This window comes from Escherichia sp. WS1118 (genome assembly GCF_046487695.1).
Taxonomy (GTDB): domain Bacteria; phylum Pseudomonadota; class Gammaproteobacteria; order Enterobacterales; family Enterobacteriaceae; genus Escherichia; species Escherichia coli.
In genome coordinates, this window is sequence record NZ_JBJQIZ010000008.1 from 1 (window position 1) to 115,343 (window position 115,343).

Annotated in this window: 111 protein-coding genes, 1 tRNA gene, 1 riboswitch and 1 other annotated feature (1 of these 114 running past the window's edge); of the genes, 70 read left to right on the top strand and 42 right to left on the bottom strand. The window is 50.1% G+C overall.

The window, feature by feature from the left end:
• Positions 1-933: 933 nt before the first annotated feature.
• Positions 934-1,230 (bottom strand): hypothetical protein, encoded by a 297-nt coding sequence (locus tag ACJHYO_RS14490; protein WP_171865116.1) that lies wholly within the window; start codon positions 1,228-1,230, stop codon positions 934-936.
• A gap of 78 nt (positions 1,231-1,308) precedes the next feature.
• Between ACJHYO_RS14490 and ACJHYO_RS14495 the strand changes: the two genes are divergently transcribed.
• The 8 genes from ACJHYO_RS14495 to ogrK all read left to right on the top strand — a co-directional run bounded on the left by ACJHYO_RS14495 (position 1,309) and on the right by ogrK (position 7,912).
• The gene (locus ACJHYO_RS14495; protein WP_001286717.1) at positions 1,309-2,499 is read left to right on the top strand and encodes a phage tail sheath protein; all 1,191 of its coding nucleotides are present in this window, start codon (positions 1,309-1,311) and stop codon (positions 2,497-2,499) included.
• 12 nt (positions 2,500-2,511) lie between these two features.
• Entirely contained in the window at positions 2,512-3,030 is a 519-nt protein-coding gene (locus ACJHYO_RS14500) for a phage major tail tube protein (RefSeq protein WP_001251408.1), read from the top strand.
• A 57-nt stretch (positions 3,031-3,087) separates the two neighbouring features.
• Positions 3,088-3,363, top strand: coding sequence for a phage tail assembly protein (locus ACJHYO_RS14505; RefSeq protein ID WP_001031303.1), 276 nt, complete (start codon positions 3,088-3,090; stop codon positions 3,361-3,363).
• On the top strand, positions 3,360-3,515 hold the full coding sequence (locus ACJHYO_RS14510; protein WP_000143830.1) for a GpE family phage tail protein: 156 nt from the start codon (positions 3,360-3,362) through the stop codon (positions 3,513-3,515). The genes ACJHYO_RS14505 and ACJHYO_RS14510 overlap by 4 nt, the downstream gene beginning before the upstream one ends.
• A complete protein-coding gene (locus ACJHYO_RS14515) occupies positions 3,508-5,955 on the top strand; it encodes a phage tail tape measure protein (RefSeq protein ID WP_171865114.1) in 2,448 nt (815 codons plus the stop codon). Before ACJHYO_RS14510 ends, ACJHYO_RS14515 begins: the two co-directional genes overlap by 8 nt.
• A 14-nt stretch (positions 5,956-5,969) precedes the next feature.
• The gene (locus ACJHYO_RS14520) at positions 5,970-6,449 is read left to right on the top strand and encodes a phage tail protein (RefSeq protein WP_000978914.1); all 480 of its coding nucleotides are present in this window, start codon (positions 5,970-5,972) and stop codon (positions 6,447-6,449) included.
• On the top strand, positions 6,449-7,612 hold the full coding sequence (locus ACJHYO_RS14525; protein WP_075591691.1) for a phage late control D family protein: 1,164 nt from the start codon (positions 6,449-6,451) through the stop codon (positions 7,610-7,612). The genes ACJHYO_RS14520 and ACJHYO_RS14525 overlap by 1 nt, the downstream gene beginning before the upstream one ends.
• An 81-nt stretch (positions 7,613-7,693) precedes the next feature.
• On the top strand, positions 7,694-7,912 hold the full coding sequence (ogrK, locus tag ACJHYO_RS14530) for a prophage transcriptional regulator OgrK (RefSeq protein ID WP_000468308.1): 219 nt from the start codon (positions 7,694-7,696) through the stop codon (positions 7,910-7,912).
• A 272-nt stretch (positions 7,913-8,184) separates the two neighbouring features.
• On the opposite strand, the gene yegQ is transcribed toward ogrK, so the two are convergent.
• From yegQ to mdtA, 8 genes are all read right to left on the bottom strand, one after another.
• The gene (gene yegQ, locus ACJHYO_RS14535) at positions 8,185-9,546 is read right to left on the bottom strand and encodes a tRNA 5-hydroxyuridine modification protein YegQ (protein ID WP_000476019.1); all 1,362 of its coding nucleotides are present in this window, start codon (positions 9,544-9,546) and stop codon (positions 8,185-8,187) included.
• 146 nt (positions 9,547-9,692) lie between these two features.
• The gene (locus ACJHYO_RS14540; protein WP_001300972.1) at positions 9,693-10,025 is read right to left on the bottom strand and encodes a YegP family protein; all 333 of its coding nucleotides are present in this window, start codon (positions 10,023-10,025) and stop codon (positions 9,693-9,695) included.
• 179 nt (positions 10,026-10,204) lie between these two features.
• On the bottom strand, positions 10,205-10,927 hold the full coding sequence (gene baeR, locus ACJHYO_RS14545; RefSeq protein WP_000137877.1) for a two-component system response regulator BaeR: 723 nt from the start codon (positions 10,925-10,927) through the stop codon (positions 10,205-10,207).
• Positions 10,924-12,327, bottom strand: coding sequence for a two-component system sensor histidine kinase BaeS (gene baeS, locus ACJHYO_RS14550; RefSeq protein WP_000675178.1), 1,404 nt, complete (start codon positions 12,325-12,327; stop codon positions 10,924-10,926). Before baeS ends, baeR begins: the two co-directional genes overlap by 4 nt.
• On the bottom strand, positions 12,324-13,739 hold the full coding sequence (locus tag ACJHYO_RS14555) for an MFS transporter (protein WP_000130830.1): 1,416 nt from the start codon (positions 13,737-13,739) through the stop codon (positions 12,324-12,326). Before ACJHYO_RS14555 ends, baeS begins: the two co-directional genes overlap by 4 nt.
• A complete protein-coding gene (mdtC, locus tag ACJHYO_RS14560) occupies positions 13,740-16,817 on the bottom strand; it encodes a multidrug efflux RND transporter permease subunit MdtC (protein ID WP_021531419.1) in 3,078 nt (1,025 codons plus the stop codon).
• On the bottom strand, positions 16,818-19,940 hold the full coding sequence (mdtB, locus tag ACJHYO_RS14565; protein ID WP_001197836.1) for a multidrug efflux RND transporter permease subunit MdtB: 3,123 nt from the start codon (positions 19,938-19,940) through the stop codon (positions 16,818-16,820). It abuts the gene before it with no gap.
• Positions 19,940-21,187 carry a multidrug efflux RND transporter subunit MdtA gene (mdtA, locus tag ACJHYO_RS14570; RefSeq protein WP_000678976.1) on the bottom strand — a complete coding sequence of 416 codons (1,248 nt, stop codon included), beginning with the start codon at positions 21,185-21,187 and terminating at the stop codon, positions 19,940-19,942. The genes mdtB and mdtA overlap by 1 nt, the downstream gene beginning before the upstream one ends.
• Before the next feature lie 278 nt (positions 21,188-21,465).
• On the opposite strand from mdtA, the gene ACJHYO_RS14575 reads away from it, so the two are divergent.
• The 7 genes from ACJHYO_RS14575 (at position 21,466) to yegI (ending at position 26,086) form a co-directional block, all read left to right on the top strand.
• Positions 21,466-21,522, top strand: a complete 57-nt coding sequence (locus tag ACJHYO_RS14575) for a type I toxin-antitoxin system Ibs family toxin (RefSeq protein ID WP_012767741.1) — start codon at positions 21,466-21,468, stop codon at positions 21,520-21,522.
• A gap of 271 nt (positions 21,523-21,793) precedes the next feature.
• Positions 21,794-21,850, top strand: coding sequence for a type I toxin-antitoxin system Ibs family toxin (locus tag ACJHYO_RS14580; protein WP_001386901.1), 57 nt, complete (start codon positions 21,794-21,796; stop codon positions 21,848-21,850).
• Positions 21,851-22,121: 271 nt separating this feature from the next.
• Positions 22,122-22,178 carry a type I toxin-antitoxin system Ibs family toxin gene (locus ACJHYO_RS14585; protein ID WP_100249772.1) on the top strand — a complete coding sequence of 19 codons (57 nt, stop codon included), beginning with the start codon at positions 22,122-22,124 and terminating at the stop codon, positions 22,176-22,178.
• Positions 22,179-22,450: 272 nt separating this feature from the next.
• Positions 22,451-22,510 carry a type I toxin-antitoxin system toxin IbsA gene (gene ibsA, locus ACJHYO_RS14590; protein WP_010723109.1) on the top strand — a complete coding sequence of 20 codons (60 nt, stop codon included), beginning with the start codon at positions 22,451-22,453 and terminating at the stop codon, positions 22,508-22,510.
• A 221-nt stretch (positions 22,511-22,731) separates the two neighbouring features.
• Positions 22,732-23,391, top strand: a complete 660-nt coding sequence (locus tag ACJHYO_RS14595) for a vWA domain-containing protein (RefSeq protein ID WP_000003161.1) — start codon at positions 22,732-22,734, stop codon at positions 23,389-23,391.
• The gene (pphC, locus tag ACJHYO_RS14600; RefSeq protein ID WP_000119048.1) at positions 23,388-24,149 is read left to right on the top strand and encodes a protein-serine/threonine phosphatase PphC; all 762 of its coding nucleotides are present in this window, start codon (positions 23,388-23,390) and stop codon (positions 24,147-24,149) included. The genes ACJHYO_RS14595 and pphC overlap by 4 nt, the downstream gene beginning before the upstream one ends.
• Complete coding sequence (gene yegI, locus ACJHYO_RS14605; protein WP_001335313.1) at positions 24,146-26,086, top strand: protein kinase YegI; 1,941 nt, start codon at positions 24,146-24,148, stop codon at positions 26,084-26,086. Before pphC ends, yegI begins: the two co-directional genes overlap by 4 nt.
• A gap of 12 nt (positions 26,087-26,098) precedes the next feature.
• On the opposite strand, the gene yegD is transcribed toward yegI, so the two are convergent.
• On the bottom strand, positions 26,099-27,451 hold the full coding sequence (gene yegD / locus ACJHYO_RS14610) for a molecular chaperone (protein WP_000469700.1): 1,353 nt from the start codon (positions 27,449-27,451) through the stop codon (positions 26,099-26,101).
• A gap of 133 nt (positions 27,452-27,584) precedes the next feature.
• Between yegD and alkA the strand changes: the two genes are divergently transcribed.
• Positions 27,585-28,433, top strand: coding sequence for a DNA-3-methyladenine glycosylase 2 (alkA, locus tag ACJHYO_RS14615; protein ID WP_000288390.1), 849 nt, complete (start codon positions 27,585-27,587; stop codon positions 28,431-28,433).
• A gap of 109 nt (positions 28,434-28,542) precedes the next feature.
• Here alkA and ACJHYO_RS14620 read toward each other — a convergent pair whose 3' ends face one another.
• Complete coding sequence (locus tag ACJHYO_RS14620) at positions 28,543-31,860, bottom strand: diguanylate cyclase (RefSeq protein WP_021541084.1); 3,318 nt, start codon at positions 31,858-31,860, stop codon at positions 28,543-28,545.
• Between the two features lie 317 nt (positions 31,861-32,177).
• Here ACJHYO_RS14620 and udk point away from each other — a divergent pair, with 317 nt between their 5' ends.
• From udk to asmA, 3 genes are all read left to right on the top strand, one after another.
• A complete protein-coding gene (gene udk, locus ACJHYO_RS14625; RefSeq protein ID WP_001295424.1) occupies positions 32,178-32,819 on the top strand; it encodes a uridine kinase in 642 nt (213 codons plus the stop codon).
• Positions 32,820-32,910: 91 nt separating this feature from the next.
• Positions 32,911-33,492: a dCTP deaminase gene (gene dcd / locus ACJHYO_RS14630; protein WP_001234767.1), complete on the top strand. Its 582-nt coding sequence runs from the start codon at positions 32,911-32,913 to the stop codon at positions 33,490-33,492.
• A 21-nt stretch (positions 33,493-33,513) separates the two neighbouring features.
• The gene (asmA, locus tag ACJHYO_RS14635; protein WP_085455428.1) at positions 33,514-35,367 is read left to right on the top strand and encodes an outer membrane assembly protein AsmA; all 1,854 of its coding nucleotides are present in this window, start codon (positions 33,514-33,516) and stop codon (positions 35,365-35,367) included.
• 67 nt (positions 35,368-35,434) lie between these two features.
• On the opposite strand, the gene ACJHYO_RS14640 is transcribed toward asmA, so the two are convergent.
• Positions 35,435-37,018 carry a TerC family protein gene (locus ACJHYO_RS14640; RefSeq protein WP_085455427.1) on the bottom strand — a complete coding sequence of 528 codons (1,584 nt, stop codon included), beginning with the start codon at positions 37,016-37,018 and terminating at the stop codon, positions 35,435-35,437.
• A gap of 658 nt (positions 37,019-37,676) precedes the next feature.
• Here ACJHYO_RS14640 and wza point away from each other — a divergent pair.
• From wza to wzzB, 34 genes are all read left to right on the top strand, one after another.
• Entirely contained in the window at positions 37,677-38,816 is a 1,140-nt protein-coding gene (gene wza, locus ACJHYO_RS14645) for a polysaccharide export protein Wza (protein WP_000978098.1), read from the top strand.
• 5 nt (positions 38,817-38,821) lie between these two features.
• Positions 38,822-39,265 carry a low molecular weight protein-tyrosine-phosphatase Wzb gene (gene wzb / locus ACJHYO_RS14650; protein ID WP_000482901.1) on the top strand — a complete coding sequence of 148 codons (444 nt, stop codon included), beginning with the start codon at positions 38,822-38,824 and terminating at the stop codon, positions 39,263-39,265.
• Between the two features lie 2 nt (positions 39,266-39,267).
• Positions 39,268-41,430 carry a tyrosine-protein kinase Wzc gene (wzc, locus tag ACJHYO_RS14655; protein WP_085455426.1) on the top strand — a complete coding sequence of 721 codons (2,163 nt, stop codon included), beginning with the start codon at positions 39,268-39,270 and terminating at the stop codon, positions 41,428-41,430.
• A 92-nt stretch (positions 41,431-41,522) separates the two neighbouring features.
• A complete protein-coding gene (gene wcaA, locus ACJHYO_RS14660; protein WP_001592254.1) occupies positions 41,523-42,362 on the top strand; it encodes a colanic acid biosynthesis glycosyltransferase WcaA in 840 nt (279 codons plus the stop codon).
• Between the two features lie 2 nt (positions 42,363-42,364).
• The gene (gene wcaB, locus ACJHYO_RS14665; RefSeq protein WP_000888740.1) at positions 42,365-42,853 is read left to right on the top strand and encodes a colanic acid biosynthesis acetyltransferase WcaB; all 489 of its coding nucleotides are present in this window, start codon (positions 42,365-42,367) and stop codon (positions 42,851-42,853) included.
• Positions 42,850-44,067, top strand: a complete 1,218-nt coding sequence (gene wcaC / locus ACJHYO_RS14670; RefSeq protein ID WP_001023934.1) for a colanic acid biosynthesis glycosyltransferase WcaC — start codon at positions 42,850-42,852, stop codon at positions 44,065-44,067. Before wcaB ends, wcaC begins: the two co-directional genes overlap by 4 nt.
• Positions 44,042-45,262, top strand: a complete 1,221-nt coding sequence (gene wcaD, locus ACJHYO_RS14675) for a colanic acid polymerase WcaD (RefSeq protein ID WP_042022166.1) — start codon at positions 44,042-44,044, stop codon at positions 45,260-45,262. Before wcaC ends, wcaD begins: the two co-directional genes overlap by 26 nt.
• Before the next feature lie 80 nt (positions 45,263-45,342).
• Complete coding sequence (gene wcaE, locus ACJHYO_RS14680) at positions 45,343-46,089, top strand: colanic acid biosynthesis glycosyltransferase WcaE (protein WP_000927050.1); 747 nt, start codon at positions 45,343-45,345, stop codon at positions 46,087-46,089.
• A 15-nt stretch (positions 46,090-46,104) separates the two neighbouring features.
• Positions 46,105-46,653 (top strand): colanic acid biosynthesis acetyltransferase WcaF, encoded by a 549-nt coding sequence (gene wcaF / locus ACJHYO_RS14685; RefSeq protein WP_001153560.1) that lies wholly within the window; start codon positions 46,105-46,107, stop codon positions 46,651-46,653.
• Positions 46,654-46,679: 26 nt separating this feature from the next.
• Complete coding sequence (gmd, locus tag ACJHYO_RS14690) at positions 46,680-47,801, top strand: GDP-mannose 4,6-dehydratase (protein WP_000048190.1); 1,122 nt, start codon at positions 46,680-46,682, stop codon at positions 47,799-47,801.
• A 2-nt stretch (positions 47,802-47,803) separates the two neighbouring features.
• Positions 47,804-48,769 (top strand): GDP-L-fucose synthase, encoded by a 966-nt coding sequence (fcl, locus tag ACJHYO_RS14695; RefSeq protein ID WP_000043622.1) that lies wholly within the window; start codon positions 47,804-47,806, stop codon positions 48,767-48,769.
• 2 nt (positions 48,770-48,771) lie between these two features.
• Positions 48,772-49,251 (top strand): GDP-mannose mannosyl hydrolase, encoded by a 480-nt coding sequence (locus ACJHYO_RS14700; protein WP_020244959.1) that lies wholly within the window; start codon positions 48,772-48,774, stop codon positions 49,249-49,251.
• Complete coding sequence (wcaI, locus tag ACJHYO_RS14705) at positions 49,248-50,462, top strand: colanic acid biosynthesis fucosyltransferase WcaI (protein WP_410232498.1); 1,215 nt, start codon at positions 49,248-49,250, stop codon at positions 50,460-50,462. Before ACJHYO_RS14700 ends, wcaI begins: the two co-directional genes overlap by 4 nt.
• 2 nt (positions 50,463-50,464) lie before the next feature.
• Positions 50,465-51,901, top strand: coding sequence for a mannose-1-phosphate guanyltransferase (gene cpsB, locus ACJHYO_RS14710; protein WP_000079263.1), 1,437 nt, complete (start codon positions 50,465-50,467; stop codon positions 51,899-51,901).
• Between the two features lie 192 nt (positions 51,902-52,093).
• A complete protein-coding gene (gene cpsG, locus ACJHYO_RS14715) occupies positions 52,094-53,464 on the top strand; it encodes a colanic acid biosynthesis phosphomannomutase CpsG (protein WP_001546024.1) in 1,371 nt (456 codons plus the stop codon).
• A gap of 54 nt (positions 53,465-53,518) precedes the next feature.
• The gene (gene wcaJ, locus ACJHYO_RS14720) at positions 53,519-54,913 is read left to right on the top strand and encodes an undecaprenyl-phosphate glucose phosphotransferase (protein WP_085455425.1); all 1,395 of its coding nucleotides are present in this window, start codon (positions 53,519-53,521) and stop codon (positions 54,911-54,913) included.
• A 1-nt stretch (position 54,914) separates the two neighbouring features.
• Entirely contained in the window at positions 54,915-56,393 is a 1,479-nt protein-coding gene (gene wzxC, locus ACJHYO_RS14725) for a colanic acid undecaprenyl disphosphate flippase WzxC (protein ID WP_000058442.1), read from the top strand.
• Between the two features lie 658 nt (positions 56,394-57,051).
• Positions 57,052-58,332 carry a colanic acid biosynthesis pyruvyl transferase WcaK gene (wcaK, locus tag ACJHYO_RS14730; protein WP_000770786.1) on the top strand — a complete coding sequence of 427 codons (1,281 nt, stop codon included), beginning with the start codon at positions 57,052-57,054 and terminating at the stop codon, positions 58,330-58,332.
• Positions 58,329-59,549: a colanic acid biosynthesis glycosyltransferase WcaL gene (gene wcaL / locus ACJHYO_RS14735; RefSeq protein ID WP_085455424.1), complete on the top strand. Its 1,221-nt coding sequence runs from the start codon at positions 58,329-58,331 to the stop codon at positions 59,547-59,549. The genes wcaK and wcaL overlap by 4 nt, the downstream gene beginning before the upstream one ends.
• A gap of 10 nt (positions 59,550-59,559) precedes the next feature.
• Positions 59,560-60,954, top strand: a complete 1,395-nt coding sequence (wcaM, locus tag ACJHYO_RS14740) for a colanic acid biosynthesis protein WcaM (RefSeq protein ID WP_001116063.1) — start codon at positions 59,560-59,562, stop codon at positions 60,952-60,954.
• 174 nt (positions 60,955-61,128) lie between these two features.
• Complete coding sequence (galF, locus tag ACJHYO_RS14745; RefSeq protein WP_000183060.1) at positions 61,129-62,022, top strand: UTP--glucose-1-phosphate uridylyltransferase GalF; 894 nt, start codon at positions 61,129-61,131, stop codon at positions 62,020-62,022.
• Between the two features lie 370 nt (positions 62,023-62,392).
• Positions 62,393-63,595: an oligosaccharide flippase family protein gene (locus ACJHYO_RS14750; RefSeq protein WP_085455489.1), complete on the top strand. Its 1,203-nt coding sequence runs from the start codon at positions 62,393-62,395 to the stop codon at positions 63,593-63,595.
• Entirely contained in the window at positions 63,582-64,601 is a 1,020-nt protein-coding gene (locus ACJHYO_RS14755) for a polysaccharide pyruvyl transferase family protein (protein WP_085455423.1), read from the top strand. Before ACJHYO_RS14750 ends, ACJHYO_RS14755 begins: the two co-directional genes overlap by 14 nt.
• Positions 64,577-65,695: a glycosyltransferase gene (locus tag ACJHYO_RS14760; protein ID WP_249533866.1), complete on the top strand. Its 1,119-nt coding sequence runs from the start codon at positions 64,577-64,579 to the stop codon at positions 65,693-65,695. Before ACJHYO_RS14755 ends, ACJHYO_RS14760 begins: the two co-directional genes overlap by 25 nt.
• Positions 65,692-66,807 carry an EpsG family protein gene (locus tag ACJHYO_RS14765; protein WP_094258959.1) on the top strand — a complete coding sequence of 372 codons (1,116 nt, stop codon included), beginning with the start codon at positions 65,692-65,694 and terminating at the stop codon, positions 66,805-66,807. The genes ACJHYO_RS14760 and ACJHYO_RS14765 overlap by 4 nt, the downstream gene beginning before the upstream one ends.
• Complete coding sequence (locus tag ACJHYO_RS14770) at positions 66,808-67,938, top strand: glycosyltransferase (RefSeq protein WP_085455420.1); 1,131 nt, start codon at positions 66,808-66,810, stop codon at positions 67,936-67,938.
• Positions 67,925-68,959 (top strand): UDP-N-acetylglucosamine 4,6-dehydratase/5-epimerase, encoded by a 1,035-nt coding sequence (fnlA, locus tag ACJHYO_RS14775; RefSeq protein ID WP_069892305.1) that lies wholly within the window; start codon positions 67,925-67,927, stop codon positions 68,957-68,959. Before ACJHYO_RS14770 ends, fnlA begins: the two co-directional genes overlap by 14 nt.
• A 1-nt stretch (position 68,960) precedes the next feature.
• Entirely contained in the window at positions 68,961-70,067 is a 1,107-nt protein-coding gene (wbjC, locus tag ACJHYO_RS14780; protein WP_085455419.1) for a UDP-2-acetamido-2,6-beta-L-arabino-hexul-4-ose reductase, read from the top strand.
• Positions 70,064-71,194, top strand: a complete 1,131-nt coding sequence (gene wecB / locus ACJHYO_RS14785; RefSeq protein WP_085455418.1) for a non-hydrolyzing UDP-N-acetylglucosamine 2-epimerase — start codon at positions 70,064-70,066, stop codon at positions 71,192-71,194. Before wbjC ends, wecB begins: the two co-directional genes overlap by 4 nt.
• Positions 71,194-72,402, top strand: coding sequence for a glycosyltransferase family 4 protein (locus tag ACJHYO_RS14790; protein ID WP_085455417.1), 1,209 nt, complete (start codon positions 71,194-71,196; stop codon positions 72,400-72,402). The genes wecB and ACJHYO_RS14790 overlap by 1 nt, the downstream gene beginning before the upstream one ends.
• Positions 72,393-72,800, top strand: coding sequence for a WbuC family cupin fold metalloprotein (locus tag ACJHYO_RS14795; protein WP_085455416.1), 408 nt, complete (start codon positions 72,393-72,395; stop codon positions 72,798-72,800). The genes ACJHYO_RS14790 and ACJHYO_RS14795 overlap by 10 nt, the downstream gene beginning before the upstream one ends.
• A gap of 111 nt (positions 72,801-72,911) precedes the next feature.
• Positions 72,912-74,318, top strand: coding sequence for an NADP-dependent phosphogluconate dehydrogenase (gene gndA, locus ACJHYO_RS14800; protein ID WP_085455415.1), 1,407 nt, complete (start codon positions 72,912-72,914; stop codon positions 74,316-74,318).
• A gap of 247 nt (positions 74,319-74,565) precedes the next feature.
• Complete coding sequence (gene ugd / locus ACJHYO_RS14805; protein WP_000704862.1) at positions 74,566-75,732, top strand: UDP-glucose 6-dehydrogenase; 1,167 nt, start codon at positions 74,566-74,568, stop codon at positions 75,730-75,732.
• A 146-nt stretch (positions 75,733-75,878) separates the two neighbouring features.
• A complete protein-coding gene (gene wzzB, locus ACJHYO_RS14810) occupies positions 75,879-76,856 on the top strand; it encodes an LPS O-antigen chain length determinant protein WzzB (protein ID WP_094258958.1) in 978 nt (325 codons plus the stop codon).
• 184 nt (positions 76,857-77,040) lie between these two features.
• On the opposite strand, the gene hisIE is transcribed toward wzzB, so the two are convergent.
• From hisIE to hisL, 9 genes are all read right to left on the bottom strand, one after another.
• The gene (gene hisIE / locus ACJHYO_RS14815) at positions 77,041-77,652 is read right to left on the bottom strand and encodes a bifunctional phosphoribosyl-AMP cyclohydrolase/phosphoribosyl-ATP diphosphatase HisIE (RefSeq protein WP_001527228.1); all 612 of its coding nucleotides are present in this window, start codon (positions 77,650-77,652) and stop codon (positions 77,041-77,043) included.
• Positions 77,646-78,422 (bottom strand): imidazole glycerol phosphate synthase subunit HisF, encoded by a 777-nt coding sequence (gene hisF / locus ACJHYO_RS14820; RefSeq protein WP_000880182.1) that lies wholly within the window; start codon positions 78,420-78,422, stop codon positions 77,646-77,648. Before hisF ends, hisIE begins: the two co-directional genes overlap by 7 nt.
• Positions 78,404-79,141, bottom strand: coding sequence for a 1-(5-phosphoribosyl)-5-[(5-phosphoribosylamino)methylideneamino]imidazole-4-carboxamide isomerase (gene hisA, locus ACJHYO_RS14825; RefSeq protein WP_000586465.1), 738 nt, complete (start codon positions 79,139-79,141; stop codon positions 78,404-78,406). Before hisA ends, hisF begins: the two co-directional genes overlap by 19 nt.
• A complete protein-coding gene (gene hisH, locus ACJHYO_RS14830) occupies positions 79,141-79,731 on the bottom strand; it encodes an imidazole glycerol phosphate synthase subunit HisH (protein ID WP_001103560.1) in 591 nt (196 codons plus the stop codon). The genes hisA and hisH overlap by 1 nt, the downstream gene beginning before the upstream one ends.
• On the bottom strand, positions 79,731-80,798 hold the full coding sequence (gene hisB, locus ACJHYO_RS14835) for a bifunctional histidinol-phosphatase/imidazoleglycerol-phosphate dehydratase HisB (RefSeq protein ID WP_000080128.1): 1,068 nt from the start codon (positions 80,796-80,798) through the stop codon (positions 79,731-79,733). The genes hisH and hisB overlap by 1 nt, the downstream gene beginning before the upstream one ends.
• Positions 80,798-81,868: a histidinol-phosphate transaminase gene (hisC, locus tag ACJHYO_RS14840; RefSeq protein WP_000108947.1), complete on the bottom strand. Its 1,071-nt coding sequence runs from the start codon at positions 81,866-81,868 to the stop codon at positions 80,798-80,800. The genes hisB and hisC overlap by 1 nt, the downstream gene beginning before the upstream one ends.
• Positions 81,865-83,169 (bottom strand): histidinol dehydrogenase, encoded by a 1,305-nt coding sequence (hisD, locus tag ACJHYO_RS14845; protein WP_085455413.1) that lies wholly within the window; start codon positions 83,167-83,169, stop codon positions 81,865-81,867. The genes hisC and hisD overlap by 4 nt, the downstream gene beginning before the upstream one ends.
• A 5-nt stretch (positions 83,170-83,174) precedes the next feature.
• Complete coding sequence (hisG, locus tag ACJHYO_RS14850) at positions 83,175-84,074, bottom strand: ATP phosphoribosyltransferase (RefSeq protein WP_000131779.1); 900 nt, start codon at positions 84,072-84,074, stop codon at positions 83,175-83,177.
• 46 nt (positions 84,075-84,120) lie between these two features.
• Positions 84,121-84,244, bottom strand: a sequence feature (His leader region).
• A complete protein-coding gene (hisL, locus tag ACJHYO_RS14855) occupies positions 84,220-84,270 on the bottom strand; it encodes a his operon leader peptide (protein ID WP_001364200.1) in 51 nt (16 codons plus the stop codon). (Overlaps the previous feature by 25 nt.)
• A 282-nt stretch (positions 84,271-84,552) precedes the next feature.
• Here hisL and yefM point away from each other — a divergent pair, with 282 nt between their 5' ends.
• The 6 genes from yefM (at position 84,553) to plaP (ending at position 88,562) form a co-directional block, all read left to right on the top strand.
• Positions 84,553-84,804, top strand: coding sequence for a YoeB-YefM toxin-antitoxin system antitoxin YefM (gene yefM, locus ACJHYO_RS14860; RefSeq protein WP_001259255.1), 252 nt, complete (start codon positions 84,553-84,555; stop codon positions 84,802-84,804).
• A complete protein-coding gene (yoeB, locus tag ACJHYO_RS14865) occupies positions 84,801-85,055 on the top strand; it encodes a type II toxin-antitoxin system mRNA interferase toxin YoeB (protein ID WP_000767826.1) in 255 nt (84 codons plus the stop codon). Before yefM ends, yoeB begins: the two co-directional genes overlap by 4 nt.
• 82 nt (positions 85,056-85,137) lie before the next feature.
• The gene (locus tag ACJHYO_RS14870; RefSeq protein WP_000754737.1) at positions 85,138-85,962 is read left to right on the top strand and encodes an SDR family oxidoreductase; all 825 of its coding nucleotides are present in this window, start codon (positions 85,138-85,140) and stop codon (positions 85,960-85,962) included.
• Between the two features lie 45 nt (positions 85,963-86,007).
• Positions 86,008-86,937 carry a LysR substrate-binding domain-containing protein gene (locus ACJHYO_RS14875; protein WP_023565113.1) on the top strand — a complete coding sequence of 310 codons (930 nt, stop codon included), beginning with the start codon at positions 86,008-86,010 and terminating at the stop codon, positions 86,935-86,937.
• A gap of 214 nt (positions 86,938-87,151) precedes the next feature.
• Positions 87,152-87,214 (top strand): membrane protein YoeI, encoded by a 63-nt coding sequence (gene yoeI / locus ACJHYO_RS14880; protein WP_010723108.1) that lies wholly within the window; start codon positions 87,152-87,154, stop codon positions 87,212-87,214.
• Positions 87,204-88,562 carry a putrescine/proton symporter PlaP gene (gene plaP / locus ACJHYO_RS14885; RefSeq protein ID WP_000019194.1) on the top strand — a complete coding sequence of 453 codons (1,359 nt, stop codon included), beginning with the start codon at positions 87,204-87,206 and terminating at the stop codon, positions 88,560-88,562. The genes yoeI and plaP overlap by 11 nt, the downstream gene beginning before the upstream one ends.
• Before the next feature lie 73 nt (positions 88,563-88,635).
• Here the strand turns inward: plaP and sbcB are convergent, their stop codons facing one another.
• Entirely contained in the window at positions 88,636-90,063 is a 1,428-nt protein-coding gene (sbcB, locus tag ACJHYO_RS14890; protein WP_000980557.1) for an exodeoxyribonuclease I, read from the bottom strand.
• A 208-nt stretch (positions 90,064-90,271) separates the two neighbouring features.
• On the opposite strand from sbcB, the gene dacD reads away from it, so the two are divergent.
• The 4 genes from dacD (at position 90,272) to ACJHYO_RS14910 (ending at position 93,787) form a co-directional block, all read left to right on the top strand.
• Positions 90,272-91,438: a serine-type D-Ala-D-Ala carboxypeptidase DacD gene (gene dacD / locus ACJHYO_RS14895; RefSeq protein ID WP_001296209.1), complete on the top strand. Its 1,167-nt coding sequence runs from the start codon at positions 90,272-90,274 to the stop codon at positions 91,436-91,438.
• Positions 91,439-91,556: 118 nt separating this feature from the next.
• Positions 91,557-92,030, top strand: coding sequence for a DNA gyrase inhibitor SbmC (sbmC, locus tag ACJHYO_RS14900; RefSeq protein WP_001105376.1), 474 nt, complete (start codon positions 91,557-91,559; stop codon positions 92,028-92,030).
• A 197-nt stretch (positions 92,031-92,227) separates the two neighbouring features.
• Complete coding sequence (locus tag ACJHYO_RS14905) at positions 92,228-93,286, top strand: FUSC family protein (protein ID WP_001200890.1); 1,059 nt, start codon at positions 92,228-92,230, stop codon at positions 93,284-93,286.
• Between the two features lie 171 nt (positions 93,287-93,457).
• Positions 93,458-93,787, top strand: a complete 330-nt coding sequence (locus tag ACJHYO_RS14910) for a DUF496 family protein (protein ID WP_000450409.1) — start codon at positions 93,458-93,460, stop codon at positions 93,785-93,787.
• A 100-nt stretch (positions 93,788-93,887) separates the two neighbouring features.
• Here ACJHYO_RS14910 and ACJHYO_RS14915 read toward each other — a convergent pair whose 3' ends face one another.
• Genes ACJHYO_RS14915 through pduA form a run of 19 tightly spaced genes read right to left on the bottom strand, consistent with a single transcriptional unit; the run spans position 93,888 to position 108,419 of the window.
• Positions 93,888-94,331: a EutP/PduV family microcompartment system protein gene (locus tag ACJHYO_RS14915; protein ID WP_001189438.1), complete on the bottom strand. Its 444-nt coding sequence runs from the start codon at positions 94,329-94,331 to the stop codon at positions 93,888-93,890.
• Positions 94,332-94,335: 4 nt separating this feature from the next.
• Positions 94,336-94,686, bottom strand: a complete 351-nt coding sequence (gene pduU / locus ACJHYO_RS14920; protein WP_000211397.1) for a propanediol utilization microcompartment protein PduU — start codon at positions 94,684-94,686, stop codon at positions 94,336-94,338.
• On the bottom strand, positions 94,686-95,240 hold the full coding sequence (gene pduT, locus ACJHYO_RS14925) for a propanediol utilization microcompartment protein PduT (RefSeq protein WP_000030725.1): 555 nt from the start codon (positions 95,238-95,240) through the stop codon (positions 94,686-94,688). Before pduT ends, pduU begins: the two co-directional genes overlap by 1 nt.
• Before the next feature lie 2 nt (positions 95,241-95,242).
• Positions 95,243-96,586, bottom strand: a complete 1,344-nt coding sequence (locus tag ACJHYO_RS14930; RefSeq protein ID WP_001100575.1) for a 4Fe-4S dicluster domain-containing protein — start codon at positions 96,584-96,586, stop codon at positions 95,243-95,245.
• Positions 96,583-97,695 (bottom strand): 1-propanol dehydrogenase PduQ, encoded by a 1,113-nt coding sequence (locus ACJHYO_RS14935; protein WP_094258956.1) that lies wholly within the window; start codon positions 97,693-97,695, stop codon positions 96,583-96,585. Before ACJHYO_RS14935 ends, ACJHYO_RS14930 begins: the two co-directional genes overlap by 4 nt.
• A 10-nt stretch (positions 97,696-97,705) precedes the next feature.
• On the bottom strand, positions 97,706-99,091 hold the full coding sequence (gene pduP, locus ACJHYO_RS14940; RefSeq protein ID WP_001065568.1) for a CoA-acylating propionaldehyde dehydrogenase PduP: 1,386 nt from the start codon (positions 99,089-99,091) through the stop codon (positions 97,706-97,708).
• A complete protein-coding gene (pduO, locus tag ACJHYO_RS14945; RefSeq protein WP_024231791.1) occupies positions 99,088-100,095 on the bottom strand; it encodes a two-domain cob(I)yrinic acid a,c-diamide adenosyltransferase PduO in 1,008 nt (335 codons plus the stop codon). The genes pduP and pduO overlap by 4 nt, the downstream gene beginning before the upstream one ends.
• An 11-nt stretch (positions 100,096-100,106) precedes the next feature.
• Positions 100,107-100,382, bottom strand: a complete 276-nt coding sequence (pduN, locus tag ACJHYO_RS14950) for a propanediol utilization microcompartment protein PduN (protein ID WP_000549827.1) — start codon at positions 100,380-100,382, stop codon at positions 100,107-100,109.
• Between the two features lie 3 nt (positions 100,383-100,385).
• Positions 100,386-100,877, bottom strand: a complete 492-nt coding sequence (gene pduM, locus ACJHYO_RS14955; RefSeq protein WP_001061902.1) for a microcompartment protein PduM — start codon at positions 100,875-100,877, stop codon at positions 100,386-100,388.
• Positions 100,874-101,506, bottom strand: a complete 633-nt coding sequence (locus ACJHYO_RS14960) for a phosphate propanoyltransferase (RefSeq protein WP_000361041.1) — start codon at positions 101,504-101,506, stop codon at positions 100,874-100,876. Before ACJHYO_RS14960 ends, pduM begins: the two co-directional genes overlap by 4 nt.
• Before the next feature lie 2 nt (positions 101,507-101,508).
• On the bottom strand, positions 101,509-101,931 hold the full coding sequence (locus ACJHYO_RS14965) for a BMC domain-containing protein (RefSeq protein ID WP_000814165.1): 423 nt from the start codon (positions 101,929-101,931) through the stop codon (positions 101,509-101,511).
• A gap of 23 nt (positions 101,932-101,954) precedes the next feature.
• Positions 101,955-102,230 (bottom strand): propanediol utilization microcompartment protein PduJ, encoded by a 276-nt coding sequence (pduJ, locus tag ACJHYO_RS14970; protein ID WP_001057752.1) that lies wholly within the window; start codon positions 102,228-102,230, stop codon positions 101,955-101,957.
• Between the two features lie 19 nt (positions 102,231-102,249).
• The gene (locus ACJHYO_RS14975) at positions 102,250-102,600 is read right to left on the bottom strand and encodes a glycerol dehydratase reactivase beta/small subunit family protein (RefSeq protein WP_000444012.1); all 351 of its coding nucleotides are present in this window, start codon (positions 102,598-102,600) and stop codon (positions 102,250-102,252) included.
• A complete protein-coding gene (locus ACJHYO_RS14980) occupies positions 102,590-104,422 on the bottom strand; it encodes a diol dehydratase reactivase subunit alpha (protein WP_001268907.1) in 1,833 nt (610 codons plus the stop codon). The genes ACJHYO_RS14975 and ACJHYO_RS14980 overlap by 11 nt, the downstream gene beginning before the upstream one ends.
• A 9-nt stretch (positions 104,423-104,431) precedes the next feature.
• A complete protein-coding gene (gene pduE / locus ACJHYO_RS14985) occupies positions 104,432-104,950 on the bottom strand; it encodes a propanediol dehydratase small subunit PduE (protein WP_001090586.1) in 519 nt (172 codons plus the stop codon).
• Between the two features lie 14 nt (positions 104,951-104,964).
• The gene (locus ACJHYO_RS14990) at positions 104,965-105,633 is read right to left on the bottom strand and encodes a propanediol/glycerol family dehydratase medium subunit (RefSeq protein ID WP_000405041.1); all 669 of its coding nucleotides are present in this window, start codon (positions 105,631-105,633) and stop codon (positions 104,965-104,967) included.
• Between the two features lie 9 nt (positions 105,634-105,642).
• The gene (pduC, locus tag ACJHYO_RS14995; RefSeq protein ID WP_021542999.1) at positions 105,643-107,307 is read right to left on the bottom strand and encodes a propanediol dehydratase large subunit PduC; all 1,665 of its coding nucleotides are present in this window, start codon (positions 107,305-107,307) and stop codon (positions 105,643-105,645) included.
• A gap of 18 nt (positions 107,308-107,325) precedes the next feature.
• A complete protein-coding gene (gene pduB / locus ACJHYO_RS15000; RefSeq protein ID WP_000097490.1) occupies positions 107,326-108,138 on the bottom strand; it encodes a propanediol utilization microcompartment protein PduB in 813 nt (270 codons plus the stop codon).
• Positions 108,135-108,419 carry a propanediol utilization microcompartment protein PduA gene (pduA, locus tag ACJHYO_RS15005; protein ID WP_001183614.1) on the bottom strand — a complete coding sequence of 95 codons (285 nt, stop codon included), beginning with the start codon at positions 108,417-108,419 and terminating at the stop codon, positions 108,135-108,137. Before pduA ends, pduB begins: the two co-directional genes overlap by 4 nt.
• Positions 108,420-108,931: 512 nt before the next feature.
• Between pduA and pduF the strand changes: the two genes are divergently transcribed.
• From pduF to ldtA, 7 genes are all read left to right on the top strand, one after another.
• Positions 108,932-109,741 carry a propanediol diffusion facilitator PduF gene (gene pduF / locus ACJHYO_RS15010; RefSeq protein WP_001000047.1) on the top strand — a complete coding sequence of 270 codons (810 nt, stop codon included), beginning with the start codon at positions 108,932-108,934 and terminating at the stop codon, positions 109,739-109,741.
• Positions 109,742-109,943: 202 nt separating this feature from the next.
• A complete protein-coding gene (gene pocR, locus ACJHYO_RS15015) occupies positions 109,944-110,858 on the top strand; it encodes a transcriptional regulator PocR (RefSeq protein ID WP_000622044.1) in 915 nt (304 codons plus the stop codon).
• 91 nt (positions 110,859-110,949) lie between these two features.
• Positions 110,950-111,125: riboswitch (cobalamin riboswitch) on the top strand.
• A gap of 217 nt (positions 111,126-111,342) precedes the next feature.
• Complete coding sequence (locus tag ACJHYO_RS15020; RefSeq protein ID WP_000849051.1) at positions 111,343-111,780, top strand: hypothetical protein; 438 nt, start codon at positions 111,343-111,345, stop codon at positions 111,778-111,780.
• A 133-nt stretch (positions 111,781-111,913) separates the two neighbouring features.
• Complete coding sequence (cobU, locus tag ACJHYO_RS15025) at positions 111,914-112,459, top strand: bifunctional adenosylcobinamide kinase/adenosylcobinamide-phosphate guanylyltransferase (RefSeq protein ID WP_410232500.1); 546 nt, start codon at positions 111,914-111,916, stop codon at positions 112,457-112,459.
• Positions 112,456-113,199 (top strand): adenosylcobinamide-GDP ribazoletransferase, encoded by a 744-nt coding sequence (gene cobS / locus ACJHYO_RS15030; RefSeq protein WP_001366311.1) that lies wholly within the window; start codon positions 112,456-112,458, stop codon positions 113,197-113,199. The genes cobU and cobS overlap by 4 nt, the downstream gene beginning before the upstream one ends.
• An 11-nt stretch (positions 113,200-113,210) precedes the next feature.
• A complete protein-coding gene (gene cobT, locus ACJHYO_RS15035; RefSeq protein WP_085455412.1) occupies positions 113,211-114,290 on the top strand; it encodes a nicotinate-nucleotide--dimethylbenzimidazole phosphoribosyltransferase in 1,080 nt (359 codons plus the stop codon).
• A gap of 61 nt (positions 114,291-114,351) precedes the next feature.
• Entirely contained in the window at positions 114,352-115,287 is a 936-nt protein-coding gene (ldtA, locus tag ACJHYO_RS15040) for a L,D-transpeptidase (RefSeq protein ID WP_000986352.1), read from the top strand.
• 55 nt (positions 115,288-115,342) lie between these two features.
• Here ldtA and ACJHYO_RS15045 read toward each other — a convergent pair.
• Position 115,343: transfer RNA gene (locus ACJHYO_RS15045), tRNA-Asn, on the bottom strand (it continues 75 nt past the right edge of the window).

The following is a 115,343-nucleotide window of genomic DNA, read 5'->3' on the forward strand; positions in this document are numbered from 1 at the left end:
CTGGCTGGCTGGCTGGCTGGCTGGCTGGCTGGCTGGCTGGCTGGCTGGCTGGCTGGCTGGCTGGCTGGCTGGCTGGCTGGCTGGCTGGCTGGCTGGCTGGCTGGCTGGCTGTGAAATCTAATGCAAATTTCACCCCTTTATATTCGAAGTCAATAACGAAGCAGTTTTCATTGTATAGCCATGTTTTTTTGATGTGGTCACGTAGTGTTGTTTTCTCAAAGAATCCAACTATATTTTCAGACATGGCAGTGATATCAGTTTTCATTATGCAACCTCTAACGTTAATAATGTTTATGAATATTCAGAATGCTATCTCATAACATGAAGCATTATATCTGAACATTGTGACATGATTTAATGAAGTCATCAGCACATCATGCTGCAATGCATTGCAGTATAACTAACACGAGGGATTGTTTGCATGGTGATAGTTTTGTTGGTGATAAAATCAGCATAATTAAATATGTTGGCGTACATTTTGAACATTTTTAAGCAAAGCAAATTATAAGTATAAAAATAGTTAATGTGAAGTTGTACTCATGTAAAAAGCCCCGCATTCTCTCGAAGGCGGGGAAGATTTGAAAATTAATGGTACAAATTGACGATTTCATATTCTATTCTGTATTAGAATAAAAGTGAATATAATTATTTATTTTAGGTGATTTTTTAAAAAAAGCCCGTGGAAGCAACGGGCATAAAACGCGGAATTGATTAAGATCTGTATAATTTAATTTTCTGATTCTATCATGCATATCATTCACAGTGAAGTTGGTAATTTAGTAAAACTAGTGATAATGCCACTCGGTTTGATAACAAGAGAAACCACAGCGTGGTTTCGTCGAACAGTTTATGAAGGATATTCCCCCCAAATATACACTCGCTTTGTGCTGTAGCAGCGCAGATGCTGGTTGCTATTCTTACCGGGAACTGGGCTTACAAGGCAATAGTAGTGTGACATTCTTCATCGCGCACGTGCATATCCTGGCTGAAAATCGATGGATAGAAAATATCCGCAAAGGGAAGCGGAGCAGCATACCGTGGTGGGGGGCACATGTATGGGGTGTTGGAAGTCTGATGGATTTCTTTGTACCAGACAGCTTGTATTTTCATCTTTTCTTTGTTTCTTTGCAGGTAATTATGAGTAGCAACAAATCCTGAATGGCTGGGTATACCGCAATAAATAGAGGCGGGCAAGTTGCCCACTTTTTCTTTATCTGTTGTTTCATCCACTGCCCAGCCAGGTCAAATAGCGTCTCATGCTTCGCACAACAGAAAATAGTTGCACCCATTAACCACGGAGTTAAACGGATGAGTGACTATCATCACGGCGTGCAGGTGCTGGAGATTAACGACGGCACCCGCGTCATTTCCACCGTATCCACCGCCATTGTTGGCATGGTCTGCACGGCCAGCGATGCGGATGCGGAAACCTTCCCCCTCAATAAACCGGTGCTGATCACCAATGTGCAGAGCGCGATTGCAAAGGCCGGTAAAAAAGGCACGCTGGCGGCATCGTTGCAGGCCATCGCTGACCAGTCAAAACCGGTCACCGTTGTCGTGCGCGTGGAAGACGGCACCGGCGACGACGAAGAAACGAAACTCGCGCAGACCGTTTCCAATATCATCGGCACCACTGACGAAAACGGTCAGTACACCGGACTGAAAGCCCTGCTGGCGGCGGAGTCGGTAACCGGTGTTAAACCGCGTATTCTCGGTGTGCCGGGACTGGATACCAAAGAGGTGGCTGTTGCACTGGCATCCGTCTGTCAGAAGCTGCGCGCTTTCGGGTATATCAGCGCATGGGGCTGTAAAACCATTTCCGAGGTGAAAGCCTACCGCCAGAATTTCAGCCAGCGTGAGCTGATGGTCATCTGGCCGGATTTCCTCGCATGGGATACGGTCACCAGTACCACCGCCACCGCGTATGCCACCGCCCGTGCGCTGGGTCTGCGCGCTAAAATCGACCAGGAGCAGGGCTGGCATAAAACGCTGTCCAACGTCGGGGTAAACGGTGTTACCGGCATCAGCGCCTCTGTATTCTGGGATTTGCAGGAGTCCGGCACCGATGCTGACCTGCTTAACGAGTCAGGCGTCACTACGCTGATTCGCCGCGACGGTTTCCGCTTCTGGGGTAACCGTACCTGCTCTGATGACCCACTGTTTCTCTTTGAAAACTACACCCGCACCGCGCAGGTGCTGGCCGACACGATGGCTGAGGCGCACATGTGGGCGGTGGACAAGCCCATCACCGCAACGCTGATTCGCGATATCGTTGACGGCATCAATGCCAAATTCCGTGAGCTGAAAACAAACGGCTATATCGTGGATGGCTCATGCTGGTTCAGCGAAGAATCCAACGATGCGGAAACCCTCAAGGCCGGAAAACTGTATATCGACTACGACTATACACCGGTGCCTCCTCTCGAAAACCTGACCCTGCGCCAGCGTATTACCGATAAATACCTGGCAAATCTGGTCACCTCGGTTAACAGCAATTAAGGAGCCTGACCGATGGCAATGCCGCGCAAACTCAAGTTAATGAACGTCTTTCTGAACGGCTACAGCTATCAGGGCGTCGCGAAGTCCGTCACGCTGCCAAAACTGACCCGTAAGCTCGAAAACTATCGCGGTGCGGGGATGAACGGCAGCGCACCGGTAGACCTCGGCCTTGATGACGATGCGCTGTCAATGGAGTGGTCGCTCGGTGGCTTCCCGGATTCGGTTATCTGGGAGCTTTACGCCGCAACCGGCGTGGATGCCGTGCCGATTCGTTTTGCAGGCTCTTACCAGCGCGACGATACCGGCGAAACGGTGGCCGTCGAAGTGGTCATGCGTGGCCGTCAGAAAGAAATCGACACCGGTGAGGGTAAGCAGGGAGAAGACACCGAGTCGAAAATCTCCGTGGTCTGCACCTATTTCCGGCTGACGATGGACGGTAAGGAGCTGGTCGAAATTGACACCATCAACATGATTGAGAAGGTGAACGGCGTCGACCGGCTGGAGCAACACCGCCGCAATATCGGCCTGTGATTTTCATCCGGTCAGCCAGGCTGACCGGTTAACCCCCGATTCAGAAGTGAGAAAACCATGAACAAAGAAAATGTGATTACCCTGGACAATCCGGTCAAGCGTGGTGAGCAGGTCATCGAACAGGTCACGCTGATGAAACCCAATGCCGGGACGCTGCGCGGTGTCAGTCTGGCTGCGGTCGCAAACTCCGAAGTCGATGCACTGATTAAAGTGCTGCCGCGCATGACGGCACCGATGCTGACCGAGCAGGAAGTCGCCGCGCTGGAACTGCCTGACCTTGTGGCGCTGGCCGGTAAGGTGGTCGGTTTTTTGTCGCCGAACTCGGTGCAGTGACGTTTCCGAAAAATCTGTCGGTCGATGACCTGATGGCGGATGTGGCAGTGATATTTCACTGGCCGCCATCAGAACTGTATCCCATGAGTCTGACCGAACTCATCACATGGCGCGAAAAGGCGCTCCGGCGAAGCGGAAACACGAATGAGTAACAATGTAAAATTACAGGTATTGCTCAGGGCTGTTGACCAGGCATCCCGCCCGTTTAAATCCATCCGCACAGCGAGCAAGTCGCTGTCGGGGGATATCCGGGAAACACAAAAATCACTGCGCGAGCTGAACGGTCAGGCGTCCCGTATTGAGGGATTTCGCAAGACCAGTGCGCAGCTCGCCGTGACTGGTCAGGAACTGAAAAAAGCCAGACAGGAAGCCGCAGCTCTGGCTGTCCAGTTTACAAATACTGAACGACCGACAAATGCACAGGCAAAGGCAATGGAAGCCGCGCGTAAAAACGCGTCTGAGTTACAGGCGAAATATAACAGCCTGAGATTGTCGGTACAGCGCCAGCGTCAGGAATTGAGTCAGGCGGGTATTAATACCCGTAATCTGGCGCATGATGAACGAGGGCTGAAAAATCGTATCAGCGAAACCACCACACAGCTTAACCGTCAGCGTGATGCGCTGGCGCGTGTCAGTGCGCAACAGGCAAAACTTAATGCAGTAAAACAGCGTTATCAGGTCGGAAAGGAACTGGCCGGAAATATGGCCTCGGTGGGCGCTGCCGGTGTGGGTATTGCGGCGGCGGGAACGATGGCCGGAGTTAAGCTGCTGATGCCCGGTTATGAGTTTGCGCAGAAAAACTCAGAATTACAGGCCGTGCTCGGTGTGGAAAAAGACTCTGCCGAAATGGCCGCGCTACGCAAGCAGGCGCGCCAGCTCGGCGACAATACCGCCGCCTCGGCAGATGATGCAGCCGGTGCACAGATTATCATCGCGAAAGCGGGTGGGGATGTTGATGCCATTCAGGCGGCAACGCCGGTCACGCTGAACATGGCGCTGGCGAACCGCCGCACGATGGAAGAAAACGCCGCCCTGCTGATGGGGATGAAATCCGCCTTTCAGCTTTCAAACGATAAGGTCGCTCATATCGGGGATGTTCTCTCCATGACGATGAACAAAACCGCCGCCGATTTTGATGGCATGAGCGATGCGCTGACCTATGCCGCACCTGTGTCAAAAAATGCTGGTGTCAGCATTGAAGAAACCGCCGCAATGGTCGGGGCGCTGCATGATGCAAAAATTACCGGTTCAATGGCGGGGACGGGAAGCCGTGCCGTGTTAAGCCGCCTGCAGGCACCGACGGGAAAAGCATGGGATGCACTGAAAGAGCTTGGCGTGAAAACCTCAGACAGTAAGGGAAACACCCGGCCAGTATTTACCATTCTGAAAGAAATGCAGGCCAGCTTTGAGAAAAACCGGCTCGGTACTGCCCAGCAGGCTGAATACATGAAAACTATTTTCGGGGAGGAGGCCAGCTCAGCCGCCGCCGTGCTGATGACTGCCGCCTCAACCGGAAAGCTGGACAAACTGACCGCTGCGTTTAAAGCCTCAGACGGGAAGACCGCCGAGCTGGTAAATATCATGCAGGACAACCTAGGCGGTGACTTTAAAGAGTTTCAGTCCGCTTATGAGGCGGTGGGGACTGACCTGTTTGACCAGCAGGAAGGCGCACTGCGTAAGCTCACGCAGACGGCCACAAAGTATGTGTTAAAACTCGACGGCTGGATCCAGAAAAACAAATCACTGGCGTCAACCATCGGACTTATTGTCGGTGGTGCACTGGCACTGATTGGTGTCATCGGTGCCATTGGCCTCGTAGCCTGGCCGGTTATCACCGGCATCAATGCCATCATCGCGGCAGCAGGCGCAATGGGGGCAATCTTCACGACGGTTGGCAGTGCTGTTATGACCGCCATCGGAGCGATTAGCTGGCCGGTTGGGGCCGTGGTGGCCGCCATTGTCGCCGGGGCGTTGCTTATCCGTAAATACTGGGAGCCTGTCAGCGCATTCTTTGGCGGTGTGGTGGAAGGGCTGAAAGCGGCATTTGCGCCGGTGGGGGAACTGTTCACGCCACTTAAGCCGGTGTTTGACTGGTTGGGCGAAAAGTTACAGGCCGCGTGGCAGTGGTTTAAAAACCTGATTGCCCCGGTTAAAGCCACCCAGGACACCCTGAACCGTTGCCGTGACACGGGCGTCATGTTCGGGCAGGCACTGGCTGACGCGTTGATGCTGCCGCTTAATGCGTTCAACAAACTGCGCAGTGGTATTGACTGGGTACTGGAAAAACTCGGTGTTATCAACAAAGAGTCAGACACACTTGACCAGACCGCCGCCAGAACTCATGCCGCCACGTATGGCACCGGTGGTTATATTCCGGCGACCAGCTCTTATGCAGGCTATCAGGCTTATCAGCCGGTTACGGCACCGGCTGGCCGCTCTTATGTGGACCAGAGTAAAAACGAATATCACATCAGTCTGACGGGCGGTACTGCGCCGGGGACTCAGCTCGACCGCCAGTTACAGGATGCGCTCGAAAAATATGAGCGGGATAAACGTGCGCGCGCCCGTGCCAGCATGATGCATGACGGTTAAGGAGGTGACGAAAAATGATGCTCGCGTTAGGTATGTTTGTTTTTATGCGCCAGACGCTGCCACACCAGACCATGCAGCGTGAATCAGATTATCGCTGGCCGTCAAATTCCCGTATCGGTAAACGGGATGCCTACCAGTTTCTCGGCGTTGGTGAGGAAAACATGACGCTTGCCGGTGTGCTTTATCCCGAACTGACCGGCGGCAAGCTGACGATGACCACGCTCAGACTGATGGCAGAGGAAGGCCGGGCGTGGCCGTTGCTGGATGGCACAGGCATGATTTACGGCATGTATGTCATCAGCAGGGTGAGTGAAACAGGGAGTATTTTCTTTGCAGACGGCACACCCCGGAAAATTGATTTTACGCTGTCACTCACCCGCGTGGATGAATCACTGGCCGCGCTTTATGGCGATATCGGTAAACAGGCAGAATCGCTCATCGGTAAGGCTGGCAGTATGGCGACTAAATTCACGGGGATGACGGGGGCGGAATAATGCTGGATGCGCTGACATTTGATGCAGGCAGTACGCTGACGCCGGATTACATGCTGATGCTCGACAGCAGGGATATTACCGGCAATATCAGCGACCGTCTGATGAGTATGACCCTGACGGATAACCGGGGCTTTGAGGCTGACCAGCTTGATATTGAACTGAACGATGCCGACGGGCAGGTCGGGCTGCCGGTTCGTGGCGCTGTCCTGACGGTGTATATCGGCTGGAAAGGTTTTGCCCTGGTATGCAAAGGGAAATTCACCGTTGATGAGGTTGAACACCGGGGCGCACCGGATGTGGTCACCATCCGCGCCCGGAGTGCAGATTTTCGCGGGACGCTCAATTCCCGCCGTGAAGGCTCATGGCATGACACCACGCTCGGTGCGATTGTTGAGGCGATAGCCTCCCGTAACAGGCTGGAAGCCAGTGTCGCGCCGTCACTGGCAGGAATTAAAATCCCGCACATCGACCAGTCGCAGGAGTCTGATGCGAAATTCCTGACCCGTCTTGCTGAACGCAACGGCGGTGAGGTGTCGGTAAAAATGGGAAAACTGCTGTTTCTCAAAGCGGGGCAGGGGGTGACGGCCAGCGGTAAAAAAATCCCGCAGATTACCATCACCCGCAGCGACGGCGACCGTCATCATTTTGCGATTGCTGACCGCGGAGCCTATACAGGCGTAACGGCAAAGTGGTTACACACCAAAGACCCGAAACCGCAAAAGCAGAAGGTAAAACTGAAACGCAAAAAGAAAGAGAAACACCTGCGCGCACTGGAGCACCCGAACGCGAAACCGGTCAGGCAGAAGAAAGCGCCTAAAGTACCGGAAGCGCGTGAAGGTGAATACATGGCCGGTGAGGCTGACAACGTTTTTGCCCTGACCACGGTATATGCCACGAAAGCGCAGGCCATGCGCGCCGCTCAGGCGAAGTGGGATAAGCTGCAACGGGGCGTTGCGGAGTTCTCCATCAGTCTGGCTACCGGTCGTGCTGATATTTACACGGAAACACCGGTTAAAGTGTCAGGCTTTAAGCGCGTCATAGACGAGCAGGACTGGACAATCACTAAGGTGACACATTTTCTGAATAATAGCGGCTTCACGACGTCCTTGGAGCTTGAGGTCAGGCTTTCTGATGTGGAGTACGAAACAGAAGATGATGAGTGATGTTTTTATTTTATCTGTTTGTTTTATAAGGATAAATTAACTAAAATGGCACCATCAACAAAACCGGAAGAGGTGCTCGCGATGTTTCATTGTCCTTTATGCCAGCATGCCGCACATGCGCGTACAAGCCGCTATATCACTGACACGACAAAAGAGCGTTATCACCAGTGTCAGAACGTGAATTGCAGCGCCACGTTCATCACTTATGAGTCGGTACAGCGATACATCGTGAAGCCGGGAGAAGTCCACGCCGTAAGACCGCACCCGTTGCCGTCAGGGCAGCAAATTATGTGGATGTAATTACAAACAGGAAGCCCCTCAGTCGAGGGGCTTTTTTGTCGATGTGGTCAATGTGTGGACGTGACCAGAAATAAATCCTTTTATTTCATTGTATTATGCGTAAAAAATAAGCCCGTGTAAGGGAGATTACACAGGCTAAGGAGGTGGTTCCTGGTACAGCTAGCATTTTATGGGTTATGTTTTTCAGCGAAACGGATGATAACCTTAATAAATGCAGCTGTATGTGATCGGTTTCTAAGAATTTTCCATCCGGGAAAAATAATCGAAATTAATCACTTACCGTGGGGGTTACGCGTGGTTTCCCCGGAGAAATTACGCATCAGCAGCGCGTAATTTAGCTCAAGATCCTGCGGCACCGGGAGCCACACAGTATAACCATCGCCTGGTGCGACCGGCATTGCTTCACCTTTGGCGTTTTCCATGTGCTCAAGGGTAAAGTTAATGTTGCCTTGCGGCGTCATCAGCTCAAGGCTGTCGCCAACGGAGAATTTATTTTTCACCGCTACCGCCGCGAGCTCCCCCTTGCGCTCACCGGTAAACTCACCAACAAACTGCTGACGGTCAGAAACCGAATAACCGTATTCGTAGTTCTGATAATCGTCGTGGGTATGACGACGCAGGAAACCTTCGGTATAGCCACGATGCGCCAGACCTTCCAGAGTTTCCAGCAGGCTGGTATCGAACGGTTTGCCCGCAGCGGCGTCATCGATAGCTTTACGGTAAACCTGCGCGGTGCGTGCGCAATAGTAGAAAGATTTGGTACGGCCTTCGATTTTCAGCGAATGCACGCCCATTTTGGTCAGGCGTTCAACATGGGCGATGGCGCGCAGATCTTTCGAGTTCATGATGTAAGTGCCGTGCTCATCTTCAAACGCGGTCATATACTCGCCCGGACGCTGGGCTTCTTCGATCATAAACACTTTGTCGGTTGGCGCGCCGATACCCAGCGTCGGCTCAACATTTTGCACCGGAATCGGCTCGTACTTGTGTACGATGTTGCCGACGTCATCTTCTTTCCCTTCCTGGACGTTATACTCCCAGCGGCAGGCGTTGGTGCAGGTGCCCTGGTTCGGGTCGCGCTTGTTGATATAGCCAGAGAGCAGGCAGCGACCGGAGTAGGCCATGCACAGCGCGCCGTGAACGAAGATTTCGATCTCCATATCCGGCACCTGATTGCGGATCTCTTCAATCTCTTCCAGTGACAGTTCGCGAGAGAGGATCACGCGGGTCAGACCCATTTGCTGCCAGAATTTCACCGTCGCCCAGTTTACGGCGTTAGCCTGTACCGAGAGGTGGATTGGCATTTCCGGGAAGTGCTCACGCACCAGCATAATCAGCCCTGGATCGGACATAATCAGCGCATCCGGCCCCATTTCCACCACCGGTTTCAGGTCACGGATAAAGGTTTTCAGCTTGGCGTTGTGCGGTGCAATGTTGACCACGACATAAAACTTTTTCCCCAGCGCGTGGGCTTCATTGATGCCGAGCTGAAGATTTTCGTGGTTGAATTCGTTGTTGCGCACACGCAGGGAGTAACGCGGCTGGCCCGCATAAACAGCATCTGCGCCATAAGCGAAAGCGTAACGCATATTTTTCAGCGTTCCCGCCGGGGAAAGGAGTTCCGGTTTAAACATAATTCTCTCGTTCTGATGACAGGTCAGAGCCGCTTCACCTGATGAAGCGGTTAGGGGAGTGCCCCCACTTTAAGGGCGGGCATTGTAGCGCTGTGGGGGTAACTGGTAAAGCGCCGGACGCCAACAACCTACGCCCGGCATCGTAATTACGTATTGTCTTTCACCGTCTGGCTTGTGCCATTTACTTTAACGGAGGCAATTCCGGTTTCACGAGATTGCGCGGTGGCATACATCTGGCTGGAGCCGATAATTTGATGATTGGCGGCTTTCAGATTGAAATAGAATTTGCCATTGCTTGCCGTTTTTTTCTCATAGCGTTCTTCTTGCGGGCTGTTGCTACGCACCGACGCGATGCCCTTTTCCGCAGAGGCTTTTGAGGTATACAGCTCGCTGGTGAGGATAGTCTCACCATTGCCCGCTTTTAGCACAAACCGGAACTGATTATCACTGCTCTTACTGAGTTCAAACCAACCAGCCATAATGACTCCTTGATTGAAATTGCGTATCGAAAACAGCATCTAAAGGTACTGTTTGCCAATTAAAGTATGAGCGATTTTCTGGTGCCTGCCAGGGCGGAGAGATAATGTCAGTTTGCTGACCATGCGTGGGATAATGTTGCCGGATCTGGTCTGAAGGCCATCTCCGGCAGGTAAAAATGTTAAACGATGCGGCAGGCGTCGGCTTCCCAGCGGTAACCGACGCCGTAAACGGCGCGGATAAATGACTGTTCGGCGTCGAGAGATTCCAGCTTGCGGCGCAGGTTTTTAATGTGGCTGTCGATGGTACGGTCGGTTACCACGCGGTAGTCGTCATAAAGATGGTTCAGCAACTGCTCGCGGGAGAACACTTTTCCTGGTTCATGAGAGAGCGTTTTCAGCAGACGAAATTCTGCAGGCGTCAGGTCAAGCATTTTACCGCGCCAGGAAGCCTGAAAACGACCTTCGTCGATAATCAACGGGCTTTCAGCATCCTGTTGCTGCAACTCACGCTGCGGTTTGCAACGGCGCAAAATGGTTTTGACGCGCGCTACCACTTCCCGTGGGCTGTACGGCTTGCAGATATAGTCATCTGCGCCAATCTCCAACCCCAGCAGGCGGTCGATCTCTTCGATTTTTGCCGTCACCATCACGATCGGAATGTCAGAAAAACGACGAATTTCCCGGCACAGCGTCAGGCCATCGGTGCCAGGGAGCATCAGATCCAACAGGATCAGATCCGGTGGTGTCTGGCGCACATATGGCAGTACCTGATCGCCGTGGCTAATCAACGTTGGCGCATAGCTCGCAGCACGCAGATAATCAATGAGCAACTGCCCCAGCTTCGGTTCATCTTCCACGATCAAAATACGCGGTGTGTTTTCGTCGATTGGTAACTCGGTCATACTTCTCTCTGTAAATCCCGTTCCAGCGGTAACTCTACTGTAATGCTAAGCCCGCCAAAAGGCGAATGGGCGGCAATAATGCGGCCGTTATGTGCTTCAACAATGTTCAGGCAAATCGCCAGCCCCAGCCCGGAACCACCGCTGGCGCGGTTGCGGGAACCTTCGGTGCGATAAAAACGTTCAAACAATTTTTGTAGCTGATCGTCACTGACACCCGGCGCACTGTCGGCAAAGGTCAGGCGCACCGTTTTGTCGTGCTGTTCGGCAGAGATTTTCAGGCTGCCGCCGCTGTCAGTGTAGCGCAGGCTGTTTTCCAGTAAGTTATTGAACAACTGCATTAAACGATCGCGATCGCCAAATACGGTAATACTGTCTGGCAGGGAAAATTGCAATTTCAGGCCACGGCTGGCGAATCGTTCGCGAAATGCGCCTCCCGCCACTTCCAGCAGTGGGATCAAATCTACCGGTGCTTTTTGATAGGCGAGAGCGCCTTCATCAGACATAGACAATTGATGGAGATCGTCAACCAGTTTTGTCAGCGTACCGACTTCTGCCTGTAAAGAAGCCAGCGTCTCCGGCGTGAATTTACGCACACCATCCTGAATGGCTTCCAGTTCGCCGCGCAGTACTGCTAAAGGCGTGCGCAGTTCATGAGAAATATCGGCCATAAAATCGCGGCGCATCTGCTGGTTTTTCTCCAGTGTGCTGGCGAGTTGATTGAAATCCTCTGCCAGTCTGCCCAACTCATCTTCGCTGGTGGGGGCTACGCGAGTAGTGAAATCACCCGCTGCCAGTTTGTGCGTGCCATCCACCAGTCGTTTTACCGGAGCCAGCAAACCGCGCGCCAGTGGGAATGTCGCCAGCGCCGCTAATAAGGTAGATAAAGCCACAATCAGCCAACTGGTTTGCCGCTGTTGTCTGTCAAAATTGATATCAGTATTACGGGTCAGTCGTTCAACAGGGGAGGCGATCACCGCGCCAACTTCCGCACCATTGACCATAATGGGCCGCCGTGTGCCGTCGGGTGGAACCGGTGCTCGCGGGCCAACCAGCACTTTATTATTTTGATCAACCACCCAAAATTGCGTGCGCCAGCCGTGTGGTGGCATACCGGGGCCGGGCTTATCTTCGTTGTTATCATGCTCCAGTGAACGTAGGATCTGAAATACAAAGCGATCGTTATTACGCAGGAAGCGCCAGTTCCCGTGCTGGGCGTACTGCTCACCAAGCGCATCGCCGAGCATTTGCAGCCGTTGTTCATTACCATGCTTGATGTAATCGATAAAGCCGCGCTCAAAACTGATACGTACCGCCCAGTGCATCGTGATCAATAAGACAATGCAGGTGGCGAAAATCGCCAGAAACAGTTTGCCGGTAATACCGGGTCGCCAGAACTTCATTGCGCGCTCCTTTTTCGCCGTGAAATAGCCACATTTTGATGCGTATCGCTCGGCACTCTGGCAAAGACAAACGCCGGAAGGGCGATGATAAACGCCATGCTAAGCCAGGTGTACATAAAGACGGTTTGTGTGGTGCCGCTGTCGACGCTGACATGCTGCGAACCAAAAAGCCCCAGCAACAGCCCGGCGATGGTGACGCCAATACTCATCGACAATTGCATAATCATCGACAGCAAACTGTTGCCGCTGCTCGCCAGGTTGTCCGGGAGATCTTTCAGCGTCAGGGTGTTCATGGAGGAGAAACGCGTCGAGTTGACCATTCCTTGTAAAAACAGGACGAACGGCAAAACGTAGTACCAGCCCAGCAGAGCGGTAGTCATAAACAACAGGGTGACCAGCGACAGGCCCAGCGTGGTCGCCACCAGTACCCAACGATAACCAAAGCGATTCACTACCTGTACCACAATTCGCTTCATTCCCATGCTGCCGAGTACCATCGGGATCATCATCAGTCCGGCATGAAACGGCGAGAAACCGAGACCAATTTGCAGGAAAACCGGTGTCATAAAGGGCAACATGCCACTGCCAATACGTCCGGCAAAGCTCCCCGCCAGGCCCAGCGAAAAGGTACGAGTGCGGAACAGTTTCAGACTGAACAGGGCGCGGTTGTTATTTTGGGCGTGCAGCAGATAAAGCACCAGTGCTACCACGCCAACTGCGACCAGGCCAGCAATCGCCAGCGGCGAGAAACCTGTACCTTTACTGCCGTCCAGCGCCAGAGTTAAGACCGCCATGCCAACCGCCAGCAACAGAAAGCCGGAGAGATCAAAGCGCCGCGTCTGCATGGTGTAGTTCGGCATTAACATCAGTGTGGCGATCGCGCCAATAATCCCCACCGGAATGTTGATCAAAAAGATCCAGTGCCACGATGCGTACTCCACCAGCAGACCGCCGAGCGCCGGGCCAAGCAGCGGCCCGATCTGACCGGGCAGCGTGACAAAGGTCATCGCCGCCATATATTGCTCGCGCGGTACGATTTTCATCACCGTCAACCTGCCGACCGGCACCATCATCGCGCCGCCAACGCCCTGTAACGCGCGTGCCAGCAACAGTTCGTTCAGCGTGCCGGAAAGCGCGCAAAACAGTGAACCGAGAGTAAACAGCACGATGGCGGTAAAGAAAATATTGCGCACGCCGACTTTGTCCGCCAGCCAGCCGCTGGCGGGCAGCATCACCGCCACGGTCAGTACATAAGAGACAATGACCATGTGCATATGCAACGGACTTTCCCCGAGGCTTTGCGCCATTGAGGGAAGCGCGGTGTTAACGATGGTGGTGTCCAGCGACTGCATAAAGAAGCCGAAAGCCACAATCCACAATTGCCAGCGGGTGCTGTCGGGAAGATCTGTCATTTACTCGGTTACCGCTTGTTTAGGTTTACGCGAAAAACGCAGTCGCAGACGGTCGAAAAAGAGATACACCACCGGCGTGGTATACAGCGTCAGAAGCTGGCTCATGACCAGACCGCCGACAATGGTGATCCCCAATGGTTGGCGCAACTCCGAGCCGTCACCGCCCGACAATACCAGCGGTAGCGCACCAAACAGCGCCGCCAGGGTAGTCATCATGATCGGGCGAAAACGCAGCAGACAGGCCTGGAAAATAGCTTCCTGCGGCGTCAGGTTACCGTGCCGTTGGGCTTCAAGCGCAAAATCGACCATCATAATGGCGTTTTTCTTCACGATGCCGATTAATAACATGATCCCTATCAGCGCAATTAGGCTGAACGGGGCATTGAACAGCTCCAGCGCCAACAGCGCTCCGACGCCCGCCGAGGGTAGGGTGGAGAGAATCGTCAGTGGATGCACATAACTCTCGTAAAGGATACCCAGTACGATATATACCGTGGCGATGGCGGCGATAATCAGGATCACCTGTGAGTTCATCGTCTCCTGGAACACTTGCGCTGTTCCGGCAAAACTGCCGCGCACCGTCGAAGGCACACCAAGCTGGGTCATTGCGCGATCGATCGCCGCACTGGCGTCCGAGAGCGATTTCCCGGTCGGCAGGTTGAACGAAATGGTCGAGGCCGCCGATAATCCCTGATGATTCACCGACAGTGGAGCGTTCGCCGGTTGCCATTTAGCGAAATATGACAGCGGGATCGCTTTTCCTTCGTTATTGATAACGAACATTTTTTCCAGTGCACTGATGTCCTGGGTATAGCGCGGATCCACTTCCATCACCACTTTGTACTGGTTCATCGGCTGGTAAATGGTCGAGATTTGCCGCTGACCGAAGGCGTTATTTAACAGGCTGTTGGCGGCTTGCACGTCAATTCCCAATCGCGCCATAGTGTCGCGATCGTAAATAAGGTTCATCTCCGCGCCATTATCTTCCTGATCGGAGTTAACATCAGCCAGCTCTGGCAATGTCGCCAGTTTTTTGCGGATTTTCGGCTCCCATTCGCGCAGTGCCGCCAGGTCGTCGGATAACAACGTGTACTGGTAACTGGCGTTAGCCTGACGTCCGCCAACGCGAATATCCTGTACCGCCATCAGGAACAGATTCGCTCCCGGTTCTTTCGCCAGTTTTTTACGCAAGCGATCGATAATCTGTTGGGCCGTTTCGCTCCGCTCGCCGCGTGGTTTAAGGGTGATAAACATCATTCCACTGTTCACCCGTGAACCGCCGGTAAAGCCGGTGACATTATCCACCGCCGGATCGTCACGGATAATTTTCATGAAGTCCTGCAACTTACCGCGCATCGCCTGAAACGAAATACTCTGGTCAGCCTGTATCCCGCCCATCAGTACGCCGGTGTCCTGCTCCGGGAAGAAGGTTTTCGGGATCGAGATATACAGCCAGATATTCAGCGCAATGGTGCCAAGCAGCACCACGCCCACCAGACGGGTATGATTGAGCACCCATTTTAGCGACTTGCCGTAGCCTTGTTGAAGAGCAACCAACATGCGACCAAAGCCACGCAGTCGCTTTTGCTCGCGCGGCTTGCTGGCTTTTAGCATCCAGCCGCACATCATCGGCGTTAACGTCAGGGAAACCAGCAGCGAAATACCAATGGCGACAGAAAGCGTCACGGCAAACTCGCGTAACAGGCGACCCGGCAATCCGCCCATCAACAGCAGCGGCAGGAACACCGCCACCAGTGACAGACTCATCGACAGCACCGTAAAGCCGACTTCACGAGTACCTTGCAGCGCGGCCTGTAGCGGTTTCATCCCCGCCTCCAGATGACGGGCAATGTTTTCCAGCACCACGATGGCGTCATCCACCACAAAGCCAGTGGCGATGGTGAGCGCCATTAACGAAAGATTATTGAGACTGAAACCACACAGGTACATCGCCGCAAACGTACCAATCAGCGAAACCGGCACCGCAACGGCGGGAATAATGGTGGCGCGACCCGAACGCAGGAACAAAAACACCACCAGAATCACCAGCGCCACCGAGATAATCAGCGTCTGCTCAACCTCTTCCAGCGACGCGCGGATAGTAGGGGAGCGATCCTGGGCAATTTGCAGATCAATCGCCGCCGGAATGGTGGATTGTAATTCCGGCAGACGGGCGCGGATGCTGTCTACCGTCTGGATAATATTGGCTTCCGGCAGCTTGCGGATCATCAGCAAAATAGCCGGTTTGGCGTTGGTCATCCCGGCGTTACGTACATCTTGTACAGAGTCGGTCACCGTCGCCACATCGCCCAGACGAACCGCGCCGCCGTTGTTGTAATGAATAATCAGCGGCTGATATTCAGCGGCGGTTTTCAGTTCATCGTTAGTCTGGATCTGCCAGCGGTGAGTATCATCTTCCAGCGCCCCCTGCGGTTTACGTACGTTGGCATTGCTGATGGCGGTGCGCACATCGTCCAGCGACACGCCCTGATTAAACAGCGCTTGCGGGTTCAGCCCGACGCGTACGGCGGGCAGCGAGCTGCCGCCAACATCGACATCACCGACACCGTCGATTTGCGAAATCGTCGGAGCCAGCTGTGTCGAGGCGAAATCGTACAGTTCACCCTGCGAATAAGTATCGGATGTCAGCGTGAGGATCATAATTGGCGCATCCGACGGGTTCGCTTTGCGATAGGTCGGACGGCTGGGCATCCCGCTGGGTAGCAGACTTTGCGCGGCGTTGATCGCCGCCTGCACATCGCGCGCTGCGCCGTTGATATCCCGGTCAAAATCAAACTGCAAAATAATGCGCGTGCTGCCGAGCGAACTGCTGGAGGTCATTTCGCTGACTCCGGCAATGCGCCCAAGTGAGCGCTCCAGCGGCGTGGCAACGGAAGACGCCATTGTTTCTGGTGACGCACCGGGCAGCGAGGCGCTGACCATGATCACCGGAAAATCGACCTGCGGCAGCGGGGCGACTGGCAGCATACGGAAACCCAGTATGCCGCACAGGGTAATGGCGACCGACAGTAAAATCGTCGCCACCGGGCGGTAAATGAAGAGGGCAAAAAACTTCACTTACGCCTCCTCTTCATGACGGGCAAAGCGGCTTTTGGTCCACAATGCCAGACGGTCGAACAGCAGATAAATCACCGGCGTGGTAAACAGCGTCAGCACCTGGCTGACAATCAGACCGCCGACCATGCCGATACCTAACGGACGACGCAGTTCCGCGCCGACCCCGGTACTCAACATCAGCGGCAGCGCACCAAGCAGAGCCGCCAGAGTGGTCATCAGGATCGGACGAAAACGCAACAGACAAGCCTGGTAAATAGCTTCGCGCGGCGACATGCCTTGCTCGCGCTCAGCAGCCAGCGCGAAGTCGATCATCATGATGGCGTTCTTCTTCACGATACCGATCAGCAAAATAATGCCGATAATGGCAATCACATCCAGTTCGCTACCGGCAATCATTAACGCCAGCAGCGCGCCGACCCCTGCGGTGGGTAGCGTCGAGAGAATGGTGATCGGGTGAATAAAGCTCTCGTACAGAATGCCGAGCACGATATACATCGCCACCACCGCCGCGACAATCAGCCAGACCGTGCTGCCCAGCGCCGACTGGAAGGCGAGGGTGCTGCCCTGGAACTGCGTGGTGATATCCACCGGCAGATTCAGCGTCTTCTCTGTGTCCATAATCGCCTGCACCGCATCGCCCAGCGAATAGTTATCCGGCACGTTAAAGGAGATAGTCGTTACCGGGAACTGATCCAGATGGTTGATGGAAAGCGGCGCAAAACGCTGCTCAATTTTGGCAATTGAGCTTAACGGCACCACGCCACCGTCGCTGCTGGTCAGGCGAATGGTATCCAGCGCCGCGAGGCCTGGGGTATTTTCGGTGTTGTGTTCCAGTACCACGCGATACTGGTTAGCCTGAGTATAAATAGTGGAAATCAGTCGCTGACCAAACGCGTTGTACAGGGCGTTATCGACATCCGCCATGCTGATCCCCAGGCGGCTGGCGCTGTCCCTGTCGACATTGACATACGCCACCAGCCCTTTGTCCTGCCAGTCGCTGGAGACATCAGAAAGCTGTGGCAGCTGCTGGAGTTTTTCCATCAACTGTGGCACCCAGGTACTGAGCGCATCCAGTGACGTGGCCTGCAAGGTAAACTGGTACTGGGTGCGGCTGACCTGAGTATCAATAGTCAGGTCCTGCGTTGGTTGCAGGAAGAGATCGACGCCCGGCACTTTATCCACCGCCGTTTGCAGACGGGCGATGACTTTTTGCACCCGGTCATCTCGTTCATCCAGTGGTTTGAGATTGATCTGTAAACGCGCACTGTTCAGCGACGGGTTAGTGCCATCAACGCCAACAAATGAGGTCAAACTTTGCACTGCCGGATCCTGCAAAATCACGTCCGCGACCTGGCGTTGCCGCTGGGCCATATTCGCAAAGGAGCTGGATTGCGGTGCCTGCAAAGTGCCCTGAATAATGCCGTTGTCCTGCACCGGGAAGAAACCTTTCGGAATGAATACCCACAGCAGCACGCTAAGCAGCAGCGTGCTGAGCGCCACGCTTAAGGTCAGCCACGGATGATTCAGCACTTTCGCCAGTCCACGACCATAGGCGGCGATTATCCTGTCGAACATTTTCTCCGAGGCACGGGAGAAGCGGTTCTGTTTACGCAGCGACTCCTGGCTGAGCATCCGCGCGCACATCATCGGTGTCAGGGTCAGCGACACCACCGCCGAGATCAAAATCGCGACTGCCAGGGTAATAGCAAATTCGCGGAACAGTCGCCCGACGATATCGCCCATAAACAGCAAGGGGATCAACACCGCAATCAGCGAGAAGGTCAGCGAGATAATGGTAAAGCCGATTTCACCCGCGCCTTTGAGCGCCGCCGCCAACGGTTTTTCGCCTTTTTCGATATAGCGGGAAATGTTCTCGATCACCACGATGGCGTCATCGACCACAAATCCGGTGGCGATGGTTAGTGCCATCAGCGTCAGGTTATTGATTGAAAAATCGAGAAACACCATGACCGCGAAGGTGCCGATTAACGACAGCGGCACTGCGACGCCGGGAATGATGGTCGCCGGAATATTGCGCAAAAACAGGTAGATAATCATGACTACCAGCGCGATAGCCATCATCAGCTCAAACTGGGTATCGTCGACCGATGCGCGGATATTGGTGGTACGGTCAGAAAGTACCGTCACCTTCACCGATTTCGGCAGACTCTCGGTGAGCTGTGGTAGCATCTGCCGGATGCTGTCGGCGGTGGAGATAATGTTAGCACCGGGCTGGCGCTGAACATTCATCACAATGGCCTGTTCTTTGTTCGCCCACGCGCCGAGCCAGCTGTTTTCTGCTCCTTGCTCTACAGTAGCGACATCGCCAAGACGAATTGGTGCGCCGTTCTGATAAGCGATAATCAACTGACGATACTCTTCTGCCGATTGCATCTGGTCGTTCGCGGAAAGCGTGACCGCGCGAGAAGGGCCGTCAAGGCTCCCTTTCGCTGAGTTAACGTTCGCGCCAGTAATAGCGGTGCGCACACTTTCGCTGGTCAGGCCGAGAGCGGCAATTGCCTGAGCGTTGAGTTTTACGCGTACCGCCGGACGCTGCCCGCCGGAAAGTGTGACCAGCCCTACGCCGGAAATCTGCGAGATTTTCTGCGCGACGCGGGTTTCCACCATATCTTCCACCTGCGTCATCGGCATGGCGGTTGAGGTGACAGCGAGCGTCATGATCGGTGGATCTGCCGGGTTCACTTTGCTGTAAACCGGCGGGTTAGGCAGATCGCTCGGTAGCAGGTTGGTCGCAGCGTTAATCGCGGCCTGCACTTCCTGCTCGGCGACATCCAGCGGCAATGTTAGCTGGAACTGTAAAGTGATAACTGACGCACCGCCGGAACTTTGCGACGACATCTGTTTCAGGCCAGACATCTGCCCGAACTGGCGTTCGAGCGGCGCGGTAACGGCAGAGGTCATGACATCCGGGCTCGCACCTGGATAAAGCGTGACCACCTGAATGGTTGGATAGTCCACTTCCGGCAGCGCCGAAACGGGCAGGGCGCGATAACCGATAATCCCGGCGAGTAAGATCGCCACCATCAGCAGCGTGGTGGCGACAGGACGCATAATAAACAGGCGCGACGGGCCGCCTGTGCTGCTCGGGGGTAACACCTGCATCAGGAGCGTGCTCCTTTTTTCGCGTATTCGCGGCTGGTGGCTTTCTCTTCCGGAGTAGTGGCGCTCTGGGCTTCCACCACTTCCACTTTCGCCCCTTCGGTCAGGCGATCAATTCCGTCCGTCACTACGCGGTCGCCCGCAGAAATACCTGCGCGGATCACCACTTTCTGACTGTCCTGAATGCCCGGTGTCACCAGATGTTTGCTGACTTTGTTTTCGCTATTCAGTACCCAGACAAAATGGCCTTCGTTGCCCATTTGCAGAGCGGCGGTGGGGATCACCACGGCGTTTTGTTCGGTGTCGACTAACATGCGCGCGTTAACAAACTGATTGGGAAACAGCGCATCATCCTGATTATTAAAGCGTGCTTTCACTTTAATCGTACCGGTAGTGGCATCGATTTGGTTATCAAGGCTTAACAGCGTGCCTTCACTTAACTTCTTCGAGTTGGTGCGATCCCAGGCTTCTACCACCAGCGGTTTTCCGGCTTTTTGTGCCTGTACAACGGTGGCGATATCGCTTTCCGGCAGAGTAAAGACCAGATCGATAGGATGTGTTTGGGTGATCACCACAATCCCGGTGGTGTCGCCACTGGAGATTTGGTTACCAACATCAACCTGCTTGAGACCAACGCGACCATCAACTGGTGCGGTGATACGGCTCCAGTCGAGTTGCAATTGCGCGCTGGCGACGCTTGCTTCATCAGCCTTAATGGTACCTTCGGTTTCACTGACCAGCGCTTGTTGGGCATCCAGTTCCTGACGAGATACGAGATTGGTTTTTGCCAGTTGTTGATAACGCGCCAGGTCACGGCGGGCGTTGGCGAGCGTGGCTTTATCTTTTGCCAGTTGGCCCTGGGCTTGTGCTAATGCAACTTTGAACTGGCTTGGGTCAATTTCTGCCAGTAAATCGCCTGCTTTGACCTGCTGGCCTTCCTGGAAATGTAACGCCATCAATTGACCGTCCACGCGGCTGCGCACCGTAACAGTATTAGCGGCGGTAATGGTGCCAAGCCCGGTGAGGTAACGCGGAACAGCCTGTTCTACTGCGGTCGCCGCCTGAACCGGAGCTAATGGGCCGGCACGCATACCACGGCGACCACCCGCTGGCGATTGCTGCGCTTGTTTCGTCGCCCCTGGGGTTGCACTCTGGGAGTCATTGCGGCCTTGCCAGAACCAGAATGCGGCGATGGCGGCGATAACCACCACGATTACGATTACCCAACGGGATTTATAACTGCCTTTCATCGTTAAGAGTTTCTCTTCCTGAAACGTTTCGCGGAATGATACTAGTGTAGCCAGCCAATAAGGGAGAAAAATGGAGGAATTATGAAACACTGTCGGGAATCGTCTGAATGGCGGGCACATTTGCGAGCACGCATCCAGTAATAACACATGAAACTATTTTATCTACGCGTTAGCGATAGACTGCTTGCATGGCGAAAGGAGATAAGCCGACGATTTCAGCGGGACGCTGAAACGGGAAAGCCCCTCCCGAGGAAGGGGCCATAAATAAGGAAAGGGTCATGATGAAGTGGATCATCATCGTGGTGCTCTTAGTCATAAGCTTCCCGGCTTACTAAGACTACCAGGGCGGGGGAAACCCCGCTCAACCCTCATTCCTGAAAGTATGCCTTCACGGTCCAATTGTCAATCCGCAGACTTTGCAGTCTGCGATCCTGCCAGCAAATATTCTTTGCGAGTCGTTACGCAATAATCACACTTGAAACTATTTTATCCGCAAGTCAGCGATAGACTGCATACAGGGCGAAAGGAGGTAAGCCGACGATTTCAGCGGGACGCTGAAACGGGAAAGCCCCTCCCGAGGAAGGGGCCTTAAATAAGGAAAGGGTCATGATGAAGCTACTCATCATCGTGGTGCTCTTAGTCATTAGCTACCCAGCATACTAAGACTACCAGGGCGGGGGAAACCCCGCTCTACCCTCACTCCTGAAAGTATGCCTTCACAATCAGATTGTCAATCCGCAGGCTTTGTAGTCTGCGATCCTGCCAGCAAATATTCTTTGCGAGACGTTACGCAATAATCACATGTAAAACTATTTTATCTGCAAGTTAGCGATAGACTGCTTGCATGGCGAAAGGAGGTAGGCCGCCGATTTCAGCGGGACGCTGAAACGGGAAAGCCCCTCCCGAGGAAGGGGCCTTAAATAAGGAAAGGGTCATGATGAAGCTACTCATCATCGTGGTGCTCTTAGTTATTAGCTGGCCAGCTTACTAAGACTACCAGGGCGGGGGAAACCCCGCTCTACCCTCACTCCTGAAATTATGCCTTCACGATAAGATTGTCAATCCGCAGGCTTTGTAGTCTGCGATCCTGCCAGCAAATATTCTTTGCGAGTCGTTACGCAATAATCACAGAGGAAACTATTTTGTTCACGCGTTAGCGATAGACTGCATTCAGGGCGAAAGGAGGTAAGCCGACGATTTCAGCGGGACGCTGAAACGGGAAACCCTCTCCCGGAGAAGAGGGCTTTTAATAAGGAAAGGGTTATGATGAAGCACGTCATCATACTGGTGATACTCTTAGTGATTAGCTTCCAGGCTTACTAAGAACACCAGGGGGAGGGGGGAAACCTCTCCCTAACCCTCACTCCTGAAATTATGTCACTCCGCCCTTAGTGTCAATCGACGGCTCTCCGTTCTTGCGAGGCGAATAGCAAAATTTTCTGCGCCGCCGGGCCTAATTCTGAAAGTTTCTTCGTTTGCTCTTATTTCATTATTGCAATCGGTATGATACCGGACCTCAATAATTCTCTAAGAAAGGATTTCTTATGAGCGAACAAATCACGTTTGCCACCAGCGATTTTGCCAGTAACCCAGAACCACGTTGCCCCTGCATTTTGCTGCTGGATGTTTCTGGTTCTATGAACGGTAGACCCATTAATGAACTTAACGCCGGATTGGTTACCTTTCGCGATGAGCTACTTGCCGATTCGCTGGCCTTAAAAAGAGTGGAACTCGGCATTGTGACGTTCGGCCCGGTGCATGTGGAACAACCCTTTACCAGCGCCGCTAATTTTTTCCCGCCCATCCTGTTTGCCCAGGGCGATACACCAATGGGCGCTGCCATTACCAAAGCCCTGGATATGGTTGAGGAGCGGAAACGTGAATATCGTGCCAATGGTATTTCCTATTATCGTCCGTGGATTTTCCTGATCACCGATGGCGCACCAACCGATGAGTGGCAGGCTGCCGCCAACAAAGTGTTTCAGGGGGAAGAAGATAAGAAGTTTGCCTTCTTTTCCATCGGTGTACAGGGGGCGGATATGAAGACGCTGGCCCAAATCAGCGTCCGTCAGCCTTTGTCTCTGCAGGGATTACAATTCCGTGAACTGTTTAGCTGGTTATCCAGTTCGCTGCGTTCGGTTTCCCGCTCCACGCCGGGAACGGAAGTTGTGCTGGAAGCGCCAAAAGGCTGGACGTCAGTGTGAGTTGGCGTCTGGTCTATGCATCAGCCGTTGGAACGTCGCACATCAGCGCTGATTTGCCTTGCCAGGATGCCTGCCAGATGCAGGTTGCCTGGCTAAATGACCAGCAGCCATTATTGTCGGTATTTGTCGCTGATGGCGCAGGCAGCGTCTCGCAGGGTGGCGAAGGTGCGATGCTCGCCGTCAATGAAGCGATGGCTTATATGTCGCAAAAAGTGCAGGGCGGGGAATTGGGGCTTAATGATGTCCTCGCAACGGACATTGTGCTGACCATTCGTCAGCGACTTTTTGCCGAGGCGGAAGCCAAAGAATTAGCGGTTCGCGATTTTGCCTGCACGTTTTGGGGATTGATTTCATCAGCTAATGGCACCTTGATTATGCAGATTGGCGATGGCGGCGTGGTGGTAGATTTGGGTCACGGTTTGCAACTGCCGCTCACGCCGATGGTGGGTGAATATGCCAATATGACGCACTTCATTACCGATGAAGATGCCGTTTCCAGCCTGGAAACTTTCACCAGCACTGAGCGTGCGCATAAAGTTGCAGCATTTACGGATGGTATTCAGCGACTGGCGTTAAATATGCTGGATAATTCTCCGCATGTGCCTTTCTTTACCCCGTTTTTCAATGGACTGGCGTCAGCAACGCAGGAACAACTCGATTTATTACCTGAATTGTTAAAGCAGTTTTTGTCCAGCCCGGCGGTAAACGAGCGTACGGATGATGATAAAACGTTGGCACTGGCTATGTGGTTACCATGAAACCCACTTTATATACTGCTACTGGTGAGTGCGTTACGCCAGGCCGTGAACTGGGCAAAGGCGGCGAAGGTGCGGTTTATGATATCGAGGAGTTTGTCGATAGCGTCGCCAAGATTTATCACACGCCGCCACCCGCCTTAAAACAGGACAAACTTGCCTTTATGGCTGCGACAGCTGACGCGCAGTTGTTGAATTATGTCGCCTGGCCGCAGGCAACGCTTCACGGTGGACGAGGCGGAAAAGTTATCGGTTTTATGATGCCAAAAGTTTCTGGTAAAGAACCGATTCATATGATCTATAGCCCGGCACATCGTCGCCAGAGTTACCCTCATTGTGCGTGGGATTTTCTACTCTATGTTGCGCGCAATATTGCTTCATCTTTTGCTACTGTTCATGAGCACGGGCACGTCGTGGGTGACGTAAACCAGAACAGCTTTATGGTAGGTCGCGACAGCAAAGTGGTGTTGATTGATAGCGACTCCTTTCAGATTAATGCCAATGGTACACTGCATTTATGCGAAGTCGGCGTGTCGCATTTTACGCCGCCAGAGCTGCAAACCATGCCATCATTTGTCGGCTTTGAACGCACAGAAAATCACGATAATTTTGGCCTTGCGTTGCTGATATTTCACGTCTTGTTTGGTGGGCGGCATCCTTATTCCGGTGTACCGCTTATCTCTGATGCGGGTAATGCGCTGGAGATGGATATTGCCCATTTCCGTTATGCCTACGCGTCAGATAATCAGCGACGTGGTTTAAAACCGCCGCCACGATCGATTCCGCTGTCGATGTTACCGGGCGATGTTGAAGCCATGTTTCAGCAGGCATTCACGGAAAGTGGCGTGGCAACCGGGCGTCCGACGGCAAAAGCGTGGGTAGCGGCACTTGATTTACTACGCCAACAGTTAAAGAAATGTACCGTTTCGGCAATGCATGTTTACCCCGCTCATTTGACTGACTGCCCGTGGTGTGCGCTGGATAATCAAGGCGTTATCTATTTTATTGATCTCGGTGAAGAGGTCATTACCACCGGCGGTGATTTTGTGCTGGCGAGAGTCTGGGCGATGGTGATGGCATCAGTAGCACCGCCAGCATTGCAACTGCCATTACCCGATCATTTCCAACCGACTGGCAGGCCGCTTCCTTCAGGCCTGTTACGGCGCGAATACATCATTCTGATTGAGATCGCACTGTCAGCGTTATCGCTGTTGCTTTGCGGCCTTCAGGCAGAACCGCGTTATATTATTTTGATTCCTGTGCTGGCGGCTATCTGGATTATTGGCAGCCTGACAAGCAAAGCGTACAAAGCAGAAATCCAGCAACGCCGTGAGGCGTTTAATCGCGCGAAAATGGACTATGACCATTTAGTCAGCCAGATCCAGCAGTTGGGCGGGCTGGAAGGTTTTATCGCCAAACGGGCGATGCTCGAAAAAATGAAGGACGAAATTCTCGGGTTACCGGAAGAAGAGAAACGCGCTCTGGTAGCACTTCACGACACCGCAAGGGAACGGCAGAAGCAGAAGTTTCTGGAGGGATTTTTTATTGATGTTGCCTCTATTCCCGGCGTTGGCCCTGCGCGTAAAGCGGCGTTACGGTCCTTTGGTATTGAAACAGCAGCGGATGTTACCCGACGGAGCGTTAAGCAAGTAAAAGGTTTTGGTGATCATCTGACCCAGGCGGTTATCGACTGGAAAGCGAGCTGTGAACGCCGTTTTGTGTTCAGGCCGAACGAAGCGGTAACGCCTGCAGACAGACAAGCGGTAATGGCAAAAATAGCCGCCAAACGACATCGGCTGGAATCGGCGCTGACTGTCGGTGCGACAGAGTTGCAGCGATTCCGCCTTCATGCGCCAGCACGGACCATGCCGTTGATGGAACCGCTACGTCAGGCGGCAGAAAAACTGGCTCAGGCGCAGGCAGATTTAAGCCGTTGCTGAGCCATTTTTCAATTAACGAAACACCACTTCCGCCCAGCGTGCCAGCCCGGCGGTGACGGAGCCAAAGTCATCGCCGCCTGCAATCGGAATGCCCGGCAACTGTTCTGCCAGCGCTTTTTTAATCAGCGGCGAACGGGCGCTACCGCCGGTCAGGTAGATAACGTCCGGTTTTTCCTGGGCGTTATCCAGCGCCAGTTGCACCTGTTCCAGAATCCGCGCCAGTGGCTGGCTGAGGGCGCTTTCCAGCCCTTGCTGGCTAATCAGCGTAGCCAGTCCATCGCTGATAAACGGCAGTGAGGCGCGGGTTTCCGCTACACTTGAAAGGGCGATTTTGCTCTCTTCTGCGCTACGCACCAGGCGATAGCTTAAACGCTGACGCCAGACTTTCTGTAACAGGGCCACTTTTTCCGGTTCACGGGCATCGCGTACCAGATCGTTAAGCAGACGACCGTTAGCACTACTGTAGAAATCACTCTGCGCAGGAACGTCGTTGATCGCAACCGCATTCCACCACGGCAGAATCGGCAGGGCGATGCCTTTTTCGGTTTCGCCACCCATGCCCAGTAACGGCATCAGGTTCTTAAACGCCAGTGCGATATCCAGATCGTTACCACCAATACGGCAACCACTATGACCCAGCAGGCTGGCTTCACGATCGAGGCGCGCACGCCATTGCGGCCCCATCAGCAGCAATGAACAGTCAGTCGTACCACCGCCGATATCCACTACCAGCACTCGTTTTTCTTCCTGCAAGGTGGCTTCGTAATCCAGCCCAGCCGCGACCGGCTCGTACTGGAATACCACATCCTTAAACCCGGCACGCTTCGCCGCGCGTTCCAGAATCCCTTGCGCCTGGGTGTTTGCTTCATCACCGCCCAGCCCCTGGAAGTTGATCGGGCGACCAATCACCGCCTGAGTAATTGCCTCCGGCAGCTGCGCCTGCGCCTGTTGGCGAATGTGCAACATCATTGCGCAGACCAGATCCTCAAACAGCGCTACCTGCTGCGGTTTTAAGCCGCTGGCACCGAGGAACGATTTTGGTGATTTCACAAACCACACTTCTTCTGGATCATCAATGTACTGTGCCAGTGAGGAAAGACCGAACTGCACGCTTTTCGCCGTAACATCGATATCTTCTTCGCGGTTATAACGAATCGCCCGACGCAACAGCGCCTGCGTTTCATCGTCGTCTGCCGGAACATCATGATGGCGGTACAGCCATTCGCTTACAGCTTCACGCGTTGGCGCGCAAAGCATTGAAGGCAGCAGCGTGCTGTCGTTTTCCATTTTTAGCAAATGCGGTTTACCGTCGCGCATGACCGCCACTGAACAGTTTGCTGTACCGTAATCAAAACCAATAAACACGAAATAATCCCCATGCCGGTGAAGAAGGGGCGTGACTTTAGCGAAATGTTGCCGTCGCGACAACCGGAATATGAAAGCAAAGCGTAACGTCTGAATAACGTTTATGCTGAAAGCGGATTAACAAGGAGATGCGATGTATACCCTGAACTGGCAGCCGCCGTATGACTGGTCGTGGATGTTGGGATTTCTCGCCGCCCGTGCGGTGAGCGGCGTGGAAACAGTCGCGGACAGTTATTATGCCCGTAGTCTGGCGGTAGGCGAATATCGCGGCGTGGTGACTGCTATTCCGGATATAGCCCGCCATACTCTGCACATAAATTTAAGTGCAGGTTTAGAACCTGTTGCCGCTGAGTGTCTGGCGAAAATGAGCCGCCTGTTTGATCTGCAATGTAACCCGCAGATTGTTAACGGTGCGTTGGGCAAGTTAGGCGCGGCGCGGCCAGGATTGCGTTTACCTGGTTGTGTTGACGCTTTTGAGCAGGGCGTGCGGGCGATTTTAGGCCAACTGGTGAGCGTGGCGATGGCGGCAAAATTGACCTCCAGAGTGGCACAGCTTTATGGCGAACGGCTGGATGATTTTCCGGATTATGTCTGCTTCCCCACGCCTCAGCGCCTGGCAGTAGCCGACCTGCAGGCATTAAAAGCGTTAGGTATGCCGTTGAAACGGGCAGAGGCGCTGATTCATCTGGCAAATGCGGCGCTGGAGGGCACCTTACCAATGACAATACCGGGCGACGTAGAACAAGCGATGAAAACGCTGCAAACCTTTCCGGGTATCGGGCGCTGGACTGCAAATTATTTTGCTTTGCGTGGCTGGCAGGCGAAAGATGTTTTTCTGCCGGATGATTATCTGATTAAACAGCGATTTCCGGGAATGACGCCGGCACAAATCCGCCGTTATGCCGAACGCTGGAAGCCCTGGCGTTCTTATGCGCTGTTGCATATCTGGTATACGGAAGGCTGGCAACCAGACGAAGCATGACGTTGGTCGCCGGATGCGGTGCGAGCGCCTTATCCGGCCTGGGGAATGAGCGATTTGTAGGCCTGATAAGACGCGTTAGCGTCGCATCAGGCAATGGGCAAACGCTCCCTTAGTTAATCGCGAAATAACTGCTATTTACCAGCAAATCCAGCGGTTGGGCATTGGCAATCACATCACCATAAATCAGATCGACGCCGATGCCCGAAAGCGTATCCATCACTAAGGGTAAAACGACTGGCCCGGCGATAGTCTTCATCCCGAGCCGCTGAGCGTGCCCCTGAATGATCGTAATCAGCATCTCATCCATCAAATTACCCTGCACGTTGGCGCATAACTCACCATCAAGTAGCAGGTAATCTGCCATATTTGCTTTCAGCGAGTTGAAGATTTGCAGATCTCGGCCCACCTGACTGAATACGATCCGACATCCCGCCAGCCGCAGTTTTTGCACGCTTTCTGCGTGATCGAAAATCGCTTCTGCCGGAATAATCAGATGTAATAACCGTGCTGGTAGAGGGCTATTTTCCAGCTGCTCAAGCAGTTCATTCACCAGCGTGGCGCTACTCAAACCAGCAACGGAAAGGGGAAGGGCGATGCTTAAGCCTTTACTGGCAACCGCTTTTGCGGCCTGCTGGAAAAAATCGTGGCATACCCGTTGGTCAAGAGCATGGCTAAGTGCCGGATCGCTGAAGCTACGACGAAATGTTTGTTCATCAATAATCTCGCTTTCGCAACTCCAGAGCTTAAGTGAAATCAGCCACAAATTACTTGCTTCCGGGAGCCGTGGCGAAGCGATGCCGTGGGCGATCATCATCAACTGATTCTCTTTAATCATCCGCCACTGTTCATCAAGCGATATCGCCGCCCGTTCGCTATGTGCGGCAGCTTGCTGCGGTTCGTAAATCGTCACCCGGCCCCGGCCACCATTTTTGGAGGCATAACAGGCGATATCAGCCTGCGACATCACTTCAGCTGCCTGATGATTGTTGTCATCAATCAAGGTAATCCCGGCACTGGCACCTACCCGATGCACACGTCCTTCCCATATAAAGTGATAGTCATTCACGGCACTGATAATGCGTGTAGCGATAAAACGAGCGCTTTCAACATTGCAGTCTGGCAGTAGCAGACCAAATTCATCACCACCGAGCCGCGCCAGCACGTCGCTGGAGCGCAGCATACTCAGCATCAACGACGCCAGTTCGCGCAGTAAAGCGTCGCCCGCCGCATGCCCGGCGCTGTCATTCACCGCTTTAAAGCGATCAAGATCGATAAACACCAGGGCATGTCGCTGATGCGTACTGTTTACCGTTTGCAGCAGGATACGCAGTTGCTTCTCAAAACTGGCGCGATTGGCGAGATGCGTCAGTGCATCATGGGAGGCGCTGTAGCTCAGCTGGCGCAGCATTTTGCGTGATTCGGTGACGTCCTGAATCACCAGTACCGAGCCTATATTGCTGCCGTCCAGAGTACTTAACGGCGTAATACTGTAATGCACGTCGTAGCTGCCGCCGCTCCGGCAGTGCAATACCACATCTTGTTCAATCGCGGAACGTGAGGTGTCAGCACTGTAAATGTTCTCCATTAATGGTCCGTTGTCGCCAAAAGTAATATGCAACACCGTCAGGAGCGGAACACCTAACGCTTCTTCCTGCGTCCAGCCGCTCATCTTCTCCGCCACTGGATTCATAAAGGTAATTTTCATTGCCATATCAATACAGACCACGGCTTCGCCGATGGAGTCCAGCGTAATGTGCAGGCGCTCTTTTTCCTGAAACAATGCCTCGTTAAGCTGTTTAACCTCAGTCATATCCATATTAATGCCGAGCAGGCGTTCAACTTCGCCTTCTTTATTCAGTACCCGGTTGGCGAGAGCGCGGATATGGCGAATACCGTCTTTCACGGCAATGCGAAATTCCAGTTTAAAGGGCGAGCGTGATTGCAACGAATCACGAATCACTTTTTCGGCGTGCTGGCGATCTTCCGGCAGCACGCACTCGTACCACACCTGCCAGTTCGGTTTGATATGCGGAGGAATTTCATACAGCTCGAACATCCGCTTATCCCAACTAAAAATATTCGGCTTCAGCTCCCACTCCCAGATGCCAATCCCGCCAGCTTCGTTGGCCAGCGTGATGCGCTCCATCAGTTGTTGATTGACCTGTTCGGTGCGTTTTAGCTCGTTAATGTCTTCAATCTGAGCGATAAAATAGAGCGGCGTGCCATCCGTGTGGCGCACCAGTGAGACGGCAAGCAACGCCCAGACAACATCGCCATTGCGGTTGTAGTAACGTTTTTCCATTGAATAGGTGTTTATTTCACCGCTTATCAGCTTTTCAACCTGTTGGAGATCTTTATTGAGATCCTCCGGCCAGGTCAGTTGCTGAAAGGTGAGTCCGCGCAGCTCTTCCTGACTGTAACCGAGAAACTGGCAGAGCGCTTTGTTGGATTGCAGCCATTGTCCCTCGGTGCCCACTAACGCCATGCCGATAGCGGAATATTCCATCGCGTTCCGAAAGCGGGTTTCGCTTTCGGAAATGTGTTTGCGTTCCGCACGAAAGGCATACATCACCATCGTCATGATGTTGGCGGGCAGCAGGATCAGCAAAAACGGTAGCCACGGCATATGGCTCATCAGGTACGTACGCGGCGTAGCAAGCAGGGAGGGATCCGCGGCCATCATCAGCGACACCATCATCACCGTGGTAAGGAAGATCAAAAAGGCTTCCATTCGTGGCAGGCGCACGGCGCTCCACATCAACAACACAATAATGAAAGTAAAAGGCCACGGCAGATACAGCATCGAAAGCCAGCTTAACGTCAGCGTGATGGCTAACGTGAGCAGCGACTCAAAAAGCAACCTTGGGTTGCGATGGCGCAGCAGATAGTGTGGTTTAAATAACAATCCCAGCGGCACCAGTGCCAGAGCGCCGATGGATTCTGACAGTACCCATATCAAAAATGCCCTGAGAGGATCGTCTCCGGGCGTCAGCAGGACAACCAGAACACCCCCCAACAGAGGCGGAATAATGGCGCTGCCGAGTGCCAGACGCAGCCAGTCAGCCAGATTTTGCAAGGGGTTATACCACGGCAGCAATTTACGTAGCAGCACTGCCCCGACCACGGCTTCAACAATATTGATGGTCGTCCAGGTCATGTTCAGCGAGCTGGTGGAAAAAAGCAGGATGGATGCGGCGATATTTCCCAGCGAGCAGCTCAGCGCAATTCCCGGCCACATGCGCCCGGCATGGCGATAAAACGCCACCATCATGATGGAGGTCGGGAACCACAGTGGGGCGAGTTGGGTGCCAAACTGCGAAAGCTCAAGTGAGAAAAGGGTGAAGATAAACGAGACTAAACCTAAACTGACCAGGTGAAGCAGCGGGTGGGGCAGGGCAATTAATACATGCTGTGATTGTTTGCTCATTACCGCTTTATCCGCAAGGCCAGGTCGCCAGTATTCGTTTCTGTGTTTATGCTAGTACAAAAGTTTTACATTTTATATGCGAATTGCTCATAAAGTGACGTAAAGGCGGATAATTTGCGCAACTGCGTATAACATTTTTTACCTTGTATAAAACTGATCAACGTAATTTGCCACCGGGAATTCTTCGTCAACAATTAACTCTGAGCGCGCGGCAACGCTATTCGACTGGTATCAGGCGGATGAAATCCCTATAATTGCCGCGTTTGGCGCTTCGTCGCCCCCTTCCTAACATCCAGGTTAATCAGGTCGCTAAATATATGACTGATCAGTCTCATCAGTGCGTCATTATCGGTATCGCTGGCGCATCGGCTTCCGGCAAGAGTCTTATTGCCAGTACCCTTTATCGTGAATTACGTGAGCAAGTCGGTGATGAACACATCGGCGTAATTCCCGAAGACTGCTATTACAAAGATCAAAGCCATCTGTCGATGGAAGAACGCGTTAAGACCAACTACGACCATCCCAGCGCGATGGATCACAGCCTGCTGCTTGAGCATTTACAAGCGTTGAAACGCGGCTCGGCAATTGACCTGCCGGTTTACAGCTATGTTGAACATACGCGTATGAAAGAAACGGTGACGGTTGAGCCGAAGAAGGTCATCATTCTCGAAGGCATTTTGTTGCTGACGGATGCGCGTTTGCGTGACGAACTTAACTTCTCCATTTTCGTTGATACCCCGCTGGATATCTGCCTGATGCGCCGCATCAAGCGTGACGTTAACGAGCGTGGGCGTTCAATGGATTCAGTGATGGCGCAATATCAAAAAACCGTGCGCCCGATGTTTCTGCAATTCATTGAGCCTTCTAAACAATATGCGGACATTATCGTGCCGCGCGGCGGGAAAAACCGCATCGCGATCGATATATTGAAAGCGAAAATAAGTCAGTTCTTTGAATAAGCTTGATAAATTGTGTACCGTTCAGTGATAACCTGGTATGCCCTTGACGTAATTGGCGTTAAGGGAGTGATGCTCGAAAGGAGAAAATGCCATGCGTCTGTGTGACCGAGATATTGAAGCCTGGCTTGATGAAGGCCGTTTGTCGATCAACCCACGTCCGCCAGTGGAGCGTATTAACGGCGCGACGGTGGATGTGCGCCTGGGCAATAAATTTCGTACCTTCCGTGGTCACACGGCAGCGTTTATCGATCTGAGCGGTCCCAAAGATGAAGTGAGCGCCGCGCTTGACCGCGTGATGAGCGATGAAATCGTGCTCGACGAGGGCGAGGCGTTTTATCTTCACCCAGGAGAGCTGGCGCTGGCGGTGACGCTGGAGTCGGTGACGCTGCCAGCCGATCTGGTGGGCTGGCTGGACGGGCGTTCTTCACTGGCGCGTCTGGGGCTGATGGTGCACGTCACCGCGCACCGTATCGATCCGGGCTGGTCTGGCTGCATTGTGCTGGAGTTTTACAACTCCGGTAAGCTGCCGCTGGCGCTGCGTCCGGGCATGTTAATTGGTGCGCTGAGCTTTGAGCCGCTCTCCGGCCCGGCGGCGCGACCTTACAACCGCCGTGAAGATGCGAAATATCGCAACCAGCAGGGCGCGGTAGCCAGCCGAATCGATAAAGACTAATTCAGGCCCATTGAGGATACCATGAGACGATTTCTGACGACGCTGATGATACTCCTGGTCGTGCTGGTGGCCGGGTTATCTGCGTTAGTGTTGCTGGTGAATCCGAATGATTTCCGCGACTATATGGTCAAGCAAGTTGCTGCACGTAGCGGTTATCAATTGCAGCTCGACGGGCCACTGCGTTGGCATGTCTGGCCGCAGCTTAGTATCCTCTCCGGGCGAATGTCTCTCACCGCCCAGGGCGCAAGCCAGCCACTGGTTCGCGCCGACAACATGCGTCTGGACGTGGCGCTTTTACCACTACTGAGTCATCAACTGAGCGTTAAGCAGGTGATGCTAAAAGGGGCAGTGATCCAACTGACGCCGCAGACGGAAGCAGTGCGCAGTGAAGACGCTCCGGTTGCACCGCGCGACAATACCTTGCCGGATCTGTCAGACGATCGCGGATGGTCGTTTGATATATCCAGTCTTAAGGTGGCGGACAGCGTTCTGGTGTTCCAGCATGAAGATGACGAGCAGGTGACCATCCGCAATATCCGCCTGCAAATGGAACAAGATCCTCAACATCGTGGCTCATTTGAGTTTTCCGGGCGGGTTAATCGCGATCAGCGCGATCTCACGATATCCCTTAACGGTACGGTGGATGCTTCTGATTATCCGCATGATTTAACGGCGGCTATTGAACAAATTAACTGGCAGTTGCAGGGTGCCGATTTACCAAAACAAGGTATTCAGGGGCAGGGGAGTTTCCAGGTCCAGTGGCAGGAGTCACATAAACACCTTTCATTTAACCAAATTAGTTTGACCGCCAATGACAGTACGCTGAGCGGGCAAGCACAGGTCACGTTGACAGAGAAACCGGAATGGCAGCTGAGACTGCAATTCCCGCAACTGAATCTTGACAACCTCATCCCCCTTAATGAAACAGCGAATGGTGAGAACGGTGCCGCGCAGCAAGGGCAGAGCCAATCAACGTTGCCGCGCCCGGTCATTTCTTCGCGTATTGATGAACCGGCCTATCAGGGACTGCAAGGCTTTACGGCTGATATTTTGTTGCAGGCCAGTAACGTGCGCTGGCGCGGAATGAATTTTACAGATGTTGCCACGCAAATGACCAACAAGTCGGGTTTGCTGGAAATTACTCAACTGCAGGGCAAACTTAACGGTGGACAGGTTTCACTGCCGGGCACGTTGGACGCGACATCAATAAATCCGCGGATAAACTTCCAGCCACGGCTGGAAAACGTTGAGATTGGCACCATTCTGAAGGCGTTTAACTATCCGATTTCGTTGACCGGAAAGATGTCACTGGCTGGTGATTTCTCCGGTGCTGACATAGATGCCGACGCATTCCGCCACAACTGGCAAGGACAGGCACATGTCGAAATGACCGACACACGCATGGAAGGGATGAACTTCCAGCAGATGATTCAGCAAGCGGTAGAACGTAATGGTGGTGATGTGAAGGCCGCTGAAAACTTCGATAACGTGACGCGTCTTGACCGCTTTACCACCGATTTGACGTTGAAGGATGGCGTCGTGACGTTAAACGACATGCAAGGTCAATCGCCAGTGCTGGCGCTGACAGGGGAAGGCATGTTGAATCTGGCAGATCAAACCTGTGACACCCAGTTTGATATTCGGGTCGTGGGTGGCTGGAACGGGGAAAGCAAACTGATTGATTTCCTCAAAGAAACGCCAGTACCGCTGCGGGTTTATGGCAACTGGCAGCAACTTAATTACAGCCTGCAAGTGGATCAATTACTGCGTAAACATCTACAGGATGAAGCAAAACGCCGTCTTAACGACTGGGCCGAGCGGAATAAAGATTCCCGCAATGGCAAAGATGTGAAGAAGTTGCTGGAGAAGATGTAGGTTACCAGGTGACCTGTCCTGTAGGCCTGATAAGACGCGTAAAGCGTCGCATCAGGCCTACATGCCATCACACCTCGTACTCCATCTCGCCATCCTTACGCAGCGGAATAATCTGTACCTTCTGCACGCGATGGCTTTCCACCTGCAACGTTTTAAGCAAATAATTCCCCACCTGAACTTCTTCGCCAGGTTTTGGAATACGCTGCAAATATTCCATCAATAGCCCGGCAATGGTGTGATATTCACGTTTTTCATCCAGCGGCAGCGGCACATATTGCACCAGATCTTCCAGCGGCATATGACCATTCGCCGTCCAGGAACCGTCGGCATTCTTCTGAATATCATGGCGGGCGTCGATCTCTTCCACTTCATTCGGTAAGTTACCGGCAATGGTTTCTGTGACGTCACTTAATGTCACAATCCCTTCCACCGAGCCAAACTCATCCACTACAAAAGCAAAGTGTGTGCGGGCATTACGGAACTGCTCCAGGGCAGGTAACAACGGCAAGGTTTCCGGGAACACCAGCGGCTGGCGAATCAACACCCGCAGGTTGAGCGGTTCGCCGCGCAGTGACTGTTGTAACAGGTCGATAACGTGAACAACACCGAGCAAATCTTCTGCGTCATCGCCATCAGTAACAACAAGCCGCGTATGCTGATTTCGCTCCAGTAACTGGCGGATCTCGTCTTCCGGCGCGTTGAGATCGATATGCTCAATATCGTGGCGCGACGTCATAATGCTGCTGACGGTACGCTGGTTAAGATTAAGTACCCGCTCAATCATCCGCCGTTCCTGCGGATTAAAGATTTGCTGATTATCATGATCCACCAGCATAGACGCGGTTTCGGCATCCAGTTCCGCATCTTCTTTTTGCCCGCTTAACAGGCGCATTACCGCTTCGGTAGTTCGCTGGCGCAGCGTCTGGTTAGCGGAAAGAAAACGTCGCCGGTTAAAGATAGCCAACTGATTGAGCGCCTCGATCATCACCGAGAAACCAATAGCAGCGTACAGGTAGCCTTTCGGAATGACGAAGCCGAAACCTTCTGCCACCAGGCTAAAGCCAATCATCAACAGGAAGCTTAAGCAGAGAATAACGATCGTCGGGTGACTGTTAACAAATTGCGTTAACGGCTTGCTGGCCATCAACATCAGGCTGATAGCGATAACGACGGCGGCCATCATGACCAGTAAATGGTCGACCATCCCGACGGCGGTAATCACCGAGTCGAGTGAGAAGATGGCGTCCAGTACCACAATTTGTGTCACCACCCCCCAGAACTTCGCACCTTTGCGTTGCGTGGGGTTATTGCTGTCTTTCCCTTCCAGCCGTTCGTTCAGCTCCATCGTGGCTTTGAACAGCAGGAAGAAACCACCAAACAGCATGATTAAGTCGCGGGCGCTAAAGGTAAACGAGCGGAAGCTGAACAGCGGTTGAGTCAGGGTGACCAGCCAGGAGATTGACGCCAGCAGTAACAGGCGCATTAACATCGCCAGCAGCAGCCCGGTAACCCGTGCGCGGTCGCGCTGCTTCGGCGGTAGTTTTTCGGCGAGGATGGCAATAAAGACCAGGTTATCAATGCCGAGGACCAGTTCGATCACAATCAGCGTGATTAATCCAGCCCAGATAGACGGATCGGCAATCCATTCCATAGTAAGTACAAAACCTATTCGTTGTATGACAAATGTCACAATTCGATCATGGATAAATCGGGGCAAAAATGCAATGTTGCAGCACTATTTATCTCATATTATTTGAGGGTTATAACTTCACATTATCCCCGAATTATAAGTGGTAATAATAAAGCGTTATTTAAGAAATATCGCATGTGGAGACGCAATATTAAATATTGTCAACCTAAAGAAACTCCTAAAAACCATATTGAATGACACTTAATATAATTCTTAAAAATAGCCAATTGCCGAATTGTTACCTTGCCTGCTATTCCGTTAGCTGTAACACTTCCTCCTGCATTATTGGAGAGCTAATATTCAATTACCATAATGTCACCTTATATTCGGAAGTTAATTTCCGCAATAACCCTTTCTCATCAACGACTGTATGTTGAGAGGGTTTTAAAAATTAAGCTAAATCAGTGTATTGGTAGCTAAAAAGCCAGGGGCGGTAGCGTGTCTGGATACCTGAAAGACCAGTCTGAATTATTCTGTCAATAGCCTGCGGATGAAATCAATTTTTTTAGGACTGATGCCTGTTAAATTTTTATTCAATTAACTGCAAGGTAAATGTGCATGGCGACATTGCTATTAATAGTGCACAGGATAATTACTCTGCCAAAGTGATAAATAAACAATGATGAAATCCAAAATGAAATTGATGCCATTATTGGTGTCAGTAACCTTGATAAGCGGTTGCACAGTACTTCCGGGCAGCAATATGTCGACGATGGGTAAAGACGTCATCAAACAGCAGGACGCTGATTTCGATCTCGACAAAATGGTGAATGTTTATCCGCTGACCCCGCGCCTGATTGACCAATTACGCCCACGCCCCAACGTAGCGCGCCCCAATATGACGCTGGAAAGCGAGATCGCGAATTACCAGTATCGCGTCGGGCCGGGGGACGTTCTTAATGTCACCGTCTGGGATCACCCGGAGCTCACCACGCCAGCCGGTCAGTACCGCAGCTCCAGCGACACCGGCAACTGGGTACAGCCTGACGGCACCATGTTCTACCCGTATATCGGCAAGGTTCACGTCGTGGGGAAAACGCTCGCTGAAATCCGCAGTGATATTACCGGGCGCTTAGCGACGTACATCGCTGATCCGCAGGTGGACGTTAATATCGCCGCCTTCCGCTCACAAAAGGCCTATATCTCCGGTCAGGTGAATAAATCCGGTCAACAGGCGATCACCAACGTGCCACTGACCATTCTCGACGCCATCAACGCCGCAGGTGGCCTGACTGACACCGCTGACTGGCGCAACGTAGTGCTAACACACAATGGTCGTGAAGAACGCATTTCTTTACAGGCGCTGATGCAAAACGGCGACCTCAATCAGAACCGACTGCTTTACCCCGGCGATATTCTCTACGTGCCGCGTAATGATGATCTGAAAGTGTTTGTGATGGGTGAAGTTAAAAAACAGAGCACCCTAAAAATGGACTTTAGCGGCATGACCCTGACTGAAGCCCTGGGCAATGCTGAAGGCATCGACATGACCACCTCCAACGCCAGCGGCATCTTTGTCATTCGTCCGCTGAAAGGCGAGAGCGGGCGTAACGGCAAGATTGCCAATATCTACCAGCTGGATATGTCCGATGCCACGTCGCTGGTGATGGCGACAGAATTCCGCCTGCAACCTTATGACGTGGTGTATGTCACCACCGCCCCGGTTTCCCGCTGGAACCGTCTGATCAATCAGTTGCTGCCAACTATTAGCGGTGTCCGTTACATGACGGATACAGCCAGCGACATTCATAACTGGTAATCGTCATGTTTAACAACATCTTAGTTGTCTGTGTCGGCAATATTTGCCGTTCCCCGACGGCGGAACGCTTACTGCAACGTTATCACCCGGAGCTAAAAGTGGAGTCCGCTGGACTCGGCGCGCTGGTCGGTAAGGGCGCTGACCCTACTGCTATCAGCGTCGCCGCAGAACATCAACTGTCTCTGGAAGGTCACTGTGCACGGCAAATCAGCCGTCGCCTGTGTCGCAACTACGACCTGATTTTGACCATGGAAAAGCGCCATATCGAACGCTTATGCGAGATGGCACCTGAGATGCGCGGCAAAGTGATGCTGTTTGGTCACTGGGATAACGAATGTGAAATCCCCGATCCGTATCGCAAAAGCCGGGAAACGTTTGCAGCGGTGTACACATTACTTGAACGGTCTGCCCGCCAGTGGGCGCAGGCATTGAACGCAGAGCAGGTATAAGAATGACAGAAAAAGTAAAACAACATGCCGCTCCGGTAACGGGCAGTGATGAAATCGATATTGGTCGCCTGGTCGGCACCGTCATTGAAGCACGCTGGTGGGTGATTGGCATTACCGCCGTATTCGCCCTCTGTGCCGTGGTTTACACCTTCTTCGCTACGCCGATTTATAGCGCCGACGCACTGGTACAAATCGAGCAAAGCAGCGGTAATTCGCTGGTGCAGGATATCGGATCGGCATTAGCCAACAAACCGCCTGCATCGGACGCCGAGATCCAGTTGATTCGTTCGCGCCTGGTGCTTGGTAAAACGGTGGACGATCTCGACCTCGATATTGCGGTGAGCAAAAACACGTTCCCGATTTTCGGTGCGGGCTGGGAGCGCCTGATGGGACGTCAGAACGAGACGGTAAAAGTGACTACCTTTAACCGCCCGAAAGAGATGGCGGATCAGGTGTTTACGCTTAATGTGCTTGATGACAAAAACTACACCTTAAGCAGCGACGGCGGCTTTAGCGCCCGTGGGCAAGCGGGCCAGATGCTGAAAAAAGAAGGCGTCACGCTGATGGTTGAAGCCATTCACGCCAGCCCGGGCAGTGAGTTTACCGTCACCAAATACTCCACGCTGGGGATGATCAACCAACTGCAAAACAGCCTGACGGTAACGGAGAACGGCAAAGACGCAGGTGTTCTGAGCCTGACTTACACCGGTGAAGATCGCGAACAGATCCGCGACATTCTTAACAGCATCGCCCGTAACTATCAGGAACAAAATATTGAGCGCAAATCGGCGGAAGCGTCGAAAAGCCTCGCTTTCCTCGCGCAACAGTTACCGGAAGTACGTAACCGCCTTGATGTTGCCGAAAACAAACTGAATGCCTTCCGTCAGGATAAAGATTCAGTTGATCTGCCGCTGGAAGCGAAAGCGGTGCTCGATTCGATGGTGAACATCGACGCGCAGTTGAACGAACTGACCTTTAAAGAGGCGGAAATCTCCAAGCTGTACACCAAAGTTCACCCGGCGTACCGCACGCTGCTGGAGAAACGGCAGGCGCTGGAAGACGAAAAAGCCAAACTTAATGGTCGCGTAACGGCGATGCCGAAAACCCAGCAGGAAATTGTGCGTCTGACCCGCGATGTCGAGTCTGGTCAGCAGGTCTATATGCAACTGCTGAATAAAGAGCAGGAGCTGAAAATCACCGAAGCCAGCACCGTCGGCGATGTGCGCATTGTTGACCCGGCAATCACCCAGCCAGGTGTACTGAAACCGAAGAAAGGGCTGATTATCCTTGGGGCGATTATCCTTGGCCTGATGCTCTCTATCGTGGGTGTGCTGCTGCGCTCGTTGTTTAATCGCGGTATCGAAAGCCCGCAGGTGCTGGAAGAACACGGTATCAGCGTTTATGCCAGCATCCCGCTGTCGGAGTGGCAGAAAGCGCGCGATAGCGTCAAAACCATCAAAGGGATTAAACGCTATAAACAGAGCCAGCTACTGGCGGTGGGGAATCCAACCGATCTGGCGATTGAAGCCATCCGTAGTCTGCGTACCAGTCTGCACTTCGCGATGATGCAGGCACAGAACAATGTGTTGATGATGACCGGGGTTAGCCCGTCAATCGGTAAAACCTTTGTCTGCGCCAACCTGGCGGCGGTGATTAGCCAGACCAATAAACGGGTGTTGTTGATCGACTGCGATATGCGCAAAGGCTACACCCACGAGCTGTTGGGCACTAATAACGTTAATGGCCTGTCGGAAATTCTGATTGGACAGGGCGATATTACTACCGCTGCTAAACCGACCTCTATTGCCAAATTTGACCTGATCCCGCGCGGTCAGGTACCGCCAAATCCTTCGGAACTGTTGATGAGCGAACGTTTTGCCGAACTGGTGAACTGGGCGAGTAAAAACTACGACCTGGTGTTGATTGATACGCCGCCGATTCTGGCAGTGACCGATGCGGCTATAGTTGGTCGTCATGTCGGAACCACATTGATGGTGGCGCGTTATGCGGTCAACACATTGAAAGAAGTGGAAACCAGTCTGAGCCGCTTTGAGCAAAACGGTATTCCGGTGAAAGGGGTGATTCTGAACTCCATCTTCCGCCGCGCCAGCGCGTATCAGGATTATGGCTATTACGAATACGAATATAAGTCGGATGCGAAATAACGACGCCTGCATTCGCACCGCCCCGTAGGCCGGATAAGGCGTTCACGCCGCATCCGGTAAGCAAACCAGCTCATAAGCCGGGAGAACAACCTATGAAAGACAATCCGCTGATTTCAATCTATATGCCGACCTGGAACCGCCAACAACTGGCGATTCGGGCGATAAAATCGGTCCTGCGCCAGGACTACAGTAACTGGGAGATGATCATCGTGGATGATTGCTCCACCTCCTGGGAACAACTACAACAGTACGTCACCGCCCTCAACGATCCGCGTATCACTTACATTCACAACGACATTAACAGCGGAGCGTGCGCGGTACGTAACCAGGCGATTATGCTGGCGCAAGGGGAATACATCACCGGGATCGATGATGATGATGAATGGACACCCAACCGCCTGAGCGTCTTCCTCGCCCATAAACAGCAACTGGTCACAAACGCCTTTTTGTACGCTAACGACTACGTTTGCCAGGGCGAAGTTTATTCCCAACCGGCAAGTTTGCCGCTGTATCCCAAATCGCCGTATTCACGCCGCCTGTTTTACAAACGCAATATCATTGGCAATCAGGTCTTTACCTGGGCGTGGCGTTTCAAAGAGTGCTTGTTCGATACCGAACTGAAAGCGGCACAGGATTACGACATCTTCCTGCGGATGGTGGTGGAGTACGGCGAACCGTGGAAAGTAGAAGAGGCGACGCAGATCCTGCATATCAATCACGGCGAAATGCAGATCACCTCGTCACCGAAAAAATTCTCCGGATACTTCCACTTTTACCGTAAGCACAAAGACAAATTTGACCGCGCCAGCAAAAAATATCAGCTGTTTACCCTCTACCAGATCCGCAATAAACGCATGACCTGGCGCACCTTGTTGACGCTGCTGTCGGTGCGTAACGGCAAACGTCTGGCTGATGGTATTCGGGGGCGCTAAAGATGCTGGAAGATCTGCGCGCCAACAGCTGGAGTTTACGCCCGTGCTGCATGGTTCTCGCCTATCGCGTCGCTCATTTTTGTTCGGTGTGGCGCAAAAAGAACGTCCTCAACAATCTGTGGGCGGCCCCGCTGCTGGTGCTGTATCGCATTATCACCGAATGCTTTTTCGGTTATGAAATCCAGGCCGCCGCGACTATAGGCCGACGCTTTACTATCCATCACGGTTACGCCGTGGTGATCAATAAAAACGTGGTCGCGGGGGATGATTTCACCATTCGTCACGGCGTCACTATCGGCAATCGTGGTGCCGATAACATGGCATGTCCACACATTGGCAACGGCGTCGAACTCGGTGCCAACGTCATTATTCTTGGTGATATCACGCTTGGTAACAACGTCACCGTGGGCGCGGGCAGCGTGGTGCTCGACTCTGTCCCGGACAACGCGCTGGTGGTGGGAGAAAAAGCGCGAGTGAAGGTAATTAAATGAATATTCTGCAATTTAATGTGCGACTGGCGGAAGGCGGGGCAGCAGGTGTGGCGTTAGATCTCCACCAGCGCGCGCTGCAACAGGGGCTGGCGTCACATTTTGTCTACGGCTACGGCAAAGGCGGCAAAGAGAGCGTCAGCCATCAGAACTATCCGCAGGTCATCAAACATACGCCACGGATGACCGCGATGGCGAACATTGCGTTGTTTCGTCTGCTTAATCGCGATCTGTTCGGCAATTTCAATGAGTTATATCGCACCATTACTCGCACACCGGGCCCGGTGGTTCTGCATTTTCATGTGCTGCACAGCTACTGGTTGAATCTTAAGAGCGTGGTGCGCTTTTGCGAAAAAGTGAAAAACCATAAACCGGATGTCACTCTGGTCTGGACGCTACACGACCATTGGAGCGTTACCGGACGCTGCGCCTTTACCGACGGTTGCGAAGGCTGGAAAACGGGCTGCCAGAAATGCCCGACCTTAAATAACTATCCACCGGTGAAGATTGATCGCGCGCACCAGCTGGTGGCGGGTAAACGCCAGTTATTCCGCGAGATGCTGGCACTGGGCTGTCAGTTTATTTCCCCCAGCCAGCATGTGGCTGATGCTTTCAATAGTCTGTACGGTCCAGGGCGTTGCCGGATTATCAATAATGGCATTGATATGGCAACCGAAGCGATTCTGGCGGACTTGCCTCCGGTACGCGAAACCCAGGGCAAGCCGAAAATCGCGGTGGTGGCGCATGACCTGCGTTACGACGGCAAAACTAACCAGCAACTGGTACGCGAGATGATGGCGCTGGGTGACAAAATCGAACTGCATACTTTCGGTAAGTTCTCGCCGTTCACCGCTGGTAACGTTGTTAATCACGGCTTTGAAACTGACAAGCGCAAGTTGATGAGCGCGCTCAACCAGATGGATGCGCTGGTATTCAGTTCTCGCGTCGATAACTACCCGCTGATTTTGTGTGAGGCGTTATCGATTGGCGTGCCGGTGATCGCCACCCATAGCGATGCGGCGCGGGAAGTGCTGCAAAAATCCGGTGGTAAAACCGTCAGCGAAGAAGATGTGCTGCAACTGGTGCAGTTAAGCAAACCGGAAATCGCACAGGCGATATTTGGTACCACGCTGGCTGAGTTCAGCCAGCGCAGCCGCGCCGCCTACAGTGGACAACAGATGCTGGAGGAGTATGTCAACTTCTATCAGAATCTGTAGCTACCTGCTGCTGCCGCTGATCTACCTGCTGGTTAACGTCAAAATCGCCCAGCTTGGCGAAAGTTTCCCCATCACCATCGTCACTTTTTTACCTGTCTTGTTACTGCTGTTTTTAGAGCGCATCAGCGTTAAAAAATTGATGATTGCCTTGGGGATTGGCGCGGGGCTCACGGCGTTTAACTACCTGTTTGGTCAGTCGTTGGATGCCAGTAAATATGTCACTTCAACCATGCTGTTTGTCTATATTGTGATCATTATTGGCATGGTGTGGAGTATTCGCTTTAAAACAATTTCGCCACACAACCATCGCAAGATATTACGTTTCTTTTATCTGGTGGTCGGGTTGGTGGTGGTGCTGGCGGCGGTGGAGATGGCGCAAATTATCCTCACCGGCGGTAGCAGTATTATGGAGTCGATTTCGAAATATCTGATTTACAGCAACAGCTATGTGCTGAATTTCATTAAATTCGGCGGCAAGCGCACGACAGCACTTTATTTCGAACCGGCATTTTTCGCTCTGGCATTAATCTCAATTTGGCTCAGCATCAAACAGTTTGGTATCAAAACGCCTAAAACCGATGCTATGATTCTCGCAGGGATAATATTATCCGGATCGTTTTCAGGGGTTATGACCTTTATCCTTTTTTATTTGCTGGAGTGGGCATTTCAATATCTGAATAAAGAGGCGATTAAGAAAAAGTTACCGTTAGCATTGATTTCTCTGGCTGTATTCCTGGTTGGTGTGGTAATCGCGTTCCCTTATATTTCCACCCGTCTGGGCGATTTAGGTACAGAAGGATCGTCATCGTATTATCGTATTGTCGGTCCGCTGGTGATGGTCGGTTATTCTTTGACCCATATTGACGGTGTAGTCAGATTTGGCTCACTTTATGAATATGTCGCATCATTCGGAATATTTAACGGTGCGGATGTCGGAAAAACCATAGACAATGGTTTGTATCTGCTGATTATTTATTTTTCCTGGTGCGCAGTGTTTTTATCGCTGTGGTACATGGGAAAAGTGATAAAAATGATGATCAACGCTTTTGGTGATAACCGCAATTTTCGCGTGCAATTATATCTTTTTACTCCGGTATCGCTGTTTTTTACCGGTTCGATATTTAGCCCGGAATATGCGTTTTTAATCGTCTGCCCGTTTATTTTGCGAAAAGCGTTAAATATACACCCTAAATAATTCGAGTTGCAGGAAGTGGGTGAGCGAGGAAAACCAACGCACATGCAGCTTGAAGTATGACGGGTATTACGAGGTAAAACATGTTGCTTAGCATAATCACTGTCGCGTTTCGTAACCTCGAAGGAATAGTCAAAACACACGCCTCGCTGGCGCATCTGGCGCAGGCGGACGATATCAGCTTCGAATGGATTGTTGTCGATGGCGGTTCCAATGACGGCACCCGTGAGTATCTGGAAAATCTCAATGGTATCTATAACCTACGCTTTGTCAGCGAGCCAGATAACGGTATCTACGACGCCATGAACAAAGGTATTGAAATGGCGCAAGGCAAGTTCGCGCTGTTTCTCAATTCAGGCGATATTTTTCATCAGGATGCCGCAAATTTTGTCCGTAAGTTAAAAGTGCAAAAAGATAACATGATGATCACCGGCGATGCGCTGCTGGATTTTGGCGACGGGCATAAAATTAAACGTAGCGCCAAACCGGGTTGGTATATTTACCACAGCCTGCCCGCCAGTCATCAGGCGATATTTTTCCCGGTGTCCGGCTTGAAGAAATGGCGTTATGACCTGGAATATAAAGTTTCTTCCGATTACGCGCTGGCGGCCAAAATGTATAAAGCCGGTTATGCATTTAAAAAACTCAATGGCCTGGTGTCTGAATTTTCTATGGGTGGGGTATCTACCACCAATAATATGGAATTGTGTGCTGACGCCAAAAAAGTCCAACGGCAGATATTGCACGTGCCTGGCTTTTGGGCTGAATTATCCTGGCATTTACGCCAACGTACGACCTCAAAGACGAAAGCCTTATATAACAAAAGCTGAATATAAGGGAAAATGATGCAGGATTTAAGTGGATTCTCGGTGCCGAAAGGGTTCCGGGGTGGCAACGCTATTAAAGTGCAATTGTGGTGGGCAGTACAGGCAACAATATTTGCCTGGTCGCCACAAGTATTGTATCGCTGGCGGGCATTTTTATTACGTTTATTCGGCGCAAAAATAGGAAAAAACGTAGTTATTCGTCCGTCAGTAAAAATTACCTATCCGTGGAAATTAACTTTAGGTGATTACGCGTGGGTCGGCGATGAGGTCAATTTATATACCCTCGGTGAAATAACCATTGGCGCACATTCGGTGATATCGCAAAAAAGTTATTTATGCACCGGGAGCCACGACCATGCAAGTCAACATTTCACCATTAACGCCACGCCTATTGTGATTGGCGAGAAATGCTGGCTGGCAACCGATGTCTTTGTTGCCCCTGGCGTCACGATCGGCGACGGCACCGTCGTGGGTGCGCGAAGCAGTGTTTTTAAATCGCTTCCGGCAAATGTGGTTTGCCGGGGGAACCCCGCAGTGGTGATACGCAAACGCGTTGAAACTGAATAAATTCAAAAAATACAGAGGAATAAGACATGTCAAAAGTCGCTCTCATCACCGGTGTAACCGGACAAGACGGTTCTTACCTGGCAGAGTTTCTGCTGGAAAAAGGTTACGAGGTGCATGGTATCAAACGTCGTGCATCGTCATTCAACACTGAGCGCGTGGATCACATTTATCAGGATCCGCACACCTGCAACCCGAAATTCCATCTGCATTATGGCGACCTGAGTGATACCTCCAACCTGACGCGCATTTTGCGTGAAGTGCAGCCGGATGAAGTGTACAACCTGGGCGCAATGAGCCACGTTGCGGTTTCTTTTGAGTCACCGGAATATACCGCAGACGTCGATGCGATGGGTACGCTGCGCCTGCTCGAGGCGATCCGTTTCCTCGGTCTGGAAAAGAAAACCCGTTTCTATCAGGCTTCCACTTCTGAACTGTACGGTCTGGTGCAGGAAATTCCGCAGAAAGAAACCACGCCGTTCTATCCGCGATCTCCGTATGCGGTTGCCAAACTGTATGCCTACTGGATCACCGTTAACTACCGCGAATCCTACGGCATGTACGCCTGTAACGGCATTCTCTTTAACCATGAATCCCCGCGCCGTGGCGAAACCTTCGTGACCCGCAAAATCACCCGCGCAATCGCCAATATCGCTCAAGGGCTGGAGTCGTGCCTGTACCTCGGCAATATGGATTCCCTGCGTGACTGGGGCCACGCCAAAGACTACGTAAAAATGCAGTGGATGATGCTGCAACAGGAACAGCCAGAAGATTTCGTTATTGCCACTGGCGTTCAGTACTCCGTGCGTCAGTTCGTGGAAATGGCGGCGGCACAGCTGGGTATCAAACTGCGCTTTGAAGGCACGGGTGTTGAAGAGAAGGGCATTGTGGTTTCCGTCACCGGGCATGACGCGCCGGGCGTTAAACCGGGTGATGTGATTATCGCCGTTGACCCGCGCTACTTCCGTCCGGCTGAAGTTGAAACGCTGCTCGGTGACCCGACCAAAGCGCACGAAAAACTGGGCTGGAAACCGGAAATCACCCTCAGAGAGATGGTGTCTGAAATGGTGGCTAATGACCTTGAAGCGGCGAAAAAACACTCTCTGCTGAAATCTCACGGCTACGACGTGGCGATCGCGCTGGAGTCATAAGCATGAGTAAACAACGCATTTTTATCGCTGGCCATCGCGGGATGGTCGGTTCCGCCATCAGGCGGCAGCTTGAACAGCGCGGTGATGTGGAGCTGGTATTACGCACCCGCGATGAACTGAACCTGCTGGACAGCCGCGCGGTGCATGATTTCTTTGCCAGCGAAAGCATTGACCAGGTCTATCTGGCGGCGGCGAAAGTGGGCGGTATTGTTGCCAACAACACGTATCCGGCAGATTTCATCTACCAGAACATGATGATTGAGAGCAATATCATTCAAGCCGCGCATCAGAACGACGTGAACAAACTGCTGTTTCTCGGATCGTCCTGCATCTACCCGAAACTGGCAAAACAGCCGATGGTAGAAAGCGAGTTGTTGCAGGGCACGCTGGAGCCGACCAACGAGCCTTATGCCATTGCCAAAATCGCCGGGATCAAACTGTGTGAATCTTACAACCGCCAGTACGGACGGGATTACCGCTCAGTCATGCCAACCAACCTGTACGGGCCACACGACAACTTCCACCCGAGTAATTCGCATGTGATCCCAGCATTGCTGCGTCGCTTCCATGAGGCGACGGCACAGAATGCGCCGGACGTGGTGGTGTGGGGCAGCGGTACGCCGATGCGCGAATTTCTACACGTTGATGATATGGCGGCGGCGAGCATTCATGTCATGGAGCTGGCGCACGAAGTCTGGCAGGAGAACACCCGGCCGATGCTGTCGCACATTAACGTCGGCACGGGCGTTGACTGCACTATCCGTGAGCTGGCGCAAACCATCGCCAAAGTGGTGGGTTACAAAGGTCGGGTTGTTTTTGATGCCAGCAAACCGGATGGCACGCCGCGCAAACTGCTGGATGTGACGCGGCTGCATCAGCTTGGCTGGTATCACGAAATCTCACTGGAAGCGGGGCTTGCCAGCACTTACCAGTGGTTCCTTGAGAATCAAGACCGCTTTCGGGGGTAATGATGTTTTTACGTCAGGAAGACTTTGCCACGGTAGTGCGCTCCACACCGCTTGTCTCTCTCGACTTTATTGTTGAGAACAGTCGCGGCGAGTTTCTGCTTGGCAAAAGAACCAACCGCCCGGCGCAGGGTTACTGGTTTGTGCCGGGAGGGCGCGTGCAGAAAGACGAAATGCTGGAGGCCGCATTTGAGCGGCTGACGCTTGCGGAACTGGGGCTACGTCTGCCGATAACAGCAGGCCAGTTTTACGGTGTCTGGCAGCACTTTTATGACGATAACTTCTCCGGCTCGGATTTTACCACTCACTATGTGGTGCTCGGTTTTCGCATCAGAGTCGCGGAAGATGAGCTGTTACTGCCGGATGAGCAGCATGACAATTACCGCTGGCTGACGCCGGACGCGTTGCTCGCCAGTGACAATGTTCACGCTAACAGCCGCGCCTATTTTCTCTCTGAGAAGCGTGCCGGAGTACCCGGATTATGAAAATACTGGTCTACGGCATTAACTACTCGCCGGAGTTAACCGGCATCGGCAAGTACACCGGCGAGATGGTGGAATGGCTGGCAGCACAAGGTCATGAGGTGCGGGTCATTACCGCGCCGCCTTACTACCCGCAGTGGCAGGTGGGCGAGAACTATTCCGCCTGGCGGTACAAACGGGAAGAGGGGGCCGCCACGGTGTGGCGCTGCCCGCTGTACGTGCCAAAACAGCCGAGCACCCTGAAACGCCTGTTGCATCTCGGCAGTTTTGCCGTCAGCAGTTTTTTCCCGTTGATGGCGCAACGCCGCTGGAAGCCGGATCGCATTATCGGCGTGGTGCCAACGCTGTTTTGCACGCCGGGAATGCGCCTGCTGGCGAAGCTCTCTGGTGCGCGTACCGTGCTGCATATTCAGGATTACGAAGTGGACGCCATGCTGGGGCTGGGCCTTGCCGGAAAAGGCAAAGTGGCACAGCTGGCAACGGCGTTCGAACGTAGCGGACTGCATAACGTCGATAACGTCTCCACGATTTCGCGCTCGATGATGAATAAAGCCATCGAAAAAGGCGTGGCGGCGGAAAACGTCATCTTCTTCCCCAATTGGTCGGAAATCGCCCGTTTTCAACATGTTGCAGACGCCGATGTTGACGCCCTTCGTAACCAGCTTGGCCTGCCGGATAACAAAAAAATCATTCTTTACTCCGGCAATATTGGTGAAAAGCAGGGACTGGAAAACGTTATTGAAGCTGCCGATCGCCTGCGCGATGAACCGCTGATTTTTGCCATTGTCGGGCAGGGCGGCGGCAAAGCGCGGCTGGAAAAAATGGCGCAGCAGCGTGGACTGCGCAACATGCAATTTTTTCCGCTGCAATCGTATGACGCTTTACCCGCACTGCTGAAGATGGGGGATTGCCATCTGGTGGTGCAAAAACGCGGCGCGGCAGATGCCGTATTGCCGTCGAAACTGACCAATATTCTGGCGGTAGGCGGTAACGCGGTGATTACCGCAAAAGCCCACACCGAATTGGGGCAGCTTTGCGAAACCTTTCCGGGCATTGCGGTTTGCGTAGAGCCGGAATCGGTCGAGGCGCTGGTGGCGGGGATCCGTCAGGCGCTCCTGCTGCCCAAACACAACACGGTGGCACGTGAATATGCCGAACGCACGCTCGATAAAGAGAACGTGTTACGTCAATTTATAAATGATATTCGGGGATAATTATGGCGCAGTCGAAACTCTATCCAGTTGTGATGGCAGGTGGCTCCGGTAGCCGCTTATGGCCGCTTTCCCGCGTACTTTACCCCAAGCAGTTTTTATGCCTGAAAGGCGATCTCACCATGCTGCAAACCACCATCTGCCGCCTGAACGGCGTGGAGTGCGAAAGCCCGGTGGTGATTTGCAATGAGCAGCACCGCTTTATTGTCGCGGAACAGCTGCGTCAACTAAATAAACTCACCGAGAACATTATTCTCGAACCGGCAGGGCGTAACACTGCACCGGCCATTGCGCTGGCGGCGCTGGCGGCAAAACGTCATAGCCCGGAGAACGACCCATTAATGCTGGTGCTGGCGGCGGATCATGTGATTGCCGACGAAGATGCGTTCCGTGCCGCCGTGCGTAATGCCATGCCGTATGCCGAAGCGGGCAAGCTGGTGACCTTCGGCATTGTGCCGGATCTACCTGAAACCGGATATGGCTATATTCGTCGCGGTGAAGTGTCGGCGGGTGAGCAGGATACGGTGGCCTTTGAAGTGGCGCAGTTTGTCGAAAAACCGAATCTGGAAACCGCGCAGGCCTATGTGGCAAGTGGCGAATATTACTGGAACAGCGGTATGTTCCTGTTCCGTGCCGGACGTTATCTCGAAGAACTGAAAAAGTATCGTCCGGATATTCTCGATGCCTGTGAAAAAGCGATGAGCGCCGTCGATCCGGATCTCGATTTTATTCGTGTGGATGAAGAGGCGTTTCTCGCCTGTCCGGAAGAGTCGGTAGATTACGCGGTCATGGAACGCACGGCAGATGCCGTTGTTGTGCCGATGGATGCGGGCTGGAGCGATGTCGGTTCCTGGTCCTCTTTATGGGAGATCAGCGCCCACACCGCCGAGGGCAACGTTTGCCACGGCGATGTGATTAATCACAAAACTGAAAACAGCTATGTGTATGCCGAATCTGGCCTGGTCACCACCGTCGGGGTGAAAGATCTGGTGGTAGTGCAGACCAAAGATGCAGTGCTGATTGCCGACCGTAACGCGGTGCAGGATGTGAAAAAAGTGGTCGAGCAGATCAAAGCTGATGGTCGCCATGAGCATCGGGTGCATCGCGAAGTGTATCGTCCGTGGGGCAAATATGACTCTATCGACGCGGGCGACCGCTACCAGGTGAAACGCATCACCGTGAAACCGGGCGAAGGCTTGTCGGTACAGATGCACCATCACCGCGCGGAACACTGGGTGGTTGTCGCGGGAACGGCAAAAGTCACTATCGACGGTGATATCAAACTGCTTGGTGAAAACGAGTCCATTTATATTCCGCTGGGGGCGACGCATTGCCTGGAAAACCCGGGGAAAATTCCGCTCGATTTAATTGAAGTGCGCTCCGGCTCTTATCTCGAAGAGGATGATGTGGTGCGCTTCGCGGATCGCTACGGACGGGTGTAAACGTCGCATCAGGCGCTGTTTGTCGGATGCGGCGTGAAAGCCTTATCCGACCTACGGTTCGGGTTTGTAGGCCTGATAAGACGCGGCAGCGTCGCATCAGGCAATGAATGCGAAACCGCGATGTAAATAACGACAAAAACAAAATTGGCCGTTTCGGTCAGGGCCAACTATTGCCTGAAAAAGGGTAACGATATGAAAAAATTAACCTGCTTTAAAGCCTATGATATTCGCGGGAAATTAGGCGAAGAACTGAATGAAGATATCGCCTGGCGCATTGGTCGCGCCTATGGCGAATTTCTCAAACCGAAAACCATTGTGTTAGGCGGTGATGTCCGCCTCACCAGCGAAACCTTAAAACTGGCGCTGGCGAAAGGTTTACAGGATGCGGGCGTCGACGTGCTGGATATCGGCATGTCCGGCACCGAAGAAATCTATTTCGCCACGTTCCATCTCGGCGTGGATGGCGGCATTGAAGTTACCGCCAGCCATAACCCGATGGATTACAACGGCATGAAGCTGGTGCGCGAAGGGGCTCGCCCGATCAGCGGCGATACCGGACTGCGCGATGTCCAGCGTCTGGCAGAAGCCAACGACTTTCCTCCCGTCGATGAAACCAAACGCGGTCGCTATCAGCAAATCAATCTGCGTGACGCTTACGTTGATCACCTGTTCGGTTATATCAATTTCAAAAACCTTACGCCGCTCAAGCTGGTGATCAACTCCGGGAACGGCGCAGCGGGTCCGGTGGTGGACGCCATTGAAGCCCGCTTTAAAGCCCTCGGCGCACCGGTGGAGTTAATCAAAGTGCATAACACGCCGGACGGCAATTTCCCCAACGGTATTCCTAACCCGTTGCTGCCGGAATGTCGCGACGACACCCGCAATGCGGTCATCAAACACGGCGCGGATATGGGCATTGCCTTTGATGGCGATTTTGACCGCTGTTTCCTGTTTGACGAAAAAGGGCAGTTTATTGAGGGCTACTACATTGTCGGCCTGCTGGCAGAAGCGTTCCTCGAAAAAAATCCCGGCGCGAAGATCATCCACGATCCACGTCTCTCCTGGAACACCGTTGATGTGGTGACTGCCGCAGGCGGCACCCCGGTAATGTCGAAAACCGGACACGCCTTTATTAAAGAACGTATGCGCAAGGAAGACGCCATCTACGGTGGCGAAATGAGCGCCCACCATTACTTCCGTGATTTCGCTTACTGCGACAGCGGCATGATCCCGTGGCTGCTGGTCGCCGAACTGGTGTGCCTGAAAGGAAAAACGCTGGGCGAACTGGTGCGCGACCGGATGGCGGCATTCCCGGCAAGCGGTGAGATCAACAGCAAACTGGCGCAACCCGTTGAGGCGATTAACCGCGTGGAACAGCACTTTAGCCGTGAGGCGCTGGCGGTGGATCGCACCGATGGCATCAGCATGACCTTTGCCGACTGGCGCTTTAATCTGCGCTCCTCCAACACCGAACCGGTGGTGCGGTTGAATGTGGAATCACGCGGTGATGTGCCGCTGATGGAAGCGCGAACGCGAACTCTGCTGACGTTGCTGAACGAGTAATGTCGGATCTTCCCTTACCCTACTGCGGGTAAGGGGCTAAAAACAGGAACAACGATGACAAATCTAAAAAAGCGCGAGCGAGCGAAAACCAATGCATCGTTAATCTCTATGGTGCAACGCTTTTCAGATATCACCATCATGTTTGCCGGGCTATGGCTGGTTTGCGAAGTCAGCGGACTGTCATTCCTCTACATGCACCTGTTGGTGGCACTGATTACGCTGGTGGTGTTCCAGATGCTGGGCGGCATCACCGATTTTTATCGCTCATGGCGCGGTGTTCGGGCAGCGACAGAATTTGCTCTGTTGCTACAAAACTGGACGTTAAGCGTGATTTTCAGCGCCGGACTGGTGGCGTTCAATAATGATTTCGACACGCAACTGAAAATCTGGCTGGCGTGGTATGGGCTGACCAGCATCGGACTGGTGGTTTGCCGTTCATGTATTCGTATTGGGGCGGGCTGGCTGCGTAATCATGGCTATAACAAGCGTATGGTCGCGGTGGCGGGGGATTTAGCCGCCGGACAAATGCTGATGGAGAGCTTCCGTAATCAGCCGTGGTTAGGGTTTGAAGTGGTGGGCGTTTACCACGACCCGAAACCGGGTGGCGTTTCTAACGACTGGGCGGGCAATCTGCAACAACTGGTCGAGGATGCGAAAGCGGGCAAGATTCATAACGTCTATATCGCAATGCAAATGTGCGACGGCGCGCGAGTGAAAAAACTGGTCCATCAACTGGCGGACACCACCTGTTCGGTGCTGCTGATCCCCGACGTCTTTACCTTCAACATTCTCCATTCACGTCTCGAAGAGATGAACGGCGTTCCGGTGGTGCCGCTGTATGACACGCCACTTTCCGGGGTTAACCGCCTGCTAAAACGTGCGGAAGATATTGTGCTGGCGACGCTTATTCTGCTGCTGCTCTCCCCGGTGCTGTGCTGTATTGCGCTGGCGGTAAAACTCAGTTCACCAGGACCGGTTATTTTCCGCCAGACTCGCTATGGCATGGATGGCAAGCCGATCAAAGTGTGGAAGTTCCGTTCGATGAAAGTGATGGAGAACGACAAAGTGGTGACCCAGGCGACGCAGAACGATCCGCGCGTCACCAAAGTGGGGAATTTTCTGCGCCGCACCTCGCTGGATGAATTGCCGCAGTTTATCAATGTGCTGACTGGCGGGATGTCGATTGTCGGTCCGCGTCCGCATGCGGTGGCGCATAACGAACAGTATCGCCAGCTCATTGAAGGCTACATGCTGCGCCATAAAGTGAAACCGGGCATTACCGGCTGGGCGCAGATTAACGGCTGGCGCGGCGAAACCGACACGCTGGAGAAAATGGAAAAACGCGTCGAGTTCGACCTTGAGTACATTCGCGAATGGAGCGTCTGGTTCGATATCAAAATCGTTTTCCTGACGGTATTCAAAGGTTTCGTTAACAAAGCGGCATATTGATATGAGCTTACGTGAAAAAACCATCAGCGGCGCGAAGTGGTCGGCGATTGCCACGGTGATCATCATCGGCCTCGGTCTGGTGCAAATGACTGTGCTGGCGCGGATTATAGATAACCACCAGTTCGGTTTGCTGACTGTGTCGCTGGTGATCATCGCGCTGGCAGATACGCTTTCTGACTTCGGTATCGCTAACTCGATTATTCAGCGAAAAGAAATCAGCCACCTTGAACTCACTACGCTGTACTGGCTGAACGTCGGGCTGGGGATCGTGGTGTGCGTGGCGGTGTTTTTGTTGAGTGATCTCATCGGTGACGTGTTGAATAACCCGGACCTGGCACCGTTGATTAAAACATTGTCGCTGGCGTTTGTGGTGATCCCCCACGGGCAACAGTTCCGCGCGTTGATGCAAAAGGAGCTGGAGTTCAACAAAATCGGCATGATCGAAACCAGCGCGGTACTGGCGGGCTTTACTTTTACGGTGGTTAGCGCCCATTTCTGGCCGCTGGCGATGACCGCGATTCTCGGTTATCTGGTCAATAGTGCGGTGAGAACGCTGCTGTTTGGCTACTTTGGCCGCAAAATTTATCGCCCCGGTCTGCATTTCTCGCTGGCGTCGGTGGCACCGAACTTACGCTTTGGTGCCTGGCTGACGGCGGACAGCATCATCAACTATCTCAACACCAACCTTTCAACACTCGTGCTGGCGCGTATTCTCGGTGCGGGCGTGGCAGGGGGATACAACCTGGCGTACAACGTGGCCGTTGTGCCACCGATGAAGCTGAACCCAATCATCACCCGCGTGTTGTTTCCGGCGTTTGCCAAAATTCAGGACGACACCGAAAAGCTGCGCGTCAACTTCTACAAGCTGCTGTCGGTGGTGGGGATTATCAATTTTCCGGCGCTGCTGGGGCTAATGGTGGTGTCGAATAACTTTGTACCGCTGGTATTTGGCGAAAAGTGGAGCAGCATTATTCCGGTGCTGCAATTGCTGTGTATTGTGGGGCTGCTGCGTTCCGTGGGTAACCCGATAGGTTCGCTGCTGATGGCGAAAGCGCGGGTCGATATCAGCTTTAAATTCAACGTATTCAAAACCTTTCTGTTTATTCCGGCGATTGTTATTGGTGGGCAGATGGCGGGCGCAATCGGCGTCACGCTTGGCTTCCTGCTGGTGCAGATTATCAACACCATTCTGAGCTATTTCGTGATGATTAAACCGGTGCTAGGTTCCAGTTATCGCCAGTACATCCTGAGTTTGTGGCTGCCGTTTTATCTCTCGCTGCCGACGCTGGTGGTTAGTTCTGCGCTAGGCATTGTGCTGAAAGGGCAACTGGCGCTGGGGATGCTGCTGGCGGTGCAAATAGCCGCGGGCGTGCTGGCGTTTGTGGTGATGATTGTGCTGTCGCGCCATCCGCTGGTGGTGGAAGTGAAGCGTCAGTTTTGTCGCAGCGAAAAAATGAAAATGCTTTTACGGGCGGGGTGAATGGTTGTTTTCGGTTCCGGCAACGGTTGCCGGATGCGGCGTGAACGCCTTATCCGTCCTGGGGGGCTGGGCTTGGATCTTGTAGGCCTGATAAGACGCGTTAGCGTAGCATCAGGCACTGAATGCCGGATGCGGCGTGAACGCCTTATCCGTCCTACGGTTCTGTGCTCGGATCTTGTAGGCCTGATAAGACGCGTCAGCGTCGCATCAGGCACTGAATGCCGGATGCGGCGTGAACGCCTTATCCGTCCTGGGGGGCTGGGCTTGGATCTTGTAGGCCTGATAAGACGCGTCAGCGTCGCATCAGGCACTGAATGCCGGATGCGGCGTGAACGCCTTATCCGTCCTACGGTTCTGGGCTTGGATCTTGTAGGCCTGATAAGAGGCGTCAGCGTCGCATCAGGCACTGAATGCCGGATGCGGCGTGAACGCCTTATCCGTCCTACGGTTCTGGGCTTGGATCTTGTAGGCCTGATAAGACGCGTCAGCGTCGCATCAGGCACTGAATGCCGGATGCGGCGTGAACGCCTTATCCGTCCTACGGTTCTGTGCTCGGATCTTGTAGGCCTGATAAGACGCGTTAGCGTCGCATCAGGCAAAAAACGGCAACGAACACAACAAACACAGCCTCACCTGGCATCAAATTTATGAGGAAAAAATGAAATTACTTATTCTGGGCAACCACACTTGCGGCAATCGTGGCGACAGCGCCATCCTGCGTGGCTTACTTGATGCCATCAATATCCTCAATCCACATGCCGAAGTGGACGTGATGAGCCGCTATCCGGTCAGTTCTTCCTGGCTGCTCAACCGCCCGGTAATGGGCGATCCGCTGTTCCTGCAAATGAAACAACACAACAGCGCGGCGGGCGTTGTCGGGCGCGTTAAAAAAGTCCTCCGTCGCCGCTATCAGCACCAGGTATTGCTCTCGCGCGTCACCGACACTGGCAAGCTGCGTAATATCGCCATCGCCCAGGGATTCACCGACTTCGTGCGCTTGCTGTCAGGCTACGACGCCATTATTCAGGTCGGCGGATCGTTTTTTGTCGATCTCTATGGCGTGCCACAGTTTGAACATGCGCTTTGCACATTTATGGCGAAAAAGCCGCTGTTTATGATTGGTCACAGCGTCGGCCCCTTCCAGGATGAGCAATTTAACCAACTGGCGAACTATGTCTTTGGTCACTGCGACGCGCTGATCCTGCGCGAATCGGTCAGCCTTGATTTGATGAAACGCAGCAATATCACCACTGCAAAAGTTGAACATGGCGTCGATACCGCGTGGCTGGTCGATCACCACATTGAAGACTTCACCGCCAGCTATGCTGTTCAACACTGGCTGGATGTTGCCGCACAACAGAAAACGGTGGCAATTACCCTGCGCGAACTGGCACCGTTCGACAAACGTCTCGGCACCACCCAACAAGCGTATGAAAAAGCCTTTGCCGGGGTGGTCAATCGCATTCTCGATGAAGGGTATCAGGTGATTGCGCTCTCCACCTGTACGGGCATCGACAGCTATAACAAAGACGACCGCATGGTGGCGCTCAATCTGCGCCAGCACATCAGCGATCCTGCCCGTTACCACGTGGTGATGGATGAACTCAACGATCTGGAAATGGGCAAAATTCTGGGGGCCTGTGAACTCACCGTCGGTACGCGCCTGCACTCTGCCATTATCTCGATGAACTTTGCCACTCCGGCGATTGCCATCAACTACGAACATAAATCCGCCGGGATCATGCAACAACTGGGGCTACCAGAAATGGCGATTGATATCCGTCATTTATTAGACGGTAGCCTGCAAGCGATGGTTGCGGATACCTTAGGCCAGCTTCCGGCGCTGAACGCACGACTTAGCGAAGCCGTCAGTCGCGAACGTCAGATGGGAATGCGGATGGTGCAATCTGTGCTTGAACGCATTGGGGAGGCGAAATGAAGGTCGGCTTCTTTTTACTGAAATTTCCGCTGTCGTCGGAAACCTTCGTTCTTAACCAAATCACTGCGTTTATTGATATGGGCTTTGAAGTGGAGATTGTCGCGCTGCAAAAAGGCGACACACAAAACACCCACGCGGCATGGACGAAATACAACCTTGCTGCCAGAACCCGCTGGTTACAGGACGAACCTACGGGCAAAGTGGCGAAACTGCGCCACCGCGCCAGCCAGACCTTACGCGGCATTCATCGTAAAAATACCTGGCAGGCGCTCAACCTCAAACGCTATGGTGCTGAGTCGCGGAACCTGATTTTGTCTGCCATTTGCGGCCAGGTCGCAACACCATTTTATGCCGATGTCTTTATCGCTCATTTTGGCCCTGCGGGGGTAATCGCAGCAAAACTACGCGAACTGGGTGTCATTCGCGGCAAAATCGCTACTATCTTCCACGGCATTGATATCTCCAGTCGGGAAGTGCTCAACCACTACACTCCCGAATATCAGCAACTGTTCCGCCGTGGCGACCTGATGCTACCGATCAGCGATCTGTGGGCCGGAAGGCTGCAAAAAATGGGCTGCCCGAGGGAAAAAATTGCCGTATCGCGCATGGGCGTGGACATGACGCGCTTTAGCCCGCGTCCGGTGAAAGCGCCTGCAACGCCGCTGGAAATCATTTCCGTCGCACGCTTAACCGAGAAAAAAGGCCTGCATGTGGCGATTGAAGCCTGCCGTCAGTTGAAAGAGCAGGGCGTGGCATTTCGCTATCGCATCCTCGGCATTGGCCCGTGGGAACGACGCCTGCGCACCCTCATCGAACAATATCAACTGGAAGATGTGGTAGAGATGCCGGGCTTTAAACCGAGCCACGAAGTGAAAGCGATGCTAGACGACGCGGATGTTTTCCTGCTGCCTTCGGTAACGGGTGCGGACGGCGATATGGAAGGCATTCCGGTGGCGCTAATGGAAGCGATGGCGGTCGGCATTCCGGTGGTTTCTACTCTGCATAGCGGAATTCCTGAACTGGTGGAGGCCGATAAATCCGGCTGGTTGGTGCCTGAGAACGATGCTCGCGCACTGGCGCAACGACTGGCGGCGTTTAGCCAACTGGACACCGACGAACTGGCTCCGGTCGTCAAACGTGCTCGCGAAAAAGTCGAACACGATTTTAACCAGCAGGTGATCAATCGAGAACTCGCCAGCGTGCTGCAGGCTTTATAGAGGAGAACGTATGCCATTTAAAAAACTCTCCCGACGCACGTTCCTGACGGCAAGCTCGGTGCTTGCCTTCCTCCATACCCCTTTCGCCCGTGCAATTCCCGCTCAACAAAGCGTTAACATTAACGACTACAACCCTCACGACTGGATCGCCTCATTTAAACAAGCCTTCAGCGAAGGGCAAACGGTCGTCGTGCCTGCCGGATTGGTTTGTGACAATATCAACACCGGCATCTTCATTCCTCCTGGCAAAACGTTACACATCCTTGGAAGCCTGCGCGGCAACGGCAGAGGGCGATTTGTCTTACAGGACGGCAGCCAGGTGACAGGGGAGGAGAGCGGCAGTATGCATAACATCACCCTGGATGTGCGCGGCTCTGACTGCACCATCAAAGGGCTGGCGATGAGCGGCTTTGGTCCGGTAACGCAGATTTATATCGGCGGCAAAAACAAACGGGTCATGCACAACCTGACCATCGATAACCTGACCGTTAGCCACGCTAATTACGCCATCTTACGCCAGGGATTTCATAACCAGATAATCGGTGCCAACATCACCAACTGTAAGTTCAGCGACTTACAGGGCGACGCTATTGAATGGAACGTGGCGATTAACGACAGTGATATTTTGATATCCGACCATCTCATTGAGCGCATTAACTGTACCAACGGCAAAATCAACTGGGGCATCGGCATAGGCCTTGCGGGAAGTACCTACGATAATAATTATCCGGAAAACCAGGCAGTGAAAAACTTTGTCGTGGCGAATATCACGGGATCGGATTGTCGGCAACTGATCCATGTTGAAAATGGTAAACATTTTGTTATCCGTAATATCAAAGCTCGTAATATCACGCCGGATTTCAGTAAGAAAGCAGGTATTGATAACGCCACAGTTGCTATTTATGGTTGTGACAACTTTGTGATTGATAATATTGAAATGATTAATAGTGCCGGGATGTTAATCGGCTATGGGGTAATTAAAGGCAAATATCTCTCGATACCGCAGAATTTCCGGGTGAATGATATTCAACTGGATAATACTCATCTTGCTTATAAATTGCGCGGCATTCAAATCTCCGCCGGGAATGCTGTCTCCTTTGTGGCGCTGACTAACATTGAGATGAAGCGTGCGTCGCTGGAGTTACACAACAAGCCGCAACACCTTTTTATGCGAAATATCAATGTGATGCAGGAATCCTCAGTTGGACCCGCATTGAGCATGAACTTTGACATGCGCAAAGACGTTCGAGGCGTTTTTATGGCAAAGCGTAAAACGCTGCTTTCACTCACGAATATTCATGCCGTGAATGAAAAAGGGCAAAGCTCCGTCGATATCGACAGGATTAATCACCATATTGTTAATGTGGAGAAGATTAACTTTAGATTGCCGGAACGGAGGGAGTAGATTTGCGACCATTCCTGGAAAAATGGAGTCATACTTAGGAACAATGCTACTGCAATCCACAACGAAGCGGCGTAACATCACAAGTAATTCAGTAATCAATTCAGGGTAATTGATGCTGGCGAAAAAAATCGAACAAGCTATAATTCAGCAACCATTTTACAGGTGGATGAAATAATGACGAATTTAAAAGCAGTTATTCCTGTAGCGGGTCTAGGGATGCATATGTTGCCTGCCACTAAGGCGATTCCCAAAGAGATGCTACCGATCGTCGACAAGCCAATGATTCAGTACATTGTTGACGAGATTGTGGCTGCAGGGATCAAAGAAATCCTCCTGGTAACTCACGCGTCCAAGAACGCGGTCGAAAACCACTTCGACACCTCTTATGAATTAGAATCTCTCCTTGAACAGCGCGTGAAGCGTCAACTGCTGGCGGAAGTGCAATCTATCTGCCCGCCGGGCGTGACTATTATGAACGTGCGTCAGGGCGAACCTTTAGGTTTAGGCCACTCCATTTTGTGTGCGCGACCTGCCATTGGTGACAACCCATTTGTCGTGGTACTGCCAGACGTTGTGATCGACGACGCCAGCGCCGACCCGCTGCGCTACAACCTTGCTGCCATGATTGCGCGCTTCAACGAAACGGGCCGCAGCCAGGTGCTGGCAAAACGTATGCCGGGTGACCTCTCTGAATACTCTGTCATCCAGACCAAAGAGCCGCTGGACCGCGAAGGTAAAGTCAGCCGCATTGTTGAATTCATCGAAAAACCGGATCAGCCGCAGACGCTGGACTCAGACATCATGGCCGTTGGTCGCTATGTGCTTTCTGCCGATATTTGGCCGGAACTTGAACGCACTCAGCCTGGTGCATGGGGACGTATTCAGCTGACTGATGCCATTGCTGAACTGGCGAAAAAACAGTCCGTTGATGCCATGCTGATGACAGGTGACAGCTACGACTGCGGTAAAAAAATGGGTTATATGCAGGCGTTTGTGAAGTATGGACTGCGTAACCTAAAAGAAGGGGCGAAGTTCCGTAAAGGTATTGAGAAGCTGTTAAGCGAATAATGAAAATCTGACCGGGTGTAACGGTTGATAAGAAAATTATAACGGCAGTGAAGATTCGCAACAAAAGTAATTTGTTGCGAATCTTCCTGCCGTTGTTTTATATAAACCATCAGAATAACAACGAGTTAGCAGTAGGGTTTTAGTCAAAGTTTTCCAGGATTTTCCTTGTTTCCAGAGCGGATTGGTAAGACAATTAGCGTTTGAATTTTTCGGGTTTAGCGCGAGTGGGTAACGCTCGTCACATCGTAGGCATGCATGCAGTGCTCTGGTAGCTGTAAAGCCAGGGGCGGTAGCGTGGGTAATCAAATAATTAAGCGATGATATGCAGAGATTATTTTTTAAGAGAAAAGTTCCTACCGGTTTTTTTTATATGCTTGAAAAATATACGAATGTTGTTTTTCTAGCATTATTCACATTTTTAATGGCAAAAATTATTTCTACTGAAGATTTCGGTGTTATCAGTAATGCTGATGCAATAATAGCAATTATATCGATCTTTTCTTTTCAAGGATTGGAGCAATTAGTGCAAAGGGAAATTGTTAATGAGCAAAAAGACGAACCAAACATAATAGGAGCTGCGCTATTATTTAAAATTCCAGGAATTATTTTAGGACTTATAATTGCTTGGATATGGTCTATATGGATAGATGATTCGCGGCTAAGTGCATGTATATTAATATTTAGTGGATTAATTATCGCGCGGTCATTAACATTTTTTTCATCTTCTTTTATTGCAAAAGATAAATATTTAATTTTTACTCTAATAGGAATATGTACATATGTCTTATTTTTCTTTATTAAGATGTTTGTATTATATTACGCACCTTCTCTTTTTTACATAGCAATTGTCACTGTTACAGAAAATTTATTCTTAATTTTATTATATTACATATATGGATGTGATAAAGTAAGTTTCACAAATAAACTAGTAAAAAAATATATTAAAGTTTTTTATTACGAAGGGTTTTATTTAATACTGTCTGGGGCAATGGTTGTAATTTACACAAAGACAGACCAACTGTATATTGCAAAGTTTATGTCTTATACTGTATTGGCTAATTATGCAATAGCTCTCAAATTTTTAATGTTGTATATAGTGCCTAGTTCAATTTTTACATTGAGTTTTGTGCCAAAGTTAAATAAAAACAATAAAGAATACGCTAAAAACGTGCGTGTTATGCTATTAGGTTCATTGATTTTTGGTGTTGCATTTGCTTGTATTTGTGCAATGACTACACCTTTTTTGATAGAATTAATGTATGGAGAAAAATATAACTTGGCAGAGAGTTATATACTTGGTCTAAGTCTTGTCATTCCATTTTGTTTTATATTAAATTCGACTGGCCGCTATTTTGTAAATGAGGGGTTGGGAAAAATTGTATTCCAAAGAAATTTAATTGCACTATTGTATAATATCATAGGAGGGTATTTTCTGATCAAATATGGTGGTGCTTGGGGGGGAGTGGTTGCAATTGTATCAAGTTACGCTATCAGTGCGTTGATTGTTGTTTTTTGTGGTAGAAAATCTCGTAAGGTTTTATTAAGAGTGTTTATAGAAAATGAGAATAAATAATTTTATAATGCGACTTGGTTTGAATAAATATTTTGGTGATTTTGCAAGTTATGAAAATGTTATTTGTTTATATAATACAAGTATATCATCATTGAATGTTGGTGATGAAATTATAAATGCATCGGGTTTAGAACAGCTTAAAACTATATTTTCTACTGAGCAAGTCTATCATATGTCTACGCATGTTGGTTCAAAATCAATAGGGATCCATCATGCAAATTTATGCAAAGAAAGAATTGTTTGTGGTTCAAATCTTTTATGTGACACGATGTTCAGAAGTGCAAATTGGGAGTTAAGTCCTATCGATATATTAAAAATGAAAAAAGTAGTACTTATGGGAGTTGGATGGAATAAATATGGATCTCGTACATCTCGGTTTACCGCTAAATATTACAGGAAGCTTCTTTCAGATTCTGAAAGAATACATTCTGTTCGGGATGATTACACAAGGAAAAAATTAAATGAAATAGGGATTGATAATGTGATTAACACAGGCTGTCCGACTATGTGGATGTTCACTGGAGAGCATTGCGCTGCTATTAGAAAAGTAAAAGCAGATAGGGTTATTTTTACTTTGACAGATTATGACAAAGATTATAAAAACGATAAGTTATTAATTGAAATACTAAAAAGGAAATATGATAAAGTATATTTTTGGCCACAAGGATCAGGGGATCTTGATTATTTCCGTGAAATGAAAATCAATAATATTGAAGTAGTTCCACCCAGGCTTGATGAATATGATGCCTTGTTATCGAATAATGATATAGATTTTGTCGGTACTCGATTACATGGTGGAATTAGAGCGCTACAGTATAAAAACCGAGCACTAATTGTAGCTTTTGATAACAGAGCTATTGAAAAAGCAAAGGACTTCAATTTGCCTATAATAAATCGAGATTCTTTGGCTGAAAACTTATCAACTATGATAGATAATAATTATACAATTGATATCAAAATTAACGAGGAAAACATTCACAAGTGGAAGAGGCAATTCCAAAAATGAGAATTACGCAAGTTATACCAACTCTTTCAACAGGAGGAGCTGAGCAATTTGTAATATCCTTATCTAATGAGTTAAGTAAAAAAAATGATGTAACTTTAATCACCCTTTTTAAAATAAATGATGATATAATTAGAAAAAGGTTATCAGATAAAGTAACTCTCATTGAATTGAATGGTGAAATTAATAATAAAATATCAGTTTTACTTAAGTTAAATTCGGTTCTCATTAAAATTAAACATGATGTAATACATACTCATTTGAGTATCCCTTTTTATATTTTTCCATTTGCATTTTTTTGTAAAGATAAATATAGAGTGATACATACTATTCATAATATAGCGAGATATGATGCACCGAGGAAATTAGCTAAATACATTAACAAAGCATACTTCAAGATATGCAAAGCAATACCGGTTTCAATTTCAGATATAGTCTCTGAATCAGTTAAAAATTATTATAATCTTCAATATACAGAGATTATAAAAAATGGAACAGAGACTATAAGTGAAACAGTTAAATATGAAGAGGTCAAAAGGAGAGTAAATGAACTTAGAAAACAATATACTAATATTTTTTGTCATATAGCTAGAATGGATCCACAGAAAAATCATCGCTTATTAATAGACGTCTTAAAAAGAAATAAAGATTGTTATGTTATTTCCATGGGTGCAATTACACAAGATAATATAAAGTATGCTAAACACATAATGGATTATTCCCAAAAAATATCAAATTTTGAATATATAGGTGTTGTGGATAATGTATCTGATTATATAAAGTCTTCAGATGGGATTATTTTTAGCTCAGTTTATGAAGGTTTGCCTATATCTTTAATAGAAGGCATGTCTGTAGGAAAAATATGTATATCAACTCCAGCTGGTGGGATTGCTGATATATTAGATGATGAATGTGGAGTATTAGCTAATGATTTTTCTGAAGCGCAACTTGATATAGCAATAAAGAAGTTTATATCTTTTAGTGAATATGAAAAACAATATATGGAGTATAATATTCGTAATAGGTTTAAGAATGAGTTTTCAATTTCTATTTGCGCAGATAAATATAGCCAAATATATGAGAACAATAAATCATGATATTTTATTATATCCCTCTTTTCCCATTATTTTTGGGGTTGTTATATAACAATAAAGATATTTTTATAAGCAATTATTATTTATTTAAAAGTGAACGATTATTTCTTTGGATATTCTTACTATTCGTAATGATTTTAACTGGATTTAAAGGATATATTGATCCAGATTATGTTAACTATAAATTTTATTTTGATTTGATTCCGGAGTTCAGATATTTAGATAGTGCGAATCTATCTAGAATAAAATTGCTAACCTCGGACGTTGAACTATCAGTCGTATATGGTATGGCAATCCTGAAAAGCTTAGGATTAGGGTTTCAATACTATTACATTTTTAACTCATTATTTTTTGTCTTTTTAATAGCAAGATTATCAAGTTATTTTAAAGGTTATGAATGTGTTGTGGGCTTGGTGATATATTGTTTCTATATCCAACCCTTATTTATTCAGGTAAGATATCTCGTAGGTGTATTGTGTGGCTTAATTTGTTTAATGGATGTATACAAAAACAATAAGGTGACATTAAGATCTTTGATTTATTTTTTTGTTGGATTTTTATTTCATAAAGTAATAATATTTATCGTTCCATTAGTATTATTAAGGTTTATTTGGAAATATGTGGTGAGACATTTGTTCATCGCGTTTTTATTACCATGTATTTTCATTATTATCCCTATTGATTCTGTATTGCAATATACTTCTTTAATAAGTGATAGATATGTAAACTACTTGGTATCCAGCAGTGAGCAAAAGGAACTAGGAAGTGTTTTATCATTTATTGTACGAGAAGTACTGGCGGTGGCTATGCTTCTATTATTATTTATGGCAAATAACTACTCATTTGATAAAATCACCCAAACGAAGCAATCTAATGTATTAATTATGATTCTGCTGGCAATGTTGAGTACATGGGCTTTAGCATGGCAGTTTGGTATGTTATATAGAATTGCGCTATTATTTGAGTTTGGTTGGGTATTTTTTCTGATTCAAAAGAATGAACGATCAATAAATTTTGCGATATTTTTAATACTATTCATTTATATGATTATACGTCTTGTTACTGGATTATCAGAACTAAAACCATATGAATTTGCAGAGGGTTGGGCATACTAAATGAAAATATTAATTGATGCTTCTAACTTGAAGGTTGGAGGAGCAATACAAGTAAGTCTGAGTGTTATTAAGCAACTCTCCAGTGACAAATATAAAGGCCTGGACATTTATTATGTCGTAAGTGCAAATGTGTATAATCATGCAAAACAATTTTTAAAAAAAGACAATTTTGAAATCATTACTACAGATATAAAAACTATATTCCCATGGAATAAAGGAAGGAGAAGAATTAAAGAATTATCTGAGAGTTATGATGTAATATTTACCATTTTTGGGCCAACATATTGGGGCACTTGTGGGCCAAGACACTTAATAGGTTTTGCTAATCCTTGGATTGTTTCTCAGCATAGTATTGCTTATAAGAAATTGAATGTAATTAGAAGAACGTTTACGAAAATAAAGGTGGGGATACAAAGCTACTTATTGTGGGATCCGCTTAGTTATTATGTTACAGAAACTGAAGCAATAAGGATGTTGTTCATAAAAAAATTCAACTGTGATAATGATAAAATAAAAGTTGTTCCCAATTGTTTAAATTATGTTTTTAATGATCTTCATGCTGAAGAGATTAATGATAAATTTAATCTACGATCTCTTAAATGCATAAAGTTTGTGACGATAACCCATAATTATCCACATAAAAATTTATCAGTTATCCCAAGTGTCTACACTGAACTTCGAAAGTTAGGAGTAAACTGTAAATTTATAATCACCATTAACGAAAATGATTATGAAAAACAATCAGATATTTTTAAATCTGCTACGTTAAATTTAGGGCCGGTTAGTATAAATGATTGTCCAGCCATTTACAAATATTGTGATATTTTATTCTTACCAACATTGTTGGAATGCTTTACTGCAAGTTATCTTGAGTCAATGAAAATGCAGCTGCCAATTTGTACAAGTGATTTAGATTTTGCCAGAACGCTTTGTGGAAATGCAGCTGTTTATTTCAATCCATTAGATGCGAAAGATATAGCATACAAATTAAATAAAGTAATCAGTGATGATTGTTTGAAAAAAAAATTATTGCGAGCGGGGGATGAAGTAATAAAAAAATTCCCTGACCATATTTCAAGAGTCGAAAGTTATATATCAATTATTAATGGGATGAATTATGTTCAAAAATAAAAAGTTACTCATAACTGGCGGTACTGGATCGTTTGGAAATGCTGTACTCAATCGATTCTTAGACACTGACATTTCTGAAATTAGGATTTTTTCTCGCGATGAAAAAAAACAAGATGATATGCGAAAAAAATATAATAATCAAAAAATTAAATTCTACATTGGGGATGTTCGTGATTATAGAAGTATTCTAAATGCATCTCGTGGGGTCGATTATATTTATCACGCAGCTGCATTAAAACAAGTTCCCTCATGTGAATTTCACCCTATGGAGGCAGTAAAAACAAATGTGTTAGGTACTGAGAATGTTCTGGAAGCTGCGATAGCTAATGAAGTTAAACGAGTCGTTTGTTTAAGCACTGACAAAGCAGTATATCCCATCAATGCAATGGGAATCTCAAAAGCGATGATGGAAAAAGTAATGGTAGCCAAGTCACGTAATTTAGATAGCTCTAAAACCATCATTTGCGGAACTCGCTACGGAAATGTTATGGCATCTCGTGGTTCTGTTATTCCTCTTTTTGTTGATTTAATAAAAGCTGGAAAACCACTAACCGTTACCGATCCTAATATGACCCGGTTTATGATGACTCTTGAAGATGCTGTAGATCTAGTTCTTTATGCATTTGAACATGGTAATAATGGTGATATTTTTGTACAGAAGGCACCAGCAGCGACTATTGAAACGTTAGCAATTGCTCTGAAGGAACTATTGGATGTTAATGAGCACCCTGTTGTTATTATCGGCACTAGGCACGGTGAAAAGTTATACGAGGCGCTATTGAGCCGTGAGGAAATGATCGCAGCAGTTGATATGGGGGATTATTACCGTGTCCCGCCAGATCTACGTGACCTCAACTATGGTAAATATGTTGAGCATGGAGATTGTAGAATTTCAGAAATTGAAGACTATAACTCACATAATACAGAAAGATTAGATGTCAATGGAATGAAAGAATTATTACTTAAATTGCCTTTTATTCGAGCTTTGAGGGCTGGCGAGGCCTTTGAATTGGATTCATAACATGAAAATACTTATTACTGGTTCTAAAGGGTTTATTGCTCGTAATTTAATTTATCGCCTGCAGGAAGCAGGCTTTAAAGATTTAATTACTATCGACCGTGAGTCACCTTTGCAAGAGTTAGAGCAGGGACTCAAAATTGCTGATTTTATTTATCATCTTGCTGGTGTAAATAGGCCAAAGGAAGAACATGAGTTTCAGGAGGGAAATACTGATCTTACAAAATTAATTGTTGACTTTCTGCTTTGTAATGCAAAAAAGACTCCTATTATGCTTAGTTCCTCCATTCAGGCTGAATGTGATAACGCGTATGGAAAAAGCAAGGCATCGGCGGAAAAAATCATTCAACATTATGGTCATGTTAGTGGCGCAGAATATTATATCTATCGATTACCAAATGTGTTCGGCAAGTGGTGTCGACCAAATTACAACTCCTTTGTTGCAACTTTTTGTCATAGGATAGCAAATGATCAAGATATCATCATTCATGACCCAACAGCAGAGGTCGAGCTTGTTTATATTGATGATTTTTGTACTGATGCTATCAACTTATTAAATAACAAGTACGCGTCAGGTTTTAAAAATATAAAGCCGACGTATTCAATAACAGTGGGTGAGGTGGCAAATCTAATTTATAAATTTAAAGAAAGTAGACATACTCTTATTACGGAAAATGTTGGTCAGGGTTTTACGCGGGCATTATATTCAACTTGGCTTAGTTACTTGCAACCAGAGCAGTTCGTGTATGCAGTGCCTTCCTATAGTGATGAAAGAGGAGTGTTCTGCGAGGTCTTAAAAACCCATTCCTCTGGACAATTTTCATTTTTTACCGCACTTCCAGGAGTAACGCGTGGAGGGCACTATCATCATACAAAGAATGAAAAATTTATCGTTATTCGTGGAACAGCATGTTTTAGGTTTAAAAATGTTTTAACAGGAGAACGATATGAGATTAATGTTGCGTCAGATGAATATAAAATTGTAGAAACTGTGCCAGGTTGGTCCCATGATATTACTAATACAGGTCATGATGAATTAATCGTAATGTTGTGGGCGAATGAAGTATTTAATCGTGATCAACCAGATACTATAGCGAGAGTTTTATCGTGAAAAAATTGAAAGTCATGTCGGTTGTTGGGACCCGTCCAGAAATTATTCGACTCTCGCGTGTCCTTGCAAAATTAGATGAATATTGTGACCACCTTATTGTTCATACTGGCCAAAACTACGATTATGAGTTGAATGAAGTTTTTTTCAAAGATTTGGGTGTTCGCAAACCTGATTATTTTCTTAATGCTGCAGGTAAAAATGCAGCAGAGACTATTGGACAAGTTATCATTAAAGTTGATGAGGTCCTTGAACAGGAAAAACCTGAAGCCATGTTAGTTCTTGGCGATACTAACTCCTGTATTTCAGCAATACCAGCGAAGCGTCGGAGAATTCCGATCTTCCATATGGAGGCTGGGAATCGTTGTTTTGATCAACGCGTACCGGAAGAAACTAACAGAAAAATAGTTGACCACACCGCTGATATCAATATGACATATAGTGATATCGCGCGTGAATATCTTCTGGCTGAAGGTGTACCAGCCGATAGAATTATTAAAACCGGTAGCCCAATGTTTGAAGTACTCACTCATTATATGCCGCAGATTGATGGTTCTGATGTACTTTCTCGCCTGAATTTAAGACCCGGGGATTTCTTTGTGGTAAGTGCTCACAGAGAAGAAAATGTCGATACCCCTAAACAGCTTGCGAAACTGGCGAATATACTTAATACCGTGGCTGAAAAATATGATATTCCGGTAGTTGTGTCTACTCATCCGCGTACTCGTAATCGCATTAACGAAAATGGTATTCAATTCCATAAAAATATCTTGCTTCTTAAGCCATTAGGATTTCACGATTACAACCATCTGCAAAAAAATGCACGTGCTGTTTTATCGGATAGCGGGACTATTACAGAAGAGTCCTCCATTATGAACTTCCCTGCACTCAATATACGAGAAGCGCACGAACGCCCGGAAGGCTTCGAAGAAGGGGCAGTAATGATGGTCGGTCTTGAATCTGAGCGCGTTTTACAGGCATTAGAAATTATTGCAACACAGCCTCGTGGAGAAATACGCTTACTACGTCAGGTCAGTGACTATAGTATGCCAAATGTTTCAGATAAAGTTGTGCGTATTATCCATTCATATACTGACTACGTTAAACGGGTTGTCTGGAAGCAATACTAATGAAACTTGCATTAATCATTGATGATTATTTGCCCCATAGCACACGCGTTGGGGCTAAAATGTTTCATGAGTTAGGCCTTGAATTACTGAGCAGAGGCCATGATGTAACTGTAATTACGCCTGACATCTCATTACAAGCAATTTATTCTATTAGTATGATTGATGGTATAAAGGTTTGGCGTTTCAAAAGTGGACCTTTAAAGGATGTAGGTAAGGCTAAACGTGCCATAAATGAAACTCTTTTATCTTTTCGCGCATGGCGCGCATTTAAGCACCTCATTCAACATGATACATTTGATGGTATCGTTTATTATTCCCCCTCTATTTTTTGGGGCGACTTGGTTAAAAAAATAAAACAACGATGCCAGTGCCCAAGCTATCTGGTCCTAAGGGATATGTTTCCACAGTGGGTCATTGATGCAGGTATGTTGAAAGCCGGTTCACCAATTGAAAAATATTTTAGGTATTTTGAAAAAAAGTCATATCAGCAGGCTGGCCGGATAGGGGTAATGTCTGATAAGAATCTTGAGATATTTCGCCAGACCAATAAAGGTTATCCGTGTGAAGTTTTACGTAATTGGGCCTCAATGACTCCTGTGTCTGCCAACGATGATTATCATTCACTTCGTCAAAAATACGATCTAAAAGATAAAGTCATTTTTTTCTATGGCGGTAATATTGGGCATGCTCAGGATATGGCAAACTTAATGCGCCTTGCGCGTAATATGATGCGTTATCATGATGCTCATTTCCTGTTTATAGGGCAGGGTGATGAAGTTGAGCTGATAAAATCTCTTGCTGCAGAATGGAATTTAACTAATTTCACTCATCTACCTTCAGTGAACCAGGAAGAGTTTAAATTAATTTTATCTGAAGTTGATGTCGGCCTGTTCTCCCTTTCATCTCGCCATTCTTCACATAATTTTCCCGGAAAATTACTAGGGTATATGGTTCAATCAATCCCGATCCTTGGGAGTGTGAATGGCGGCAATGATTTAATGGATGTAATTAATAAGCACAGAGCCGGTTTCATTCATGTTAATGGTGAAGATGATAAACTGTTTGAATCTGCACAATTGCTTCTTAGTGATTCAGTTTTAAGAAAGCAGCTAGGTCAGAACGCTAATGTGTTGTTAAAGTCTCAATTTTCGGTTGAATCGGCGGCACATACTATCGAAGTCCGACTGGAGGCTGGAGAATGCGTTTAGTTGATGACAACATTCTGGATGAACTTTTTCGCACTGCAGCAAATTCTGAACGTTTGCGCGCTCATTATTTATTGCACGCATCTCATCAGGAGAAGGTTCAACGTTTACTTATTGCATTTGTACGCGACAGCTATGTTGAACCCCATTGGCATGAGTTACCGCATCAGTGGGAAATGTTTGTCGTCATGCAAGGGCAATTAGAAGTTTGTTTGTATGAGCAAAATGGTGAGATCCAAAAACAGTTTGTTGTTGGAGACGGTACGGGAATAAGCGTCGTGGAATTTTCCCCAGGAGATATACATAGTGTCAAATGCCTGTCACCAAAAGCCCTTATGTTGGAGATAAAGGAGGGGCCATTTGACCCACTCAAAGCTAAGGCTTTTCCTAAGTGGTTATAGGGCGATACACCACCGTTTATTCTTCTATCTTATTCTATACATGCTGGGTTACCATCTTAGCTTCTTCAAGCCGCGCAACCCCGCGGTGACCACCCCTGACAGGAGTAAACAATGTCAAAGCAACAGATCGGCGTCGTCGGTATGGCAGTGATGGGGCGCAACCTTGCGCTCAACATCGAAAGCCGTGGTTATACCGTCTCTATTTTCAACCGTTCCCGTGAAAAGACCGAAGAAGTGATTGCCGAAAATCCAGGCAAGAAACTGGTTCCTTACTATACGGTGAAAGAGTTTGTTGAATCTCTGGAAACGCCTCGTCGCATCCTGTTAATGGTGAAAGCAGGTGCAGGCACGGATGCTGCTATTGATTCTCTCAAGCCATACCTCGATAAAGGCGACATCATCATTGATGGTGGTAACACCTTCTTCCAGGACACCATCCGTCGTAACCGTGAGCTTTCTGCAGAAGGCTTTAACTTCATCGGTACCGGTGTCTCCGGCGGTGAAGAAGGTGCGCTGAAAGGTCCTTCCATTATGCCTGGTGGGCAGAAAGAAGCCTATGAACTGGTTGCGCCGATCCTGACCAAAATCGCCGCAGTGGCTGAAGACGGCGAGCCATGCGTTACCTATATTGGTGCCGATGGTGCAGGTCACTATGTGAAGATGGTTCACAACGGTATTGAATACGGCGATATGCAGCTGATTGCTGAAGCCTATTCTCTGCTTAAAGGTGGCTTGAACCTTTCCAACGAAGAACTGGCGCAGACCTTTACCGAGTGGAATAACGGTGAACTGAGCAGCTACCTGATCGACATCACTAAAGACATCTTCACCAAAAAAGATGAAGACGGTAAATACCTGGTTGATGTGATCCTAGATGAAGCGGCTAACAAAGGTACCGGTAAATGGACCAGCCAGAGCGCGCTGGATCTCGGCGAACCGCTGTCGCTGATTACCGAGTCTGTGTTTGCACGTTATATCTCGTCTCTGAAAGATCAGCGTGTTGCCGCGTCTAAAGTTCTCTCTGGTCCGCAAGCGCAGCCAGCAGGCGATAAAGCTGAGTTTATCGAGAAAGTTCGTCGTGCGCTGTATCTGGGCAAAATCGTTTCTTATGCTCAGGGCTTCTCTCAGCTGCGTGCAGCGTCTGAAGAGTACAACTGGGATCTGAACTACGGCGAAATCGCGAAGATTTTCCGTGCTGGCTGCATTATCCGTGCGCAGTTCCTGCAGAAAATCACCGATGCATATGCCGAAAATCCGCAGATCGCTAACCTGCTGCTGGCTCCTTACTTCAAGCAAATTGCCGATGACTACCAGCAGGCGCTGCGCGATGTCGTCGCTTATGCAGTACAGAACGGTATCCCGGTTCCGACCTTCGCCGCTGCGGTTGCCTATTATGACAGCTACCGTGCCGCTGTTCTGCCTGCGAACCTGATCCAGGCACAGCGTGACTATTTCGGAGCACATACTTATAAGCGTATTGATAAAGAAGGTGTGTTCCATACCGAATGGCTGGATTAATCTGATTTAATCAACAATAAAATTGAGGCCCGGCGTATATTGTGCCGGGTTTTTTTTGCCAATTATCTTATAGACTAAATTTCACTGCTTAATATTAACTTAATAAATATCAGCTATTCTTATAAAGAAATTCTGAATTGTTTTTCGTTGCGTTGACCATCTGACAACGTAGCGTTAAAACTTTTAACTCTTATCAGGATGCTAAAAACATCATGATTCACAGTTAAGTTAATTCTGAGAGCATGAAATGAAAATTACCATTTCCGGTACTGGCTATGTAGGCTTGTCAAACGGGCTTCTAATCGCACAAAATCATGAGGTTGTGGCATTAGATATTTTACCGTCACGCGTTGCTATGCTGAATGATCGGATATCTCCTATTGTTGATAAGGAAATTCAGCAGTTTTTGCAATCAGATAAAATACACTTTAATGCCACATTAGATAAAAATGAAGCCTACCGGGATGCTGATTATGTCATCATCGCCACTCCAACCGACTATGATCCTAAAACTAATTATTTCAATACATCCAGTGTAGAATCAGTAATTAAAGACGTAGTTGAGATAAATCCTTATGCGGTTATGGTCATCAAATCAACGGTTCCCGTTGGTTTTACCGCAGCGATGCATAAGAAATATCGTACTGAAAATATTATTTTCTCTCCGGAATTTCTCCGTGAAGGTAAAGCTCTTTACGATAATCTCCATCCTTCACGTATTGTCATTGGCGAGCGTTCAGAACGCGCAGAACGTTTTGCTGCGTTGTTACAGGAAGGCGCGATTAAGCAAAATATCCCGACCCTGTTTACCGACTCCACTGAAGCAGAAGCGATTAAACTGTTTGCTAATACCTATCTGGCGATGCGCGTAGCATACTTTAATGAACTGGATAGCTATGCAGAAAGTTTAGGTCTGAATACTCGTCAGATTATCGAAGGTGTTTGTCTCGATCCGCGTATTGGCAACCATTACAACAATCCGTCGTTTGGCTATGGTGGTTATTGTCTGCCGAAAGATACCAAGCAGTTACTGGCGAACTACCAGTCTGTGCCGAATAACCTGATCTCGGCAATTGTCGATGCAAACCGCACGCGTAAAGACTTTATTGCCGATGCCATTTTGTCACGCAAGCCGCAAGTGGTGGGTATTTATCGTCTGATTATGAAGAGCGGTTCAGATAACTTCCGCGCGTCTTCCATTCAGGGGATTATGAAACGTATTAAGGCGAAAGGCGTTGAAGTGATCATCTACGAGCCGGTGATGAAAGAAGACTCATTCTTCAACTCTCGTCTGGAACGTGATCTCGCCACCTTCAAACAACAAGCCGACGTCATTATTTCCAACCGTATGGCAGAAGAGCTTAAGGATGTGGCAGATAAAGTCTACACCCGCGATCTCTTTGGCAGCGACTAACATCCTGTTATCAGGGCGATTTTCGCCCTGATTGTCTTATGTTTCCTTTGTAATAATTCATTATTTTTATCATTTATCCTATAGCATTCATGGCGATTATCGCTAAACTATGGCGACTTAAAATTATTTTGTCCGTTAGGGTAATGATGAGAGTAGAAAATAATAATGTTTCTGGGCAAAACCATGACCCGGAACAGATTGATTTGATTGATTTACTGGTCCAACTATGGCGTGGCAAGATGACTATCATCATTTCTGTCATTGTGGCTATTGCCCTGGCTATAGGGTATCTGGCCGTTGCCAAAGAAAAGTGGACTTCAACAGCTATCGTTACTCAACCTGATGTGGGACAAATCGCTGGTTATAACAATGCCATAAATGTGATTTATGGTTCGGCAGCGCCGAAAGTGTCTGAGATCCAGTCGATGTTAATTGGTCGTTTCAGCACGACATTTTCTGCATTAGCAGAAACGCTGGATAATCAGGAAGAACCTGAAAAACTGACCATTGAGCCTACCGTTAAAAATCAGTCATTACCTTTAGCGGTTTCTTATGTTGGTGAAACACCTGAAGGTGCGCAGAAACAGCTGGCGAAGTATATCCAGCAAGTTGACGACCAGGTAAATGAAGAACTGGAACAAGACCTGAAAGACAACATCGCGCTGCAAATGAAAAAATTGCAGGATTCTCTGAAGACGCAGGAAGTGGTCGCTCAAGAACAGAAAGATCTGCGTATCCGTCAGATTCAGGAAGCGTTGCAGTATGCGAATCAGGCGCAGGTGACAAAGCCGCAGATTCAACAGACACAGGACGTAACCCAGGATACTATGTTCCTTTTGGGGAGCGAAGCGCTGGAGTCGATGATTAAGCACGAAGCGACCCGTCCGTTGGTGTTCTCATCAAACTACTATCAGACTCGTCAAAACCTGCTGGATATCGACAATCTTGACGTTGATAAACTTGATATTCATGCTTACCGCTATGTAATGAAACCGACGTTACCTATTCGTCGCGATAGCCCGAAAAAGGCAATTACCTTGATTCTGGCAGTGCTGCTGGGCGGCATGGTTGGCGCGGGGATTGTGCTTGGGCGTAACGCGCTGCGTAATTACAACGCGAAATAATATTATTGTGCATTTAAGAGAAACGGGCAGGGTGGTGACACCATGCCCGTTTTTTTGCCGGATGCGATGCTGGCGCATCTTATCCGGCCTACGTGTGTTGAGATAATGTGTAGGCACGATAAGCTTGCGCATCGGGCAATGGCTCCGGATGCGACAACAACATCGCATCCGCTGACCTCGCAACTCACTGATGCCGTTTACGCAGGTTCTCAATCACCGTTGTTAAATCCAGATCCTGATCCTGCAACAACACCAGCAGGTGATACATCAAATCAGACGCCTCGTTGGTCAGTTCAAAGCGGTCATGTACCGTTGCTGCCAGTGCGGTTTCCACGCCTTCTTCGCCCACTTTCTGCGCAATGCGTTTAGTGCCGCTGGCATACAGTTTGGCGGTGTAGGAGGTTTCCGGGTCGGCAGATTTACGTTCGGCGAGCAGTTGTTCCAGTTGATGCAGGAACAGCCACTGGTGAGCGGTATCGCCGAAGCAGCTGCTGGTGCCTTTGTGGCAGGTTGGCCCGATGGGATTCGCCAGCACCAGTAACGTGTCGTTGTCGCAGTCCGGCGCAATATTTACTACGTTGAGGAAATTACCCGACGTTTCGCCTTTGGTCCACAGTCGCTGTTTAGTGCGCGAGAAGAAGGTGACTTTGCCGCTTTCGATGGTTTTGTCTAAGGCTTCCGGGTTCATATAGCCCAGCATTAGCACTTCGCCAGATACCGCGTGTTGCACAATCACCGGCATCAGTCCGTCGGTTTTTTCCCAGTCCAGTTCGCGACGTTGTTGTTCTGTTAACATATCCTGATCTCCACGCCCTGTGTTGCCAGGTACGCTTTTAATTCACCAATATTGATTATTTGTTTGTGGAATACGGAAGCAGCCAGCGCACCGTCAACGTCGGCATCGCGGAAGGCTTCCAGGAAGTGTTCCATGGTGCCCGCGCCACCGGAGGCAATCAGCGGGACGTGGCAAACTTCACGCACTTTTTTCAGCTGTTCGAGGTCGTAACCGTTACGCACGCCGTCCTGATTCATCATGTTGAGGACGATTTCTCCGGCACCGCGTTTTTGCACTTCCTGCACCCAGTCGAGTGTTTCCCACTGAGTGACGCGGGTGCGGCTTTCATCGCCGGTATATTGATTCACATGATATTTACCGGTTTCGGCGTCGTACCAGGTATCAATACCGACCACAATACACTGCACGCCAAAGCGATCCGCCAGGCGAGTAATTAACGTCGGGTCCGCCAGCGCAGGAGAGTTGATGGAAATTTTATCCGCGCCAAAGGAAAGAATTTTCGCGGCATCTTCCAGAGACTTAATCCCACCCGCCACACAAAACGGAATGTCGATCACTTCCGCCACGCGAGATACCCAGCTTTTATCTACCACACGGCCATCGCTGGAAGCGGTGATATCGTAGAACACCAGTTCGTCTGCACCTTCTTCGGCGTAACGTTTTGCCAGCGGCACGATATCGCCAATGATTTCATGGTTGCGAAACTGTACGCCTTTCACCACCTGACCATCACGAACGTCGAGACATGGAATTATGCGTTTTGCCAGCATGCGATAGCCTCCTTCACGGTGAATTTACCTTCCAGTAATGCCCGACCAACTATTACGCCGCGCACGCCAGTACCTCGCAGGGCAGCAACATCGTTAATGTCGCCAATGCCGCCGGAGGACTGAAATGCCACCTGCGGGTATCTGGCGCACACTTCTTCATATAAAGAGACGTTAGAACCTGCCAGCGTGCCGTCGCGCGAGATATCGGTACATAGCACATGTTTCAGGCCGACGGGAAGATAGGTTTCCACCAGTTGTTCCAGTGAAACGCCCGAGTTCTCTTGCCAGCCGCTGACCGCCACCTGCTTGTTGCCTTGCTCGTCAATACGGACATCCAGCGCCAGTACTAAGGCATCAGCACCAAAACGTTCAAACCAGCCTTTCACCATTTCTGGTGATTTCACCGCGGTGGAGCCAACCACCACGCGTGCAACGCCCGCTTCCAGTAACGTCGCTACGTCTTCTTCACTACGCACACCGCCGCCAACCTGCACCGGGACGTTAACGCCCGCGACCAGGGTTTTAATCAGCGGGATTTGACGCTTAGCCGGATCTTTTGCCCCGGTCAGATCCACCAGGTGCAACACTTCGGCACCTTGCGCAGCGTAATCCTGTAAGCGTGGCAGCGGGTCGTTACCGTAATCGCGTTGTTTGCCGTAATCGCCCTGATGGAGACGCACCACGGTGCCGTCGATTAAATCTAATGCCGGAATAATCATCACATCTCCAGGAAGTTTTTCAGCAACTTAGCGCCAGCAGCACCAGAACGCTCCGGGTGGAACTGCACGCCGTAGAAGTTATCTTTTTGTACTGCCGCGGTGAACGGTTCGCCGTAATTACACTGGGCGATGGTCCACGGATTGACTGGCATTGCGTAGCTGTGAACAAAGTAAAAGTACGCGCCGTCTTCAATCCCCTGAAACAGGCGGTTGCCTGCCTGCGGGTAAACGCGGTTCCAGCCCATATGTGGCAGCGGCAGACCAAAGTCGGTCATTTTCGGCACGTCTTCATCGATGATGCCCAGCAAATCGACGCCGTTGCTCTCTTCGCTGCGCCGCCCCAGCAGTTGCATCCCTAAGCAGATGCCCAGCACCGGTTGGGTACAGGCTTTGATGAGATCAAACAACTCGCGCTCACGCACCTGGTCCATCGCCGCTTGCGCGGTGCCAACGCCGGGTAAAAACAGTTTATCGGCCAGCAACACGACGTCCGGGTCACGGCTGACTTTGGGTTCATAACCGTGACGCGCAATGGCTGACTTCACCGAGTTCAAATTGGCGCAGCCGGTATCAAGGATCACCACGTTCATTACAGCACTCCTTTCGACGAGGGCAGGGTGTCGCCTTCCACGCGGATGGCCTGGCGCAGGGTACGACCAAAGGCTTTGAACAGGCTCTCTACACGGTGGTGATCGTTTTTACCTTTGGTTTTCAGGTGTAGCGTCACGCCCATGGTGTATGAAAGCGAACGGAAGAAGTGCTCGATCATCTCGGTGCTGAGATCGCCCACGCGCTGGTAGGTAAATTCAGCTTTATATTCCAGGTGCGGGCGACCAGAGATATCCAGCGCGCAGCGGGCAAGGCATTCGTCCATCGGCAGTACAAAACCAAAGCGGCAAATACCGCGTTTGTCGCCAAGTGCTATTTTTAACGCTTCGCCCAGCGCCAGACCGGTATCTTCGACAGTGTGGTGATCGTCGATATAGAGGTCGCCTTTAACGTTGATTTCCATACGGAAACCGCCGTGAGTGGCAATCTGATCCAGCATGTGATCAAAGAAGCCAACGCCGGTATTAATCTTGCTGCCACCCTCGCGATCCAGCCACACCTGAACGTCAATCTGCGTCTCTTTGGTGTTGCGCACCACGTGGGCATAACGATCGCGTTTCGTGAGTTGCTCGCCAATCATCGGCCAGTTCAGGGCTTCGCGGTCGTAGCGTAAACCATTAATGCCCATGTTTTCCGCCAGTTGAATGTCGGTCGCGCGATCGCCAATCACATAACTGTTGGCGCGATCCATCGCTTGTTCAGCCAGATAACGCTCCACCAGTTTTACTTTCGGCTTACGGCAGTCGCACTCATCGGCGGGCAGGTGCGGACAAATCAGCACTTCATCAAACTGCACGCCTTGCGAGGTGAAGATCTGCATCATCAGGTTGTGCGGGCCTTCGAAATCCGCCTGCGGGAAACTTTGTGTTCCAAGACCATCCTGATTAGTGATCATCACCAGCTTGTAGCCCGCTTTTTGCAGCCTCAGCAGCTCCGGGATCACGCCAGGTTCAAAGGCGAGTTTGTCAAAACGGTCCACCTGAAAATCACTCGGCGGTTCGCTAATCAGGGTTCCATCGCGATCGATAAAAAGATACTTCTGACTCATCAAACTTGCTCCGCACGTAAGGCGTCAATGACGCGCTGGCTTTCTTCACGGGTTCCGACGGTAATTCGCAGGCAGCCGCTTAAAGAGGGTTGTTTATTCTGATCACGTAAGATAATGCCCTGATCCCACAAAGATTTAAACACTGCGCTGGAGGCTTTAAAGCGCGCCAGAATGTAGTTGGTTTCGGAGTCGAAAACCTGCTCCACGCAGGGGATCTCTTGCAGTGCGGCAATCAGGTATTCGCGTTCTGCAATAATTTGCGCCACCCGTTCGCGCATGGCGACGATTCCCTGCGGGCTTAACGCCTGTGCGGCAATGTCGGCAACCGGCGTCGAGAGCGGGTAGGGGGCGATCACTTTCATCAGCAGGTTGATGACTTCTTCGTTTGCCAGCGTAAATCCGCAACGAAGCCCCGCCAGAGCAAAAGCTTTCGACAGTGTGCGCAAAATAGCCAGGTGCGGATATTCCGCCAGCCAGCCAGCTAACGATGCCTGCGGGCAAAACTCGATATAAGCTTCATCGGCAACCACAATCGCCTTACCGCGGGTTAACTCCAGCAGGGTGCGAAAATCCTGCGGATTGATCAGTTGCCCGGTGGGGTTGTTGGGGCTGCAAACATAGACCACTTTTACGCCGTCCAGCTTGTCGGAAATGCCCTGTAAGTCCAGTTGCCAGTTGTCCAGCGTCGGCACTGTGCGGCACTCGACGCCAATGGTTTCAGCGCTGACGCTGTACATGCCGTACGTTGGCGGGCAGTAGAGGATGGCGTCTTTACCCGGTTCGCAAAAAGCGCGAATCAGCAGTTCAATGCCTTCGTCCGCGCCACGGCTGACCAGCACCTGTTCCGGTTTTACGCCTGCATATTGCGCGTAATTTTCAATCACCGCTTTTGGCTGACATTCCGGATAGCGGTTGAGCGTTTGTTGAGTGAGCTGAAACTCCACGGCAGTGGGGTATTCGTTGGCGTTCAGCCAGACATCGCCGTTACCGCCCAGACGACGCGCTGACTGATACGGCGTCAGGTTGCGGACGTTTTCACGCGCTAAATCGGTAATAGTCACGGTGCTCATGCTTGCTCCTTAAGGGCGTTAACACGCAAAGTAACGGCATTTTTGTGGGCGGTCAGGCGCTCGGCGGCAGCCAGTGTTTCAATGGTCGACGCCAGCGCGGAGAAACCTTCTTTCGAGAGTTCCTGCACGGTCATGCGCTTCTGGAAATCCGCCAGCCCGAGGCTGGAACAGGTGGCGGTGTAACCGTAAGTCGGCAGAACGTGGTTAGTGCCGGAGGCGTAATCACCTGCCGATTCCGGTGACCAGTCACCGAGAAATACCGAACCGGCGCTGGTGATGCCATCGACCAGTTCGCGGGCGTTGCGGGTCTGAATGATCAGGTGCTCCGGGCCGTACTGGTTGGAGATCTCCACGCACTGCGCTAAATCTTTAGTCACGATCAGGCGGCTGGCGTTCAGTGCCTGGCGGGCGGTTTCGGCACGCGGCAGTTCTGCCAGTTGGCGTTCGACGGCCTCGGCAACGCGACGCGCCATATCGGCGTCGGGGGTCAGTAAAATTACCTGTGAGTCAGGGCCGTGTTCAGCCTGAGAAAGCAAATCAGAAGCCACGAAATCCGGCGTAGCGCCGCTGTCAGCAATCACCAGCACTTCCGACGGGCCTGCGGGCATATCGATCGCCGCACCGTCCAGACGCTGGCTTACCTGGCGTTTTGCTTCGGTGACAAAGGCGTTACCCGGCCCGAAGATTTTGTCCACTTTCGGCACAGATTCCGTACCAAACGCCAGCGCGGCAATGGCCTGTGCGCCGCCGACGTTAAACACGTCCTGCACACCGCACAGCTGCGCCGCATAAAGGATCTCATCGGCAATCGGCGGCGGTGAGCACAGCACCACTTTTTTACAGCCCGCAATACGCGCCGGAGTTGCCAGCATTAATACCGTTGAGAAGAGCGGGGCGGAGCCGCCAGGAATATACAAACCCACTGAAGCCACCGGGCGCGTAACCTGCTGGCAACGCACGCCTGGCTGCGTTTCTACATCTACCGGCGGCAGTTTTTGCGCAGTGTGGAAGGTTTCAATATTCTTTACTGCCACCGCCATCGCCTGTTTTAGCTCGTCGCTCAGGCGTTCGCTGGCGGCGGCGATCTCATCAGCAGACACCTTCAGCGCGGTAACCGTGGTTTTATCAAACTTCGCGCTGTATTCCCGCAGGGCATCATCGCCACGCATTTTCACGTTATCGAGAATATCGTTAACAGTGCGGGTAATGCTTTCAGAGGCGGAGATCGCCGGGCGCATTAACAGCTGGCGTTGTTGCTCCGCAGTACAGCTATTCCAGTCAATGATTGTGTTAAAGCTCATGGCGATCACTCCATCATCTTCTCAATCGGCAGGACCAGGATTGAACTGGCACCCAGCGCTTTCAGTTTTTCCATCGTTTCCCAGAACAGGGTTTCGCTGCTGACCATGTGCATCGCTACGCGTTGTTGATCACCCGCCAGCGGTAGAATGGTTGGGCGTTCGGCACCTGGCAGCAGGGCGATGACTTCATCCAGTCGGTCGGTCGGTGCGTGCATCATGATGTATTTTGATTCGCGCGCCTGGATCACGCCCTGAATACGCGTCAGCAGTTTGTCGATCAGTTGCTGTTTGGATTCTTCCATTTCGCCATCGCGTTGGATCAGGCAGGCTTTCGAGCGGTAGATAACTTCGACTTCGCGCAGGCCGTTAGCTTCCAGCGTGGCACCGGTGGAAACCAGATCGCAAATCGCATCCGCCAGTCCGGCGCGCGGCGCAACTTCGACAGAACCGTTCAGTAAGCAGGATTTAAAAGAGATACCTTTCTGGTCGAGATAACGCTTGAGCAGGTGAGGATAAGAGGTGGCGATACGTTTACCGTTTAAGGAGAGCGGGCCGTCCCAGGCTTCATCAACCGGCGTTGCCAGCGAAAGGCGGCAGCCGCCGAAATCCAGACGACGCAAGGTAAAGTAGCGCGGATCTTCACCCTGGGCGCGGCGGTTAAGCAGCTCTTCTTCCAGCACGTTTTCGCCGATAATCCCAAGGTCTACCACGCCGTCCATTACCAGACCGGGAATGTCATCGTCACGCACGCGCAGAATATCAATCGGCATGTTTTCTGCCATCGCGATCAGGCGCTGGGTGTGAAGATTGATTTTAATGCCACAGCGCGCCAGTAATTCGCGTGAGTCATCACTTAAACGGCCGGATTTCTGCATAGCTATGCGTAAACGAGTGTTGTCTGTCATTTTCTTATTCCTCTTTAAACCTGTCTGAACCGTTAACAACCGCGCAATAAAAAAGCCCCCGGAAGGTGATCTTCCGGGGGCTTTCTCATGCGTTCATGCACCACTGGAAGATCTGAATGTCTTCCAGCACACATCGCCTGAAAGACTAGTCAGGATGATGGTGATGATGGTGGTGTTTAAATTGAACGCGTGTCATAAAAGTCTCTGTGAATGTTTATTCAACTGATGTCTTTTAACCTAAACCACTTTCACGTTAGAAAGCAAGGGCTTTTTTATATATTTTATGGCGATAGATTTGTTTAATGAATGAGCGGGGAAAGAAGGGGGCTAAGAGGACTGTCCTCTAACTTGACAGCACCAAAAAGAGCAAAGTCTGATTTTTCGTCTCGCTGACAATGTCTTGATCTACAAACTAATTAATAAATAGTTAATTAACACCCATCATTGTACAATGAACTGTACAAAAGAGGAGATTGACATGCGTACAATTAGCTACAGCGAAGCGCGTCAGAATTTGTCGGCAACAATGATGAAAGCCGTTGAAGATCATGCACCGATCCTTATTACTCGTCAGAATGGAGAGGCTTGTGTTCTGATGTCACTCGAAGAATACAACTCGCTGGAAGAGACGGCTTATCTACTGCGTTCCCCCGCTAACGCCCGGAGATTGATGGACTCAATCGATAGCCTGAAATCAGGCAAAGGAACAGAAAAGGACATTATTGAGTGAAACTAATCTGGTCTGAGGAATCATGGGATGATTATCTGTACTGGCAGGAAACAGATAAGCGAATTGTTAAAAAGATCAATGAACTTATCAAAGATACCCGCAGAACACCATTTGAAGGTAAGGGGAAGCCAGAACCCCTGAAACATAATTTGTCAGGCTTCTGGTCCCGACGCATTATAGAGGAACACCGTCTGGTATACGCGGTTACTGATGATTCACTGCTCATTGCAGCATGTCGTTATCATTATTGAAGAGATTCATTCATAGAATGAATTGTCAGTTTTGATACGCTAGCGTAGCCTTATAGATCTAAGGTGTATCAGGAGATAACGGATGAAAAAGGTCGCAATTGTCGGGTTAGGGTGGTTAGGTATGCCGCTGGCGATGTCACTTTCAGCGCGAGGCTGGCAAGTCACCGGGAGTAAAACCACACAAGATGGTGTCGAAGCGGCCCGAATGAGTGGCATTGATAGCTATCTGCTTCGCATGGAGCCTGAGTTAGTTTGCGATTCTGACGATCTGGATGCCCTTATGGATGCCGATGCGCTGGTCATTACGCTTCCGGCACGTCGTAGCGGCCCCGGCGATGAGTTCTATTTACAAGCGGTACAAGAGTTAGTGGATAGCGCGCTGGCTCATCGTATTCCCCGTATTATTTTTACCAGCTCGACGTCTGTCTATGGCGACGCACAAGGCACGGTGAAAGAAACCACCCCGCGTAATCCGGTAACCAACAGTGGACGAGTATTAGAAGAACTCGAAGACTGGCTGCACAATTTACCCGGTACTTCGGTCGATATTCTGCGTCTTGCGGGCCTGGTCGGACCGGGACGTCATCCCGGACGCTTCTTTGCCGGAAAAACCGCGCCTGATGGTGAACATGGTGTTAATTTAGTCCATTTAGAAGATGTTATTGGCGCTATCACTCTGTTGTTACAGGCACCTAAAGGCGGACACATCTATAATATATGTGCGCCAGCTCACCCTGCGCGTAATGTTTTCTATCCGCAGATGGCCCGTTTACTGGGGCTGGAACCTCCGCAGTTCAGAAATAGTCTGGACAGCGGCAAAGGTAAGATTATTGATGGCAGTCGGATTTGTAATGAACTGGGATTTGAATACCAGTATCCCGATCCGCTGGTAATGCCGCTGGAGTAAACGATCACGCCAGCAGGACGCCGCATGCACTGCAAGGGGGCGTGTATGAAACCACTGCTGGATGTGTTGATGATCCTCGATGCCTTAGAAAAAGAGGGCAGTTTTGCGGCGGCGTCGGCCAAACTCTACAAGACGCCGTCTGCTCTGAGTTACACCGTTCACAAGCTGGAAAGCGACCTTAATATTCAATTGCTTGATCGTAGCGGACACCGCGCTAAATTCACCCGAACCGGAAAAATGTTATTAGAGAAAGGGCGGGAAGTTCTGCATACCGTGCGAGAACTGGAAAAGCAGGCGATCAAACTGCATGAAGGCTGGGAAAACGAGCTGGTGATTGGCGTGGACGACACGTTTCCTTTTTCTCTGCTTACGCCTCTCATTGAAGCTTTTTATCAACATCATAGCGTGACGCGCCTGAAGTTTATCAATGGCGTACTCGGTGGTTCCTGGGATGCCCTGACTCAGGGGCGAGCGGATATTATCGTTGGCGCGATGCATGAGCCACCATCTTCCAGTGAGTTTGGTTTCTCGCGGTTGGGCGATCTTGAACAAGTCTTTGCGGTCGCGCCTCATCATCCGTTAGCCCTGGAAGAAGAACCGTTAAACCGTCGTATCATTAAACGATATCGGGCGATTGTGGTGGGGGACACTGCGCAGGCAGGCGCTTCTACGGCCTCACAACTTCTCGACGAACAAGAAGCCATTACCGTTTTCGATTTTAAAACCAAACTGGAGCTGCAAATTAGCGGCCTTGGCTGCGGCTATTTACCACGGTATCTGGCGCAACGTTTTCTCGATAGTGGCGCGTTAATCGAGAAGAAAGTGGTCGCCCAAACCCTCTTTGAACCTGTCTGGATTGGCTGGAATGAACAGACCGCAGGGCTTGCCAGCGGCTGGTGGCGAGATGAAATTTTAGCAAATAGTGCGATCGCCGGTGTTTATGCAAAATCTGATGACGGAAAATCAGCCATTTAAAGAAAAATTATTATGACAAGCCTCTCATTCTCTTGTCATTTCCCCCCCATTTAGGCACAATGCGCCGCTGTCAAAAAATGACTAAAAACCGACGTTTAATTAGCGTCGGTTATTTTTTGCTTCAAACCAATCATTCATACCAAGAGGCCGGGCTTCGTACCGGATAGATATTTACTAAAAATCGACAGTTGTTGTCGCTGAGGAATCCAAAAAAATGGGGCAATTTTTTGCTTACGCGACGGTTATCACCGTAAAGGAGAATGACCATGTCGCATAACGTTACTCCAAACACCTCTCGCGTGGAATTGCGTAAAACGCTTACGTTAGTTCCGGTTGTAATGATGGGTCTAGCCTATATGCAGCCGATGACGCTGTTTGATACTTTTGGTATCGTTTCAGGCCTCACGGATGGTCATGTGCCGACAGCCTATGCGTTCGCATTGATTGCGATCCTGTTTACGGCTCTGAGCTACGGGAAGCTGGTTCGCCGCTATCCTTCTGCTGGCTCTGCATACACTTACGCCCAGAAATCCATTAGCCCGACTGTCGGCTTTATGGTGGGTTGGTCTTCTCTGCTCGACTATCTGTTCGCGCCGATGATCAACATTCTGCTGGCGAAAATCTATTTTGAAGCTCTGGTGCCTTCCATTCCATCGTGGATGTTTGTGGTGGCGCTGGTGGCCTTTATGACCGCCTTTAACCTGCGTAGTCTGAAATCCGTAGCGAACTTCAACACTGTAATCGTCGTGTTGCAGATAGTGCTGATCGCGGTGATTCTGGGCATGGTTGTTTATGGCGTATTTGAAGGTGAAGGCGCTGGTACGCTGGCGAGCACTCGTCCGTTCTGGTCTGGCGATGCGCATGTTATCCCGATGATTACCGGGGCGACAATCCTGTGCTTCTCCTTTACCGGTTTTGACGGCATCAGCAACCTGTCGGAAGAAACCAAAGATGCAGAGCGCGTGATCCCGCGTGCGATTTTCCTGACCGCGCTGATCGGCGGCATGATCTTCATCTTTGCAACTTACTTCCTGCAGCTGTACTTCCCGGATATCTCTCGTTTTAAAGATCCGGATGCGTCACAGCCTGAAATCATGCTGTACGTTGCGGGTAAAGCGTTCCAGGTTGGCGCGCTGATCTTCTCCACCATTACCGTACTGGCGTCCGGTATGGCGGCGCACGCAGGCGTTGCGCGTCTGATGTACGTAATGGGGCGTGACGGCGTGTTCCCGAAAAGCTTCTTCGGTTATGTACACCCGAAATGGCGTACTCCGGCAATGAACATCATCCTGGTTGGCGCGATTGCCCTGCTGGCAATCAACTTCGACCTGGTAATGGCTACGGCGCTGATTAACTTTGGTGCGTTGGTGGCGTTCACCTTCGTTAACCTGTCGGTCATCTCGCAGTTCTGGATCCGTGAGAAGCGTAACAAGACGCTGAAAGATCACTTCCAGTATCTGTTCCTGCCGATGTGTGGTGCGCTGACCGTTGGTGCGCTGTGGGTTAACCTGGAAGAAAGCTCAATGGTTCTGGGTCTGATCTGGGCTGCTATCGGTCTGATTTACCTCGCTTGCGTAACCAAGAGTTTCCGTAACCCGGTTCCGCAGTACGAAGACGTAGCGTAATCTTACAAACCGGATGACATAATCATCCGGTAAATCTCAAAAAGCCGGAGTTTGTCGCTCCGGCTTTTTTGTTTCAGACGATCTCTTCCGCGTACTGCCAAAGCGCTTTTAACAGCGCCACTTTCTCTTTGTCATCGGCATACTGTTGTGCCAGCATCTGCAATTCATCAGCGTAGCCCTGCAAAAACTCTGGCGTGAAGACCTGGCGGCGGTGCTCCAGCCAGCGTTGCTGCTCGGCATAATCCAGCGTCCCCGGGAAGTTGCGCGCTCGATAATTGAACAACAGTTTTTCAATTCGTTTATCAACAAAAGTGATATCCAGTGCCGGTAAATTACGCGGCTCGGTTTCCAGCACAATTTTCATTGCTGCACGATCGGCGTCACTGAAAAAGCCATTATAAAGCTGTGCATCCACGTTATCTGAAGGCGTAAACGGTTCGGCTTCCGCGAATATCGCCACCACTTTTTCACGCACTTGCGGATTTTCACGCAGAATTTTTAGGTTATCGAGGCAATGCTGACGATTAATTCCCAGTCGGTCGGCATCTTCCGGGCGTAGCGTATTCGCCTGGGCCAGTACCGGACATTTATTGATATGCACCAGCTTAACCGGAACGGCGGCGTTATCGCCAAGATCGGCTTTTGCGGTATATAAACGCTCGCGCAATGTGTCGCTATCCAGCTCCAGTAATGGCGAAATGTCTCCTGCCAAATCCACCATAATTACGGCATTGCGATTTTCAGGATGCCACGCCAGCGGTGCCACCCAGCTGGTATTGCCGCGCCATGCCCCAAACATTCCGGAAACGTGAACCAGGGGTTTCATCTGCGGAACATCAATCAACGCCATCAGTTTGTGTTTATTACGATGGGTAAAGAGATAATCAAACAGGCGTGGCTGACGCGTTTTTACCAGTTTCGCCATCGCAATAGTGGCGTACACATCAGCCATCGCATCGTGGGCGTTGCTATGTTCAATACCATTCGCTTTGGTTAAATGCTCAAGGCGAAAGCTCGGTAGACCGTCATCATTTTCAGGCCAGTTTATTCCTTCCGGGCGCAGGGCATAACAGGCACGCATAACATCCAGTAAATCCCAGCGCGAGTTATCATGCTGCCAGCTCCAGGCGTAAGGATCGTAGAAATTACGATAAAAAACGTTGCGTGTGACTTCGTCGTCGAAACGCACATTGTTGTAGCCCAGAATACAGGTCTTCGGTACGGTAAAAAGCGAGTGAATACGGGCGGCAAACGCGGCTTCGTTTTCTCCTTTCGCCCGTGCCTCCTGCGGGGTAATACCGGTAATTAATACTGCTCCAGGCTGGGGTAAATAGTCATCCGCGGGCTTGCAGTAAAAGACTTCGGGTTCGCCGATGACATTGAATTCGTTATCAGTGCGAATGGCTGCGAACTGTGCAGGGCGATCTAACGCGGGGTGCGTTCCAAAGGTTTCGTAATCGTGAAACAAAAAGGTAGATTGTTGCTTACCGTCATTCATCATTAGGTTAAATCCGTTATTTCTGCTGTCTGCCAGAGTATCAAATATCACCGTGCTAATCAGCTTTAGCGCGACAATTTGGCAGCGAGTGGCAACAGATCATGTCAGATAAAAATGAGATAGTAGTCACATTTTCTTGCACTTTATTCCAGCCAGTTCATAAGTATTTCCGTAAAAAGAACAGCTATTTGAAACACCTGAGGGTTTGCTGTTGAAACGCCGTCTTATTATTGCTGCTTCTTTGTTCGTTTTTAATTTATCGTCTGGTTTTGCGGCGGAAAACATTCCTTTTTCACCTCAACCTCCAGAGATTCATGCCGGGTCCTGGGTATTGATGGATTACACCACCGGTCAGATTCTCACCGCGGGTAATGAGCATCAACAGCGCAATCCCGCCAGCCTGACAAAGCTGATGACGGGCTATGTCGTGGATCGCGCTATCGATAGTCATCGCATTACGCCGGACGATATTGTCACCGTGGGGCGTGATGCGTGGGCGAAAGATAATCCGGTGTTTGTCGGTTCTTCACTGATGTTTTTGAAAGAGGGCGATCGCGTATCGGTACGTGATTTAAGCCGTGGTTTAATTGTGGATTCCGGAAATGACGCTTGTGTTGCACTGGCTGACTATATTGCCGGTGGGCAACGGCAGTTTGTTGAAATGATGAACAACTATGCCGAGAAGCTGCATCTCAAGGATACGCATTTTGAAACAGTGCATGGTCTGGATGCACCTGGCCAGCATAGCTCGGCTTATGATTTAGCTGTGCTTTCTCGCGCTATCATCCACGGCGAGCCCGAGTTTTATCATATGTACAGTGAGAAAAGCCTCACCTGGAACGGTATCACCCAGCAAAACCGTAACGGGTTATTGTGGGATAAAACCATGAATGTTGACGGCCTGAAAACGGGTCATACTTCTGGTGCTGGGTTTAATCTCATTGCTTCGGCTGTAGATGGGCAGCGTCGTCTCATTGCAGTGGTAATGGGGGCTGACAGTGCAAAAGGTCGTGAGGAAGAGGCAAGAAAATTACTGCGTTGGGGGCAACAAAACTTTACTACGGTGCAAATTTTGCACCGGGGGAAAAAGGTCGGAACGGAACGCATCTGGTATGGCGATAAAGAAAATATCGCACTGGGAACGGAACAAGAGTTCTGGATGGTGCTACCGAAAGCCGAAATTCCACATATCAAAGCCAAATATACCCTTGATGGTAAAGAACTCACCGCGCCAATTAGCGCCCATCAGCGGGTAGGGGAAATTGAACTTTACGACCGTGATAAACAGGTGGCGCACTGGCCGCTGGTTACCCTGGAATCTGTCGGGGAAGGCAGCATGTTTTCCCGCCTGAGTGATTATTTCCACCATAAGGCCTGACCTTTCTTTTGCAGCAGACTGGCAGGAGTGCGAGTCTGCTCGCATAATCAACACTCATTCCTTGTGGTTTTAATATTGCAACTATACTGTATATAAAAACAGTGTTAGTGGAGGCGTCATGAACTACGAGATTAAGCAGGAAGATAAACGTACCGTTGCAGGTTTCCATCTTGTTGGCCCGTGGGAGCAGACGGTAAAGAAAGGTTTTGAGCAGTTGATGATGTGGATAGATAGCAAAAATATTGTGCCGAAGGAGTGGGTTGCTGTCTATTACGACAATCCAGATGAAACACCCGCCGAAAAATTACGCTGCGACACCGTCGTGACGGTACCGAATAACTTTACGCTCCCCGAAAACAGTGAGGGCGTCATTCTGACAGAAATTTCAGGTGGTCAGTATGCGGTGGCGGTGGCTCGTGTAGTCGGTGATGATTTTGCTAAACCCTGGTATCAGTTCTTTAATAGCCTCTTGCAGGACAGTGCTTATGAAATGTTACCAAAGCCCTGCTTCGAGGTTTACTTGAACAATGGCGCGGAAGATGGGTACTGGGATATCGAAATGTATGTTGCGGTGCAGCCAAAACATCACTAATTCATCTCAGGGCGGTGTGTTAACGCGAAGACCACTCTTTTTTTGAAAGCGAAAAGAGTAAGATGCGCCTTTCAAATTTTTCGCTCCTGCCGGGAAATTACACTGTTCCCGGTATGTCCGTCGGATAACTCAGAGGCGCGCCTTCTGGCCGACAGATGTGTTATGAGCGCTTTTCATCTTCATTACGGAGTTTCTGCGTGCGTGCCGATAAGTCATTAAGCCCGTTTGAAATCCGGGTATACCGCCATTACCGCATTGTGCATGGTACTCGGGTCGCGCTGGCATTCCTGCTCACTTTTCTCATTATCCGCCTGTTTACTATCCCGGAAAGCACCTGGCCGCTGGTCACCATGGTGGTGATTATGGGGCCAATCTCGTTCTGGGGGAACGTTGTCCCTCGTGCCTTCGAACGTATTGGCGGTACGGTGTTAGGTTCGATTTTAGGTCTTATCGCTCTGCAACTGGAGTTAATTTCGTTACCGCTGATGTTAGTCTGGTGCGCGGCGGCGATGTTTCTTTGCGGTTGGCTGGCGCTGGGCAAGAAACCGTATCAAGGATTATTGATTGGGGTGACGCTGGCAATTGTTGTGGGTTCCCCGACAGGTGAAATTGATACGGCGTTATGGCGAAGCGGCGATGTGATCCTCGGCTCTTTACTGGCAATGTTGTTTACCGGTATCTGGCCACAACGGGCGTTCATCCACTGGCGCATTCAACTGGCGAAAAGTCTGACCGAGTATAATCGGGTCTATCAATCTGCATTCTCACCGAACTTACTCGAACGCCCACGTCTGGAAAGCCATCTACAAAAACTCCTGACCGATGCCGTGAAAATGCGTGGGCTGATTGCGCCCGCCAGCAAAGAAACCCGTATTCCCAAATCGATATATGAAGGTATCCAGACCATTAATCGCAATCTGGTTTGTATGCTGGAGTTGCAAATCAATGCATACTGGGCCACGCGCCCCAGCCATTTCGTGTTATTGAACGCGCAAAAACTTCGTGATACCCAGCACATGATGCAGCAAATACTGCTGAGCCTTGTTCATGCGCTGTACGAAGGTAATCCGCAGCCGGTTTTTGCCAATACGGAAAAATTGAACGATGCTGTGGAAGAGCTGCGTCAGTTGCTCGATAACCACCATGACCTGAAAGTCGTGGAAACACCAATCTATGGTTATGTGTGGCTGAACATGGAAACAGCGCATCAGCTTGAATTGCTATCGAATCTGATTTGCCGGGCCTTGCGCAAATAATTCCTGAACTTCAGAATCATCTTGCTGCTGCTTCGATTCAGCAAGGATAAAGGGTATGATAGTGAAAAGGGATAAAAGCATTGTCATCTGCGGCAGCTATGAGTAATGTTGGCCCTAACGAATAGCGGTTGCTTAAACGAATCCGACTCTCACATTATCAGGGGTATAAAAATGGAAACTACCAAGCCTTCATTCCAGGACGTACTGGAATTTGTTCGTCTGTTCCGTCGTAAGAACAAACTGCAACGTGAAATTCAGGACGTTGAGAAAAAGATCCGTGACAACCAGAAGCGCGTCCTGTTGCTGGACAACCTGAGCGATTACATCAAGCCAGGGATGAGCGTTGAAGCAATCCAGGGCATCATCGCCAGCATGAAAGGTGACTATGAAGATCGCGTTGACGATTACATCATCAAAAATGCCGAGCTCTCCAAAGAACGCCGCGATATCTCCAAAAAGCTGAAAGCTATGGGCGAAATGAAAAACGGCGAAGCGAAGTAATTCCTGTTTTATTCAATGAGGGTTGCCCGGCAACCCTCATTGCTCATTGATTCTTATCTGTGTATCACCGTCATCATTCTCATCTGAGAACCTATCGAAATTAGCGACAGCCTTCTTCTGTATGCAGCAAGGCAAAAAGTTCTGTAACTCCATTGTTATTAACCGCACTGGTTACTAACACGTTGTGCGCTCCAGCTTCCCGTAACCAACATTTCACCAAAGATATTTGTTCCATACTGGCTAAATCTGCTTTGGTTACTACTCCAATGACCGGGCGATTCATTGACGAGGTAAAGCCTGGTGAAAAAGGTGACCATGGTGCGTCCGCATTAAGTACCAGCGCGATAATGTCTGCTTCGCAGGCACTGACCAACAATGCACTGTAGAGGCTGCGGTTTTCGAGGTATTCGCCTGGTGTATCAATGGTGGTCGGGGACCAGACGATTGCCTGCGTTTTCTGATAATGGATATTTTCGCCACGCAGACATTGCGTGAGTGACGTTTTTCCGCACTGGCTGGGGCCGATAAGCATCATACGTTGCATAACGTCAGGTCCGCGTAATGGGGCAGGCGGTAAAGCGCATCATTTCACCCAGCGTACGGGTAACCTGGCTAAGTGCATATTCAATAGCAGAAACATCACCAGTCAGCACTACGGCACCGGTAAAACGATCAAGAAAACCGATCTCTACAGCGCCTGATTTTGTGGCGATATCACATGCGATGATAGATGCTTCGCTGGGGGTAATCGTCAGAATGCCAATAGCAGAAACGGTGTCTGGTAAACCCAATTTCTTAAACAGATCCTTCCCTGGATTGGCGATGACATGTGCCAGCGTGACCTGCTTACCAGGGACATATTCCTGAATCATCCGTTCAGTTGTGTGCTGAGTTGTCATTATCCCTCCACCATCTGACGCCACATGGCTTCATGTGGACGGGCAATCACTGACCGATAGACCAACAAACCTTTTTCCCCCGCACGCTCGCTGGCGACAGAGACCGCGTTATTAACATCTGAAATATCGCCAGCAACCACCATGTAGCATTTACCACCAATGCCAAAAGCCATATGTACGCGAACGAGAATGACATTCGCAGCTTTGACAGCACAATCGGCAGCGTCAATGCAGGCGGCGACACTCCAGGTTTCGACTACGCCGACAGCCCGGTGCTGTTCAACATGGTTAAGTCCGCTGATTGCAGAAAGGAGGCTGGGATGAATATTCGGCAGGACAAGACTGTCGACCAGCATTTCACCAGCAAGGGACGCTCCGCTGTTGATGGCCTGTTGCACCGCGCCCACATCGCCACCGAGCATCAGCAGAAATTTTCCGGGACATAGCGTTTTGCTGACCAGTAACTCAACGTTTGCGCTTTTCAGCATGGCGTCGCCGGTTTCCATCCCTTTCGCGATACTGCTAAGTTCTAAAATACCTACCGCTTTCGACATCGTTAACCTCTCACAAGCGTAATCGCGTTTTCTGTCACATCGCTGACCATGCCATCAATACTGGCATGAATCGGGGCACCTAATGTGCCGTGTGGAATTTGACCTACACATTGCCCATGAACGACGCGATCGCCTTTTTGTACACACGCAATTGCGCTGGCACCGATGTGCTGGCGTAACAATAACGTCACTTTTTCGGGCTGAGGCACCTGTTCAGACAATGGCGCATCCTGATACCACGGGATTAGGCCCAGTCTGGTTACCAGCCGTTTTACGGGAATCAGTCGATAATTTGCCATGGGATCAGCAGGATTTAAGGCACCTTCGTAGCGGAGATTTTGTGCGCGTAATTCCTGCTTAAGCAGGCGGTTTATGCGCATTGGTGAAATTCCTACCGGACAGGCGACGCTGGCGCAGACGTTGCACTCCGAACAGGTGAGCGCCGTCAGTAACAGTTGTGGCGTAGCGAGCTGTTGGTAGTTAACCGCACGTACTAATAAATGGGGGGCCAGTTCGTGACCGACTAAATGACGTGGGCAGAGATCGGTACACAAGCGGCATTGCTCACAAACAGTTTTCGCGACGGCAAGTACGCTGCGGTCATTCTGCATTCGACGTTGGATCAGTGAATGAGAGTTGGGTAAAACCAGCAATCCGCCAGTGGTTTTGCTGACGGGGGTGTCGAGCGATGTGATCAAACTTCCCATCATCGGCCCGCCATTGATAAAACCAGGAGCATCTACTGTTGCGCCGCCCGCCAGCGCCAGGACTTCACGTAAAGACATGCCGATGGGGACGGTTACCGTTATTGGTTTCGCCACTGCACCATTAATAGTGAGTGTGCGGCGCGTCACTGGATACTGTTGCTCGACGGCTCTGGCAATATTAAGTACGGTTTGAACATTATTGACCACCACACCGACGCTAACGGGTAATGCAGCGGGTGGAACGCGGCGACCAGTTGCCATCCAGATGGTCAGCACTTCGTCTCCTGCGGGGTAAACATCGGGCAAAATATGCAGGCGGATATCCGGTGGTAACAGTGGTGTGAGTGCGTTTATTGCCCGTTGATATTTTTCTTTCAGCGCGATGATTCCGCTACTGGCCCCGGTGGCTTTCATAGCATAGTGAACACCGCGAAGCAGGCGGCTGGCTTGCTGTACCATTAACTGTTGATCCACTTTCAACATTGGTTCGCATTCCGCCGCATTCACCAGGAACGTGTCAACACGCGCTTGTAGCTTAATATGGGTTGGAAAACCTGCGCCGCCAGCACCCACAACACCTGCTGCTTGTACTCGCTCGCGGATGGTCTGGTCGTCGCAGGAGGTTAATCCGACGTTCATAACAACTCCTCGAGCAGTTCTGCAATCGCGGAGGCATCAGCCGCACGCGGGTTGGTACGCAACGTTGCATCCGCCAGTGCCGCCTGAACCATATCTGGTATGCGAACTGACCATTCTGCTTTTTTTTCTTTCAGCGTATTGGTAAGAGTCGGCAGCGTACAGGTTGTTTTAAGCTGTTCAATATGTTGAATAAGTGCATTCAGGCTGGCGGTGTCATTGGCGTTGTCCGGGCATAAATGGCACGTTTTCGCCAGCCGGGCGTAGCGTTTGGCTGCGCGCGGATCGCCAGCATTAAAGCGGATAACCGCCGTGAGCAGGAGCGCATTCGCCAGGCCGTGCGGCAGATGAAACTGTCCGCCGAGTTGATGAGCAATTGCATGGTTTAAACCGAGTCCAGCCTGGCTAAAGGCTATTCCTGCAAGCGTCGATGCATTATGCATTTTGCCACGGGTGGCAAGACAATCGCCTTTCTTCACTGCAGTGGGCAGGTATTGAAAAACAATTTGCACGGCTTTTTCGACCAGTGCATCCGTGAAGTCGCTGGCGCGGGGAGAAACATAAGCTTCAAGCGCATGGGTTAAAACATCCATCCCGGTATTGGCCGTTATCGCCGGTGGCACGCTGACGACCAAAGATGGATCAAGGATCGCGATATCCGGATAAAGTGCATTATCGAAAAGGGGATATTTAATCCCTTTCTCAGGATCGCTGATGACACAAGCACTGGTCACTTCGGAACCGGTACCGCTGGTGGTAGGAATGGCTACGCAGGTTTCAATTTCAATGCCACACTGGCGACCGAACCAGACAATCGATTTTGCGGCGTCCAGGGCAGAACCGCCGCCAAAACCGATAACCACATCCGGGCGTAAAGTCTGCATTTGCGCAATGCCTTTCACCACGGTCTGGATAGTTGGGTCGGGCGTTATTTCGCTAAAAATACTGAGACGATTACTGTCGGGCAGCGCCTGATGCAACGTGTCAATGAGTGGTGAGTGTGCCAGAAAGACGTCGCAAATAATCCAGATGTGCCTATTCGTGAAACGGCTCAGTATGTTGAGACTTCCCGTTCCGCTGTATAAACGCGTCTGCAGTGAAAAAGTTTTCATTTCCGTTTCTCTAGCGAATGGAAAAGCCGCTGGTTAACACGCAGCGTCGTGAGCGGGCAAAAGTCCGTGCTGACGTTGTACCCTCTCCGGTCGGTGTTGCAATGGTAAAGGTCGTAAAGCCTTCGCCGCCGACGCCAATACCCGCCCAGGAGGGGCCGTTTTTGACAAAGATTGAGGTTTGCATAACCCGCGCGGCAAGGTTGAGCCGTGAGACGTTCTGCGAGTGCATAATTGCCGTGTGGTGCAAGCCGTCTTCCACTTTCAACGCCAGGGCGAGAGCGCTGTCAAAATCGTTGACCTTCACAATGGGCAGCATTGGCATCAGTTGTTCACACGTAACCCAACTATCATCGGCGTCAACAACAGCAATCAGTAGGCGCGGCGCTTTTGCGGGCAAAGGGAGGCCCGCTGCTTCCAGCAAGGCTGATGGGCTTTTCCCAACCAGTTTTTTGTTGGCGCTACCGTCTGGCAGGCAAATTGCACGCAATTTCTCCGTTTGTTCATGGTTAAGAAGAAGTGCGCCGAAACTTTGCATCTGCTGAATTAAATAATCTGCCACTGACGCCACGACAATCAGGCTTTTTTCAGCGATACACGGCAGGTTGTAATCAAATGAAGCGCCGTTGATGATGTCCTCGGCGGCTTTCACAATATCCGCCGTTTCATCGACAATGCAGGGTGGGTTACCCGCTCCGGCACCAATCACTTTCTTGCCACTTTTCATTCCCATGGCGACGATCCCCGGGCCGCCGGTAATCGCCAGAACGCTGACTTTAGGGTGCGCCATCATCTGTTCGGTGGCAGCAAAGGTCGGTTCAGATACGGTAACGATCAGGTTATGAATGCCACTACAGCGAAACGCGATGTCTTCGATTGTGGTAATCAGTTTTAACGAAACGTATTTGGCTCCCGGGTGTGGACTGAAGTAGACGCTATTACCTGCTGCCAGCATGCTGATGCTGTTGTTAATGATGGTTTCCGTGGGGTTGGTGCTTGGCGTGACCGAGCCAATAACCCCAAACGGGGAGTATTCAAACAAAACCATGCCACCATCACCGGTTAGTGCAGTGGTGGTTAAATCTTCAATTCCTGGCGTATTATTGAGTGCTGCTTTGTTCTTTAGGTACTTATCCTCTTTATTTCCCATCCCTGTTTCACTGGCGCTTTCTTCTGCCAGTTCGGTAAGGCGGGGCATTAATTCTTCGCGAATGGCGCTGATAATGGCGCTACGGGTTTTAAGCGGGCACTGTTGAAAGCGTAAAAAGGCCTGGTGTGCTGCGCAGACCGCTTCATCAACAGTCTGGAAAATAGCGTTTCTTTGCATTCGTGGTGTAGCGGGGACAAGTTGTTCACGCAGAATATTGCGGATCAGTGTTTCTAATTCAGAGTTATTCATTGGTTTACTCCCACGTTAATTGCCGCCATTGCGCTTTGGGCAATATCCATGTCTTGTTCAACGCTACCGCCGCTGATGCCAAGCCCGCCAAGCAATTTTCCGTCACGCCAGAGGGGGAAGCCGCCACCAAAAGTGACGACTTTGCCTTGCATATGGCTTTCGAGCCCGTAAAGCGGCGCGCCGGGTTGCACGGTATCAGCAAGTTTGTGGGTTGCCGTTTTCATCGCCACGGCGGTCCAGGCTTTTTTCGGTGCCAGTTCACTACTGACCAACAGGGCATCAGGCATCCGCCAGGTAACACTTTCTGTTCCGTTGGCATCAACAATGCTGATGACAACGGGAATATGCAGTTCATCTGCGCGCATTGCCGCACTACGAATGAGCTGGTGAAGATCCTGAAAAGTGAGCGGCATTGTGCGTTCCTTCAATGCTGGTGTGTGGTTGGCTTCGTGATAACGTTTTGTGATTTCCTGAATCATCAGGTTTTGATGAGCAACGTTGTCTTCCACGCGGGCGAGGGCATACAGGCAATCGGAAAGTCGGTTGATATAGTGCAGCAAAACATTCCGGATGGTGGTTTCCGTTGTCAGTTCAACCAGACGTCTTTCAGCCCGTCGAGCCACCGTGCGGGCGAAATGCATGCGGCTTGCGGCTTCACATCGACCAGGCAGAATGAAGCTGTGAACCGGGGGGACGGCGTTCATTGCGCTATCGATCGCGTTTTCCAGCGCGGCAATTTCTTCCGTACCGATGTAACGCTGCTGCGCTGACGGCTGTTCGCTTTCACTGGCGAGTTCGGCGCTAAACCAAAATATCTGTTGTTGAATGGCTTCCAGTAAGATGCGATGGCTTTCGATGGCGGTGGCGCAATAACACAGACTGAGTGTCGCGTTCAGTTCATCCAGCGTGCCATAGGTTTCGACACGTAGATGAGTTTTGCTGACGCGCTGTCCGGTAAATAAAGACGTACTTCCTGAATCACCTGTTCGGGTATAAATTGCCATCTTTCAACTCCTTAGCGTGAAAGCGTATCGACAATGCCGACCACTGCCAGGTCGATGGCTTCGTTAGGGCCGGAAAACACATGTCTGGCGCTGGAACCACTGCTGAGGAGTACCAACTCACCAACGCCTGCGCCGACTGAATCAACGGCAACTTCGTCGCCGGTTAATGGCGTGAGAGGCAGTTCGCCGTCAGCACTGACCCGGCGAACCAGCAGCAGTTTTTTCCCGATCAGAGAAGGTGATTTTTGCGTGGATACTACCGCGCCAGTGACTCGAGCCAGATGCATAGGTTACTCCTGCCTGATTAACTGAATATTTCGGGTAATTGCCGCTTCACGAGCCAGTGCGGTCACACAACATTTTCGCTGTAACACCAGTATTCCCGAGCTTAACTGTGCAATATCGGCATAACTTAAAAGTCGATCACGATGAAGGTAGATCGGTTGCCCTTGCTCGTCGCACCAGCTTAGCGGTAGACGGGCGAGAGTCTTCAATTCAATGGCGTTCAGGAAATGACGCTGCAACGACAATTGAATGTGCAATCCCCAGGCTAACGCTTCGTGTATCTGAATTGCTGCTCGATCTGACGTTTCGTTCCCCGCAAGTTGTCGCAGCAGCGGCAGATCGACATATCGGATTTGTAATGATGCATACTGATGAACTATCTCTTGAACGCTGGCGTCTCGCAGTTGAAAAACAGTCAGCACGAGTGTTTTTCCCGCACGTTGTTTAAGGCGAAAAACCACTTCGTCAACAATACGTTGCATCAGCATGTTATTCATGGCACTGACACCAGTGTGGCAAAAACGTCAGGGCTATCAGCCCCTGCGGCGTTGGCTTCATCGGTATCAATATGCATTTCAAGACGCATATCCGGAGAGACGCGAACAGCGACGTTTTCGAATATCAGTCGTCGCTCATCACCTTTAATGGCAACCGCCACTTTATCGCCATGCGTAACGCCATAAATCAGGGCATCCAGCGGAGACATATGAATATGCCGTTGTGCGACAATGACGCCAGATGTGATCTCCAGTTCCGCAAATGGGCTTATCAAACGAATCCCTGGAGTGCCGCTGAGATCGCCTGACATGCGTAGCGGGGCGGTGATCCCTAACGTTCTGGCGTCCGTACGGGAAATTTCCACCTGGCTTGCATTGCGTAGCGGCCCCAACAAGCGAACGTTGTGCAATTTACCTTTTGGTCCCTCCAGCGTAACAACCTGTTCAGCAGCGAATTGGCCAGGTTGCATTAACAGCTTTTTCTCGCTAATCGGTTGTTCAGGAAAAAGACGCAAATAATCCGCTGTTGAAAGATGAATATGACGACTGGAAACACCCAGAGGGATAGGGCGCTCGCGCATCTCATCCAGAATCTGGCTCACTGTTTCCTGCAAGGTTTGTTTATCCACTGTTACTCCCCTCGCTTATTGGCGTGCAGGCAAAGTGAGCGGGGCTCACCTTTTTGCCGCTGACATGCCGGGTCAAGACACAAATTACAACTGATAATCTCTGAGATGACGGTTGTTGCTGGTGTTTCGCTTGTTTCAACCGTCACAGTCAATGCTTCAGTTGTGTGGGGCAGAATGCCGTCTCCCGGACGGGCAATCACTTTGTGTGCGACGAGGCCATTTCGCTGTCCGGCGAAACTGGCTCCCGTCGCGATCGCCGCATTAACCGAGGCGACGTCACCGGTGATTTTGATGAGCGTCCAGCCTGAGCCATTGGTCTTCTCAAGGCCAACCAGCGTGATGGACGCGGCTTTTGCCATAGCATCTGCGCAACTGATGGCGAGTGCCAGACCACTGACTTCAAGTAATCCCAGTGATTGCTTCACGCTGTGCTCCTTAGCGAATGGGGTTATGCTGATTTAGGTAAAATAGCCTCAACATCACTGTGTGGGCGCGGGATGACATGGCAGGATTTCACTTCGCCAACGGCGCTTGCGGCGGCGCTTCCTGCATCAACGGCGGCTTTTACTGCGCCAACATCGCCACGGACCATCACCGTAATCAGACCCGAACCAATCTTTTCATAGCCAACCAGCTGCACGTTGGCGGATTTAACCATGGCATCTGCAGCTTCAATTGCGCCAACTAACCCTTTTGTTTCAACCAGTCCTAGTGCGTTGTTCATACTGCGTTTCTCCTGTGGATTATGAGTGGAGTTCCCGGAAGGGAATCCCTTTTACCAGGCGGGCAGCGTTAGTGCCGATGCTGCGCCTGGCATGGTTATCTTGTTGATACATCAGCGTAAACAGTGGCGCTGATGCCGGTAAGTTTTTGTAATGCACAATCAGTTTTTCCTGATCGCAGGCAATGCCAACCAACAGGGGAGATTGACGAGCCGCCAGCCAGGCGCTATCGATAACTTCACCTGACGGAATGTGTTGAATGCGAAAGGGAATACCTTCCTCTTCAATGCCAAGAAGCACTTCATCCCATGTAGTGATACAGTCACCGATCTCCATGACAACGATGGCTGGTGCACGCTCTTTACTTTCCATGAATCGACTCCTTGTGCCAGGCGATGAGGAGCCCAGTAGCTACCGCATTGCGCGGACCTTCGCTACCACGGATATTCCCCCGCCCGGCGACCAGTCGATAATGTGCCAGCGCGTCGGTGACCAATTGCGGTACTTCGAAATCCAGCGAAGAGCCACCTACCAGAACGACGAACGGAATGTCGCGAATATTTCCGGCAGGGCTTACCTGACGCAGCGCACGCAGGGCATTAGTTACGAAGACACGCTCTTTCGCACTGCGACGGACAGCGCGTACTTTTTCCAGCGTCAAATCACCGGGAATAGGCACCAGTTCGTCAGGTTTCACCACACAAACGCGGGCAAATACATGAGGGGATAGGGGAGTAGGGAAGAACTGAACGCTGCCATCTTCATGGCGTAAGTGGAACAGGCTTTCTACTTTTGCCAACGGGTACTTTTTGATTTCTTCTGCCAGATAACGATCATTTAAGCCCAGCTCACGAGCGATAATCATCGTTACCATGTCGCCCGCTCCCGCAAGGTGAGTGGCAACTATTTCCCCTTTCTGATTGATGATGGAGGCATCGGTAGAGCCTGCACCTAAGTCCAGAATTGCCAGTGGACGTGTCGTTCCAGGGGTCGTCAAGGCCCCCTGAATGGCGGCTTCTGCTTCTGCGCCTCCGACCTGAACATCAACATGCAGTTTTTGCTTAATTTCACTGGCGATCATCGCCATTTGCAGACGGTCGGATTTCACCATAGAGGCAATACCCACAGCCTGTTCCAGTGAAAATTCACCTGCCAGACCACCGGTTACGTTGACGGGGACAGAGGTATCTATCGCCAGCAAATCCTGAATAAAAATTTCGTTGCTGGGTTTGTTGGTCAGTTCAGCCATAGTCTGGCGAACATGTTCCAGCATTCCGCCGATGTTGGTGCCAGGTTCTCCCGTCACGTTTTCCAGTTTTGGGCACTCACCGACCGCTTTCATAATGGCATCGGCACCAGCAGCTACATCAACCCGCGTTGTGCGCCCGGCAGAAAGCAGTTCGATATTTCCGGCGGGTATCGAACGGGCTTTAACGTCGCCAGAAGGCGTTTTCACTACCACTGCTGAACGGTTGCCGATTAGCGCCCGCGCGACAGGAACAATATTTTTAGTCTCTTCAGCATTGAGGGCGAAAACGGTGGCAATCCCATACGGGTTAGACAGGGTTTCGATAACTTTCCCGGGAACGGCAACTTCAATTGCAGCCAGCATGCCGAGCGGAATACGATCGATGTAGAGGACTTCATCAACAATAGGTAGAGGAATTTCCAGGCGGTTATTGACCAGTACGCCATCGTCGCGTTGCAGAATAACGCCAGTCAGCTGATATCCGGCTCGTACGGAGGCGTTTATCATCGTTGCGATATCGGCAAAATCAAATGCCGATGACACCACCAGAATGTAGGGTGTGTCCGCCGGGCATGTTAATAACTCTTGCGGAGTGATGGTGAGTCCTACGCCCAGCCCCACTCCGCCCGGAGTTTTCGGGTTGTGACCGATCATGGTTGATTCGGTGATGATAGTTTCAGTGATGGTTTCCATCGCCACATCACCAATGACCGGAGTTGCTTCGTTGATACGAATAAGCGAAATATCGCTAACATTGATGCCGACTTTTTTCGTTGCCTGTGCGAGCGCCTCCTGAATACCATGGACGTTACGCAACGTACCTTTAATTCCGGTGGTTTCCGCCAGGGCGCTACTCACGAACGACAACTCTCCAGTTGCACTGAGCGTTGCCAGCGCAACCTCTGTTGATGAGTTGCCGATATCAATGCCTGCTATATATCGCATAATTCGTCCTTAATCGTCGCCTTTCAGTTTTTTGCGCTCGACATAAAGTTCCGCAGCTTCACGGACAAATGCAGCACAAATTTGGGCCTGATAACGCCGTTCAAGATCGTCAGCAATGGCAATAAGTTCTTGCTTAGTCGAACGATAAGGGCGTAACGCATTGTAGATTTCGAGGATGCGATCATCCGGTACTGAGGTAAGCTCAGCGGCGCGTTCGAAATTCATCGCCAGGCGATCACGACCAGCATCTCTGGCAATCGCGGCCTGAATACGCAATGTTTCAGGGGTAATGCGCATATCCTGGGCGGTGACGTTATCGCTTAGCACATTTTCCAGAGTGAAATCGTCGAGCGTTTTATTGGTTGCTGTTTTAACCCATTCCGGATGTTTATTTGCCAGCGGGTAATCCGTCACTTTGGCGCTCTGTATTGACGCGCTGGGGACCGCAGAAACAGGAGCTGCATCCTGTAAACTGTTCATGCGGTTCAACACGTCCCTGACCATCGACTCAATTGCATCGGTATTCATGAAGGTTTCCTTTGTTAAAACGTCACGCGCAGTTCTTGCGGTTTTTTGCCAGTGACCACGTACTTCGTCTCTTTAATATGCAAAATGGCAGATTTGGCCTGGTATTTCGGTCGCGCCATTTGATCGTTGAGGGTCGGCACCGGTTGTGGAGACTCGCGCTTCGCATAACGCGCGGCGTTTTTGCCAATCTGACGATAAGTATCCAGCGTCAACAAAGGCGCTTGTGGGAAAAGTTCCAGGTTAGACAAGGGGGGAAGACCTTGCTGGTGGATAACCGTTGTACCTTTCGACTGAATACCGATAGCAATACCTGAACCACTAAGACGATCTCCTTCTACTGCTACGAATGCGACATCGGACGATTTAAAGCAGCGAATCACACGGGCTTTAATGCCTTCTTCTTCGATACCGGCAATCACTTCGCGCAAAATGTTTTTATGCGGAATACCGATGATATTGACGGTTTGCGCCAGGCCGAACGCCGGGCCTACAGCAATAATGACTTCATCTTGCTGAGTGCCTTGTTGGGCTTCGCCAATTTCGGTCAGAAAATTTTCGGTATCTGGCACTGAAGAGACAGTTGCAGAGACAGGTGCGCGAAATGAAACGGACTTGTCGCTGGTTTGCATTTCTGCCAGCACGTCTTCGATAATCTGACGCAGTAATTTTTCGTTAATTTCCATTTCTCACCCTTAGTCAATTTCGTTGGGATCAAGTGCACCGGGAATATTTTTGATCTCTTCCCAGCGTTCCCCTTGCAGGCGGTAACCTGTAGCCGGTCCGGCGTAATCATTGACGTCATTGACCGCAGAGAGCACTTGTCCGTCATCGACGATGATGGCTGAGGTATGGAGATAATCGCCGGTCAGTTTTGCTTTTTGCATGTTGAGCATGTCCTGGGCGACATCGGTAAAACCGCCTTGCGCCAGGGCTTTCACCACTTCCAGGCTGTTACGGTTTTTATGGATAATCTCCTGGGCGAACTTGATGTCTTCCACAATATTGCGCTCAGGCATATCTTTCGAACCGTGGGCATAGGTTGCCGCTTCGACTTCTTCATCGGTAATTGGCGGTAGTCCCATACCGGCAAAGACAGCCTGTAAAGCGCGAGCGGCTTTATTGCGGATTGCGATAACATCTTCTTCGCGTACTGGTCGCAGCCCGCCATCAACCTTCAGGTCACGCTGAATGACGTTGTAATCATCGAAGTCTTCAGCATCTTCGTTTGAACCAGCAAACATGTTGTCGTAGTTCGGCACAGCGGAAAAACCGGAAGAGATAAAGTCGGTACCTGGCAGAAATTGCATCAGGAAACGTGCGGTACGGCGCATATCCGAGTGGGTAAAGGTCTGGTCATTACTGGAGGCGCATTCCAGATCCAGCGATGAGCAAATTAAGTTTTCCGCTAATACTGCGCGGATGCCTGATGGCACAGCTGATGGAACACCGATGCAGCTTACCGAACCATTCTGCAGACCCTGAACGCCTGCGGCTTTGGTGATGTAAATGCATCGAGCCTCGAGATAAAGCATTGATTTGCCTTCCGCGTAACCCATCTGTACTTCAGAGCCGGAGCCGGAAGTAAAGCGCATTTTTAAGCCGCGAGAAGCATAGGATGACGCGAGAAATCCTTTTGACCACGGGGTATCATCGCCATCGGTGAAAACAGGTTCTGTACCATAGACAGAAATTGTTTCGGCGTAACAGGTGTGGCCTAACATACCGAGTTTCAGTTCGGTGGCTTCTTCCAGTGAACACTGGGTCAAGACGCCCGGACGTCCCACCTGTGAGCCGACCAGCAGGGCGATGGCGTTGAACGGTGCATAGCGAGCAACGGCTACAGTGGTTTCCTGTTCATCAAACCCGCGCCATGCGCCTTCAGCTGCGTCGGCGGCAATTTGTACCGGGTTATCTTTGATGTTGGTGACGTGAGCCTGTTGTGATGGTGTTCGACGGGCGCGCATTTTCTGCATCGCCATCATCATCTCTACCACGTTCATCTGCGAAACCACTTCGACGATTTTTGCAGGCGTCATTGCTGTGGTAAGGGGAACGATATCGCTACGTTTGACATTTGGATCGCACAACATATTGGCAAGTTTTACCGAATCCATCGCGATGACTTCTTCTGCGCGCGCGAGATTGATGCCGTAGCGGGCGATAAAGTGGTCGATCAGGTCAAACTGACTGGCGGGTTTTCCATCCAGTTCGGTAACGACGCCGTTAACAATTTTGATTGACGGTTTAGGATCGTTCGGGCTTTCCATCGCAATGAAGCCTTCTTCAATCCACTCTTTAACGAAACCGTCCTGGTTGACCGGGCGTTTTGCCAGTGCTTCAAATCTTTTCGATCTCATAAATCTGCCTCAGAGAATTCAGATGTAGGAAGGGCGATCGTTTTTCGGTGTATCGCCGAGAGTCGAAAGCACGGTTTTACCGATTTCGCGTGCGGAGATGACCGCCTGGCGGACTGCGCCGGAGTCACCCGAGATAATCAGAATGACTTCATTGCTGTAGCTGGTGCCTTGAGCGGGGGAGCTGTATGCCACAACATCCACATTGGCGGACTTCAGCGCGGTGTCTGCCATCAGAACACCCACAGCAGCCGGAGCGCCGACAATAACGCCGCAAGCCCGTCCCAGTGGAGCGCCAAACGCTTTTTCCAGTGCATAGCTGGCGCGGGCGGTGTATTGCAGTTCAAGATGCCCGGCTTCGTTGGCATAGACATCACCAAAGGTCCGATCGAGTTCTTTCAGGGCAACTTCAATACCGCGTTTCACGTCGGAAACATCGTTGCCACCTAAGAGGATCAATGAGCCGTGTCCGGCACCGCCTTTAGTATCGCGAGGAAGTTCAATGCTAATAACTTCAGTGTTGGTGGCTTTTACCGCTTCATCAGCGGCCATAATGTGTGGCCCTGCGCCAATACGCGCCCCCAGAATGCCAATGGAACGATAGCGTTTTTCAAGTTTCATCGCGTCCAACAGGGCGCTATCAACGTTCGCAATGACCAGACCTACAGTGTCGCCAATAGCGGTGCCAACAAATTCTGTTAATGTGCAGCTTTTTTCTGCCATAGCCGTCTCTCGTATTTGATGAGTGGTTTTCGGGAGAACCTCATTCTCTGGCGTCGCTACGCGAGCGATGACCTGCGCCATGATCTGTTCGACCAGTTCATTGCTGCTCATGGGTTAATTCCCTTTGGTAAGATTTTTTCGACATCGGTATGTGGGCGGGGAATAACGTGTACGGCTTTTACTTCGCCGACGTTACGCGCAGCTGCGGCACCCGCGTCTGTTGCCGCTTTTACCGCCCCGACATCACCACGAACGATGACGGTCACCAGCCCGGAACCTATTTTTTCGTAGCCGACCAGCAAAACATTTGCCGACTTCACCATGGCGTCCGCGGCCTCTATGGCGGCAGTTAAGCCTTTGGTTTCTACCATTCCTAACGCTTCTTGTTGCATAAAGACCTCGCCTGGATTTTTTTGACGATATGACTATAAAAAAAAGCGAGGAAAAAGAATGGCTGACTTAATCGGCTAATGAGAAAAATTAATAGAGAACAAATATAATAAAATTGCTTTTATGAACTATATGTTGTTAATTTATTGGTTGTTTTGTAGATATTTCAATGTGAATTAATTGCGTTGGCTAGTGAGTTTAATCGCGAGTAATATTTCGTTGAGTTTGGTTCGAAGGAAGGAACTATGATATTTGTTTCAATTTTATTATGTCATGATGGCAATTTTTTATTGTAAAAGTTTGGTGGAGATTATTACTTTCAACACTGATTAACGCTGTGTTGCATGATTCGGCAATGACAATAATTTGTTATGTTAGCACGATTTTTACACGAGTCTGTCATGCATGTTGGCAATATTTTCTGCAGAACAATTTTTTATAGTTGCGTTCGGTATACACAACAATCAGCGCATAGTTGGCTGATAAAGAAAAACTCCGTAAAGAAGGTGTCACTATGAATGATTCACTCAAGGCGCAATGCGTTGCCGAGTTTTTGGGCACCGGACTGTTCCTCTTTTTTGGCATTGGTTGTTTGTGCGCCCTGAAAGTTGCCGGGGCAAGTCTGGGACTGTGGGAAATTTGTATCATTTGGGGGTTAGGGATTTCGCTTGCTGTTTACCTTACGGCAGGTATTTCCGGCGCTCATCTCAACCCGGCAGTTACCATTGCTCTGTGGCTGTTTGCCTCTTTCCCAGCCCGTAAAGTGCTGCCATTTTGTGTGGCGCAATTAGCGGGTGCCTTTGGTGGTGCGGTTCTGGCATATTCTCTCTACAGCAGTTTGTTTACCGATTTTGAATCTGCTCACAATATAGTGCGTGGTAGCGCAGAAAGTTTACAACTCGCCAGTATCTTCAGTACTTATCCAGCAGCGGCGATTAATGTATGGCAAGCTGCGTTGGTCGAAGTGGTCATAACGTCCATGTTAATGGGGTTGATTATGGCGTTGACCGATGACGGTAATGGCGTACCCAAAGGACCGCTTGCGCCTTTACTCATTGGTATTCTGGTTGCTGTTATTGGTGCTTCTACCGGACCATTAACCGGTTTTGCCATGAATCCAGCGCGTGATTTTGGACCTAAAATTTTCACCTGGTTTGCGGGTTGGGGGGAAATTGCGATGACTGGTGGACGCAATATTCCTTATTTCATTGTACCCATTATTGCACCGATCATTGGGGCATGTGTTGGTGCGGCGATTTATCGCTATCTCATTGCAAAGAATTTACCTGTCAATAGTGTAACGCCTAAAGAAATCAGCGAATAACGAAATAATCTGGCAGTTATAAACGTTTATTTTTTTACTGTTTGTGATCTGCTTTCCGAACTTATTAAAAAGTCTCCCGCTTCACGGAGGCTTTTGTTATTGTCCTTTGTGCTTCTCGTCAGTAAATCATCAAGGATGATGTGAAGATTAAATGTAAAACAATTGTTTTGCTATAACAATAAATTAACTGGGAGGTTTTATCATGATTTCTGCGGCGACACTTAATTCAGAACTCATTAATAAAATCGCGCAGGATTTTGCGCAGGCGACCAGCCTTGCGGTTGTCGTGGTCAATATTCACGGCGATGAAATTTCCGAGCTGTTTAACTTCACTCCATTTTGTCAGATGATGCGGCAACACCCTCAGCTGAGCACTCGATGTCGCATGAGCGATCGTTGTGGGGGTCTGGAAGCCTCTAAATCCGATCAGCCTTGTATTTATCGCTGTCATGCCGGATTAACCGATTTCTCTATTCCACTGGTAATCGCCGGGCATTTAGTTGGTTTTGTATTGTGCGGGCAAGTTCGTCTGCGTAATGATGATGTCGATTTGGTCGATATTCTGAATGTCGATGATTGCTGGCAGGCAGATCCCGAATTACTTAATGAATTTCGCAAAGTCCCTGAGATGGATTACTCAAGAGTTATGGCCTCTGCGGATTTGTTGAAGTTGATTGTAGAAAATTGCCTAAAAAAACAACTCAATTTTGTGGTTATTAAAGAGAACAAATCTCAGTCAGATTCGTTGCGCCAGACTCGTGCGCCTGGTCCCCACGACAATAAAATGAAAAAAGCTTTACGTTATATTGATGCGCATTTATCAGACGATTTGCGTCTGGAAGATGTCGCCTCGCACGTTTATCTAAGCCCTTATTATTTCAGTAAGTTATTTAAGAAATACCATGGAATCGGGTTTAATGCGTGGGTAAACCAACAACGGATGGCCAGCGCTCGTGAGTTACTGTGCCATAGTGACTGGAGCATCGCCAGCATTGCGCGTAATTTAGGTTTTTCGCAAACAAGTTATTTTTGCAAAGTTTTCCGTCAGACTTATCAGGTTACGCCGCAGGTGTATCGACAGCAAGTGAGTGATAATGCGGCGATGGAAACGGTATAGAGTAAATGCCCCAAAAAAAGAGGACGGTTTAAATAAACTCTGGAATGAATAATTAACGTTATTTCCCTGTTATGGGAAAAGTGAAATCAGCTCATAACATACGCTGACAGGTGTGGCACATTTGTGCCTGGGAAGAGGGTGAAAATCCCTCGCAGCCCCCGCTGCTGTAATGCTGACAAACCCGAAAATGCCACTGATCGCGAGATTGGGAAGGTCGGGAGAGGATGACGCTAAGCCAGAAGACCAGCCAGTCAGTCAATACCAACAACTTCGGTGGGAAGTGGGTTGCCCGGAAGCGTCCGGTAGAGTACAGGCGCGTCTTTATACCCCTACCACCCTGAAAGGATCAGGGTATGGCGGCATCATTTAGTTCTTTTATCGCAGTGCCGACAGGCACCAGGGCTGCACTTAAGGTGTGGCAATCTTGTTTCATGGCTTATCAACCAGACCGCCATTACAGGAAATTAAGTGGAGGGCGAGGGGCATGAAAACGATAAAACCCGAATCGATAGCTCTTTTTTGCCTCTTATCTGGAGATGTGGATCTGGCGAAACATCTGGCGGAAATATTGCCAATAACCTGTTTTGTTGGTGAGGACTGGCAGCAAGATTTCCAGCCTTTTGACGGTGGGCCTGTGCAATCGTTATCAGATGCGTATAGCGATTATTCAGTGCTGCTATTGATAGCAGCTGAAAGCGAGATATCCGTACCAGAATGGCTCGCTCATTCTGAGGGAACGACGGTAATTTTGATTGCAGAACACAATGCCCGTTTGCTGAATGGTCCGGCTGGTGGGGCTGTAGCATTAATCCATTATCTGAATGAGATCTGTCATGCCAGAGAAACCGCTGTCAATGACGCATTTTGTCGGACGTTAACACGAGGAAGTCTGGCTATTCCGCAATGCCATCTTCTTTCGTAATGGATTGAGAATGCTGGATTTTTAATTATATTACGCGCAGTATTAATCGCGTAAATGTTTTGCGGTCAGCAACGGTGGGGGATCCATTGTTCTGTTCAATGAATACCATCATACAATTGAATCAGGAGTCGGTATGATGATTTTGGTGACGGGGGGCGCACGGAGCGGGAAGAGTCGCCACGCAGAGGCGCTTATTGGGGACTCTTCACAGGTTCTGTATATCGCCACCTCGCAAATCCTTGATGATGAGATGGCTGCACGGATAGAACATCATCGGCAAGGCCGCCCGGAGCACTGGCGCACAGTGGAGCGTTGGCAACATCTTGATGAATTAATTCATGCAGACATTAACCCGAATGAGGCTGTGTTGCTGGAATGCGTTACCACAATGGTGACTAATCTGTTGTTTGATTATGGCGGCGATAAAGACCCTGATGAATGGAATTATCAGGCGATGGAACAGGCGATTAATGCTGAGATTCAGTCGTTGATTGCTGCCTGCCAACGTTGCCCCGCAAAGGTTGTATTAGTGACTAACGAAGTGGGAATGGGGATTGTGCCGGAGAGTCGTCTGGCTCGACATTTTCGTGATATTGCCGGGCGGGTAAATCAGCAGTTGGCCGCTGCGGCAAATGAAGTATGGCTGGTGGTTTCGGGTATTGAAGTAAAAATCAAATGAGTAAATTATTTTGGGCGATGCTCTCATTTATTACGCGTCTGCCTGTACCGCGTCGCTGGTCCCAGGGACTGGATTTCGAGCATTATTCTCGCGGTATTATTACTTTTCCTTTGATTGGATTATTGCTTGGCGCGATTAGCGGGCTGGTCTTCATGGTGCTGCAGGCATGGTGTGGCGTACCACTGGCGGCACTGTTTAGCGTACTTGTGCTGGCGCTGATGACCGGGGGATTCCATCTGGACGGCCTCGCTGATACCTGTGATGGCGTATTTTCTGCACGTAGCCGCGATCGCATGTTGGAAATCATGCGTGATAGCCGTTTAGGCACCCACGGCGGTCTGGCATTGATTTTTGTGGTACTGGCAAAGATTCTGGTGTTAAGCGAGTTGGCTCTGCGTGGCGAACCGATCCTTGCATCGCTGGCGGCAGCATGTGCGGTCAGCCGCGGGACTGCCGCATTATTGATGTATCGTCATCGTTATGCGCGGGAAGAAGGGCTTGGCAATGTGTTCATTGGCAAAATTGATGGGCGACAAACCTGCGTCACACTCGGCTTAGCCGCTATTTTTGCTGCCGTATTATTGCCGGGTATGCATGGTGTGGCTGCTATGGTGGTGACGATGGTGGTGATTTTCATCCTCGGTCAGCTTCTCAAACGTACGCTGGGCGGGCAAACGGGCGATACGCTGGGAGCAGCCATAGAGCTTGGTGAACTGGTCTTCCTGCTGGCACTGCTATAAAGAGACGTGACATGCAAATACTTGCCGATTTACTGAATACGATCCCAGCCATCGATCCTGCCGCTATGTCGCGTGCACAACGGCATATTGACGGGTTACTCAAACCTGTTGGTAGCCTGGGAAAGCTGGAGGCGCTTGCCATACAACTGGCAGGAATGCCGGGGTTGAATGGCATACCGCATGTGGGCAAAAAAGCGGTACTGGTTATGTGTGCCGATCACGGCGTCTGGGAGGAAGGGGTCGCTATTTCTCCAAAAGAAGTGACAGCCATACAGGCTGAAAATATGACCCGTGGAACAACCGGCGTGTGTGTGCTGGCAGCACAAGCGGGCGCTAACGTCCACGTAATTGATGTTGGTATTGATACTGCTGAGCCTATCCCCGGGCTTATCAACATGCGTGTCGCACGAGGTAGCGGCAATATTGCTTCAGCTCCGGCAATGAGTCGCCGTCAGGCTGAAAAGTTGCTTTTGGACGTCATATGTTATACGCAGGAGCTGGCAAAAAACGGTGTCACGCTGTTTGGTGTAGGTGAACTGGGGATGGCAAACACGACACCGGCAGCAGCAATAGTCAGCACAATCACTGGCCGGGATCCTGAAGAAGTGGTTGGGATTGGCGCAAACCTGCCGACAGATAAACTGGCTAATAAAATTGATGTTGTGCGTCGGGCGATTACGTTGAATCAACCAAATCCTCAGGATGGTGTTGATGTCCTGGCAAAAGTGGGTGGATTTGATTTGGTCGGAATAGCTGGAGTGATGTTAGGTGCTGCTTCCTGCGGTTTACCCGTGTTGCTGGATGGATTTCTTTCTTATGCTGCTGCGCTCGCAGCCTGCCAGATGTCTCCTGCAATCAAACCGTATCTCATTCCTTCTCACTTGTCGGCAGAAAAAGGCGCGCGTATAGCGCTCTCGCATTTGGGGCTGGAGCCTTATCTCAATATGGATATGCGTTTAGGTGAGGGGAGTGGTGCAGCTCTGGCGATGTCCATCATCGAAGCTGCTTGTGCGATATACAACAACATGGGCGAACTTGCTGCCAGTAATATTGTTCTACCGGGGAATACGACTTCTGATTTGAACAGCTAAAAGCGAAAAGTATGATAAAAGCTATACTTATCGGATAGTATTCGCGACTTAGGAAAGGGACATGATGCGTCGTGTAAATATTCTTTGCTCATTTGCTCTGCTTTTTGCCAGCCAAAATAGCCTGGCGGTAACTTATCCATTACCTCCAGAGGGTAGCCGTTTAGTGGGGCAGTCGCTTACTGTAACTGTTCCTGATCACAATACTCAGCCGCTGGAGACTTTTGCCGCACAATACGGGCAAGGGTTAAGTAATATGCTGGAAGCGAATCCGGGCGCTGATGTTTTTTTGCCGAAGTCTGGCTCACAACTCACCATTCCGCAGCAACTGATTTTGCCCGCCACTGTCCGTAAAGGGATTGTGGTTAACGTCGCTGAAATGCGTCTTTATTACTATCCGCCAGACAGTAATACAGTGGAAGTCTTTCCTATTGGTATCGGCCAGGCTGGGCGAGAAACCCCGCGTAACTGGGTGACTACCGTTGAACGTAAACAAGAAGCACCAACCTGGACGCCAACGCCGAACACTCGGCGCGAATATGCGAAACGAGGGGAGAGTTTGCCCGCATTTGTTCCTGCGGGGCCCGATAACCCCATGGGGCTGTACGCGATTTATATTGGCAGGTTGTATGCCATCCACGGTACCAATGCCAATTTTGGTATTGGGCTCCGGGTAAGTCAGGGCTGTATTCGTCTGCGCAATGACGATATCAAATATCTGTTTGATAATGTTCCTGTAGGCACTCGTGTACAAATTATTGATCAGCCAGTGAAATACACAACGGAACCGGATGGTTCAAAGTGGCTGGAAGTTCATGAGCCGCTGTCGCGCAATCGTGCAGAATATGAGTCTGACCGAAAAGTGCCATTGCCGGTAACCCCATCTTTGCGGGCGTTTATCAACGGGCAAGAAGTTGATGTAAATCGCGCAAATGCTGCGTTGCAACATCGATCGGGAATGCCTGTGCAAATTAGTTCTGGTTCAAGACAGATGTTTTAAGAGCGTTGGTAATTAGAAAGTAAAAAGCCTGCTCGAAAGCAGGCTTTTTTGAATTT

Coding starts and splice junctions, on each gene's coding strand:
- wcaA (WP_001592254.1), top strand. CDS start 41,523: ATGAAAGACAATCCGCTGATTTCAATCTATATGCCGACCTGGAACCGC.
- pduJ (WP_001057752.1), bottom strand. CDS start 102,230: ATGAACAACGCACTAGGACTGGTTGAAACAAAAGGGTTAGTTGGCGCA.
- hisIE (WP_001527228.1), bottom strand. CDS start 77,652: ATGTTAACAGAACAACAACGTCGCGAACTGGACTGGGAAAAAACCGAC.
- wcaL (WP_085455424.1), top strand. CDS start 58,329: ATGAAGGTCGGCTTCTTTTTACTGAAATTTCCGCTGTCGTCGGAAACC.
- ACJHYO_RS14755 (WP_085455423.1), top strand. CDS start 63,582: ATGAGAATAAATAATTTTATAATGCGACTTGGTTTGAATAAATATTTT.
- wzxC (WP_000058442.1), top strand. CDS start 54,915: ATGAGCTTACGTGAAAAAACCATCAGCGGCGCGAAGTGGTCGGCGATT.
- ACJHYO_RS14990 (WP_000405041.1), bottom strand. CDS start 105,633: ATGGAAATTAACGAAAAATTACTGCGTCAGATTATCGAAGACGTGCTG.
- ACJHYO_RS14555 (WP_000130830.1), bottom strand. CDS start 13,739: ATGACAGATCTTCCCGACAGCACCCGCTGGCAATTGTGGATTGTGGCT.
- pduT (WP_000030725.1), bottom strand. CDS start 95,240: ATGTCGAAAGCGGTAGGTATTTTAGAACTTAGCAGTATCGCGAAAGGG.
- ACJHYO_RS14620 (WP_021541084.1), bottom strand. CDS start 31,860: ATGAGCAAACAATCACAGCATGTATTAATTGCCCTGCCCCACCCGCTG.
- mdtB (WP_001197836.1), bottom strand. CDS start 19,940: ATGCAGGTGTTACCCCCGAGCAGCACAGGCGGCCCGTCGCGCCTGTTT.
- hisH (WP_001103560.1), bottom strand. CDS start 79,731: ATGAACGTGGTGATCCTTGATACCGGCTGCGCCAATTTGAACTCGGTG.
- ACJHYO_RS14540 (WP_001300972.1), bottom strand. CDS start 10,025: ATGGCTGGTTGGTTTGAACTCAGTAAGAGCAGTGATAATCAGTTCCGG.
- ACJHYO_RS14515 (WP_171865114.1), top strand. CDS start 3,508: ATGAGTAACAATGTAAAATTACAGGTATTGCTCAGGGCTGTTGACCAG.
- gmd (WP_000048190.1), top strand. CDS start 46,680: ATGTCAAAAGTCGCTCTCATCACCGGTGTAACCGGACAAGACGGTTCT.
- pocR (WP_000622044.1), top strand. CDS start 109,944: ATGATTTCTGCGGCGACACTTAATTCAGAACTCATTAATAAAATCGCG.
- pduA (WP_001183614.1), bottom strand. CDS start 108,419: ATGCAACAAGAAGCGTTAGGAATGGTAGAAACCAAAGGCTTAACTGCC.
- udk (WP_001295424.1), top strand. CDS start 32,178: ATGACTGATCAGTCTCATCAGTGCGTCATTATCGGTATCGCTGGCGCA.
- mdtA (WP_000678976.1), bottom strand. CDS start 21,187: ATGAAAGGCAGTTATAAATCCCGTTGGGTAATCGTAATCGTGGTGGTT.
- ACJHYO_RS14500 (WP_001251408.1), top strand. CDS start 2,512: ATGGCAATGCCGCGCAAACTCAAGTTAATGAACGTCTTTCTGAACGGC.
- baeR (WP_000137877.1), bottom strand. CDS start 10,927: ATGACCGAGTTACCAATCGACGAAAACACACCGCGTATTTTGATCGTG.
- hisC (WP_000108947.1), bottom strand. CDS start 81,868: ATGAGCACCGTGACTATTACCGATTTAGCGCGTGAAAACGTCCGCAAC.
- ACJHYO_RS14870 (WP_000754737.1), top strand. CDS start 85,138: ATGAAAAAGGTCGCAATTGTCGGGTTAGGGTGGTTAGGTATGCCGCTG.
- ACJHYO_RS14525 (WP_075591691.1), top strand. CDS start 6,449: ATGCTGGATGCGCTGACATTTGATGCAGGCAGTACGCTGACGCCGGAT.
- wzc (WP_085455426.1), top strand. CDS start 39,268: ATGACAGAAAAAGTAAAACAACATGCCGCTCCGGTAACGGGCAGTGAT.
- ACJHYO_RS14915 (WP_001189438.1), bottom strand. CDS start 94,331: ATGCAACGTATGATGCTTATCGGCCCCAGCCAGTGCGGAAAAACGTCA.
- ACJHYO_RS14790 (WP_085455417.1), top strand. CDS start 71,194: ATGAAACTTGCATTAATCATTGATGATTATTTGCCCCATAGCACACGC.
- hisA (WP_000586465.1), bottom strand. CDS start 79,141: ATGATTATTCCGGCATTAGATTTAATCGACGGCACCGTGGTGCGTCTC.
- ACJHYO_RS14595 (WP_000003161.1), top strand. CDS start 22,732: ATGAGCGAACAAATCACGTTTGCCACCAGCGATTTTGCCAGTAACCCA.
- cobS (WP_001366311.1), top strand. CDS start 112,456: ATGAGTAAATTATTTTGGGCGATGCTCTCATTTATTACGCGTCTGCCT.
- dcd (WP_001234767.1), top strand. CDS start 32,911: ATGCGTCTGTGTGACCGAGATATTGAAGCCTGGCTTGATGAAGGCCGT.
- ACJHYO_RS14765 (WP_094258959.1), top strand. CDS start 65,692: ATGATATTTTATTATATCCCTCTTTTCCCATTATTTTTGGGGTTGTTA.
- wbjC (WP_085455419.1), top strand. CDS start 68,961: ATGAAAATACTTATTACTGGTTCTAAAGGGTTTATTGCTCGTAATTTA.
- hisG (WP_000131779.1), bottom strand. CDS start 84,074: ATGACAGACAACACTCGTTTACGCATAGCTATGCAGAAATCCGGCCGT.
- pduP (WP_001065568.1), bottom strand. CDS start 99,091: ATGAATAACTCTGAATTAGAAACACTGATCCGCAATATTCTGCGTGAA.
- sbmC (WP_001105376.1), top strand. CDS start 91,557: ATGAACTACGAGATTAAGCAGGAAGATAAACGTACCGTTGCAGGTTTC.
- yegI (WP_001335313.1), top strand. CDS start 24,146: ATGAAACCCACTTTATATACTGCTACTGGTGAGTGCGTTACGCCAGGC.
- pduF (WP_001000047.1), top strand. CDS start 108,932: ATGAATGATTCACTCAAGGCGCAATGCGTTGCCGAGTTTTTGGGCACC.
- ACJHYO_RS14795 (WP_085455416.1), top strand. CDS start 72,393: ATGCGTTTAGTTGATGACAACATTCTGGATGAACTTTTTCGCACTGCA.
- plaP (WP_000019194.1), top strand. CDS start 87,204: ATGTCGCATAACGTTACTCCAAACACCTCTCGCGTGGAATTGCGTAAA.
- ACJHYO_RS14930 (WP_001100575.1), bottom strand. CDS start 96,586: ATGAACGTCGGATTAACCTCCTGCGACGACCAGACCATCCGCGAGCGA.
- hisD (WP_085455413.1), bottom strand. CDS start 83,169: ATGAGCTTTAACACAATCATTGACTGGAATAGCTGTACTGCGGAGCAA.
- ACJHYO_RS14640 (WP_085455427.1), bottom strand. CDS start 37,018: ATGGAATGGATTGCCGATCCGTCTATCTGGGCTGGATTAATCACGCTG.
- wcaD (WP_042022166.1), top strand. CDS start 44,042: ATGTCAACTTCTATCAGAATCTGTAGCTACCTGCTGCTGCCGCTGATC.
- wcaI (WP_410232498.1), top strand. CDS start 49,248: ATGAAAATACTGGTCTACGGCATTAACTACTCGCCGGAGTTAACCGGC.
- wcaK (WP_000770786.1), top strand. CDS start 57,052: ATGAAATTACTTATTCTGGGCAACCACACTTGCGGCAATCGTGGCGAC.
- pduU (WP_000211397.1), bottom strand. CDS start 94,686: ATGACAACTCAGCACACAACTGAACGGATGATTCAGGAATATGTCCCT.
- ACJHYO_RS14700 (WP_020244959.1), top strand. CDS start 48,772: ATGTTTTTACGTCAGGAAGACTTTGCCACGGTAGTGCGCTCCACACCG.
- yegQ (WP_000476019.1), bottom strand. CDS start 9,546: ATGTTTAAACCGGAACTCCTTTCCCCGGCGGGAACGCTGAAAAATATG.
- ACJHYO_RS14980 (WP_001268907.1), bottom strand. CDS start 104,422: ATGCGATATATAGCAGGCATTGATATCGGCAACTCATCAACAGAGGTT.
- baeS (WP_000675178.1), bottom strand. CDS start 12,327: ATGAAGTTCTGGCGACCCGGTATTACCGGCAAACTGTTTCTGGCGATT.
- ACJHYO_RS14520 (WP_000978914.1), top strand. CDS start 5,970: ATGATGCTCGCGTTAGGTATGTTTGTTTTTATGCGCCAGACGCTGCCA.
- ACJHYO_RS14910 (WP_000450409.1), top strand. CDS start 93,458: ATGGAAACTACCAAGCCTTCATTCCAGGACGTACTGGAATTTGTTCGT.
- ACJHYO_RS15020 (WP_000849051.1), top strand. CDS start 111,343: ATGAAAACGATAAAACCCGAATCGATAGCTCTTTTTTGCCTCTTATCT.
- pduO (WP_024231791.1), bottom strand. CDS start 100,095: ATGGCAATTTATACCCGAACAGGTGATTCAGGAAGTACGTCTTTATTT.
- ACJHYO_RS14750 (WP_085455489.1), top strand. CDS start 62,393: ATGCTTGAAAAATATACGAATGTTGTTTTTCTAGCATTATTCACATTT.
- ACJHYO_RS14975 (WP_000444012.1), bottom strand. CDS start 102,600: ATGGAAAGTAAAGAGCGTGCACCAGCCATCGTTGTCATGGAGATCGGT.
- fnlA (WP_069892305.1), top strand. CDS start 67,925: ATGTTCAAAAATAAAAAGTTACTCATAACTGGCGGTACTGGATCGTTT.
- pduN (WP_000549827.1), bottom strand. CDS start 100,382: ATGCATCTGGCTCGAGTCACTGGCGCGGTAGTATCCACGCAAAAATCA.
- cobT (WP_085455412.1), top strand. CDS start 113,211: ATGCAAATACTTGCCGATTTACTGAATACGATCCCAGCCATCGATCCT.
- pduB (WP_000097490.1), bottom strand. CDS start 108,138: ATGAGCAGCAATGAACTGGTCGAACAGATCATGGCGCAGGTCATCGCT.
- asmA (WP_085455428.1), top strand. CDS start 33,514: ATGAGACGATTTCTGACGACGCTGATGATACTCCTGGTCGTGCTGGTG.
- yefM (WP_001259255.1), top strand. CDS start 84,553: ATGCGTACAATTAGCTACAGCGAAGCGCGTCAGAATTTGTCGGCAACA.
- wcaB (WP_000888740.1), top strand. CDS start 42,365: ATGCTGGAAGATCTGCGCGCCAACAGCTGGAGTTTACGCCCGTGCTGC.
- fcl (WP_000043622.1), top strand. CDS start 47,804: ATGAGTAAACAACGCATTTTTATCGCTGGCCATCGCGGGATGGTCGGT.
- wcaM (WP_001116063.1), top strand. CDS start 59,560: ATGCCATTTAAAAAACTCTCCCGACGCACGTTCCTGACGGCAAGCTCG.
- pduE (WP_001090586.1), bottom strand. CDS start 104,950: ATGAATACCGATGCAATTGAGTCGATGGTCAGGGACGTGTTGAACCGC.
- gndA (WP_085455415.1), top strand. CDS start 72,912: ATGTCAAAGCAACAGATCGGCGTCGTCGGTATGGCAGTGATGGGGCGC.
- sbcB (WP_000980557.1), bottom strand. CDS start 90,063: ATGATGAATGACGGTAAGCAACAATCTACCTTTTTGTTTCACGATTAC.
- cobU (WP_410232500.1), top strand. CDS start 111,914: ATGATGATTTTGGTGACGGGGGGCGCACGGAGCGGGAAGAGTCGCCAC.
- ACJHYO_RS14770 (WP_085455420.1), top strand. CDS start 66,808: ATGAAAATATTAATTGATGCTTCTAACTTGAAGGTTGGAGGAGCAATA.
- ACJHYO_RS14505 (WP_001031303.1), top strand. CDS start 3,088: ATGAACAAAGAAAATGTGATTACCCTGGACAATCCGGTCAAGCGTGGT.
- ldtA (WP_000986352.1), top strand. CDS start 114,352: ATGATGCGTCGTGTAAATATTCTTTGCTCATTTGCTCTGCTTTTTGCC.
- alkA (WP_000288390.1), top strand. CDS start 27,585: ATGTATACCCTGAACTGGCAGCCGCCGTATGACTGGTCGTGGATGTTG.
- wcaC (WP_001023934.1), top strand. CDS start 42,850: ATGAATATTCTGCAATTTAATGTGCGACTGGCGGAAGGCGGGGCAGCA.
- hisB (WP_000080128.1), bottom strand. CDS start 80,798: ATGAGTCAGAAGTATCTTTTTATCGATCGCGATGGAACCCTGATTAGC.
- wcaF (WP_001153560.1), top strand. CDS start 46,105: ATGCAGGATTTAAGTGGATTCTCGGTGCCGAAAGGGTTCCGGGGTGGC.
- ACJHYO_RS14495 (WP_001286717.1), top strand. CDS start 1,309: ATGAGTGACTATCATCACGGCGTGCAGGTGCTGGAGATTAACGACGGC.
- wza (WP_000978098.1), top strand. CDS start 37,677: ATGATGAAATCCAAAATGAAATTGATGCCATTATTGGTGTCAGTAACC.
- hisF (WP_000880182.1), bottom strand. CDS start 78,422: ATGCTGGCAAAACGCATAATTCCATGTCTCGACGTTCGTGATGGTCAG.
- wzb (WP_000482901.1), top strand. CDS start 38,822: ATGTTTAACAACATCTTAGTTGTCTGTGTCGGCAATATTTGCCGTTCC.
- pduC (WP_021542999.1), bottom strand. CDS start 107,307: ATGAGATCGAAAAGATTTGAAGCACTGGCAAAACGCCCGGTCAACCAG.
- wcaJ (WP_085455425.1), top strand. CDS start 53,519: ATGACAAATCTAAAAAAGCGCGAGCGAGCGAAAACCAATGCATCGTTA.
- cpsG (WP_001546024.1), top strand. CDS start 52,094: ATGAAAAAATTAACCTGCTTTAAAGCCTATGATATTCGCGGGAAATTA.
- galF (WP_000183060.1), top strand. CDS start 61,129: ATGACGAATTTAAAAGCAGTTATTCCTGTAGCGGGTCTAGGGATGCAT.
- wzzB (WP_094258958.1), top strand. CDS start 75,879: ATGAGAGTAGAAAATAATAATGTTTCTGGGCAAAACCATGACCCGGAA.
- ogrK (WP_000468308.1), top strand. CDS start 7,694: ATGTTTCATTGTCCTTTATGCCAGCATGCCGCACATGCGCGTACAAGC.
- wcaE (WP_000927050.1), top strand. CDS start 45,343: ATGTTGCTTAGCATAATCACTGTCGCGTTTCGTAACCTCGAAGGAATA.
- ACJHYO_RS14875 (WP_023565113.1), top strand. CDS start 86,008: ATGAAACCACTGCTGGATGTGTTGATGATCCTCGATGCCTTAGAAAAA.
- ACJHYO_RS14935 (WP_094258956.1), bottom strand. CDS start 97,695: ATGAAAACTTTTTCACTGCAGACGCGTTTATACAGCGGAACGGGAAGT.
- cpsB (WP_000079263.1), top strand. CDS start 50,465: ATGGCGCAGTCGAAACTCTATCCAGTTGTGATGGCAGGTGGCTCCGGT.
- ugd (WP_000704862.1), top strand. CDS start 74,566: ATGAAAATTACCATTTCCGGTACTGGCTATGTAGGCTTGTCAAACGGG.
- pduM (WP_001061902.1), bottom strand. CDS start 100,877: ATGAATAACATGCTGATGCAACGTATTGTTGACGAAGTGGTTTTTCGC.